The sequence below is a fragment of the Neorhizobium galegae genome, from assembly GCF_017877135.1.
Taxonomy (GTDB): Bacteria; Pseudomonadota; Alphaproteobacteria; order Rhizobiales; family Rhizobiaceae; genus Neorhizobium; species Neorhizobium galegae_A.
In genome coordinates this window covers 230687-334986 of the sequence record NZ_JAGIPH010000006.1, presented here as the reverse complement: position 1 = coordinate 334986, position 104300 = coordinate 230687, and the positions used below count along the sequence as shown (strand labels likewise).

The window sequence follows — 104300 nt, the reverse complement described above, 5'->3', positions numbered from 1 at the left end:
TGCGATGCCTTCATCCTCTTCCGTTCCTTTCCCAGCCAGGAAAATGCACCGGAAAACTCTAGCCAAAAATGGTCCAGTTTGAAGGGGTCAGATCAGGTTCAGATCAAACCGTCGAACGCTTCGCCGCGACCGGCAATGCAGGCTTGATCTGGGAAGGCCACAAGGCCGGCCGCGACGGCATCTTCCTGCACATGGAGAAACTGGCGAGACTCGAAGAACTCCCTGCCCGCGGCTTCACCGTCTCCTGCCTGCCGGTGAAAATCAAGGGCGGCTCGGCCGGCTGGTGCCGGGCGGTGGCAATGTTTCCGGGTGATTAGGGGCCGAACCAATGTGTCATAACCAGAAGGTGACAATCGCCCTCCGGAACATGATGGCAATCACCCACCCCAGCTGCGCTCGAGGACGGAGATCCAGTTCTCGTGGGCGATCTTTTTCAGCTCCTGATCACCAAACCCGTGGCGACGGAGGGCTTCCACCAGACGCGGCAGGCCGGTCACGTCCTTCATGTCCGCCGGGATGGTCGTGCCGTCGAAATCGGAGCCGAGTGCCACGTGGTCGATCCCGATGCGGTCCGCCACATAGGCGGCGTGACGCACAAGCAGGTCGAGACTGGTATTGGCGTCCTTGATGCCGTCATCGCGCAGGAAGAGAACACCGAAATTGATGCCGACCAGGCCGCCCGTGTCCCTGATGGCATCGAGCTGGCGATCCGTCAGGTTGCGGCTGTGCTGGCAGAGCGCATGGACATTTGAATGGGACGCAACGAGCGGCGCGTCGGAGATCTTGGCGATCTCCCAGAAACCCGCTTCGTTCATGTGCGACAGATCGATCATGATCTTCAGTTCATTGCAGGCGCGGATAAGGTCTCGGCCGGCCTCGGTCAGGCCGGGGCCGATATCCGGCGAGGATGGATACCGGAAGGGCACGCCATAGGCGAACACGTTCGGGCGGCTCCAGACCGGGCCGAGCGTGCGAAGGCCTGCCTGGTGGAGAACGTAGAGCGCGTCGAGATCCGCCGCGATCGCTTCGGCCCCCTCGATATGGAAGACGGCGGCAAAACTGCCGATCTCCATCGACCGGCGGATGTCGGCGGCGCTGCGGCATAGGGTAACGGCACCCTGGGAGCGGGCCTCGATATCAAACAGCAGGCGCGCCATGGCGAGTGTTTCATTGAGCGCATCGGGCTGATCCGGCGTCGGGAAGTCACCATTCGCAGCCTTGGCCGTGCCCGGCGAGGGCACGTAGATCGCGCAAAGCCCACCGGCAAGACCACCCGTCCTTGCCCGTGGCAGGTCGATGTGGCCTGCCTCCTCGCCGTCCAGAAAACGTTCCGCCGGATCCTCTCCACCGCTGCGTCTCAAGCGCAGAAGTACATCGTTGTGGCCATCGAAAACGGGAACTGGAGGGGTGAGCATAACGTCAAACAGCCTCTGCGCGCATGGTGTGTGCGGACGTTAGTAGGCAGCCGGTGCACCCGCCGCAAATGCAAACCGCGCATAACCCGTTCGAAAAATGGAATTGGTCGCTCGAAAAGACGCCTGATATGAGGCTTGCATCATTTTTCAGCAAAGTCCGGGAAAGTCCGGGATTGCGAACATCTGGTCGTTCAAGGGGAATTTCATAATGGTATCCAGACGCAATTTTCTGATCGGCAGTGCTGCCCTGCCCTTCCTGTCCTATATCCAACTGGCGGACACGGCATTCGCGGCAACGCCCAAGGATATCCTGGTCGTTGCCCAGCAGCTCGACAACATGACGAGCCTTGATCCGCATGAGGGCTTTGAGGCCGTCGGCGGCGAGATGATCAGCAACATGTACCAGAAGCTGGTGCGCGCCAGTAACGACAATCCCGATCAGGTCGTCCCCGTCGTCGCAGCCTCCTGGGAAGCGGATGCCGACAGCAAGGTTTTCACCTTCAAGCTCTCCGACCAGAAGTTCTCCTCCGGCGCGGATGTCACGGCGGAAGACGTTGCCTTCTCGCTGCAGCGCGCCATCAAGATGAACAAGAGCCCGGCGTTCATCATCAACCAGTTCGGCTTCACGGCAGAGAATGTCGAATCCCTGATCGTTGCCAAGGATGCCAAGACCGTCACGCTGACCACCGAAAATCCGACCTCCATCTCCTTCCTGCTGTTCTGCCTGTCGGCAAACATCGGCGCGATCGTCGAAAAGAAGGTGGTGCTGGCGAACGAGGTCAACGGCGACCTCGGCAATGCCTGGCTGCAGAAGAACAGCGCCGGTTCCGGTCCGTTCATGCTGCAGGCGTGGAAGGCGTCCGAAAGCATTTCTCTGCAGCTCAACCCGCATGGTCCCTACAAGGGCAACCTGAAGCGCGTCATCGTCCGCCACGTGGTTGATCCGTCCTCCCAGCTTCTGATGCTGCAGAAGGGTGACGTCGATATCGCGCGTGACCTGACGACCGAACAGTTGAAGGCGGCCCAGAACGACAAGGACATCACGCTCGTTCAAAAGCAGATTGCGTCGCTTGTCCTGATCTCCCTCAATCAGTCGCATCCGAACCTTGCCAAGCCGCAGGTCTGGAAGGCCGTCAAGTGGGCGCTCGATTACGAAGGCATGCAGAAGAATATCGTGCCGCTGAGCCACGTCGTTCACCAGAGCATGGAGCCTTTGGGCTTCCCGGGCACGGTGAAGGATATCCCCTACAAGCGGGATGTGGACAAGGCCAAGGCGCTGATGGCGGAAGCCGGCCTCGCGGACGGGTTCGACATTGCGCTCGATCATTATGCCGCCCAGCCCTATCCCGACCTTGCGCAGGCCATCCAGGCCAATCTCGGCGAAATCGGCATCCGGGTGAAGCTGCAATCGGCGGAAAACCGCCAGGTTCTCACCAAGATGCGCGGGCGCCAGCATGAGATGGCGCTGTCTGCCTGGGGGACCGATTACTTCGACCCGAATTCGAATGCGGAAGTCTTCTGCATCAACAAGGACAATTCGGAAAACGCCAAGAAGAAGCCCTTCGCATGGCGCTCCTCCTTCAAGGACGACGCTCTGACCGCCAAGGCCGAAGCCGCGCGCGACGAGAAGGATCCGGCCAAGCGCATCGCTCTTTACGAAGAGCTGCAGCGGGAATTCATGGAGAACAGCCCGTTCGCCATCATGTTCCAGACCACCAAGACCGCGGCTTGCCGTACCGGCGTGGAAGGCTTCCGTCTGGGCGTTCTGTCCGAAGGCAATAGCTATCTGGAGACCAAAAAGGCTTGAAGAACCGTCTTAAGTCCTTTTCCGCCATGCTGAGCAGCGTCGTCCTGACGCTGTTCGGCCTCACGGTTCTTACCTTCCTCATCGGCCGGGTCATGCCGGTCGATCCGGTCATTGCCGCCGTCGGCGACAATGCGCCGGAGGATGTCATCCTGCGTGTCCGCGCCGAAATGGGGCTCGACCAGCCCCTTCCGGTGCAGTTCCTGCATTACCTCAGCCAGCTTCTGCACGGCGATTTCGGCATGTCGGTGCTCACCAAGAACCCGGTCGCGACCGATATTGCCCGCTTCTTCCCGGCGACCTTCGAACTGGCCACCGCAGCCCTGCTGCTGGCCACGCTCGTCGGCATTCCGCTCGGGGTGTGGGCGGCCGTACGGCAAGGCTCGTTCACCGATCAGGCAATCCGCGTCCTGTGCCTGGCAGGTCATTCGGTGCCGGTCTTCATGCTGTCGATGATCTCGCTTCTGATCTTCTATTCGGCCCTTGGCATCGCGCCGGGACCTGGACGTCAGGACATCATCTATGACGGCATGATCCCGACGGTCACCGGCCTGATGTCCGTCGATACCCTGTTTGCGGGCGATCTCGACGCCTTTTGGGATGCCTTGGCGCATATGGCCCAGCCGGTCATCATTCTTGCCTATTTCTCCATGGCCTATATTGCCCGGATGACGCGCGCCTTCATGATCGACGCGCTGAAGGGCGAATATGTCATTACCGCCCGCGCCAAGGGGTTGTCCGGCCTCAAGGTCGTCTGGAGCCATGCGTTTCCGACCGTTGCCGTCCAGCTCATCACCGTTCTGGCGCTCACCTATGCCGGCCTGCTCGAAGGCGCCGTCGTCACGGAAACGGTCTTCTCGTGGCCGGGCATCGGGCAGTATCTGACGACATCGCTGATGAACGCCGACATGAACCCCGTCATCGGCTCGACCCTTCTCGTCGGCCTGATCTATGTCGGGCTCAACCTGTTTGCAGACATTCTCTACCGTCTGCTCGATCCGAGGGTGCAATAATGGCGTCCGCTTTCCGTACCTGGGCGCTGAGCGAAATGCCCTCCTCGCGCCGGCAGGCCACCTGGGGCAACCGCTACCGGGCCTGGCTGAACCTCAAGGGCAATCCGCTCGGCATGATCGGGCTCACCATCATTGCGATCTTCGTGCTGATGGCGATCTTTGCGCCGGTGCTTTCGACCCACAATCCCGCCACGCAGGACCTGGCAAACCGGCTTGCGACACCCGGTGCCGCGCATTGGCTGGGCACGGATGAACTCGGCCGCGATGTCTACAGCCGCATTCTCTACGGCGCCCGTGTCACGCTCGGCATGGTCATCGCCGTCGTTGTGCTCGTTGCCCCGCTCGGTCTCGCCATCGGCTGCATTGCCGGCTATTTCGGCGGCATCATCGACACGATCCTGATGCGCCTTACAGATATCTTTCTGGCCTTTCCCCGCCTCGTTCTGGCGCTCGCCTTCGTCGCGGCATTGAAGCCCGGCATCGAAAGCGCAGTCCTTGCCATCGCGCTCACCGCATGGCCGCCTTATGCCCGTATGGCGCGTGCCGAAACACTGACGGTGCGCGGCAGCGACTTTATTGCCGCCTATCGGCTGACCGGTGCATCCTCCTGGCGGATCATCTTCCGCCACATCGCGCCGCTCTGCACGCCGAGCCTGATCGTGCGCGTGACGCTGGACATGAGCTCGATCATCATCACCGCGGCATCCCTCGGCTTTCTCGGCATGGGCGCGCAGCCGCCCTCGCCGGAATGGGGCGCGATGATTGCCACCGCCAAGCGATTTATGTTCGAGCAGTGGTGGGTGCCGATGATCCCGGCCATTGCGATCCTGCTCGTGTCACTGGCCTTCAACTTCCTCGGCGACGCACTGCGCGACGTCCTCGATCCGAAGGGGAACTAAGCCGGTGCTCGTCGACATCCAGAACCTCCATATCGGCTTTGAGAGCCGCACCGGCTTCACGCCTGCCGTCAAGGGCGTCTCCTTGACGCTCGGCACGGAAAAGCTCGGCATCGTCGGCGAAAGTGGCTCGGGCAAAAGCCTGACCGCTCGCGCCCTGATGAAGCTTTTGCCGAAGCAGACGCGCATTTCTGCGGACGCCCTGACCTTCGACGGCATCGACATCATGTCCGCCAGCGAAAGAGAGATGCGCCAGATCCGCGGCAAGCGGGCGGGCTTCATCCTGCAGGATCCGAAATATTCGCTCAACCCGGTCAAGACCATCGGCAGCCAGGTGGCGGAAGCCTGGCGTACCCACAAGGGCGGCAGCAAACGACAGGCGGCGGAAGCAGCGGTCATGCTTCTGGAACAGGTGAAGATCCGCGATCCGAAAAAGGTGGCGGCCTCCTACCCGCACCAGGTATCCGGCGGCATGGGCCAGCGCGTCATGATCGCGATGATGCTTGCACCGGATCCGGAACTGCTGATCGCGGACGAGCCCACCAGCGCCCTCGACGCCACCGTTCAGGCAGAAATCCTGCGGCTGATCGAGGAACTGGTCTCGGAACGCGGGATGGGCCTGCTGCTCATCAGCCACGACCTGCCGCTGGTTTCGCATTTCTGCGACCGGGTTGCCGTGATGTATGCCGGGCGCGTGATGGAGGAGGTGAAAGCCTCCGAACTCCTGTCCGCGCAGCATCCCTATACGCGGGGGCTTTTGAACTGCATGCCGTCGCTCCTTCATCCGAAGGACCGTCTGCCGGTGCTCACCCGTGATCCGGAGTGGCTGAAATGACTATTGAGATCGAGAACCTCAGCATCAGTTTCGGCGACAGGCAAGTCGTCAAGGGCGTGACTTTTCAGGTCGCCCAGGGCACGAGCTTCGGCATCGTCGGCGAAAGCGGCTCCGGCAAGTCGACCGTGCTGCGCGCCATGGCCGGCCTCAACACCGACTGGTCGGGACGCATCGCATTTTCCGGAGAAGCGGCACCGCTTAAACGGCCGCCGGCATTTTTCCGCAAGGTGCAGATGGTGTTCCAGGATCCGTACGGCTCGCTGCATCCGCGGCAGACCATTGACCGCATTCTGTCGGAACTGCCGCTTGTCCATGGCATGAAGGACATCGATAGCCGGATTGCCAAGGTTCTGTCCGCGGTCGCCCTGCCGCAATCGGCGCGTTTCCGCTTTCCGCACCAGCTCTCCGGCGGCCAGCGCCAGCGCGTGGCCATTGCCCGCGCCCTGATTGCCGATCCGCAGGTGCTGCTGCTCGACGAACCGACCAGTGCGCTCGACGTCTCCGTGCAGGCGGAAATCCTCAATCTTCTCGCGGATCTGAGGGTTGAGCGGAACCTGACCTATGTGATGGTGAGCCACAATCTCAGCGTCATCGCGCATCTCTGCTCGCATGTCGGCGTCATGATCGATGGCCATATGGTCGAGCAGGTGACGGCTGAGGATCTGCGTCTCGGACAGGTCGAGCATCCGCACACACGCGAACTCAGAAGCCTGAGCGTCGAACTCGAAGAACCGGCCTGACCTTTCTTAAGGTTCTGGCGGACCCAGGTCCGGATTTCGGGGGATTATTGGAGAAGTGCATGTCGATCACGGCCCATTGGGAAGCGGCGCAAGCCGTCGCGCAAAAATTCGCAGCCGGCTGGGGCGCTGACCAGCCGGGCGGCGCCGTGATCGGCTTTGATGAAAGCGGCCTCCGTTTCACTGAGGCCGGCGGCGTCGAAAGTCTTTCGACCATGGCGCCGTTCAGCGCCGACAGCGTGGTGCGTTACGCCTCCGTCACCAAACATGCCTTCTGCACCATGGTGCTGTCGCATCCGGACGTGATCTCCCTGAATGATACGCTCGGCGCGCATCTTCCGGAGCTTCAGGAACCCCTGGCGAGCGTTACCGTGGGCCGCGCGCTCGACATGAGCGGCGGGCTTCCCGATACGCGCGAATGCCTGTCGCTGCTGGGGCTTTCCGTCTACACAGAGACGAAGGCCGGCCCTTTGCTGGAGTTCCTCGCCCGCCAGACGCGCCTCAATTACGAGGCAGGCACCGAGGTCTCCTACTCGAACACCGGTTACCGCCTCGTCGAAGCGGCGCTTGAACGGAAAGGGCTGTTCTTTCGCGACTTCATCCGCTCTGCAGGCGGACAGGAAATCGTCCTCGATGCGCCGGATGGGTGGAATGATGCCGTCGCAGGTCTTGTACCGGGATACTGGCATGACGGTGAGAAATGGCAGCTTTCCGCAGCCGGCCTGCATATCTCCGCCTCCGGCAGCATGACGGGCAGTGCAAAGAGCCTTGCCGACTGGCTACACCTTCTGCTCTCCGACGAAGCGCCCTTTACCGGAATGCTCGATCGCCTGGCGGCGCCGCGTCCGCTGTCGGACGGCAGAGAGAGCGGTTATGGCCTTGGGCTTCGCCGCACGCTGCTCGGCGGTCGCGAATTCACCGGCCATGGCGGTTCGCATCCCGGCTACAAGAGCTATTTCCTCATCGATCGCGACAGCAAGAGCGGCTTCGTCATCGTGTCGAACCGGGAAGACACCAACGGCAACAAGATCGCCCAGGAGGCGATGGCCGCGCTGCTCAACCTTCCCCTGCCCCTCCCCTCGGCGTCGCTCGCGGATGGTCTCTATGTCCCGGAGACGGGACCCTTCTGGCTGGAGGTCAAGGGTTCCACCCTGACCTGGCTCGATGCTGATGAGACCGTTTACGAGGATGAAGGCGGCTTCGTTTCGACCTTTTCCGCCTCCTCCCCTCTGCGGCTGGCGATGGAGGGCGAGGCCATTGTCGGCGAGATCGGTCACGCCGCCCGCCGCCTCCACCCGGCCGTCGATACGGGCGTACCCGCCTCTCTTGATGGTCAATGGCGTTCAGAGGAAGGCGCATGTTTCGATATTGATGGCGGAGATTTGGTGATGGGTGTCGGCCCCGTCCGTCATCGGATGCCACTTGCAGCACTTGGAGGCGGTCGTTTCCTGTTCACGCTGCGGGACGGTCCCTGGACGAAGCGTGTCTGCCTCCATCTCCTGTCGGATAATCGCCTCGAACTCGTCCTGTCGCGGGCACGCATGATCGAGTATCGCCGCGCTGGCTGATTGCATTTTTCCGCTATTCGGACCAAGGAAAAACGTCCGTCCGTTTTTCCGTGAGGTTTGCTGTGGAAGTCAAATGGCTTGAAGATTTCCTGGCCCTCGCCCAGACGCTGAATTTTTCCAAGGCTGCGGAAGAGCGCCACGTCACACAGTCGGCCTTCAGCCGCCGGATCCGGCAGCTGGAAGCCTGGGTCGGCACAAGCCTCATCGATCGCGCCACCTATCCGTCGCGGCTGACCGATGCCGGCGAACGTTTTGTGCCGATTGCCGAGCAGACCCTTCAGGGTCTCTATCAGGCACGGCGCAATCTCCAGCACGAGGAAGGCGACAACGCCCGCACGATCACCTTCACGGCCCTGCACACGCTGTCGTTCACCTTCTTTCCCGATTGGCTGAACGACCTCAATGCCAAGCTCGGCCCCATCGTTTCGCATATGCGGCCCGATTCCGGCAGCATGGAGGAAAACCTCAATTCTCTGATCGACGGGGATTCCGATTTCCTGCTGACCTATCAGAACCCGCATGTGCCGATGCTGCTCGGCCTGCAGTTCGAGCACCATCGGCTGGGCGCAGAAACCATCATCCCGGTGAGTGCCCCGGACGAGAACGGGCAGCCCCGGCACCGCATCGCGCCGGGTTTTGCCCATGTCAGCTATCAGAAGATCTCGTTCTTCGGCCAGTTGATCGCCGGTGCGATGGCCGATCGGCTGCCGGTGGAAAACCGCGTCCACGTCGGCAGCATGTCGGTCGGCCTGAAGGGCATGGTCATGGCCGGCTGGGGGCTTTCCTGGATCCCGGAAAGCCTGGTTGCCACCGAGCTTTCCGATGGCCGGCTGGTGAGGGCAGCAGAGCCTGACTGGGATATCGATGTCGAAATCCGGCTTTATCGTTCGCGCGAAAACCGGCGACCGATCGTCAAGCGCACCTGGAACGTGCTGACCTCCGCTTAAGGCCTCATCAAACCGCAGTGCGCCGGGCGTTCTCCATATAGAGCGTGCGCAAACGCTTGAACATCGGACCGGCCTTGCCGTCGCCGACGGGCTTGCCGTCGATCGAGGTGATCGGCACGATGAAGTTCGAGGCACTGGTGAGGCAGGCTTCCTGCGCCGACATGGCTTCGTCCACCGAGAACGGACGCTCCTCGATCGTTAGGCCCTGCTCGCGGGCAAGATCGAGGATCGCAAGCCGTGTGCAGCCGGGCAGCGTCGCGTGACCATTGCCGCGCGTGACGATCTTGTCGTCATGGGTGATGATATAGGCCGTCGAGGACGCACCCTCCGTCACATAGCCATCCTCGACCATCCACGCCTCGTCGCAACCCTCGGCCTTGGCGATGCGCTTGGCCAGAACCTGCGGCAGGAGACAGACGCTCTTGATGTCGCGGCGCTCCCAGCGCTGGTCCGCAACGATCTTGACCTTCAGGCCCTTTTCGACAGCCGCCACATGTTCGAGCGTCTTTGCCTGGGTGAAGAGAAGAAGTGTCGGCGCGAGGTCTTCCGAATAGAGGAAATTGCGATCCTCGGCGCCGCGCGTGTACTGGAGATAGACGACACCCTCGGTCAGCGCGTTTTCCGCAACGAGCCGCTTTTCGATCGCGACGATCTCGTCGGTCGAAATGGGCAATGTGCCGCCGATTTCCCGCACGCTGCGCTCCAGGCGCGCCATGTGCAGCGGACTATCGATCAGCTTGCCATCGAGAACCGCCGTGACCTCGTAGATGCCGTCGCCAAAGAGAAAACCTCGATCGAAGATCGAGATATGCGCTTCGTTTTCGGGCAGGAAGGCACCATTGAGATAAACGATGCGGGGTGTTGCGGCAGGCATGGAAACTCCGATTGAAGGCATTAGAGGCGCTTGAGAGCGTCGAGGGAAATCGCTTGAATGGTCGACGGCTTGCCGGTTGCGGCATTGTAGCCATGGGTGGTCGTTGCCATCGTCAAGGAGTTGAGGATGGCCTCCTCGCTTGCCTCTATGACGGCTTCAAAGAGGGGTGAGACGACGTCGTTGGAGAGAACCGGGTAGGCGGCCAGCGCCTTGCGGCGCTCCGGCGTGCGGCGCACCTCCTCGGCCGTGGAGAAGGCAAGCGCATAATCGCCGGAACCGCTGCTGAGGGCAGCACCCGTGCGGGCAAGACCGCCAAAACAGCGTTCGGCAAGACGTTTGAGGTTGCGCGCGCAGAGCGGCGCATCGGTTGCGACGACCATGACGATCGAGCCATCCTTGTCATGGCCTTCCGCCTCGTAGGGTCGCCCGTCCACGCGCAGCCGGCCACCATAATTCGACTGGACGAGCACGCCGACCGTATAACGGACCCCGGCGACCGACAGGATGCGCGAACTGGTGCCGATGCCGCCTTTGAGACCGAAGGCAACCGTTCCGGTTCCTGCACCGACGGCCCCCTCCTCCACCGGACCGGTTTTGGCGCAAGACAGTGCCTGAAGCATTTCCTCCACGTCCGGACGCGCCGCGCGGATGTCATTGAGCCGCGAGTCGTTGGTCTCGCCGACCACCGCATTGACGGAGACGACCCGTTCATTCCCCACCTGCCCCAGCGTGTGGCGATTGATGGCCTCGATCGCGCGCCCGACTGCCAGCGTATTGGTCAGCAGGATCGGCGTTTCGATCTCGCCAAGTTCGGCGATCTGCGTCGATCCGGCGAACTTGCCGAAACCATTGAAAACAGCCAGTGCCGCCGGCACCTTGTCCTGAAACAGATTGCCGGCATGGGGCAGGATGGCGGTGGCACCTGTCCGTGTCCGGTTTCCGTCCACGCAGGTGACATGGCCAACGGCAACGCCCTTCACATCCGTGATGGCGTTCAACGCGCCCGTTTCATGATGCCCGACGGATAATCCAAGGGAACGCACACGCGCTCGAACTTCGTAACTCATTGAACTCGCTCTGGATCAAGGTGTCGGCACGCTACTTCAAACAAGGCGCAATCGACATGCTAAAAACGGAATAGTTTGAGACCGGCTTTGCAACGGGCAGCACCGACGCCTGCTTTGCAGCCTAGCTGATGATCCAGCCCAGTGCGGTTGCAGCGCTCAAGGCTTCCGAACGGCGGTTGCAGCCCAGTTTGCGATAGAGGTTACCGAGATGGTATTTCACGGTGACTTCGGAAATGTTCAGCGTTGCGGCAATCTGCTTGTTGGAGAGGCCCGCCGCCGCCAGTTGCAGCATCTGCGCCTCCCTCTGGGACAGGCCGCCCTTCAGCGCGCGGGCATGCGGCGAATTCAGCGAAGAGCTGAAGATCGACAGCGAACGCCGGACACTGACGGATTTCTCGATAAAACTCCGGAGCAGCCTGTTTTCCAGAAGCGGCGAGAGGAACAGCCGTTCTTCCGACAAAACCCCGTGGCAGCCTAGGCGATTGGCGCTTTCCAGTGCCGATAGAAGGTGGCCGCGGGCAAGAGCCGTCTCCCGGCGCTGATGTGCCGCGTAGCTCAGCCAGATTGCGAGGGCTACGCGCTCGCGATGGGTGACTTTCGGATTGGCCATCAGGGCTTCCAGCTGCCGTGCAAGATAAGGTCGGGGCGTGGAAAGATGGACGGCTTCACGAAGCCAGGCCATCACATAGGCAATCTCGTCGCGGCGCGTAAGGCGCGACAGATCGTCCACGGCACTGTCGATCCAGTGTTTGCCCATGGGCATGCGGATGGCAGTGAGTGCGGCGGCCGCTTCTCGCCAGCGCCCGGCATTCTGATAGGCGATAGCGGTGCGGATTTCCATCATGGCATGAAACTGCAGACCGTCCGACAGATGGATCCAGAGGCCGTCCAGGAAGCCCGGGCGCACGCCCATCGGGAAATGGTCGATCAGCGCCTGGGAGGCATAATGCAGGGCGAACTGCATCAGGCTCGGCCAGATCTCGGCGGCAGCGAAATCCTCGAACTCGGCCTGCACAAACTGCAAAAGGGCTCGATGACGTCCCGCCTCGTAATCGATACATGCCTCGGCAAGGCGCAGCATGCGAAATTCCGCGCCCGCCGGATGCGGCACCTGTTCAAGACGCGCGCGGGCGTCCTGCACGGCCTTGCGGGCCAGAAGCACATCGCCCCCCATCAGCCGCAGCACGGTCTGGTGGAGGTGAATGAAGAATTCCAGAAGCGGCTGGCCGCCCATCTTCTTCAGATAGATCAGCGCCCGCGCCGCGGCGGCTTCGGCCTCGCGGAAATTGCGGCGGCGGATCTCGAACTCCAGAATTGAATTGTAATAGGACGCCCATTTCCCGTGTTCGCCGGGGGGATAATCCGCCATGAACTCGGCCAGCCGCTCGAAGATGGCATCGTTCGGGGTCAGGTCCTCCGAGATCATCAGGTTAAGGCGAAAGGTGCGCGCGCCAAACGAGAAGCGCGATCCCTTCACCAGCACCTTCATGGGGTCGAGGAAGTCGAGGCCCAGATGTTTCGACAGGAGATGGCGCACGCGATGAAGTTCGCCCTGCTTCATCAGCGCCCGGCAGATGGCAAACAGAATGGTCTCGTTCTCGGCCACCATCTCGTGCGAGAACCGCACGATGGTTTCCTGGAACGCCGCAACGCTGCTGCGATAGATCAGATCGCGCCCCTGCGCCCGTTCCAGAATGGCGGCCGCCTGCACCTCCAGACCATGGTCCAGCAGCAGGTTCATGGCGGCAAGCACCTGCCCGGACTGTTCGAGCGTGGAGGCGATATCTTTGAGGGCGGCGGGGCTCACATAGGCCGCAAGGCTCTCCCCGCTTGCCCGCCGCAGGGCCTCGATGAGCACAGGGTAGCGATCCGGTTCAGCAAGGAGACGCGGTGGCAGCAGGGTGGCAGCGATCGCCGGTACCGGCTGGTCGAGTGCCTTCAGCCACAGTGCGAGCGCCGCCATGTCGCCCGGCGTCAGATGGTCGAACAGCGCTTCCCGGCAATAGTCGACAAGGCTTTCTGCTTGATCCGCGGCACAGGCGGCCAGCCGCAGAAAGGCCGGCCAGCCGCCATAGGTTTCAATCGCGGCCCGCGCGGTATCGGGTGGCAGTGAAGCGAGATCGCTCTGATGAAAGGAGAGGTCTTCCGCAGAAAGGACAAGGCTGCCGTCATGCAGACGTGTCCGCGCCAGCCCGGTGACCTTCTGCTGCGGCCGGCAGGCGATGACGATCCGCTCGGCGTTGTCGATGACGGCGTCGGAAAGCCTGAGCGACCGGGCCTTGCGCGGCAGGTCCCAGAACAGCATGCCGCCCTCGAGATCCGCCTGCTGCGGATGGAGCGCGGTGCAGACGCGTGCCCCGGCATGCTCCGCCAGTTGCCGGAGCAGCACGCTCTTTCCCGCGCCCGCCCCCGCCTGGAGAAGGAGGACGCGGTGATTGCCGTCTGCCATCAGACGGCGAAGGCGGGGCCTGTCGAGAAGCATGTCCATGGCAAGGGGATAGGGTATCTGAAAGGCAAAACCTATACCTTTCGAGCAAAAAACTATACCAGGCCGCGCTTGTTCGTGGGAAGGCCACAGGAGAGATTGCCGGCGCATGTTTCCTTGCAAGGGGATCTTTCACGACGATGCGGCATCACCCGTTGACAGCGATTCTGGCCCGGCTCGGCACCTTCCTGCTGGTGATGGTGGTGCTGTCCCTGATGATCTTCACGCTTGCACGCGTCGTGCCCGGCGATCCGGCCCGCATGGCGCTCGGACCGGCGGCGACGCCGGAACAGGTGCAGGCGCTGCGCCTGCAGATGGGGCTCGATCAGCCGATTGTCGTGCAGTATCTCGCTTACATCACCAAGGCGCTGCACGGCGATCTCGGCACCTCGCTCGTCTCGCAGCGCCCCGTGACGACCGATCTTGCCCAGACGGTGCCGGCGACGGTGGAGCTCGTTCTCGTCTCCGTCGTCTTCATGTTTCTCGTCGCCATTCCGCTCGGCGTGATCACCGCCCATTACCGCGACCGCGCGCTGGACCATGGGGGTCGCATCCTGTCGCTGACGGGGGTGACGATCCCGAGCTTCCTCTTCGCCATCACCCTGCAATTGTTGGCGGCGCGGGTGCCGGGCGGCTGGCCAATCATCGGGCGCCTTGATCACGGGCTTGGCTGGCAGGGCGGCCCGACCGGCTTCCTGATCCTCGACGGCCTTCTTGCCGGGCGGCTCGATGTCGTCGGCAGCGCGCTGCAGCACATCGCGCTCCCCGCCTTTGCGCTGTCGATGGCCGGCATCGGCCAGATCACCCGCATCACCCGCTCCTCGATGATCGAGAACCAGCGCAAGGACCATGTGCTCACGCTGCAGAGCTTCGGCGTGCCTGAGCGCGTCATCATCTTCCGCTATCTGCTGAAGCTCTCCTCCATCGCGCCGCTCACCATCATGGGGCTCGAATTCGCCTCGCTGATCGGCAATGCCTTCGTCATCGAGATGATCTTCGCCTGGGGCGGCTTTGCCTCCTACGGCCTCAACGCCATCCTGCAGAAGGATCTCAACGCGGTCACCGCCGTGGTGCTGGTGGCGGGCCTGTTCTTCATCGTCGCGAACCTTGTCGTCGACGTCCTGATTTCCATCATCGATCCGCGCATGCGCCGCAAGGAGGCACTCTGATGGCCGACATCAAGATGTTGGACCCGGCCGACCGTGGCCTGAGCGCCGGTTACATGATGTGGTACCGCTTCAGCCGCAATCCGGCTGCGGTCATCGGCACGCTGATCCTCCTGTCGGTCGTCATTCTCGCGGTCTTTGCGCCGTGGCTCACGCCCTATCCGAAGCATGTCGGCAGCATCGTCGATTTCAAGGCGCGGCATCTGCCGCCGGATGCCGGGCACTGGTTCGGCACCGACAAGGCCGGCCGCGACATCTTCTCGCGCACCGTCTTCGGCCTTCGGGTCTCGCTGCTGCTCGTTCTCGGCGTGCTCGGCATTTCCGTGCCCGTCGGCACCGTGCTCGGCCTGATCGCCGGCTATGTCGGCGGCTGGACCGAGCGGCTGATCAGCGGGCTCACCAATGTGATGCTCGCCATGCCGCCGCTCGTGATGGCGCTTGCCGTCTCGAACCTGCTCGAACCGACGCTGATGAATGCGATGATCGCCATCACGCTGCTCTGGTGGACCTGGCATGCGCGGCTCATCTATTCGGTGTCGAAGTCGATCGCCTCGGAAGACTATATCGAGGCGGCGCGGTTGGCCGGCGCCGGCCCCTTCCACATCCTCTTCCGGGAAATCCTGCCCAATTGCGTCGCCGTCATTTCCGTCAAGACAACGCTCGATGCCGCCTTCGTCATCCTGTTCGGCGCAACGCTGAGCTTCCTCGGATTCGGCGTGAAGCCGCCGACGCCCGATCTCGGCTCGATGGTGGCGGACGGACGCCAGTTCATGCCGGATTTCTGGTGGGAGGTTCTCTGCCCGGGGGCAGCGGTGCTTTACGTCACTCTCGGCTTCAACCTGCTGGGCGACGGCCTGCGCGACATGTTCGACGTGGAGGGCTGATGATGCGCGACACTCTTCTCAGCGTCGAAAACCTCTCCGTCGACTTCACCTCCTATGGCCGCACGCGCCAGGTGCTGCGCGATGTCAGCTTCTCGGTTGCCGCCGGCGAACGCGTCGCCCTGATCGGCGAGACGGGCTCCGGCAAGTCGGTCACCGCCAAGGCGATCATCGGCACGCTGCCGCGCAATGCGACCATCCGCACAGGCCGAATCCTTGTCGAAGGCCGCAATGTGCTGGACCTGCCGCGCGCCGGGCGCGAGGCGCTCAAGGGCACGGCCTTCTCGCTGATCATGCAGGACCCGCTCTCCTCCTTCAATCCGGTGTTCCGCATCGGCACCCATCTCGACGACGTGATGCGCTTTGCCGACCGTCGCAACGGCATCGCGACGTCGCGCGCCGAACGCCGCAGCCGCATTGCCGCCGTGCTGCGCCGGGTGCAGCTTGCCGATGCCGAGCGGGTGATGAATGCCTATCCGTTCGAGCTCTCGGGCGGCATGCGCCAGCGCGTGCTGATCGGCCTTGCCTTGCTGCACCAGCCGAAACTTCTGATCGCCGATGAACCGGGAACCGCGCTCGATGTCACCACGCAGGACGAGATCCTCAACCTGATCAACAGCCTGGTCAGCGAAGAAAACATGGCGCTGCTGATGATCACCCACAATCTCGGCGTGGTCCGCAAGGTCTCCGACCGCGTGGTGGTGATGCATCACGGCGATATTGTCGAGACAGGCCCGTGCCGGACGATCCTGAGCGAACCGGCAAAGGACTATACCCGCGCGCTGCTCGATGCCGTGCCGGCCCTCTACGGACCCCGCGTCATCGACATGGCCCAGAGCGACCGCGCGCCGATCGTCCGCATCAGCAACCTTAACAAGATCTATGGCCGCCGCAACGGCTATCACGCGGTGCGCGACGTGAACCTCACCTTGCGTGAGGGCGAGATTTTCGGGCTCGCCGGCGAATCCGGCTCGGGCAAGACGACGGTCGCGCGGATGATCATGGGGCTTCTGCGGCCGACCTCCGGCGAACTGCTGATCGATGCGCCGGCGCCGGCAAAAGGCCGCCGCCTGACCCAGATCGTCTACCAGAACCCCGGCACCTCGCTCAATCCGAAGCGCACCGTGCGCCAGACGCTGACCCTGCCGCTGAAATCGATCGGCATGCAGGGGGATGCGCGGGAAGCGCGCCTGGTCGAGCTGATGAGCCTGGTACGGCTGCCGCAATCCTATCTCGGCAAGTATCCGCACGAACTCTCCGGTGGCCAGAAGCAGCGCGTGGCGATTGCCCGCGCGCTTGCGGCCGAGCCAAAAATCCTGATCCTCGACGAACCGACCGCAGCCCTTGACGTCTCGGTGCAGAAGACGGTGATCGAGCTTCTGGTGCAGCTGCGCGAGGAACTGGGGCTCACCTATCTGATGATCAGCCACGACCTGTCGCTGATGCGCAATTTCTGCTCGCGCATCGCCGTCATGCTGCGCGGCGAGATCGTCGAGGAGGGCGCGACGCCGGCGGTGTTCGTCGCCCCCTCCCATCCCTACACCCGGGCGCTGATTGCCGCCATTCCCGTCGTTTCCGACGTGGAAGAGCGCGAAAAGCCCGTCGTGACCGAAGAGGAACGCATGCGCTTCCTCGTCAAATCAACAGACTGACGCAAGAGGAGCCTCACGTGTATCGCGTAGGGATCGACGTCGGCGGCACCAATACGGATGCCGTCATATTGCAGGACAAGACGGTTCTGGCCGGGGTGAAGGCCTCGACCACGGAAGACGTGACGACGGGCGTCATCGAGGCACTGGAGAACGTGATCGCGGCTTCCGGCATCGACCGCAAGGCGATTGCCGCCGTGATGATCGGTACCACGCATTTCACCAATGCGGTGATCGAGCGCCGCCACATGGATGAAGTTGCCGCCATCCGGCTCGGCCTGCCATCCGGCGCCGGCCTGCCGCCAATGGTCGACTGGCCAGACGATATCCGCGAGATCGTCGGCAACCATGGCTATCAGGTGAAGGGCGGCTACGAGTTCGACGGCCGCATCCTCTCGCCGCTCGATGAGGATGAGATCGTCCGCATTGCCGGCGAGATCCGGGCCAAGGGCCTGAAGGCGGCGGCCGTCACCTGCGTCTTCAGCGGCATCAACGATGCCATGGAGCTGCGCACGCGCGAGCTTCTTTATCGTCACTGCCCCGGCGTGCCGGTGGTGATGTCGAAGGATATCGGCCGTCACGGGCTTCTGGCGCGCGAAAGTGCGGCCATCATGAATGCCAGCCTGCTCTCGCTTGCCGATCGCACGGTTGCCGCCTTCCAGAAGGCGTTGGTTCAGGCGGGCCTCACCTGCCCCTTCTACATCACGCAGAACGACGGCACGCTGATGGCGGCCGACGTGGTGCGTGCCTTCCCGGTGCTGACCTTCGCCTCCGGCCCGACGAATTCCATGCGGGGAGCTGCCTTCCTCACCGGTCTGAAGGACGCCGTGGTGGTGGATGTCGGCGGCACCACCACCGATGTCGGCTCGCTCTCGCACGGCTTTCCGCGGCAGGCCTCGACCACCGTCGATATCGGCGGCGTGAAGACCAATTTCCGCATGCCGGACGTTTTCTCCATCGGCCTCGGCGGCGGTTCGCTGGTCGTGAACGGCGAGAAGGGAATTTCGATCGGCCCGAAATCCGTCGGCTACCGCGTGCGCCGCGAGGCCTTGTGCTTCGGCGGCTCTACGCTGACGGCAACCGATATCGCCGTTGCGGCCGGCAAGGCGGATGTCGGTGACAAGGCGCTGGTCGACAGCCTCGCCGCTCCCCTGGTCGAGGCAGCCGTTGCCCGTATCAATGCCATGCTCGAAGCCTGCGTGGAGCGCAGCCGCATTTCGTCTACCCCGGTGCCGGTCATTGCCGTCGGCGGCGGCTCGATCCTGATGCCGGACCGGATCGGCGAGCTGGAGGTCCTGCGGCCTGACAATTTCGCGGTCGCAAATGCGGTCGGCGCCGCGATCGCCCAGATCAGCGGCGAGACGGACCGTGTCTTTTCCCTGATCGACGGCAAGACGCGAGAAGCCGCGCTTGCCGAGGCGGAGGCCGAAGCGCGCGACAAGGCGATCGCCGCCGGTGCCATCCCCGAAACGCTCGAAGTCATCGAGCGGGAGGATACGCCACTCGCCTACCTGCCGGGCAACGCCACCCGCATTCACGTCAAGGTCGTCGGAGAAATGGGAGCCTATCATGGCTGAAAGCCGCAAACGCAAATATGACGAGGCCGCCCTGCGCACCCTGACGCGCGATGACCTGGAAGCGCTGGAAATCGGCGCCGGCATTTTGGGCACCGGCGGCGGCGGCAATCCCTACCAGGGCAAGCTTCTGGCGCTCGAAGCGCTGAAGGCCGGCTACGAGATGAAGATCCTCGCGACCGATGCCATCGAGGCGGATGCGCTGTGCATGTCGATCGGCGGCATCGGCGCACCGGTCGTCGGCGTCGAGCGCATCCGCGAGGGCCGCGAGGGTCTGCGCTGCCTCACCGCCATGGAGGAACTGATCCGCACGCCGGTCGATGCCATTGTCTGCGAGGAGATCGGCGGCGCCAATTCCATGAGCCCGCTGGTGACGGCAGCACTCGGCGGCCTGCCGATCCTCGATTGCGACGGCATGGGCCGCGCCTTCCCGGAAATGCAGATGACCACCTTCTCGATCTACGGCCATAGCTCGACGCCGTCCGTGATGTGCGACCTGCACGGCAATGCGGTGATCTTCAGCCATGCGGTCTCCGAAGTCTGGCACGAGCGCATGGCGCGCGCCTGCGTCGTCGCCCAGGGCGGCGGGGCGATGCTGGCGACGGCGCCCATGCAGGCGCATTTCGTCCACCAGTTCGCCATTCCGCGCAGCTACACCAAGGCGATCGCGCTCGGCGAGGCCGTCATCCGCGCCCGTCGCCAGCAGGAAGATCCGATCGCGGCCGTCTGCGATCTCGAAGGCGGGCGCCGCATCTTCAACGGCAAGATCACGGATCTGAAGCGCCATCTGCGCGGCGGCTTTGCGGTCGGCGATCTGGAGCTTGCAGGCTTTGACGGCTGGACCGGCGAAACCGCAAGCGTCGCGATCCAGAACGAATTCCTGATCTTCCGCCGCAATGGCGTGGTCGAGGTGACGGTGCCCGATCTGATCGTGCTGCTCGATGTCGATACCGGCTATCCGATCACCACCGAAATGCTGCGCTACGGCCAGCGCGTCGCGGTGATTGCGATCCCCTGCCACGACCTGCTGCGCTCGGCAGCCGCGCTCGAGGTCGTGGGGCCTTCAGCCTTCGGCTATCCGGACATCGCCTTCTCACCGCTGCCCAAGGCGGCCTGAGCCTTTTAGCGTCCTATCCGCAAACAACAGGCGGGACAGGTCCCGCCGCATAAAAGAGGAGAACTTCCAGCATGAAATCCATGGTTTACAAGCGTCTCGCCGCACTTGCGCTCGGCACGGCGCTTACGCTCTCCGCAGGTCTTCCGGCAGCGTCTGCCGCCGACAAGATCTCGACCGTCGTCAATGTGCAGCAGATCTTCAGCTCGCTCGATCCGGCCAAGGTCACCGACTATACCGGCTATATGGCCGTGGTAAACATGTATGACGGTCTGACCACCGTCAGCCCCTCCGGCGAGATCGTGCCGCATCTGGCAAAGTCCTGGGATGTGTCGGGCGATGGCCTGACCTATACCTTCCACCTGCGCGACGACGCAAAGTTCCTGGATGGAACGCCGGTGAAGGCCGCCGACATGGTCTGGTCCATCCAGCGCCTGCTCGGCATCAACAAGGGCCCCTCCAACCTCATCACCGGCGTGCTGAAGCCGGAAAACGTCACGGCTCCGGATGAGAAGACGCTCGTTCTGAAGATCGACCGGCAGTTCTCGCCGTTCCTTGCGGCAACGCCCTTGATGATGGCGCTCAACAAGACTCTGATCACCGCCAATGCCAAGGCCGACGACAAGTGGGGCGAGGCCTATGTCGGCGAACATTCCGCCGGCTCCGGCCCCTACAAGCTCGTCAGCTATAACCGCTCCGCCGACATGGTGATCGCCCGCAATGCCGATTACTTCCTCGGCTGGACCAAGGGCACGCCGGTCGACGAGGTCCGCTTCGTGCAGACCAGCGACGATGCCACCGTCAAGGCGCTGGCGGAGAAGGGCGAACTGGGTCTTTCCTCGCATGGTCTCGGCAACGATACCTACGAAGCCATCGGCAAGATGGCGAATTACAAGCTGATCCAGACCCGTACCTCCGGCGGCTTCGTCATCAAGCTGAACACCAAGGTCTATCCGACCGACGACGTGCATGTGCGCCGCGCCATCGCCTATGCCACCGACTACAAGACGATCCAGGAGATCATCTATCCCGGCACCGACATGCAGGGCCCGCTCTCGACCGCCTTCAAGGATGCCCATAACGGCGACATCAAGCCCGGCACCTTCGATCTGGAAAAGGCGAAGGAGGAACTGGCGAAGTCGAAATATGCAGGCCAGAAGATCACGCTGGTGAACAGCTATGTCGCCTCGCTCGCCTTCGAGGCGGAAGTGGCGCTTTTGCTGCAGGCCAATCTGGAGCAGATCGGGATCACGCTCGACATCAAGCCGGAGCCGTGGAACCGCATCGTCGAGCTGTCTTCCAAGCCGGACACGACGCCCGCTTCCACGCAGGTCAACATTTCGCCGACCTATCCCTCGCCGGACTCGATGTTCTACAACCAGTACCACTCCAAGGCTTCCGGCACCTGGATGTCGATGGAATGGCTGCAGAACCCGGAGATCGACGCGCTGATCGACAAGACGCGCGGAACGACCGACGTTGCCGAGCAGAACGCCGTCTACAAGGACCTTCAGGCGAAGATCGCCGACCTGCAGCCCGATGTCTGGGCCGTGGCACCGAACCGGCGCTATGCCGCCAACAAGTGCCTGCAGGGCTACCAGTTCATTCCCATGCAGAGCTGGGACCTGAACTTTGCGAACTTTACCTGGGATTGCAAGGCGAAGTGATCCTTCCCGCATCATGATGACAACCGGCCCCGCCCGCGGGGCCGGCATACCCCCTCCTTGCCCTGCCGAAGGTCGGACATGCTTGAAGAATTCGCAGAAGAACACATCGAACCGCTGGCCATCGGCGCCTGGATTCTCGGCACCGGCGGCGGCGGCGACCCCTATATTTCCACGCTGAACCTCAGGCGGCTCTATGCCGAGGGCGCCCGCGTCGATCTGATGGATCCGATGGCGCTCGACGATGACGACATGGTCGCCGTCGTTTCCAAGATGGGGGCACCGCTGGTCGGCCAGGAACGGCTCGGCGATCCCGTGCATCTGGCCCGCGCCGTCGAGGTGATGGAGGATTATATCGGCAAGCGTTTCCGCGCCATCATGAGCGTAGAGATCGGCGGTTCGAATGCGCTCTCCTCCTTCCTTGCCGCTGCCGTTCTTGATCGCCCTGTCGTCAATGCCGATGCCATGGGCCGCGCTTATCCGGAAGCGCAGATGACCTCGTTTGCCATCGGCAACCTGCCGATGTTCCCGCTCTCGCTGGTCGACGTGCGCGACAACGAGGTGATCGTGACCCGCGCGGCCTCGTGGAAATGGATGGAGCGCATCTCGCGCAAGGTCTGCACCGAAGTCGGCTCGACGGCTGCCACCTGCAAGGCGCCCCGCACCGGCCGCGAGGTGAAGGAATGGGGCATTCACGACACGGTCACCAAGGCCGTCGAACTCGGCAAGGCGGTGCTTGATGCCCGCCGCAGGCATGCCGACCCGGTGGATGCCATCCTTGACCACGAGGGCGGCAAGCAGCTGTTCCGCGGCAAGGTGATCGATGTTGCCCGCGAAACGACCGGTGGCTTCCTTCGCGGACGCACGATCATCGAAGGGATCGATGGCGATCGAGGATCACGGCTGGAGCTTGCCTTCCAGAACGAATGGGCCGTTGCCTTTCGCGATGGCGAACCGGTGGCGATGACGCCGGATCTGCTCTGCCTCCTCGACACCATCTCGGGCAGCGCGATCGGCACGGAATCCGTCCGCTATGGCCAGCGCGTCACTGTGGTGGCGCTGCCGGCGCCGGCCCTTCTCACCACGCCTGCCGGCATTGCCGCCGTCGGCCCCCGCACCTTCGGCTATGACATTGACTTCAGATCGGTATTTCCATGAAACGCATCGGTATTGACGTTGGCGGCACGAACACGGACGCTGTTCTTGTCGATGGCGAGCGCATTTTGGCCTCCATCAAGGTTCCGACCACCCAGGACGTGCTGTCGGGCGTGAAGGCTGCCCTCTCGCATGTGATCAACGCGCCCGCCGCGGCCGGTATCGCCGTTGATGCGGTAATGATCGGCACCACGCATTTCACCAATGCCGTGGTGGAGCGCGCCCGTCTGGAGCGGGTGGCGGCAATCCGCGTGGCGCTGCCGACCGGCCGCTCGCTGCCACCCATGTGCGACTGGCCGCGCGACCTCTACGACGCTGTCGATCCGATGATCGTCATGGTGCATGGCGGGCACGAATATGACGGCAGCCCGCTGGTGCCGATGAACCCGGATGAAATCCGCGATGCCGCGATGCGCATCCGCGATGCCGGCATCACCTCGATTGCGATCTCCGCCACCTTCTCGCCGCTGACCACCGAATGCGAGGTGCGGGCTGCAGAAATCGTCCGCTCCGTCATTCCGGATGCGAAGATCACGCTTTCCCACACGCTCGGCCGCATCGGCCTTCTGGAGCGGGAAAACGTCGCAATCCTGAATGCCGCGCTGCAATCGCTGGGCAAGACGACGGTGCAGGCCTTTGCCGATGCACTGTCGGAGATCGGCGTGACCGCCCCCTTCTATCTCACGCAGAACGACGGCACGGTGGCGCTTGCGGATGTCGCGGCGGCCAATCCTGTGCACAGCTTTGCCTCTGGCCCGACCAATTCCATGCGCGGCGCCGCCTTCCTCACCGGGCTCGAAAATGCCATGGTGGTGGATGTCGGCGGCACCACCTCCGATATCGGTTGCCTCATCGGCGGCTTCCCGCGCGAGGCCAACAACATCGTCCATATCGGCGGCGTGCGCACGCTGTTCCGCATGCCGGATCTGCTGCCAATCGCCCTTGGCGGCGGCACCATCATCAACCCGGAAACCGGCGCGATCGGCCCGCGCTCCGTCGGCTACCGCATTCTCACCGAAGCAAAAGTGTTCGGCGGCTCGACGCTCACCACTTCCGATATCGCGGTCGCCGCCGGTATCGTCGAGATGGGCGACCGGGACCGGGTGAAAGGGCTCGACGCGGGTCTCGTGCGGGCGACGCTCGCAAGGATCAGCGAGATGGTGGCCGACAATTTCGATCGGATGAAGACCTCTGCCGAGGATGTGCCGCTGATCGCCGTCGGCGGCGGCGCCTTCCTGATCCCGGACAAGGTGCCGGGCGCCTCGGAAGTGGTGCGGGTGGAGAATGCCGGTGTCGCCAATGCGCTGGGCGCTGCCATGGCGCAGGTCTCGGGCGAGGTCGATCAGGTGTTTTCCGGCATGAGCCGCGACGCGGCACTGGCGGCGGCAGAGGGGGCTGCACAGGACGCAGCCATTGCCTCGGGCGCTCTGCGCGGCAGCCTCAAGACGCTGGAAGTGGAGGATATCCCGATCGCTTACCTCCCCGGCGGCGCGCGGCGCGTGCGCGTGCGCGTCATCGGCGATATCGCGTCCTAGGTCGCGGCCTTTTATCCGCTGACAGTGATCGGGCCTCTCCCCGGAGGTCCGATCGCCGCCTTGTCGTTGAGGAGACAGAGCGGGCCTTGCTGGAGCAGGTGTGATTTCAGCCTGAATTGCGAATGCTGAACGTCGCCAATCACCAACCGTTCTAGTCTATAGATACAATATGGGGCAAATCCCTGATTGGCAGCCATCAGCTGCGCAGAAACCTTGACCGATATCGCTTCCGATGAGAGTATCGTATCAATCAATTGATACGATATCCGGCGATAGCCATGCAGCTCACCATTGATCGTACATTGCCGGTGCCGTTGCGCAGCCAGCTTCACGGCCTGATCGAGTACGGGATCAGTTGCGGCGAGTTGGCGCCCGGAGAGACGCTTCCCTCCGTGCGGGAGTTGGCGGAAACGCTGGGCGTCGCGCCGATGACGGTCGCTCAGGTCTATGCCGACCTCAAAGCCGCCGGCCTCGTCGAGACACGACCGGGGGCAGGCACCTTTGTCAGCGAGCGCCAGCAGCGGCCGGCACCGCCCGTCGGCGAGCTGTCGATGCTCTACGGAAAGATCGACGCCCTGATCGAGCAGAGCCGCAAGCTCGGCATGCGCTCGGCGGACCTGATGGCTCTCATCGGCGGACGCGTTTCGCAAGGCAGCGCCCGTGACGGCAGGCGGCGCATCCTCATGGTCGGCCTGTTCCGCGATGCGACCGAAAGCTACGCCCGCTTCATCGCCGACCACCTTGGGCCGGATGCGATCGTCGAGCCGGCAACCGTGTCCGCCCTCGAAAACGACCCGGCACTGCGCGCGCGTGCCGGCACGGCGGATCTTGTGGTGACCTTCGTCAACAAGCAGCAGCAGGTCGAAGCGCTCCTGCCCGACACCCGCGTGGTGGCGATCCGCTTCACGCCCTCGCAGGACACCCGGCAAGCGCTGGCCGCGCTGGATTCGCTCGCTCGCATCGCAGCCGTCTCCCGCTTTCCCGAATTCCTGCCGATCCTCAAGAGCGGCGTGACCCGCTTTGCCCCGCATGTCGCCGACGTGATAGCCGATACCCTCGACAGTCCCGATCTGGCAGCGATGATCTCCAAGGCCACGGTGCTGGTGTTCGCAACCGGGGCGGAAGACGTCTTGGCTGAGATCGCCCCGGACATGCCGGGCATCGAATACCGTCACTCACCCGACACCGCAGATATCGAGCGGATCATCCTGCCCGCCTTGCGTCTGGCAGGCCAGGCGCCACGGCCGGGCCAGGCCGACCATTTACAGTCAGATCTATTAGAGAAGGAAGCGACTTGATGAGCCAGCCGATCGTGATCTGGGGAGCGGGCGCCATCGGCGGCACGCTGGGGGCGGCGTTCCTGCGCGCCGGTGAGGAGGTGATCTTCGTCGATACCGCAAAGGACCATGTGGATGCCATCAATGCTGGTGGTCTGCGCATCGCCGGGCCGATTTTCGAAGGCACTTTCCCGGCCAAAGCCTGCATGCCAGCCGAACTGGAAGGGCAATACGAACGGATCTACCTCTGCGTAAAGGCGCATCACACGGAAGCTGCGACGCAGGCGCTGGTGCAGCATCTGTCCTCGGATGGCTATGTGGTCTCCGCCCAGAATGGCCTGAACGAACAGGTGATCGCGCGCATCGTCGGTGAACATCGCGTCGTCGGTTGCTTCGTCAATTTCGGCGCCGATTACCTGGAGCCGGGCCTCGTCCACTATAGCGGCCACGGCGCAGTCGTCATCGGCGAACTCGATGGGCGGTTCTCCGATCGCGCCGAGGAAATCTACGACCTGCTGAAGCAGTTCGAACCGAAGGCGCTGATCACCAACAACATCTGGGGCTTCCTCTGGGGCAAGATGGTCTACGGGGCGCTGCTGTTCGGCACGGCCCTCACCAATGACAGCATCGCGGATGTTCTCGACAACCCGGTCGCACGCCCGATCCTCAGAAGGCTCGCGCTGGAGGTGGCAACCGTCGCAGCCATCAACAACATCACGCCCGAAGCCTTCGACGGCTTCAATCCCTCGGCGTTCGGCCCGCTTGCGCAGCAACAGGAGACCGATCGCTCCTTTGACGACATGGTCGCGCATAACCGCCGCTCACTGAAATCCCATTCCGGCATCTGGCGGGATCTGGCGGTGCGCAAGCGCAAGACGGAGGTGGATGCGCAGGTCCTGCCCGTCGTCGCCATCGGCCGGGATTCGCGCGTCGCGACCCCCATGGTGGCAAGACTGGTCGACATGATCCATGAGATCGAAGAGGGCCAGCGTCCGCTCGATCTTGCCAATCTGGAAGAACTCGGGAAGGCCGGCGCATGAACATTTCATTCGAGGGGAAGATCGTCGTCGTCACCGGAGCGGCCCACGGCTTCGGGCGGGCCATTGCCCAGGGATTTGCAAGCCGCGGCGCCCGCGTCCACGCATGCGACGTGAACGAAGCCGGGCTTGAAGAGACGGTCGCGCTTTGCGGCGCGCATACCACTGCCCATAGTCTCGATGTCGGCAATCGGGCCGACGTTCACGCCCTGGTCCCCTCCTTCGGCGCCGTCGATATTCTCGTCAACAATGCCGGCGGCGTGCGCGGCCAGGTCGGGCGCCCGATCGAGGAGATCAGCGAGAGCGACTGGCAGGCCATTCTCGACGTCAACCTGTCGGGCGCCTTCTTCATGGCGCAGGCGGTTGCGCCTGCCATGAAGACGAAACGGTCCGGCCGCATCATCAACATCTCCAGCGGCGCCGGGCTCGGCATTTCACTCACCGGCATCCAGTCCTATGCCAGCGCCAAGGCCGGCCAGATCGGGCTGACCCGTCAGCTCGCCCATGAGCTCGGCCCCTTCAACATCACCGTCAACAATGTCGCGCCGGGCTTCGTGCGGTCCAATCCGGCAACGGAGCGCCAATGGGAGGCCATGGGCGAAGACGGACAACAGCGGCTCGTCAACAACATCGCGCTGAAGCGACTTGGCAGCGCCGAGGATATCGCCGCCATGGTGATGTTCTTCGCCAGCGAGCATGCAAGCTGGATCTCCGGCCAGATCATCAGCGTCGATGGCGGCAAGTGACAGCGGCGGGGACGCCTTGAGAGGCGTCCCCGGTCGCTTCCTCGTCTCGCCGGCCCTTATTCCGGCTGGACGTGAAACACCTGCGCATGGGTCGCGACATAGAAGTCGCCCTCCGGCGTGACCCAGCCGCGAAACATGCCATCCGTGTTGTAGGGGGCGGTGATCGATCCATCGGCGCCGACAGCGACGAGACCGGCGCCGACGTCATGCTGCTTCAGGTCGTGCTGGATGACCTTGGCGGCCGCAGCTTCAAGACTTTCACCCAGATAGGCGATGCGGCTGGCGACTTCGTGTCCAACGGCATAGCGCATGAAATATTCGCCCTTGCCGGTTCCGGAAACGGCGCAGGCGCCGTCGCGCGCATAGGTGCCCGCCCCGATGATCGGCGTATCGCCGATGCGGCCATCCGGCTTGTTGTTATAGCCACCGGTCGAGGTGGCGGCCGCAAGATGCCCCTCACCGTCCAGCGCAACCGCACCGACCGTGCCATGCTTCTCCGCTTCGCTTGCCTTTGCCGCCGTGCCCGCCGCCGCATGCGCCTTCATCGCCGCAAGCGCTTTTGTGCGCCGTTCGGTGGTGAAGTAGTCCGGTTCCACCATCGCAAGCCCCGCCTGTTCGGCAAAGGCATCCGCTGCCGGCCCACCCAGAAGAAGCGCATCGCCATGCTCCATGATCTTGCGGGCAGCCTTTACCGGATTGCGGATGCGCCGCACGAGCGTGACTGCGCCAGCTTCCAGCGTCCTGCCATCCATGATCGACGCATCGAGTTCATGCCGACCTTCGGTATTGAGTGCAGCGCCGTAGCCGGCATTGAAGTGCGGGCTGTCCTCCATGACGACCACGGCTGCCTCGACCGCGTCGAGCGCCGAACCGCCTGAGGTCAGAACATCCCACCCGGCCTTCAGGGCGCGGCCGAGATCGACCCGCGCGGCGGCCCATTCCTCCTCGCTGAGGTCGAGCTTTGCCATCACGCCGCAGCCGCCATGAATGGCCAGAGCAAGAGTTCCCATCTGTGTCTTCCCGATTGATGTGTGTTCAAAATACAGAAAAGGCCGGGCAAGGCGCCCGGCCGGTCGTTGCAATGAAAGTTATGCCTATTTGACTGGGCGGATGTTCATCGCCAGCGTATCCTCGTCCGAGCGGGGAACAATGGTGATGGTCTTCTTCATGCCCCAGGCGGAAATGGTCGAGGCAATGGCCAGATAGGGCCGATCGGTCGCGACAAGCGCATTGGCATCCATCAGGAACTTTTCGCGCTTTGCCGTGTCCATCTCGACGGCGGCGTCCTCGATCAGCTTGTCCATCGTCGGGTTGACATAGCCGCGCAGGTTGAAGGCCCCCAGCTTCTTTGCCGGATCGTTCGAATGCGTCAGCGAGGACAGCGTGTAGTTCGACTCACCCGTCAGCGTGCCCCAGCCGGACATGGTCAGGGAGTAGTCGCCCCGGGTGTTGGCGGGGAAGAAGACGGCACCCGGCTGGGCGTTGGCTTCCACCTGGATCCCGACCGCCGTCAGCATCTGGGCAATCGTCGTGCCGACATCCTTGTCGCCCGGCAGGCGATCATTGGTGAAGGAGAAGGTCACCTTGAAACCGTTGGGATAGCCGGCCTCGGCCAGCAATGCCTTGGCCTTGGCAGGATCGGCCTTCGTCGGCTTCACGGCCGGGTTCCAGCCAAAGATGTTCGGGGTGACAAGCTGCGACTGAACCGCACCCATGCCTTCCATGGCAATCTCGGTCAGGGCTTCCCGATCGATGGCGAGATCGAAGGCTTCGCGGACCTTGGCGTCCTGGAAGGGGTTCTTGGGCAGCGGCGATCCGTCCTTGGCGCTGACCTGCGGGGGCTTGTCGCGGAAGTCGAAAGCCATGTTGAACAGGTAGACGCTGTCCTCGCGAACGATGGAAAGCTTGCTGTCCTTTTCGAGCGTCGGCACGTCTGACGACGGGATACGTGCGATCATATCGACCTGACCGGCCTTCAGCTGGGCAACGCGCGCCGCATCATTGGGGATTTCCTTGCGGATCACCTTGTCCCAGGGCTCCTTTTCGCCCCAGTAGCCGTCGAACTTCTCAAGAACGAGCTGTTCCTTCGGCGTCCAGGATACGAACTTGTAGGGGCCGGTGCCGATGGCAGCCTTGCCGGAATTGAAGCCTTCGGCAGCCTTGTCGGCGCTTGCGGAATAGTCCTTGGCCGCGGTGTGCGACACGACGAACAGACGGATGAAGTCGTTGGGCAGGTTCGGTGCGGGACCATCGGTCTTGATGCGGATCGTATAGGGATCGACGATCTCGATTCCACGCACGCGACGGACATAGATGGTCGTCGGGTTGGGACCCGTCACGGCCGGAATGCGTTCGATGGAGAACTTCACGTCTTCGGCGGTGAAATCGGAGCCATCGTGGAATTTGACGCCCTGGCGCAGCTTGAATTCCCAGGTCGTGGCATCGACGGCCGTCCAGCTGGTGGCAAGACCCGGCTCAAGTTCCAGATTGTTGCCGGATTTCACAAGCGAATCAAAGATATGCTTCATGGCTTCGGCATGGGTGCCGGCCGCCGTGAAATGCGGGTCGACCGACAGCGGACCGGCTCTCACGCCGATCGTCAGGTCTGCGGCAAGCGCTGCCGACGATACGCCGCCCAGCAGGGCAGACACCAGCGCGACGGTGCGCAACACCTTGGAAATGCTCATTCTTCGTTCTCCTCTATGTTTATCATGGGTGGCGAGACAGGTGAGTTCACGACGACCTTTGCCAGAAGCTCGGACAGCATCAGCATTTCCGCCGGCGTCAGGGCGGACACCATGGCTCTTTCGCGCTCGACCATCGGCTGGATGGCGGCGTCCACGATGCGCCTGCCCTCCTCCGTGATGTAGAGAACGAAGCTGCGCAGATCCGCCGGATCGACTTCGCGACGAATGATGCCCTTGTCGATCAGCTTCTGGATGGCCCGGCTGATGGTGTTCTTGGGGAAACCCGAGGAGACGCAGATGGCACTGGCTGTCAGCCCGTCAGCCAGCCCAAGCGAGTAAAGCACGACGAATTCCGGCCGTGGCAGACCGAACTCCTTTTCCGTCCAGCGATAGATCGGCACGTTGAACTGCAGCGCCAGGAAGTTGATGCGGAACGAGAGCCAGCAGGGGTTTTCCCACAGTTTCACCCCCACCAGCGCATCGACCGGCTCTCCCGTCGACAAGGTTTTTCCACCCTGGCGAAGAAGCGTTTCGAGCGACGCCTGCTCCAGCTGCACCGTCATGTCTCCGCCTGCCCCATTTATATTTTGTACCGTATGGAACTTGACGGTCAGTTATTTGCCTGTCAATCTCTTTTTTTAGTTCCTTATGGAACGTTATCTCTGATGAGTGCAGAGCTCGCCGGAGCTTATTTTTTGTGCGCATGCGAAATAAATGACGGTCGCTGCGCCAATGGGGACAGGAGTTGCGCATGAAGATTGCCGATATGAACTGGATGCAGGTCGAAGAGCGCGCCGCCAAGGACGACCGCTGCATTCTTCCGATCGGCAGCGTCGAGCAGCATGCCTATCTCAGCCTTGCAACCGACATGATCCTGGCTGAAAAAGTGTCCGTGGATGCCGCCGAACCTCTTGGCATCCCGGTGTTTCCGGTTCTGCCCTATGGGCTCGCATCCTCCTTTGCGACATTCCCGGGTACGCTGACGCTGTCGCTCGCGAGCTATATCGGCATCATTCGCGACCTGATGGACAGTATCCACCGGTCGGGTTTTCGCCGGATCCTGATCGTCAACGGCCATGGCGGAAATACACCGGCCACGGTGGTGATTTCCGAATGGCTGAACGCGCATCCGGACAGTTCGGTGAAATTCCATGACTGGTGGCGGGCGCCGCGGACGCTCGCAAAAGTTCAGGCCATCGATCCGGCAGCCTCACACGCCTCGTGGATGGAAAACTTCCCCTGGACGCGCACGAACGACCCGCGCCAGCCTGCCAGTGCAAGACCGCAGGTGGACTATGCCCGCCTTGCCCGCGTTGACGCGGCACGCAAACGCGACATGCTGGGAGATGGCAACTATCACGGCCTCTACCAGCGTCCCGACGAAGACATGCTGGCGATCTGGGAGGTTGCGGTCGCAGAGACCCGGGATCTTCTCGAAGGCGACTGGCACTAGCTTCATCCACACGCATCCAAGGCCAAACCAAGCCCGCGCAAGACGGGACGAGTCATGAGGACGGGGATCCATTGTTCGGTTTTATCGTGCAGCGCCTGTGGCAGGCCGCCATCGTTGTCTTTGCCATGTCGGCGCTGGTCTTCACAGGTGTCTATGCGGTGGGCAATCCCATCGACGTTTTGATTTCGCCTGACGCGACACAGGACATCCGGGCTGCCGTCATTGCCCAGTATGGCCTGGATCAGCCGTTGTGGCGGCAGTATTTTGCGTTTGTCGGGCGGGTCTTCGAGGGCGATTTCGGTCGATCGCTGGTCTACAACATGCCGGTCAGCGAGTTGATCCTGTCACGACTGCCCGCGACGCTCGAACTGACGCTGGCGGCCGTCATCTTTGCCAGCCTCGTCGGCATTCCCATCGGAATGTATGCCGGCTACAAGCCGTACAGCCCGGTCTCGCGCGCCATCATGGCGATCTCCATCCTCGGCTTCTCGGTTCCCACCTTCTGGTTCGGCCTGATGCTGATCATGGTCTTTGCCGTCCAGTTCGGCATCATGCCGGCCGGCGGACGGGGTGAAACGGTCAGCCTTTTCGGCATCGAGTTCTCGTTCCTCACCATCGATGGTTTGCAGCATCTGGTTCTTCCGGCGCTCAACCTTGCTCTGTTCAAGTTCTCGCTGATGATCCGGCTCGCGCGGGCAGGAACGCGCGAACTGATGCTGAGCGATACGGTGAAATTCGCCCGCGCCGCCGGTCTGTCGGAATTCACCGTTCTCAGCCGCCATGTGCTGCGGCTGATCTCCATCCCGCTCGTCACCGTCTTCGGACTGGAACTGGGCTCGACGCTTGCCTTTGCCGTCGTCACCGAGACGATCTTTTCCTGGCCGGGGCTCGGCAAGCTGATCATCGACAGCATCACCTCTCTCGATCGACCGGTGATGGTTGCCTACCTGATGCTGGTCGCCCTGTTGTTCATCGTCATCAACCTCGTGGTCGATCTCACCTATGCGCTGCTCGATCCGCGCCTGAGAAAGGGACGTGCCTGACATGCGCGACACTCTGTTTGGCCGTTTTCTCGAAGAATATTCCCGCAACAAGGTGGCAACCGGTGCGGCGATCATCGTCTTTCTCATCGTCCTGATCGCCCTGATCGCACCGTTCGTCACGCCGCAGGATCCCTACGACATCGGAAGCCTTGTGCTGCGCGATGCGCGCCGGGCGCCGGGTTATGTCGGCACCGGCGGCTATACCCATTGGCTCGGTACCGATTCCCAAGGGAGGGACCTGCTCTCTGCAATCATTTACGGTCTGCGGATCTCGCTGCAGATGGGCGTGATCGCCGGTGGCATTGCCTTCGTCATCGGCGCGATGGTCGGTTGTTCGGCCGCCTATATCGGCGGGCGCTACGAGAGCCTCGTCATGCGCATCGTCGACCTGCAGCTGTCCTTCCCGGCGATCCTTCTGGCCTTCGTCATTGCCGCTTTGCTGGGACAGGGCCGCTACCAGCTCATCATGGCACTGATTTTCGCCCAGTATGCCTATTTCGCGCGAACCGCCCATGGCGCAGCCTCCGCGGAGCGGCAGAAGGACTATGTCGAGGCAGCACTCTCCATCCCCCTGTCGCCCTTGCGGGTCGTGGTGAAGCACATCCTTCCCAATTCCCTGCCGCCGCTGATCGTGGTCGCGACCGTCCAGGTCGCAAGCGCGATCTCGCTTGAAGCCACCCTCTCCTTCCTCGGCGTCGGCCTGCCGCCCACCGAACCCTCACTCGGCATGCTGATCTCCAACGGCTTCCAGTATCTCCTCTCCGGCCGCTACTGGATCTCCATCTATCCCGGCCTGGCGCTGATCCTGTTCATCGTGTCCCTGAACCTTGTGGGCGACCAGATCCGCGACCAGCTCAATCCGAGGCTCCGCCGATGACCGACACGCAGCCACACGCCACAACGGCACCCTTGCTCGACGTCACCAATCTCGCCACGTGGTTTCCCACCGGGCGTGGTGAGATCAAGGCCGTCGATGGCGTCTCCTTCTCTCTGGCGCCCGGCGAGGTTCTGGGGCTCGTCGGTGAATCCGGTTCGGGCAAGTCGATCACCGGCTTCTCGATCATCGGCCTGATCGATGAACCCGGGCGCATTGTCGAAGGATCGGTGAAGCTGGAGGGGCGCGAACTGATCGGCCTTCCCGCGCACGAACTGCGTGCCATCCGCGGCAAGACCATTTCCATGGTGTTCCAGGACCCGATGATGACGCTGAACCCGGTGCTCAGCATCGGCACGCAGATCAGGCTTGCGCTTGAAGCGCATGAGAGCATCACGGCGGCGCAGGCGCGCGAACGAGCGATCAAGGCGCTGGCGCAGGTCCGTATATCGGACCCGGAGCGCAAGGTGGATTTCTTTCCGCACCAGTTCTCCGGCGGCATGCGCCAGCGCGTGGCGATTGCCATTGCCCTTCTGCACCGCCCGAAACTGATCATTTGCGATGAGCCGACCACGGCGCTGGACGTCTCGATCCAGGCCGAGATCCTTGCCGAGATGAAGGAACTGGTTGCCGAACTCGGCACGGCGCTCATCTGGATCAGCCATGACCTTGCCATCGTCTCCTCGATTGCGGATCGCGTCGCGGTGATGAAGACGGGCAGGATCGTCGAGATCGGTCCGGCACTCGGCGTCCTGACCCGGCCGCAGCACGATTATACCCGCGCGCTGCTGGACGCCCTGCCCTCGCGGGCGAAGCCCGGGCAGTTGCTCCTGCGCGCAAGTGGCATAGCCGATGCGGCACCGCCGCCGCGAAAGGCTGCGACCGCCAATCTCCCGCCGCTCGGCAGCCCTTATCTGGTGATCGACGAGGCGGTGAAGCGCTTTGAAAAGCCGGCCGGCATCATGCGGCGGCTCGCGATCAAGTCGGGCATCGCGCAGCCGGTGACCTCAGTCCAGGCGGTCGATGGCGTCAGTCTTGTCCTGAAGCGCGGCGAAGTGCTGGGCCTGGTCGGCGAGTCCGGCTCCGGCAAATCGACACTCGGCCGCATGGCGGCAGGCATCACGGTTCCAAGCGCCGGCACGGTTCGCCTGAACGGGCAGCCTGTGATGAGCGCTGGTCGTTCCCCCACAAAGATAACGACACGCGTCCAGACGATCTTCCAGGATCCCTTTGCCTCGCTCAACGGCCGCATGCGCATCGGTGACATCGTCGCAGAGGGGCCGCTTGCCCACAGGCTTGTCACGCGTTCCGAAGCGCGGGGCTATGTGGCGGACTGGCTGGCGGCCGTCGGCCTTGATCCGGCCTTTGCCAATCGTTTCCCGCATCAGTTTTCAGGCGGGCAAAGACAGCGCATCGCCATTGCCCGCGCGCTTGCCATGCAGCCGGATGTCGTCGTCTGCGATGAGCCGGTGGCGTCTCTCGACGTGTCGATCCAGGCACAGATCATCAACCTGCTCATCCGGCTGCGATCAGAACTGGACCTGTCGCTGATCTTCATCAGCCATGATCTGTCGGTCGTGCGCCACCTCTGCGACCGCGTCGCCATCATGTATCGCGGGCGGATCGTCGAGGAAGGCGAGGCCGGCGCCCTCTATGCCGATCCGCAGCACGACTACACCAAGCGCCTGCTGGCAGCGGTCCCCGTCCTGCCGATGGCAGCAGAATAACCGGAAGGAAGAGTAGCAATGGAACCCTGGCAATGGGACGAAGCGACATGGCGCGGCAAGGTCGACAAGGTGCGCGCCGGCCGCTCGCTGAAACCGAAGTCGTGGAAGGGCGGAGCCCGCTGCGCCGTCGCACTGTCCTTCGATAGCGATCACGAGACCAATGAACTGCGCGACGGTGGCGAATCCATCGGACGTTTGTCGCAAGGGCAGTACGGCAACCGGGTGGGCGTGCCGCGCATCCTCAATACCCTTCGGTCGGCCGGGGTTCCGGCCACCTTCTTCGTTCCCGCCGTTGCCGCCTTGCTCTACCCGGATGAACAACGGCAGGTGATTGCCGAGGGCCATGAGATCGGCCTGCATGGCTGGATCCACGAGGTCAATACAAAGGTGCCGCCGGAGAAGGAGCGCGAACTGCATCTGCGCGCCGCCGATACGCTCGAAAAAATCACCGGCGTGCGCGCCGTCGGCATGCGTACCCCCTCCTGGGATTTTTCACCTGTTACATTGGAGATCGAGCGTGAACTCGGCTTGCTCTATGACAGCTCGCTGATGGCCGATGACGATCCGTACGAGCTGGTGGAGGACGGCGAACCGACCGGCCTGGTGGAACTGCCGGTGGAATGGATCCGCGACGACGCGGTCTATTTCAACATGAACAGGTTCACCGCCCACCGCCCCTACACACCGCCGCCTGCCGTGCTCGACATCTTCAAGCGGGAATTCGACCGCGCCTACCAGGAGGGCGGCCTCTTTCTCCTGACCATGCACCCGCATGTGACCGGCTACCGCTCGCGCATCTTCATCCTGGAAGAGCTCATCCGCCATATCCAGGAGCACGACGATGTCTGGTTCGCCACGCATGCCGACATCGCCCGTTTTGTGAAAGACGGTGGTTAAGGCGTGCACTGAAACCTGAAAGGGCTGCGGCCCATTGCCCATGCCCTTTACGCTCAACTCAGAGCCGGACCGTTGAACGGAAAGGACCCGCTTCAGAAGGCGCCGATCGCGTCATTGAGGCGATCGCGCCAGCGGCGGGCTGCCACCAGCTCGGGAGGAAAAAGGCCGGGGATTGCAAAGAAGGCGGCAGACGGATCGGTGGCATTCATCACGGCGGCGGCCTCCAGGATTTCTGCCCGGCGCGGATCCTCGCAGTTGCCGCGTTTCTTCACCGCCGCCATCCAGACGCCGACCGCATAGGCTGTTGCCGCCGCGTCCTTGCCTTTTTCCAGGGCATCCACGGCCGGCGAGAGCAGCCTCTGCGGCAATTTCTGGCTGGTGTCGAGCGCGATCTGCAGGTTGCGGTGATCGATCGTCGGGTTGGAAAACCGCAAAAGCAGCGCCGCGATGTAATCGGACAGATCGATCCCTGGCACCGGATCGAGCGTCGACACCACCTCTTCCATATGCGCGCGCGCCTTGGCCGAAAGGTCCGGCACCGCCATCACCTCGCGGATATAGTCGAGCCCTGAAAGGATGCCGAGATGGGCCAGCAGCGTGTGGGTGCCATTGAGCAGCCTGAGCTTCATCTTTTCGTAAGGCTCGACATTGTCGACAAGGATTGCACCGCCAGCCTCCCAGCGCGGTCGACCCGAGACAAAGCGATCTTCGATCACCCATTGCAGAAAGGGCTCGGTTTCGAGCGCCAATGCGTCCTCTGTGCCGAGCAGCGCCTTGGCCCGCACACGCGTCGCGTCGGTTGCGGCGGGCACGATCCTGTCCACCATGGAGCAGGGAAACGCCCCCTCTTCGGCAATCCAGCTGGCAAGCGCCGGATCGCGGCGCTGCGCCAGTTCCAGGACGAGACGGCGCACGACCCTGCCGTTTGAGGGAAGATTGTCGCAGCAGAGCACGGTAAACGGCGCCACGCCGGCTGCCCGCCGCAGGGCAAGCCCTTCCACGAGGAAACCCAGCACACCGACGGGCGCATGCGGCATCTTCACATCGGCCACTACTGCCGGATGGTTATCATCCAGCCCGCCGGTTGCCGGATCAAGACCATAGGCCTTTTCCGAGACGGTCATCGTCACCACGCAGGTTGCGGGATCGGCAAGGGCTGCCAGCACGCGTGCCCTGTCCCTGGCTGCGCAGATCCAGCCGACGGTCGCACCGATCAACTCGCACTGGTCGCCCTTTTCGCTGCGGGTGATGACGCAATAAAGCCCATCCTGTGCCTCAAGCGCCTCCACCGGATCGGCTGAGCGCAGGTTGACCGCAACAATCCCCCAGGGCCCGAATTCAGCCTCCAGGGCGCGCTCAGTGAACACCGCCTGATGTGCGCGGTGAAAGGCGCCAAGCCCGATATGGACGATACCGGGTTTCAGCTTCCCTCTGTCATAGGCGGGCAGGCGCACGCCGGCGGGCAATCGGCTTGCGCTGGAGAGATGTGTCATGATCAGGCTCCCAGGCCATAGCGGGCATGCGACAGCGTCCGCTCGATGCCGCGCAGTTCCGCCAGCCCCTTCAGCCGGCCGATGGCGGGATATCCGGGCTGGGCACCGCGCGTGAGGTCGTCGAGAATTTCCTGTCCATGATCCGGCCGCATGGGAATGCGGTGATCCTCGCGCCCCTCTTCGCGCCGTCGCGCCTCTTCCGATAGAAGGGCTGCGATGACGGCGACCATGTCGGTGGCGCCCTCAAGGTGCTCGTCTTCGAAAAACGAGCAGGGAACCGTGTCGCTGTCGCGCGTGACATTGCGCAGATGCACGAAATGGATGCGATCGGCAAAACGTGTGGCAATGAAAGGCAGGTCATTGTCCGGCCTTGCGCCAAGCGAACCGGTGCAGAGCGTGACGCCATTGGCGCGGATGTTCACCTGATCCAGCATGTGCGCATAATCGGCTTCGGTCGACAGGATGCGCGGCAGGCCGAGCAGCGACCACGGCGGATCATCGCCATGGGCGCAGATATTGATGCCGACATCTGCTGCCACCGGCGCCACTTCGCTGAGGAAATCGACGAGATTCTGCTGCAGCCGCGCGCGGTCGATGCCCTGGTAGGAGCGCAGCTTTTCGAGCAGCTGGTCGAGCGTATAGCCATCCGCAGACCCCGGCAGGCCCGCGCCGATATTTTTGGCCAGCGCAGCGATCTTCAAATCCTTCATGCCGGAGAAGCGTCTTGCTGCCTCCTCCTGCAACCAGTCCGGATAATCCGCAGCAGCCTCCGGGCGCTTCAGGATGTGGATGTCGAAGGCGGCAAAATCCACCAGATCGAAACGCATGGCCTTGGCGCCATGGCCGGTCTCCCAGCGCAGATCCGTGCGCGTCCAGTCGAGAATCGGCATGAAATTATAACAGACGGTGCGGATGCCGGAGGCCGAGAGGCGCCGCAGCGTTTCCTGCCAATTGGCGATATGACGTTTCCAGTCGCCGGTCTGCGTCTTGATGTCTTCCGACATCGGAATGCTTTCAACAACATCCCAGACAAGGCCGCCGGCCTTGATCTCCTCATGCCGCCGGGCGATCTCGTCAACCGGCCAGACCTCGCCGGTTGCGATGTGGTGGAGCGCAGACACGATGCCTTCGGCGCCCGCCTGTGCCGCATCGCGCACGCTGACTTTGTCGATCGGCCCGAACCATCGCCATGTGTGTCTCATCGTCTGTCCTTCGTATCCGGTTGGTTCGTTTAAAACGTGATCTGCACCTTGCAGGCCGCTGAGCGGTCACCAGCCTGCTCGAAAGCCTCGACCGCCCGTTCAAGCGGGAAGGTGTGGGAGATGATCGGCCTGACGTCGATCTGCCGTGTCGAAATCAGATCGACGGCCTGAGCAAATTCGCCGTGGAAACGCTGCGAGCCGCGCCAGACGATTTCCTTGGCCACCAGCGCATTGAGCGGGATCGTCACGTCCCCGGTCACACCGACCTGGACGATCGTGCCGCGGGGCCTGATCGCGGCAAAGGCGGAGCGCAAGGCCGGTGCTGCTGCCGAGCAATCGAAAATCACGTCAAAACTGCCTTTGTTGTCCTGGAAAGGCAAAAGAGCGTCCGGATTGCTGGCGACATTGATCGTCTGCGTGGCGCCCATCGACGGCGCGCGCGACAGCGCCGCGTCCATCAGATCCGTCACCACGATGCGGGCGGCACCGGCATGGCGGGCGGCTGCCACCGTCAGCAGTCCGATCGGCCCTGCTCCGGTGACGAGAACGGCCTTGCCCGAGAGACTACCCGCCTGGGCAACCGCATGCAGGCAGACGGCGAGCGGTTCTGCGCAGGCCGCCTCTGCCGGCGTCACACCTGCACCGACCGGATGGCACTGGATCGCCGGCACGACGAGCTTTTCGCGGAACATGCCGTTTTCGTGCGGCAGGCGCATGGCAGATCCCATGAACCGCATGTGGAGGCAGTGGATCGGCTGGCCGATGCGGCAATACTGGCACTCACCGCAGGGCTGCGACGGGTTGATCGCAACAAGCTGTCCCAGCGCCAGCCCCGAAACGCCCTCCCCAAGGGCTTCGACATAGCCTGACGCCTCATGGCCCGCGATAATGGGCTCTCGAACCTGAACCGGGCCGAAACCGCCGTCCTGGTAATAATGCAGGTCCGAGCCGCAGATGCCGCCCGATGCCATGCCCAAGAGAGCCTCGCCCGGCCCCGGCCCTGCATAATCCAGCGTCTCCACCCGCAGGTCACGCCGGGCATGGAGGCGTGCAACACGCGTCTGCATTGTCCTGATCCCTTTCATCTCAAGTTTGTGAGCGACCATGCGCCAAACGGTTATCGGATCAGACCCAGCTGGGTCGGCAGCCAGAGCGTGATGGCCGGAATGAAGGTGATCAGCGCAAGTGCGATGAACAGCGGGATCATCCAGGGCAGGATGGCCAGCGTCGTTTTCTCCACCGAGAGCTTCGAGATGCGCGACAGGACGAAGAGCACCATGCCGACCGGCGGCGTCAGAAGACCGATCATCAGGTTCAAGGTGATGATGAGGCCCAGATGCACCGGATCAATGCCATAGCGGGCCGCAACCGGCATCAGGATCGGCACGAGGATGCTGATCGCCGCGATCGTATCGAGAAAGGCACCGACGACGAGCAGGAGGATGTTGACGATGATCAGGAAGGTCCACCAGTTGCTGGTGAGGCTGAACATGAAGTCGGAAAACAGCTGCGCTGCCTGGCTGACGGTCAGCAGCCACGCGAAGATGGAGGCGGCCGTGACGATGAACAGCACGGAGGCTGTGGTCTCGATCGTATCGAAAGAGGCCTTGGCCAGCGTTCTCACCGTCATCGTGCGATAGCGGACAAGACCGAGAAACAGTGACCACAGAACGGCCGCCACGGCAGCTTCGGTCGGGGTGAACCAGCCCATGGTCATGCCGCCGATCAGAAGCACGGGTGTCATCAGCGCCATCACGGCGGAAAAATCGAAATACCAGTCCAGTGCGACCAGAACCGCAAGGCCGATCAGCACGGCCACATTGACCGACAATCCCGCAAGCACCATCAGGTAGATGGCCATGGGGAAAGCAAGAACGATGGCCACTTCCATCGAAGCGCCCAGCAATTGCTTCAGCTCGAAGGGTGTGTCGGAACCCCAGCCCTTGCGCTTGGCGAAGATATAGACCGTCAGCATCATCAGCACGGTCATGACAACGCCCGGAACGATGCCGGCCATGAACAGCGCGCCGATGGAGGCATTGGCCATCATGCCATAGATGACGAAGGGCAGCGATGGCGGAAAAATCGGCCCGAGTGTTGCCGAGGCGGCGGTGACGCCGACAGCGGCTTCGATCGGATAACCGTGATCCTTCATCGCCTTGATTTCGATCGTGCCTATGCCGGCGGCATCGGCAAGGGCCGTGCCCGACATGCCGGAAAACACCACCGAACCGATAATGTTGACCTGCGCGAGACCGCCCTTCATCCAGCCGACGAGGGCAAGCGCGAATTTGTAGATACGGCCCGTCACACCGGCGATGTTCATGAGATTGCCGGCGAGGATGAAGAAGGGCACGGCAATCAACGGAAAGCTCTCGACGCCGGCGATCATGCGCTGGGCCGCGATGATGTCGGGCGCGACACCGTAGAGGATGAGATAAGCAAGCGAGGCCACCGCCATGGAGACGGCAACCGGCGTGCCGATGATCAGGAGGAGGAGAAAGGAACCGATAAGAAGCAGCATGGATCAAATTCCTCCTGCGTGGAGATCGTCCTGCGCCTGCTGGCGCACGGTCTTATTCCCCGTCAGGTCCTTGAAAAGGTTATGGGCGGAGCGGACAAACATCAGCGCAAAAGCGGCAAAGACCGAGTAGAAAACGATGCCGCGGGGAAGATCCACCGTCACCATCCGCTCCTCGCCGACGATCTCGAGGTAACGCCACATCAGCCAGGTGATATAGGCAAAGAAGATGATGCCAATGATATCGACGACGAGTTCGAGCGGCCTGACGGCCCATGTCGGCAGGAAGCGGTAGAGCAGGTCAACCTGGATATGGCGCATGGTGCGCACGCACATGACAGAACCGAGGAAGACCACGACCACCAGGCAGTTGGCGGCGATTTCCTCCGTCCAGGCGAGGCTGTCGTTCAGCACGTAGCGTGTAAAAAACTGCAGGAAAACAGACAGGCCCATACTCCAGAAGACAATGAGCGTCACCCAGTCTTCAATGGCATAAGGGGACAGATCGACCGGCGCTGCATCTTCCTCGAAGGCATGCGCCATCTCTTCCACGCTGATCGGCGCGTGCGGGTGCTCCGTCATGGATCGGCTCCAATCACAACGATTTCAGGAAAGGGCCCCGGCGCACCCCATGCGCCAGGGCGGCATCATTCACTTGATGGCGCGGATGGCTTCCCAATCGGCCTTGTCGTAGCCGAAGTCCTCGAACTTGGCCTTTGCGAGAACAGTCTTCTCGAAATCGGCCTTGTCGACCTCGGTCACCGTGATGCCCTTCTTCTTGAATTCCTCGACCAGCGCCTTTTCGCGCGCTTCAATGGTCTTGGTGGTGCGGGCGGCGGCTTCGAGCATCACATCGGTGAAGATCTTCTTGTCTTCATCCGAAAGGCTTGCCCAACGGGTCTTGGACACGACCGTGTTCAGGTGGTCAACGATATGGCCGGTGAGGACGATGTTCTTCTGAACTTCGTAGAACTTCTTTGCCTCGATCGTCGTCAGCGGATTTTCCTGCGCCTCGACCGTGCCGTTCTGCAGCGCCAGATAGACTTCCGCAAAGGCAATCGGCGTGGTGTTGGCGCCGCAGGCCCGCGGCATGGCAAGATAGGCCGGGACATCCGGCACGCGGATCTTCAACCCCGCCATGTCGGCGCATTTGGCAATCGGGCGGTTGGATGTGGTGTGACGCGTGCCATAATAGCTGACGGCCACGATATGGTTGCCGGTCTTTTCCTCATAGCCCGCGGCAAGCTTCTTGAAGACATCGCTTTTCGTGTAGGCCAGGAGATGGCTCGGATCGCGGAAGATGTACGGATAATAGGTGACGCCAATCGGCTTGTGATCACGGGCGGCAAAGCTGGAGCCGGAGATGATGATATCGACCGTGCCGAGCTTGAGGCCCTGGTTGATGTCGGCTTCCTTGCCAAGCTGCGAAGCCGGGAAGACATCGATCTTGTAGCGGCCGTTGGTGCGCTTGGCGATCTCGCCTGCCGCCCAGACCGAATCGGTGTGGAAGGGCTCTGATGTCTCGTAGACATGGGCCCATTTGAGGACTGTCTCAGCGTGCGCCGAGACGCCGGATGCGACGATGACCGCCGCAGCGGCAAGAAGCGTCTTCAGTGTCAGTTTCATGTGTTCCTCCCAATTGAAACAGAACTGCAGGGCAGACCGCCTGAATGACAGGCGGTTAGTCTTCTCTGGTCGGCTCCTCCCCGAAGCTTTCCGAGAATCTCTTTTGCGCAAGCGTCAGATGACGCCGCATGGCCTCGCGAGCGGCGGCAGGATCACGGGCTGCCAGGGCATCGCGAATGATACGATGTTCCTCAAGCGCCAGCTTCCAGGTGTGCGGCCCTTCGAAATAGCTCGCGAGCTTGGTGAAATAGGGCGACATCCGCGTGTCGTAGATCAGCCCGGTAAAATGCTTGAGCGCGGAATTGCCGATGATATCGGCGATGGCCGTATGAAAATCCCGGTCGCAGGCAAGCGCAACAGGCGCATCGTCCAGCGCTTTTTCCATGCGTGCCAGGATTGCATCGATCTGCGCAAGGTTTGCCGGCGTGACAAGTCTTGCCGCCTCTTCCGCAATGCCGCTTTCGATCAGGCAGCGCGCCTGCAGGATTTCCAGCGGACCCTCGCCCGCCTCACCGCGTAATTCCCCCTCGATCGGCCGGGGCCGGCTGCCGATATAAACGCCTGAGCCCATGCGGATCTGGATATAACCCTCGACCTCGAGCACGATCAATGCCTCGCGCACCGTTGGCCTCGACACCGAAAACCGTTCGGCAAGCTCGCGCTCGGGCGGAAGCCGCGAACCGGGCTTCAACTCTCCCTTCTCGATCAGCATACGGATCTGATCCGCCACCTGGCGATAAAGCCGGCGCGGCTCCAAAGCCACGAACATCGATATCCTCCCGGGCGCATCACTCCCCTGATGCGCATTGGCCAGATTGTCTGACCAATTGCAACTATGAGGTTTTTTGGGATGCTGTCAAGCGGGCTTGCTGATGCCGTCGTCGTGCCGAAGACCCAAAAGAAATTGTCTTGTGCATACACTAGACGTTTTATTTGGAACGTGCAATCCCTTGGCGACAGATACAGCTCGAAGAGCCCAGCCATGCCAGTTGCCACCGGTTCAATTGCCTCCAAACTCTACCGCCGCACAAGCGACGCGCTTCTCTTTGAAATCCGCCGCGGCGTGCTGCAGGACGGCATGCGCCTGACAGAAACCGCCATTGCGCAGCGCTTCGGCATCAGCCGGGCACCGGCGCGCCAGGCACTGGCCGAACTCGAACACGGCGGATTTCTGAAAAAGGCCGCCGGGCGCGGTTACGACGTGGTTGCTCCCCTCCATCCGTCCGGCCCCTGCCCGACCGACGCACTGGACACGGAGCCGGACCTCAAATCCCGGTCAGCCTGGGAAGCGATCTATCCGGATGTCGAGATCGAGGTCGTCTCGCGCACGGCGCTGGCCAGCTGGCGTATCAACGAGGTCATGCTGGCGCGGCATTACGGCGTGAGCCGAACCGTTGCCCGCGATGTGGTGGCCAGGCTTCAGGAGCGCGGCATCATCCGCAAGGATGCCAGCGCCCGATGGTATGCGCCCGCCCTCTCGGAAACGCTGATCAACGAACTCTACGAACTCCGTTGGGTTCTGGAGCCGCTTGCCCTGCAAAAAGCGGCAGCCCATCTGCCCGACGGGTTTCTTGCGACACTGCGCGCCAAGATCGAGACGGCCATGGCAACGGCCCAGGTCAGCAGCGAGCAGTTGGACGCGCTAGAGCAGGATCTTCATGTGGACCTCATCGGACGATGCGGCAATCAACCACTCTTGCGCGCCGTCAGCCTGCCGCAGGCGCTGCTCGTCGCGCACCACTTTCTTTACCGGCGCACTAGCGACCTGTTCGAGAGCGAACCCTTCCTGCCCGAGCACCTGAAGATCATCACGCTTCTGCAGGAACAGGATGTGGCCGGCGCTTGCGAGGCGCTGGTCGATCACCTGAAAGTATCGCGCGAACGCGCCATGCGGCGCATCCGCGCCGTCGCACAAACCATAGCGCCTGCGGACCTGCCGTATCTCGAACGGCTTTAGGCACCCAATTTCGACGCATGGGTTTGCGGTCCGCCCATCAGCCAAACGGATCCGCACCGGGGAGGAGGCCCTGTCATGAAGATTGCAAAGGTTGAACCGTTCATTCTGCACCTGCCGCTGACGGCAGACAGCATTTCGGATTCCACCCACAGCATCACCCATTGGGGTGTCGTGGGTGCAAAGATCACCACGACCGACGGGCTGGAGGGCTATGGCTTTACCGGAACGCATGCCCATCTGGCGTCCGACCGGCTGATCACGGCCTGCATTCGCGATTGCTATGCGCCGCTGCTCATCGGCGAAGATGCGGGCGACCATCAGCGCCTGTGGACGAAGCTCGCGCGCCATCCGGCCCTGCAATGGGTCGGACGAGCCGGCATCACCCAGCTGGCGCTTGCTGCCGTCGATGTCGCGCTATGGGATCTGGCGGCAAAGAAGGCCGGCGTGCCGCTCTGGTCCCTGCTTGGCGGCGCGCGCACCGAAAAGCTCGAAGCCTACAATACTGATATCGGCTGGCTGTCGTTTTCCAAAGAAGCGCTCGTCGCAGGCTCCGCCCGTGCCGTCGAGGAAGAAGGTTTTACGCGCATCAAGATCAAGGTGGGGCATGATGATCCCAACAGCGATATCGCCCGCCTTGAAGCCGTGCGCAACCGTGTCGGCAGCGCCGTGCGCATCGCCATCGATGCCAATGGCAAATGGGACCTGCCCACCTGCCAGCGTTTTTGCGCCCGCGCCCGCGACCTTGACATCTACTGGTTCGAAGAGCCGATGTGGTATGACGATATTGCAAGCCATGCCGCACTGGCCCGAGCGACGTCTATCCCGGTGGCACTCGGCGAACAGCTTTATACGGTCGATGCCTTCCGCAGCTTCATCAATGCCGGGGCCGTACATTACGTCCAGCCGGATGTCACCCGCCTTGCCGGCATCACCGAATATATCCAGGTGGCAGACCTTGCGCTCGCAAACCGCCTGCCCGTCGTGCCGCATGCCGGTGAAATGAGCCAGGTGCATGTTCACCTCAGCTACTGGCACCCGGCGTCAACGATCCTCGAATATATCCCCTGGATCAAGGATCATTTCCACGAACCGGCGAGCGTGGAGGGCGGCGTCTTCAAAAGGCCGCAGCAACCGGGCGCCAGCACCACACCGCTCGCACAGGCCTTCGAGCGTCACGGCCAATCGCTCGGATAGCTCGCCGCATCGTAAGCGGGAGAGTGAAGCGCGCTCAAACAGCGCGCCTCCCGCTCCTGATAGAACAGAGTGAGGAAGCCGCCCTGCATGTGACGCCGCGATCTGGCAGTCATTGCCTCCCCTGGTCGTAGCAGGTGGCCCGGACGGTGGAGTTTGTCCGGGCCCTGAACCGGAGCCTTTCGATTACCAGTTGGTCACCGATCCGTCCCGTCGCTTCAGGTGGGGTGCCTCCCAATATTCGAATTCCTGCCGGGCAAGCAGTTCCTCGTTGACTTCGATGCCGAGGCCGGGGGCGTCGGAGACGGGATAGAAGGCTCCCTCAAGCCGGGGCTGAACCGGGAAGAAGTCGGAGTTGTCGAAACCGAGATGGGTTTCCGCCGGACTGCTGCGCGTTTCGAGCCAGGAGAAATTCGCCACGGCCGCACAGAAATGCACGGTGGCTGCGGTGCAGACGGGCCCGAGCGGATTGTGCGGCATCATGTCGACGTAATGCGTCTCGCTCCAGGCCGCCACCTTCATGGATTCCGTCAGGCCGCCGACATTGCACACGTCCAGCCGGTTGAACTGGTGGATGTCGCGCTCAATATAGGGCTGGAACTGCCATTTCGAGGCGAATTCCTCGCCGATCGCAAAGGGAATGTCCGTCATCCGCCGCAGCGCTTCGTAGGCGCCGGGGCTTTCGTCCCGGATCGGCTCCTCGAGGAAATCGAGCGTGCCCTTCGGCATCTTCTGGCAGAAGCTGGCGGCCTCCGCCACGCTGAGGCGATGGTGGTAATCGATGCCGAGCACGATGTCCTCGCCGAGTATTTCCCGCGCCTTCACCAGCCATTTCGCCGTCGTGGCGATGTGTTCGCGCGGCTCGTAGATCTCCTTTTCCTCGTGACCGGCCGGCGACAGGCGCATCGCCGTCCACCCATGCTCGACAAGCATCTGCGCCTGCTCGATCATGGCCGGGCCGGGTTCCGCAAAGGTTGTCGCAAAGGTCGGGATGCGGTCGCGCTGCTTGCCGCCGAGCAGATCGTAGACGGGAACGCCGAGCGCCTTGCCCTTGATGTCATGCAGCGCGATGTCGATGGCGGAGATGGCCGCCTGCAGCACGCGTCCGCCTTCGAAATACTGGCTGCGGTACATTTCCTGCCAGAGCGCGCCGATCTTGAACGGGTCGCGGCCCTTGAGGAATTCGGCGTAATGGTCGAGTGCCCCGGCCACCGCCTTCTCGCGCCCGGACAGGCCGCTTTCGCCCCATCCGAAAATGCCCTCATCGGTTTCCACCTTGACGAGGAGCTGGTTGCGGATGCCGACCTTGACGGCATAGGTCTTGATCGCAGTGATCTTCATGGCTGTTCCTCCCTTTGCCGCTCGTCTACCAGTGCCACAGGGTGCCGTCTTCCAGGCGATTCACCGGAAGATAGGCGCGCTGATAGGGATATTTGGCCGCCAGCTCCTCATCGATATCGACGCCGTGGCCGATGGCATCGCCCGGATGCAGGTAGCCGTCGGTGAGGCTCCAGGCGCCGGGGAAGACGTCGAGGATTTCCGGCAGGTAGCCGGAATATTCCTGGATGCCGAAATTGGGGGCCCACAGGTCGAGATGCAGGTTGGCGCCGAGGCAGATCGGCGACATGTCCATGGCGCCATGGCAGGCGGTGCGGACATTGTAGACGCTGGCAAAATCCATGATCCGGCGCAGCGCCGTCACGCCGCCCGCATGCACGCAGGTCGTGCGGATATAGTCGATCAGCTGCTCTTCCATCAGAAGGCGCGCGTCCCAGATGGTGTTGAACACTTCGCCGACGGCGAGCGGCGTCGTCGTGTGCTTGCGGATCAGGCGAAAGCCTTCCTGGTGTTCGGCCGCAACCGTATCTTCCAGCCAGAACAGCCGGGCAAATTCCAGATCCTTGCCGACACGAGCGGCTTCTATCGGCGTCAGCCGGTGATGGGCATCGTGCAGCAGTTCGACGTCAAAGCCGTAGGCCTCGCGCACCGCCTGAAACAGTTTCGGGATATGGCGCATGTATTTGGACGTCGACCACACTTCCTCATGCGGCACGGCATCGTCTGCGGCATTGTTGGTGATGGACTTGGCGCCGGTGCCGTAGACATCGGGCAGGCCGGGAATGCCGACCTGCACCCGCACGGCCTTGTAACCCTCTTCGATCCGGCGGCCGACGGCATCCACCGCTTCGGCAATCGTGGTGCCTTGCGCATGGGTGTAGCACAGCACCTTTTCGCGGCTTGCACCGCCCAGCAGCTGGTAGAGCGGCATGTTGGCGGCCTTGGCCTTGATGTCCCAGAGCGCCGTGTCGATGCCGGCGATCGCCGCCATCGTCACCGGGCCGCGGCGCCAGTAGGCGCCCTTGTAGAAATACTGCCAGATATCCTCGATGCGGCTTGGATCGCGGCCGATCAGAAGCGGCGCGATATGCTCCTCCAGATAGGCGACCACGGCCTTTTCCCGCCCGTTCAGCGTCGCATCGCCGACCCCTGTCAGGCCCTCGTCCGTGAAGATCTTGACCGTGACGAAATTTCGGCCGGGAGAGCAGACAATGACTTTTACATCGGTGATTTTCATCGACTTATCCGTTTGCTGGAACTGTGGGCGCGACATACCGGAAACGGTTCTGGATGCGGCGGTCGCGGGGATCGGGATGGGGAATGGCGGACAGAAGCGCCCGCGTGTAGTCATGGGTCGGGCGGTTGACGACCTGGTCGGTGTCGCCGGCTTCCACGATGCGGCCGCGATACATCACCGCCACGCGGTCGCACATGTAGCGGATGACCGACATATCGTGGCTGATGAAGACATAGGAGAGGCCAAGCTCGTCCTGCAGCTTCATCATCAGGTCGAGCACCTGCGAGCGCAGCGATACGTCGAGCGCCGAGGTCGCCTCGTCGGCGACGATCAGCCGCGGCTTGACGGCAATCGCCCGGGCAATGCCGATGCGCTGGCGCTGGCCGCCGGAAAAGGCATGCGGATAGCGTTCGCGCCAGGCGGGTTCCAGCCCCACCTGCTGCATCAGTTCGGCAACCCGGTCGTCAAGCTCGGCGCCGCGCATGCCCGCCAGTTTCAGCGGCTCGGCAATGATCTGGCCGACCGTCTTGCGCGGGCTCAGCGATCCGACCGGATCCTGAAAGATCATCCGCACCTCGCGGCGCAGTTCCTTCAACTGCGGCTTGTCGGCAAGACGCAGGTCGATGCTGCTGCCATCGGCGCGGCGATAGTTGATCTCGCCCGCCTGCGGATCGTAGATGCGAAGAAGGCAGCGCCCCATCGTCGTCTTGCCGGAGCCGCTTTCGCCGACGATGCCGAGCGTTTCGCCCGGCCGGACGATGAGCGACACGTCGTCCACCGCCTTCAGGCCGGATGGAAAGGTCAGCGACATGTTGCGCACATCAAGCAGCGGTGGCGCATCGGCGGCGATGTCTGCCCGTTTCAGCCGGATCTCGGCCTTGTGTTCCAGCCGCACGACCGAGCCGATCAGCCGCTTGGTATAGTCGTCCTTCGGCGCGTGAAAAACCGCGTCGACGCTGCCGTGCTCCATCACCCGGCCGCGATACATCACCAGCACCTCGTCGGCGATTTCTGCAACCACGCCCATGTCGTGGGTAATGAAGAGCACGGCCATGCCGTGGCTCTGCTGCAGCCGCTTGATGAGGTCGAGGATTTCCGCCTGCGTCGTCACGTCGAGCGCCGTCGTCGGCTCGTCGGCGATCAGAACCTGCGGATTGCAGGCGAGCGCCATGGCGATCATCACCCGCTGGCGCATGCCGCCGGAAAACTCGAAGGTATAGCGGTCGATGGCGGTTTCGGGCCGCGGAATTTCCACCTGGCGCAGAAGGTCCAGCACCCGTTCGCGGCGTTCGGCCTTCGGCGTGCCGAAATGGATGCGCAGCGCCTCGCCGATCTGCTCGCCGATGCGATGCACCGGTGACAGCGAACTCATCGGCTCCTGGAAGATCATGGCGATCTCGCGGCCGCGCACCCGGCGGATTTCTTCGCCGCGCGGATCGAGCTTTGCGAGATCGACCGTGGTGCCGTCCGCCCGGTTGAGCCAGATCGCGCCGCCCGCGATCTTTCCGGGCTTGTCGACGATCTGCAGGATCGAGCGGGCGGTCACCGACTTGCCCGAGCCGCTTTCGCCGACGACGCAGAGCGTCTTGCCCCGCTGCAGGTCAAACGACACGCCGTCGACGGCCTTGAAAAGCCCGGTGCGGGTCTTGAAGAAGGTCTGCAGATTTTCGACCTTCAGAATGGAATCGCGGGTCATGCTCATCAGACGGACTCATACGGGTCGGCGGCGTCGCGCAGTCCGTCGCCGAGGAAGTTGAGGGAAAGCACGGCAATCACGATGGCGGCCGCCGGCGTGAACAGCAGCCAGGGCGCCTGCGCCACGGCGCGGATGTTCTGCGCCTCCTGCAACAGCACACCCCAGGAGATGATCGGCGGCTGCAGGCCGATGCCGAGGAAGGACAGCGCCGTCTCAGCCAAAATCATCGTCGGGATGGCGAGCGTGACCGTTGCGATGATGTGGCTCATGAAGGACGGCACGAGGTGGTGGAAGATGATGCCGATCTCGCTCATGCCATCGAGGCGTGCGGCGGTGACGAAATCCTCGCCGCGCAGCGAGAGAAATTTTCCGCGCACTTCGCGTGCGAGGTTCGTCCAGCCAAGCAGCGAAACGATGAGGGTGATGACGAAATAGGTGCGAAGCGGCGGCCAGCCGACCGGGATCGCGGCTGCAAGCCCCATCCACAACGGGATCGTCGGGATCGACCGCAACAGTTCGATCACACGCTGGATCGCCAGATCGACCCAGCCACCGAAGAAGCCGGAAATGCCGCCGATGGTCACGCCGAGCAGAAGGCTCATCAGCACGCCGACAAGGCCGATGGAGAGCGAGATGCGTGCGCCATGGACGACGCGCGAAAAGATGTCGCGGCCGAGCCGGTCGGCGCCGAGCACGTAGAGGCTGTCGCCGGGCTTTGCATTGACGAGCCCGAACAGCTTGGTCTCCATCGGGATGAAGCCGAGCATGTTGTAGGGCGCCGAGGGAACGAGAAAGCCGACGGCGAGCGGCTTTGCCGGATCCGGTTCGAATTCGCGCCGCATGCTTTCTGTATTCAGCGTCATCTTCAGCTGATTGACGTGCGGCATGAAGCTGCCCTCGTGCATCAGCGACAGCCCCTGCGGCGGCGCATAGGTGAAGCGCGCATTGGTAGCATTGGGATCGAGCGGCGCGATGAAATCGGCAAAGGCGGCGATCAGATACATGCAGCAGATCACCACGAGACTGACGAGGGCGATCTTGTGCTTCTTGAACTTCAGCCAGAACAGGCGCCACTGGCCGGCAACGGCGATATTGCTGTCGCGCAGGTCGATGTCGGTTTCGGTCGCGGGAGGGAGCTGGGCAATGTCGGTCATGTCAGTCGAATCCGCGGATCGGTCATGGCAAGCAGGATGTCGGAAATCAGCGTGCCGATGATGGTGAGAACGGAGATGAGGAGGATCAGCGAGCCGGCGAGATACATGTCCTGCGCCAGAAGCGCGCGCAGAAGAAGCGGCCCTGTCGTCGGCAGGCTCATCACCACCGACACGATGATTTCGCCGGAGATGACGGCCGGCAGGATCCAGCCGAGCGTCGAGATGAGCGGATTGAGCGCCAGCCGGACCGGATAGCGGATGAGAAGCTCGAATTCGGACATGCCCTTGGCGCGGGCGGTGGTGACATAGGGTTTCGATAGCTCGTCCAGCAGGTTGGCCCGCATGATGCGCACGAGGGCGGCAAGCGAGCCGAGGCCAATGACGATGACCGGCAGCCAGACGTGGTTGGCAAGATCCAGAAGCTTGGCGAAGCTCCAGGGAGCATCGACATAATCCGGCGAGAACAGTCCCCCGACACTCTGGCCGAACCAGACCGACATCACGTACATGGCGCCAAGCGCCATCAGGAAGTCGGGCACGGCGAGGAAGAAGAAGGCAAGGAAGGTTGCTGCGTAATCCGAGATGGAATACTGGCGCACGGCCGACAGGATGCCGATCGGGATGGCGACCGCCCAGACGAAGCAGAGCGTCAGCAGGGACAGCATCAGCGAGAAGCCGAGGCGGCTCCAGATCAGTTCGGTCACCGGCTTGCCGAGTTCGAACGAAATGCCGAAATCGCCGTGCAGGAGAATGCCGGCCATCCATTTGTAATACTGGAAGTACATCGGCTGATCGAGACCGTAGCGCTCGCGCATGGCGGCGACAGTGCCCGCCTCGACAGCGCCGCCCTGGCTTGCCCAGTCGGCCATCAGCGTCGTCAGGTAGTCGCCCGGCGGCAGCTGGATGATGATGAAGGCGATGATCGAGACGGCAAGCAGTGTCGGGATGGCAAACACCAGCCGCCTTGCGATATAGCGAAGCATGTCAATGACCGTTGATTGGAAGGAGGTCCGGCCGGAGGCATTCGCGCCCCCGGCGTCGGGAGGAGCCTTATTTCGCGGTGTCGAAATACCACTGCGAGAGCGTCGGTGCCGGGTGCCAGAGATTGCCGGTGATCGGAATGCCGTCGACGACATTCTTCAGGCGCTTCGACACCATCATGTATTTCGGCATGGGCCGCGAAATGCCGATATTGAGGAAGTTGTCCGCCGAGGCGGTCAGGAATTCCTTCATCTTGGCCTTGCGATCCTCGTCGGTGACGGCAGCGTTCACCTTGTCATAGGCTGCCATCAGCGCCTTGATGTTTTCCGGCGGTTCTTCGCCCGTCTCATGGTTGGCGTACCATTCTGCCCAGCGCACGGCAAAGAAGATGTCCGCCTTCTGGAACGGCATGTAGCAGCGCGGATCGGTATAGACCTCGGAAAGCCCGCCGACGCAGTTCCAGATATAGGCGTCCTGCTCATTGGCGCTCCACATCGTGTTGAGACGCGCCCGGTCGGTCGTGCGGATCTGGATGTCGATGCCGACGTCCTTGGCATATTGCTGCACCATCTGCATGACGTCCGGATAGGACAGGCCGAAGACATCGGCGACCATGAAGTTGATGGTGAAGCGCTTGCCGGTCTCATCGAGGCGGAAGCCTTCGGCGTCCTTTTTCGGCATCAGCTTGTCGAGTTCGGCATTGGCAGCGGCCGGATCGTATTCGATATACTGCGTTGCCTCCTTCTCGTTGAACAGCTCATGCTCCGGCTGCACCGCCACCTGTGCCGGCGCGCCCTGCCCCACATAGACGAGATCGATGATCTCCTGCCGGTTGATCGCGCGGCTGAGCGCAATGCGGAAATCCTTGTTCTGGAAGACCTTCTTCTTCACCGGGTCGGTGGAGTTGAGGTTGAGCAGGATGACGGCGTCATTGGCCGGCAGGTCCTTGACGTCGATGAAGCGGTACTTGCCGCTTTCCTGACCATCGAAGAGCACGGATTTGAAGGTGGAGTTGTTGATATGGCGGAAGGCGAAGTCGAATTCGCCCGAGGTCATCTTCAGCGCCATCAACTGCGGATCGTCGAGCTTTGCCCAGGTGACGTTGTCGATATAGGGCAGCTGGTTGCCGGCCGTGTCGACCTTCCAGTAGAACGGATTTCGCTTTGCCACGACCCGCTCGCCATCGGCATAGGGCACGGTCAGCACCCAGGGGTTCATGGTCGGCAGGTCGAGATTCTGCCAATAGGCGGGCTGGAAGGTCATCGAGACCTTCGAGTTGAACAGCGCCACCCAGTCGCCGGCGGCCGGATTGGCCTTCAAGAGCGCGGGAATGCCGTCCTTGTTATACTTCTCATGGAACTGGCTGAGGTAATGCTTCGGGTAGATCACCGGCAGGTGGCCCTGGCCATAGGCAAGCTGCTGCAGGAACAGGCCGTAGGGCGCGTCGAACTTGAACTCGACCGTCTGCTCGTCGACCTTGCGCACCTTCACCGGCTTGCCGGCGACGGTGAAGGTCGGGTTCTTCGCCGGCGACAGTGCCGGGTTCATGAACACGTCCTCGTACCAGAACATGATGTCGTCCACGGTGAACGGCTGGCCGTCGCTCCACTTCAGCCCCTTGCGCAGGGTGAACGTGTAGGTGGTGGCATCGTCGGATGCGGTGAACTTTTCAGCCAGCGACGGCTCGACCTTGCTCCACTTCGGGTCCCAGCGCACCAGAAGCTCGTTGGCGATGGTGCGGGTGAGGTTGTACTGGTCGCCATTGGCGAGAATCGTGGTCCGCAGCGTGCCGCCGTATTTGCCAACGCCATCGACCATGGTTTCAACGAAAGGCTGCTGCGGCAGGCGTTCGGTGACCGCCGGCAGCTTGCCTGCCTTGACCTGTTCATCGAGTGCCGGAGCCTGGTGATAGTCCTGCGCGAAGGACGCGCCGGCCAGTCCGAAGACAAACACCCCAATCAGCCCCGTCGACGCGACGAGGTTACGCAGCTTGTGCTGGTAGCACATATGAAATCCTCCACTTGGTAAGCGCCCGCTCCTCAGGCGCGTCCAGTCGTCCCAGCCAACCGGATGCACGGAAACTTTCAGATCGTACATTATTTGTCAACAACGGTGTGCAAAGTGATGTATTTTGCACTTGGCAGATGGCGGGGCCATCCGCTAGAAATAGCGCATGAACACGATCGTCCCCCTCCTGCAGGTTGAAGAGACCGACCACGCCGAAGCCTCGATCTACGAGCGCATTCGCGACGACATCATTCAGGGGCGCCTTGCTGCCAACGAGCGGCTGAAGGTGGCGGAACTTGCCGAGCGCATGGGCACATCCACCAACCCGGTTCGCGAGGCCCTGCAGCAGCTGCGCGGCGAAGGTTTCGTGGTGATGATGCCGAACCGCGGCGCGCGCGTGCGACCGATCGACGAGACCTTCGTGCGCGACATCTTCGAGATCGAGGTGCTGATCGAGCCGGCGCTGACCCGCTGGTTCGTGGGCCTTGCGACCAAGGCGGATCTTGAGCGCCTGGAGGAACTGCAGGGGCAGATGGAGGCGCTGAACTTTGCCGATCCTCATGCCCATTCGAAGCTCGACATGACTTTCCACCAGGTCATGTACGACCGGCACTACAATCGCCATGCCGTCGATCTGTGGTGGCGCCACCGCGAGATCCTGTCGGCGATCAGCCGCAACTTCCAGACATCGCTCAGCCGCCAGACGAGCGTGCTCAACGAACATCGCGAACTGCTGCGCTGCATTGCCGCGCAGGATGCCGACGGTGCCGCCCGGATCATCGCCCAGCATGTCGAAGGCTCCGGACGCCACATCATCGAACACCTCCGGCTGATCAAGAACCGGCGCGACAGCGGGCGCCGGTCCTGAAGGACTGACGTTCGTCAGGTGACGGCCGGCACGGAAACGCGGGATGCCAGCCCCTTGCGGATGACGGCCGATCGGTGTTCGATACGGCAGGCAAACCGCTCCGGCGGCAGTGCATTCTGTGCGTTATAATCAAAACATCTAGAAACTGTCGTCTGATTGTCATGGAGGAGACGCATACGGTGCGCCGCAAAGGAGCGCCGCATGCAGCCGCAATCGCTAGAAATTCTGGGTGTCGAAAAAAGCTTCGGGGCGGATAACGTCCTGAAATCGATCGATCTATCCATTCGCCCCGGCGAATTCCTGTCGCTGGTCGGCATGTCCGGCTGTGGAAAATCCACGCTTTTGCGGATTATCGCCGGTCTTGAGACGCCTGATCGGGGCACGGTCTCGATCAGCAACCGGGACGTGACGGACGTCGATCCGAGCGAGCGCAACCTGGCCATGGTGTTCCAGTCCTACGCGCTCTATCCGCACATGACGGTGCGCGAGAACATTGCAACGCCGCTGCGCATGCGCCGCCTGTCCTTTGCCGCCCGGTTGCCGTTGATCGGCCGGATGATTGCCCCCGCCGAGACGCTTCAGGAGATTGCGGCATCGGTCAAGGAGGCGGCGGATACCCTGCAGATCGGCCATCTCCTGGACCGCAAGCCGGCGCAACTGTCCGGCGGCCAGCGCCAGCGCGTCGCCCTTGCCCGCGCCCTGGTACGCCAGCCGGCCGCCTTCCTCATGGACGAGCCGCTGTCCAACCTCGATGCCAAGCTGCGCGCCCATATGCGCGAGGAACTGACCGGCCTTCACCGCCGGCTCGGCGCCACCTTCATCTATGTCACCCATGACCAGATCGAGGCGATGACCATGTCCGACCGCATCGCGCTGATGTCGGACGGCGGTATCGAACAGCTCGGCACGCCGGACGACCTCTACCAGCGGCCTGCCTCGCTGACGGTTGCCCGCTTCATCGGAACGCCGACGATCAATCTCCTGCCCGTGGAGATCGGTGTGGCCGGCCGTATCACCGCCTTCGGAGAGGAGCTCGGGCTGGAAGCGGCACCCAAGACTGCCGGCCCGGCGACGACTTCCGGCCCGGCGACCCTTGGGCTTCGCGCGGAAGATCTTCGCCCCGCCGCAGACGGCCTTGCCGCCCGCGTCGTGCGCAGCGAGACCTATGGGGCCGATCGCTTCGTCACCTGTGAACTCGTGCAGGATCCGGCGGTCCGGATCGTCATGCGCCAGCATGCCGGCGAAGGCCTGCCGGGCGGTGCCGACGCCACGCTGCGGCTCGGCTTTGATGCACAGCGCGCCCATCTCTTCGGCGCCGATGGCCGGCGTCTCGACGTTTCTGCCCGCGCACGGGTGCCTGCATGACGCTTGTCGATGCAACGCTTGCCAAACCTGAGGTAGCGGCCCGCGCCAAACGTTCGCCGGCAGACCGCCGGAAGGCGCGGCTGGGCCTCCTGTTTGCCGCTCCCTCTGCCATCCTGCTTGCGGCCTTCTACATCATCCCGATCGTCGTTCTCTGCGTCTTCTCGCTCACCGATTACCAGCTCGGCGCGCTGTCGATGCGCTTCGTCGGGCTCGACAATTTCTCAAAAGCCTTCAGCGATCCGGTGTTTCTGCGCTCGCTGTGGAATACCGTCCTCTATGCGGTGATCGTCATCCCGTTCGGCGTTCTTCTGGCGCTTGGCGTGGCGCTTCTGGTCTATAACCGCAAGAAAAGCCGCGCCTTCTGGGAAATCGCCTATTTCCTGCCGGTCACGGCGACGCTCGTGGCCATGGCAACGGTCTGGCAGTTCCTGCTGCATCCGTCGCTCGGGCCGGTCAATGCCGCCATCAAGGCCTTCGGCCTCGAGCCGGTGGCCTTCCTGTCCAACCCCGCCCTGTTGATCCCGACCATGGCGCTGATCGGCATCTGGCAGGTTCTGGGCTTCAACATGGTGCTGTTTCTCGCCGGTCTCACCGCCATTCCGAAGGATCTGCACGAGGCCGCCCGCCTCGACGGCGCAAAACATCCGATCGACCGTTTCCTCACCGTCACCTGGCCGATGCTCGGGCCGACCACGCTGTTCGTCGTCGTCACCACCTCGATCTCCGCCTTCAAGGTGTTCGAGACGGTGGCCGTTCTGACCAAGGGCCGGTTCGGGTCTGAAACCCTGCTGTTCGAGCTTTATCTCGAAGGCTTCGAATATTCCAACACCGGCTATGCGGCAGCGCTCACCCTGCTGTTCCTCGTGATCGTGCTCATCCTGTCGATCGGCCAGATGGTGCATATGGACCGGAAGGTGCATTACTGATGGCCGTCTTGCGCAAATATCTGCCGCATCTGGTGCTGGCACTCGGCGCCGTGCCGATGCTCCTGCCCTTCTACTGGATGTTTCTCACCTCGATCCGCTCGCCGTCGGAAATTTTTGACGTCTCGCTGTGGCCGATCCCGCAGCATCTGGATGCCGCGCAAAATTATGCGCGCGCGGCCTCGCAGGTGCCGATGCTGCGCTTCATGCTGAACGGCGTCATCGTCTGCGGCGGCATCCTCATCGTCCAGGTGCTGACGGCCGTGCCGGCCGCCTATGCGCTGGCAAAGCTCAAATTTCCCGCCCGCCGGCTGATGATGACGCTGATCATCGCGGCGCTTTGCGTGCCGATGCAGGCGCTGGCGCTGCCGCTGTTCGTCGGGCTTGCCAAGACGAACCTTCTCAACACCTATTTTGCCATGATGGCACCGTTCTTTCTCTCGGTGTTTGCGATCTTCCTGTTTCACCAGTCCTTCCGCAGCTATCCGGACGAGGTGATCGAAGCCGCCCGAATGGACGGATTTTCCGAAATGGAAATCTGCTGGCGGCTGGTGCTGCGCGGGTCCTTGCCGTCGCTTGCCGCCTTTGCCGTCTTCTCGCTGGTGGCGCACTGGAACGATCTCTACTGGCCGATGATCGTCGTCACCGACACAAATCTCGCGCCGCCGCCGCTCGGCATGCTGTTCTTCGCCGATGTCGAATCCGGCGCGAACTACGGCGCCCTGATGGCCGGTGCCGCCATCATCACCGCGCCGATGGTCATCTGCTTCCTCTTTGCCCGCAGGCATTTCATCGCCGGCATCACGATGACGGGGGTCAAGTGACCGCGCCCCGGTCAACGCCCCTCCTCCCTTCCCTTCTCCTCCCCCTCCTCCTCCTCCCCGCCACAATCCTCATGGAGACCGATCATGAACATCACCCGACGCACCGCCACCGGCGGGCTTGTGCTCTCCCTTGCGCTTGCCGGCCTTGCCAGGCCCGGCTTTGCCGCCGACGTCACGCTGGAGGTTCTCTACAACCTTCCCGGCTTCACGAAATTCCATCAGCCGCTCGCCGATGAGTTCATGAAGAAGAATCCGGATATCAAGATCAACTTCCTGGCCCCTGCCCCCGGCTATAACGAAGGCCAGCAGCAGGTACTGCGGTCGGCCGTGACGGGGAACCTGCCGGATGTGTATTTCTCCGGCTATAACCTGACGGCCGAACTCGTCCACACGCTCGCTCCCCGCAAGCAGATCACCGACCTTGGCCCGTTCATTCAGGCCGAAGGCGGCCAGGCCTTCCTCGACAAGAACTACAGCCCGAAAATGGCAGCGCTCGGCCAGGTCGACGGCAAGCAGTACGGCCTGCCGGTCAATGCCTCCTCGCCGATCATCTATGTCAATGCCGACCTCGTGAAGAAGGCCGGCGGCGATCCGGAAAACATGCCGAAAAGCTTCAAGGAACTGGTGGCGCTCGCCGCCAAGATCCATGCGCTCGATCCGAAGATCGCCGGCATGGGCTATGACATCAACGGCTGGCCGGACGACTGGCTGTGGCAGTCGCTGATCTTCCAGCAGGGCGGCACGCTGGTCGATACGGCCACCAAGAAGGTGGCCTTCGACAACGAGATAGGCCTTAACGCGCTGAAGCTTGCCCGCCAGTTCGTTACCGAAGGCGGCCAGACTCTGCTCGACTGGGACCAGTCGCGCCAGCAGTTCGGCGCAGGCCTCACCGGCTTCATCTTCTCCACGCCCGCCCATGTGCAGACGATCGAAAGCCTCGTCGGCGATCGCTTCAAGCTTGTCACCGCGACCTTCCCGCTCGACAACAAAGAAAAGGGCGGCGTACCGACCGGCGGCAACTCGGCCGTGATCCTCACGCAGGACAAGGCCAAGCAGGACGCAGCCTGGAAATACCTGAAGTGGATCACCGGGCCGGAAGCGCAGAACGTCATCGTGCGCATCACCGGCTACCTGCCCACCAACAAGCTTGCCACCGGTCCGGATTTCCTGGCGCCCTATTACGCCGAGCATCCGAACGTCAAGACGGCCTCGCTGCAGGCCGACCGCTCGCTGCCGTGGGCCGGCTATCCGGGTGGTGACTCCGTTCGCATCTGGCGCACCCAGCGCGACATCATCGGAACCGTCATGCGCGGCGAAGTCACGCCGGAAGCCGGCCTGAAGCAGATCGTCGAGCAGACGAACGCCCTGATGTCGAAGTAAGCGGGATCATCCCTCTGTCAAAGGCTGCGGGGGAAACATCCCCGCAGCCGCACTCTTGTCCTGCAGAAAGACCGTCATGAAAATCATTCAGCTGACCGACACCCACCTGATGCCCTCGGGTATTGTGGTGAACGGCGTCGACCCGGAAAAGCAGCTGCGCGCTGCCATTGCCGACATCATCGAAAGACATGCCGATGCCGACCTTCTGGTGATGACGGGCGATTTGTGCAACCACGGCGATCCGGCGGCCTATGCGCTGCTGAAGGACATTCTGGCGCCGGTGCCGTTTCCAACGCGCCTCATGCTCGGCAATCACGACGACCGCCCCAATTTCATCGACGCCTTTCCGGGCCAGCCGCGTGACGAAAACGGCTTCATCCAGTCGTTCCTCGACACCGATGCCGGCCGTCTCCTCTTCCTCGACAGCCACGAGGCCGGCGTGATCGGCGGCATCTATGGCGATGATCGCATGGTCTGGCTCGACCAGGCGCTGGAAGGCGCCGGCGATCTTCCCGTCACCGTCTTCATCCATCACCCGCCGATGGACACGAAGATTGCCCATTTCGAGAAAATCGGCATGCACGATGGCGGCGCCGTCATGAAGCGCCTCGCCCGTCATGCGCCGGGCGTGCGCCACATCATCTTCGGCCATATCCATATTCCGCTTTCCGGCACGAGTGCCGAAGGCATCGCCTACAGTTCCGGCCAGGCCTGTGCGCATCGTTTCATCACCGATGTCGATACGCCGAACCCGCTGTGGACCGGCGGCAATCCCTGCTACCGGATCATCGACCTCGATAACCAGGGTCTTCGCGCCTACAGCGCCGAGGTGGGCGAGATCGCCACCGACCGCGCCCCGATCTGCGAAGGCCCGTGAGAACACTGGCTTGAGTTGATCCGCCAAGCGGCATCCCGGCAAACATCGTCACCAATCTGAAACGGCGCCCCTGAAGGCGCCGTTTCTGCATGTCTTACCCGTGCGCCTCGGTGGCCTGCGGGATCTCGTCGTCCTTGTTGCGCGGGATGCGGAACCAGGCGACGTAGAGGGCCGGCAGGAAGAGCAGCGTCAGCACCGTTCCGACCACGATGCCGCCCATCATGGCATAGGCCATCGGCCCCCAGAAGACTTCGCGGGAGATCGGGATGAGCGCGAGCGTCGCGGCGGCTGCGGTGAGAAGAATGGGCCGCATGCGGTGTTCCGTCGCCTCGATCACCGCCCGCCAGGGCGGCACGCCCTCGCTGCGCAGATGCTCGATCTGCACCACGAGGATGACCGAGTTTCGGATGAGGATGCCGATGAGCGCAAGGATGCCGAGGATGGCCACGAAGCCCATCGGCGCGTTGCTGAGCAGAAGCGCTGCCACGACCCCGATGAGGGCAAGCGGGGCCACCGCAAACACCAGGAAGAGCCGGCTGAAGCTTTGCAACTGGATCATCAGGATGGTCGCCATGACGAACAGCATCATCGGGGCGACGGCGGCGATCGGGCCCTGCGAATCCGCGCTCGATTCAACCGAACCACCCACCTTGACGAAATAGCCGGGCGGCAGCGTGGCGGTGAATTTTTGGACCTCCGGCGCAAGCTGCGACACGATCGTCGCCGGCTGCGTCGTGCCGGTCACCGCGGCTTTCACGATGATCGTCGGAATACGGTCGCGGCGGCCGATCTTCGGCTGTTCCAGTTCGTAACGGAACTTGGCGACGGCCGAGAGCGGCACCGACTTGCCGCTGCTGCTCGGAAGCTGCAGGTTCTTCAGCGTTTCGACGGCGCCGCGCTCGCTGTCCTGTGCCCTACCGATCACGTCGATCAGATAGATGGAATCGCGCACCTTGGTGGTGGAAGAACCCTCGACGATGCCGTTGAGGCGGGTTGCGATATCCTGCGAGGAAATACCGAGCTGGCGCGCCTTGTCCTGCAACACATCCACCTTCACGACGCGCGACGGTTCGTTCCAGTCGTAGGTCATGTTGGTCAGAAGCGGATTCTGGTTGACGATGCCGCCCAGTTGCTGCGCCAGCTGACGGACCTTCTGGATATCGGGGCCGCTGATGCGATACTGCACGGGCTTGCCGACTGGCGGGCCGATGTCGAGCAGCTTCACGAAGGCATCCGTGCCCGGGAAGGTCTTGTTGACATAGGCCTGCAGCTGGGCGCGCAGACGGTTTCTGGCCTCCAGATTCTTGGTGACGATGACGATCTGGCCGAACCAGGCCGCCGGCGTCTGGACATCGTAGGACAGGATGAAGCGCGGCGCGCCCTGGCCCACATAGGTCGACCAGTGGTCGATATCCGGGCTGCCGGCGAGTTGTTCCTTCTCGATCTGCGCCATCTGCCGGTTCGTCTCGGCAATGGTGCTGTTGTTGGGCATGTTCCAGTCGATGATGAGTTCGACGCGGTCTGACGAGGGGAAGAACTGCTGCTGCACAAGCCCCATGCCGCCGACGGAGGCAGCGAAGGCAAGCACCGTGATGAGGATCGTCGCCCAGCGCCAGCGCATCGCAAGGCGCAGGATAGAGGCAAAGCCGCGCGTCACACGTCCCTTGTTCTCGTGGTGCGATTTCATCGCCTTCGGCAGGATGGTCACCCCGAGAAGCGGCGTAAACAGCACCGCCACGATCCAGGAGACCAGCAGCGAGACGGCAATGACGACGAAGAGCGTGAAGGTGAATTCGCCAGCGGCGCTGTTGTTGAGGCCGATCGGGATGAAGCCGGCAACCGTCACCAGCGTGCCTGTCAGCATCGGAAACGCGGTCGAAGTGTAGACATGGGTTGCGGCCTTGCGCAGCGTATCGCCCGCCTCCAGCCGCGACACCATCATCTCGACGGCGATCATGGCGTCATCGACCAGAAGGCCGAGCGCGATGATGAGCGCGCCGAGCGAAATGCGCTGCAGCGAGATGCCGCTATATTCCATGACCACGAAAGTGATGGCGAGCACCAGCGGAATGGAAACCGCAACCACCATGCCGGCGCGCACGCCAAGGCTGATGAAGCTGATGGCAAGAACAATGACGATGGCTTCGAAAAGCGCTCGCGTGAAGCCGGAGACCGCTTCGTCGACCACCTTCGGCTGATCGGAGACGCGCTCCACATCCACGCCGATCGGTAGGTCCGAGATGACCCGCTTCATCTGCGCATCCAGCTGTTCGCCGAACTTCAGGAGATTGGAGCCGGTCTTCATGCCAATGGCAAGGCCGATGGCAGGCTCGCCCTTGAAGCGGAACAGCGCCGAGGGCGGGTCGACATAGCCGCGCCGGATGGTGGCGATATCGGTCAGCGGAAAATAGCGGTCGTTGATGCGCAGGTTGATGGCGCGAAGGCTCTCTTCCGAGGTGAACTGGCCGCTGACGCGCAGTGCAATCCGCTCGGAGCCGGCTTCGACCACGCCCGATTGCGTGACCGCATTCTGCGCCTGCAGGGTATCGATGACCGCCTGCTGGTCGATGCCGAGCGCTGCGATCTTGCGGGTGGAGAACTCCAGATAGATCGCCTCGTCCTGGGCGCCGATGATGTCGATCTTGCCGACATTGGGAACCGTCAGCAGCTTGGCACGGGCATCCTCGACGAGATCGCGCATCTGACGCTGCGTGAGGCCATCCGACAGGAAGGCGTAGATATTGCCGTAGACGTCGCCGAAGGAGTCGTTGAAGAAGGGGCCGACGACACCGCTTGGGAAATCACCCTGGATATCGGCAATCATGTTGCGGACGCGGATCCAGTTGCCCGGCACGTCCTTGGCCTTGGTGGTGGGCAGAAGTTCGACGAAGATCGTCGTCTGGCCGGCCGTGGTTTCGCTGCGGGTATAATCGAGCGCGTCGAGTTCCTCGAGCTTCTTCTCGATGCGGTCGGTCACCTGGCGCGTCATGTCCTCGGCAGAAGCGCCGGGCCATTGCGCATTGATGATCATCGTCTTGATGGTGAAGGCCGGGTCTTCCTCACGCCCGAGATTGGCGTAGGAAAAGGCGCCGACAGCCAGGAAGACGATCATGAAATACCAGACGAGCGAGCGGTGCTCGAGGGCCCAGTCGGAGAGGTTGAAGGATTTCACTTGGTCATCTCCTGATCGAGGCGGACAGTCTGGCCTTCCTGAAGTTTGTGAACGCCGGCGGTGACGATGCGCTCACCCGGCTTAATGCCCTCGGCGACCGTGACCACACCCCCGGGCTGTGGCGGACTGGCGAGCGTGACCGCCCGCGATGTCACCTTCTTTTCGGCTTCCGACACGACCCAGACGAGGGCGCGCGTTCCGTCCATTTTGATGGCGGAGGACGGAAGGCGGATCGACGCGCCATCCTTGTCGAGAGCGGTGGCGGTGATGACCGAGCCGAGGCGCAAGGCCGTCGGCGGATCGGTGAGGCTGAGCTTGGTGCGGCGCGTGCGCGTTGCATCGTCCGCCTCCGGCGCGATCTCGCGCACGACGCCCTTGGCGTGCATGCTCGGATCGAGCTGCAGCGCAACGTCGAAGGCCGATCCCGGCCGCACCTTGTCAGCGACGGTTTCCGGCACGTCGATGACGGCATCCTTGATGTCGGGGCGGGCAACGGTTGCCACGGTCTGCCCGGCAGAGACGACCTGGCCCACTTCGGCTGCCGTGCTGGTCACCACGCCGTCGAATTCGGCCAGAAGGCGGGCATAGCTCAGCTGTTCCTTCGCCTTGTCGAGATTGGCCTGGGCCTTGTCGACGGAGGCTTCGGCCGTCTTGCGGTCAAGTTCTGCCGTCTCGAATGCGGACTTGGCGCCGGACTGTTTTTCGTAGAGCGTCTTCTGTCGCTGCTCGGTGGTCAACGCATTGGCAAGCTGGGCCTGGCTGTTGACAAGATCCGACTGCGAACTCTTGACCGCAAGTTCCAGCGCCAGCGGGTCGATGGCGGCAAGGACATCGCCTTTCTTGACGAGATCGCCCACCTGGACATTGCGCGCCACGATGCGGCCAAGGACGCGGAAACTGAAATCGGTGGTGATGCGGGCTTCCACGGTTCCGGGAAGCGCAAGCTCGGCGGCCGGCAGCTCCTCAGCCACGACCGACAGGACCGGACGCGGCGGTTCGGGCTGGCTTGATTCCTCTTTCTGGCAGCCCGTCAGGAAGGTCGCGGCCAGAAGCAGCGCCGAAAGGCTTGAGGGGGCGGTCTTCATTGTGCGGTTCCTTCGATAGCCACGACTTCTCCCTGGTTCAGGAAATTGGCGCCGGTCGCCACCACGATCTCACCCGGCTTGACGCCCGAGCGGATGGAGAAGCGGTCGCTGTGATAGGTGATGACATCGACCGGCCGGATCGACACGGCGTGGCTGGCCGGATCGACCACCCAGACCGCCGGCTTGCCGTTCAGGGATGCCATCGACGACCAGGGCAGTTCGATTGCAGTCTGCGGCTTGAACGAGGCGGTGGCGACAACCGGGCTTCCAAGCTTGGCCTGCGGCACATCCTCAAGACCAAGCTTGACGCGGATAGTGGCAGAGCTCGAATCGATCGTCGGCGACACTTCGCGCACCTCAGCCTTGATCGGGGCGCCGCCCGACAGAAGGCGCACCTCGATGTCATCGGCCAGTTCACGGCCGAGAAGAAGCGATTCATCGACATTGACCACGGCATCGCGGGGACCATCATGGGCAAGCGTGAAGATCACCTGGGCGGCCTGGGCCACCTGCCCCACTTCGGCATTGCGCGCCGTAATGACCCCGTCGGCATCGGCGGTCAGGTCGGTCTGCGCGAGCGTGTCGCGGGCGGTATCAAGCTGGGCCTGCTCGGATTCCACCGTCGCCTGCGCGCGCAGCAGCGTTTCACGCGCCGAATCCAGATCGGCCCGCGTGGTCACGCCCGTGCTGAACAGGCTCTGCTGGCGATCGAAGGCCTGCTGTGCCTGGGTTTGCTGGGCCTCCGCGGAGGCAAGCGTTGCCACGGCCACCTGCAGGTCGGCCTTCTGCTCCTGCGCATCGATGCGGGCGAGCACCTGCCCTGCCTTCACCCGGTCTCCCACCTCGACGAAGCGATCGGTGATGCGGCCGCTGACCCGGAACGACAGATCCGACTGGACGCGGGCGCTGATTTCCCCGGTCGTGGAAATCCTTTCCGCGACCTGCGCTTCAGCCACGGTGACCGTGCCGACATATCGCGGCGCCTTCGGGGGCGTTTCCTCCTGCGGCGCACAGCCTGCAAGCGTTACGAATGAAAACGCCAGAAGTGCGTTTGTAGCTAGTCGTCGCATGGTTGCCCCTTGAACAATTGCCAGACTACGGTAATTTTGAATGACTGGTTAGTCAATGAGTTTGTAGACGAGGAGAATGCGCATGGCGATTGACGGTGAAAGGAAGCTGAACAGGGCTGAACAGAAAGCTCTGCGGCCCATCCAGATTCTCGATGCGGCATTCGAGGAATTCATCGCCCACGGGTATGGCATGACCCGCGTGGAGGATATCGCCGAGCGTATCGGCGTCACCAAAGGCACGATCTATGTCTACTTCCCGACGAAGGAAAACCTCTTCTCGGCCATGATTGCACATATTGCCACCCCTCTTGAAGAGCTGCTGCGGGGCGTCGGAGACCTGTCCGGCAGTTGCGCCGAGCGTCTTGAAGCACTGCTTCTGATGTCTTACGAGAAAGTCCTTAAAAACAGGCATACGCGGGAACTCATCCGTCTCGTCGTCGCCGAGGGCTCGCGCTTTCCCGAGATCATCAAGAGGCATCAGGAGGAGTTGATCGATCCCCTGTTCAACCACGTCCAGGCCTTGCTCGACGAGGGCATTGCGGCGGGCGAATTTCGCGCAGGCCCGGCCGCCCTTGCATCGGTCATCGTCGGGCCGGTGATTGCCCTTGTCGTGGACCACCTGGTGTTCGGCGAGACACCGCAGGAGGAGTGCGACGGCTATATCCGCGCCCATCTCGATCTTATCACGCGCGGGCTCGCGATGGCGGACCAGTAAGTTTCAAAAAGCAGCCGCCGGGCACACCGGACTTCACTGAACGGCAAGCACGGCAAGCGACAACGCGAGCGCCGGGATCATCACCACGACACCGAGCTTCAGGAAGGCGAAGACACCGATCTGCAGCCCTTCGCGACGCAGCGCCGACAGCCAGAGGATCGTCGCAAGCGACCCGGTGACGGAAAGGTTCGGCCCCAGATCGACGCCGATCAGCACGGCGGCTGCGATCTTGTCCGGCACATGTGCCGCCTGGACGGCGCTGCCGGCAACAAGGCCCGCGGGCAGATTGTTGACGAGGTTGGAGACGAAGGCGACCACGGTGCCGGCAAGCGCTGCCGTCTGGGCCGGATGGCTCTCGGCGCCGGAAGACAGCCAGCGCGCCAGCGTATCGGCAAGTCCGGTGCCGTTCAGCGCCTCGACCACGACGAAGAGGCCGGCCACCAGCGGCAGCACGCTCCACGACACGCCCTTCAACGTCGCAACCGGGCTCTGCCGGGTCACCGCCATGATGATGGCGGTGGTAAGACCGCCGGCGAGAAAGGTCGGTAGTCCGAGATCGAGGTCGAGAGCGGAGGCAACAAGCAGCAGAAGGGCCGTCAGCACCAGGCCTGCCCCGGCAAGCCGGGCGCTGTGCGACAGTGGCATCTGCTCGACCTCGCGGCTGATCGTATCGGCTGCCAGCGCCTGACGCTGCGTCAAGTAGAGCGCGGCAAAGGTTGCCGCGATCGCCACGATCGAGGGCAGCGTGAAGGTCGAAAGCCAATGGCCGAGCGGCGGCATCTCGCCACCGCCGAAAATCACCAGATTGGCCGGATTGGAAATCGGCAGGACAAAGCTTGCCGCATTGGCGATGAAGGCGCAGATCAGCAGATAGGGCATGGGATCGCGCACGCGCGCCGCCCGGCACGCCGCATAGACGGCAGGGGTGAGCACCACGGCGGTCGCATCGTTGGACAGGAAGGCCGTGACGACAATGCCGACGCCGAAGATGAGGGCAAAGAGCCGGCGCGGTGACCCCTTGGCATGGGCGGTCGCCACCGAGGCCAGCCAGTCGAACAGACCCTCCCGGCGGGCGAGTTCCGACAGAAGCATCATGCCGATCAGAAACAGATAGACGTCGAGCCCCTTGGAGACGCCGAGCCAGGCATCGGACACGCCGATCAGCCCGAGCGCGACGAGAAGGACTGCACCGAGAACCGCCCAGATCGCCTCCGGCCAGCCGAAGGGTCGCGTGATCACGCCGAGCGCCGTGAGGCCCGCTATCGTCCACGTCATCGTCAATGCCTGCATGGTCATCTGCTTTTCAAGGGTTGGAAGAGGCGTCCGGCAGGCTTGCTACTGTGGAATCGGACGGGGCGCCAGTCTCTTCGTGATGCGGCGGGGCAATGGATGTACGCCCGGCAAGAAACGCTGCAACCGCCAGCAGCGCCACGCCGCCATGGACGAAATAGGCGAGCGAATAGCCGCCGAGATCGGTGAGCCAGCCGGCCACGACGTTGCTCAGCGACGCGCCGATGCCCTGCACCGTCATCACCGCGGCAAAGCCGACATTGAAGCGGCCGGTGCCGGACAAGATCCGTTCGGCTGCGATCGGCGTTGCGATGCCGATCAGGCCGGCCGCCACCCCGTCAAGGATCTGCACCGGATAGATGGCGGCAAAGCTTGTGAACGAACCGGCAATCGCGCCGCGCAGCGGTAGCGACAGAAGCGCGATCAGAAAGACGGTCGAAAGCCCGAAGCGCCGCAGCAGGAAAGGTGTGGCGAGCGCCACGACAATCATCGACAGCTGCGAGACGCCGGTGGTGATCGCTGTCGTGCGGAAGGGTGTGCCGAGCTGGATCGAAAAATTCTGGGCGATCAGCCGGCTGATCGGCGCATTGCCGAAATGGAAGATCATCAGCGTCACGGCAAGCAGAATGAGCCCCCGGTTGCCGACGAGCACCTTGTAGCCGGAAGGGCCCGGCGCGCCATCGTCATGGGAAAGCCCGCGCGCCACCTGATGGTCGATCTCGCGCGGGTTGATGGCAAGCGTTGCCACGATGGTGGCGATGGCTGTTGCGATCATCAGCCCGACAATGCCGCTCACGCCGAAATAGAGGGTCGCGACATAGATCCCGGCAAGGGAGACGACATTGCCGGCATGGTTCCAGAATTCGTTGCGCGACACCTGGCGGGAGAAAGCGCGTTCGCCGACCAGCCCGAGCGTCAGGCCCATCAGCGCCGGACCGACCACCGCGCCGACCACCGCCGTCATCGACAGGCCACCGAAGACGGCGGCATTGCCGGGGCTTGCAAGCGTCCATAGCGCACTTGCCGTCACCAGGATCACGGGCACGATGATCAGCATGCGCTTGCGCGTGGAGGCATCCACATAGGCGCCAAGCAGCGGCGTCGAGACCATCCCCAGCACGCCGCCGAGCGTTGCGACGATGCCGAGCGTCATCGGCGACCAGCCATGGGTTGCCAGAAAGCCGTCGAGAAACGGCCCCAGCCCGTCGCGCGCATCGGCGAGGAAGAAATTGAGAACGGCAAGGGCTGCAAGCGAGCGGCCGCTGAGATGCTTGGGCAAAGGCTGTGACATGCCGGTCATCCTTGTTCCGCGGCGCGTTCGTGGCGGGCGGAAACGACGTCCTGCAGCATTTGTTCCAGGCGCCGAAAAACAAATAATCCGGCCGATCCAGCGGACATTGCGCGGGTAAAAACCTGCAGCTGCGACGCCACGCCAAGGCTCAACTGCCGGCTGGCACCCGCACAATGGAGCCCGCCGGCGCCTCGCTTTGCCGCGCCACATCTCCTGCGCGAGGCATCAAGGGCACGTGCGCCCGGAAAGGTGGCGGGCTTTCTGCATCCTGCGGCACAAGGTTCTGGTCAGCGCCGTCGGAAACGTGCAGAAGGGCGTCATCATGGTGCTGCCCGGTCAGCGGTTCGGATGACGCCGACCCTGCCTTCGGAACGCGCCCCGGGAGAGCTGCGGTCGCTCTGCCCTCGCCCACCTCGATCGCGGCCACCGATCATCGCTCTGGAGCAGACATGTCAGCATCCCCTTCCCGCCGCAGCGCACCGGCCAAAGTCTTTGCCGGGCCTGCCATCATGCTCTTCGGCATGCTGTTGTTTTCGCTGAACGACGCCATGGGCAAGTGGCTGATGGGAAGCTACGGGCTTGGTCAGGTCATCCTCATCCGCTCGATTGCCGCGCTCATCATTCTGGCCCCCTTCCTGTGGATCTCCGGCCGCAAGCCGATCCTGGAGGTGGAGCGGCCGGGCCTCCAGGCGGCGCGCGTCGTCTTTTCGACGCTCGAACTCTTCTGCTTCTATTATGCGGTGATGTCGCTGCCGCTTGCCGACGTGATGACCTACTGGCTGGCAGCGCCGATCTATGTGGCGGCCGCCGCCCCCTTTCTTCTGGGGGAAAAGGTCGGCTGGCGGCGCTGGACGGCGATCGGCATCGGCTTTGTCGGCGTCATCGTGACGCTTGAGCCGTCGAGTGCCATGTTTACCCTGCCGGCGCTGATCTCGATTGTCGGCACGGCCGCTTTTGCCTTCATGCTGCTGTCGGGCCGCAGCCTGCGCGCCACGCCGGACAAGACGCTGGTTCTGTTCCAGATGCTGGGAACGGCGATTGCGGGCCTCGTTTCGGCGCCCTTCGACTGGGTGCCGCTGGCATCGGCCACGGAACTCCTGGCTCTCGGCCTCCTCGGCATCGTTGCCATGAGCGCCCATATGCTGGTCAACCGGGCGCTCAAGATTTCCGACGCGGCATCGGTTGCGCCGCTGCAATATACGCTGCTTGTCTGGGCGATCGTCTTCGGTTGGTGGTTCTTCGGCGAGGTGCCGCGCACCAGCATGGTGATCGGGGCGACCCTCATCGTCGGGTCCGGCCTGTTCATCTTCTTCCGCGAGAAGCAGTTGAAGACGCGCGACACGGTGCTGCCGGCCATTCCGGAATAGCGGCAGGCCGCGAGCGGCGAAGGCCGGCATCCGTGCGGATGCCGGCGCGCTTTTGGAGTGAGACTGCCTTAGAGAAGACCGCGGCGGGCGAGGTTTTCAAACAGCGCCCGTGTGCCAAAGGTCCATTCCGGGCAGGCATCGCAGCGGTCGACGATATTGACCAGTCGACCGAGCTTTGGGGTGGAGATCTCCACCCGGTCACCGATCTCATGGGTAAAGCCGAGGCCGACGCCACGACGATCCTTGACCGGCGCAAACATCGTGCCGAGAAACAGAACGGCGCCATCGGGATACTGGTGATTGCGGTTGCGCAATTGCGATGCGAGATTTTCCGGCGTGCGGCTGATCGCCTCCATCGGGCTTTCGCCGGTCATCTCGAAACCGTCCTCGCCGCGCACCAGAAGCGAGACGCGCACCTTGCGCAGCACGTCGAGCGTGAAATCGCCGTCGAAGAGGCGGATGAACGGGCCGATGGCGCAGGAGGCGTTGTTGTCCTTGGCCTTGCCGAGCAGAAGCGCCGAGCGGCCCTCGACATCGCGCAGGTTGACGTCGTTGCCAAGCGTTGCCCCGACGATTGTGCCATCGGAGCGCACGGCGAGCACCACTTCCGGTTCCGGGTTGTTCCACTGCGAAATCGGGTGAATGCCGACACGGTCGCCGCAGCCGACCGACGACATGGGCTGCGCCTTGGTGAAGATTTCCGCATCCGGCCCAATGCCGACTTCCAGATATTGCGACCAGAGGCCCATGTCCTGCAGCAGCGTCTTGACCTTGGCGGCCTGCTCGGACCCGGCAACCAGACCGCGCAGGCTGTCGCCGAGAACCGGTGCGAGCTTGCCGCGGATCTCCTGCGCGCGCCCCGCATCGCCCTTGGCCTGTTCCTCGATCACCCGCTCCAGCATGCTGTCGGCGAAGGTGACGCCGGCGGCTTTGACCGCCTGCAGGTCGACCGGCGCCAGAAGATGGCCTGCCTCGCCCGACAGATAGGCGTCAAGGCTGCCGAGATCGGCAAGATCGGTTGCTGCGGCGAGTTGCTCTGCAAGCCCCTCGATCTCCAGAAGGCCGGACATGGTGGGCGAAAGGCTGCTGAGGTCGAACACGCGACCGGCCTTCACAAGCACCGGGCACGGGCCTGCGGCGGCATTGGACCAGACACGCCCGACGAGCAGCGCCTTGTCGGCGTCTTCCGGCAGGATTTCCACGGATTTCAGGCTGTTCTGCAAGGCCACGACGGCTATTCCCTTCTCCTCCGGGCCGGGACGCGTTCCAGTCACCAAGCCCTATTGTCATGATGTCTGACAACCTCCGGTCCGTTACATAGGGACAGTTTTTGCAGCTGTCTACCCTGCGGCGGATACCTCAAACCGGCGATTCCAGATGTGTTCAGTCTCTCCCGTCTGGCAGCGAAACCGCCAAGAGCCCCGCGCGCCCGGCGCTCTGCCTTACGGCCACTGGGCACCGGTCGTCGTGACGTAGATGGCGTAAAGCGAGGTCGTCGCCGTGATGTAGAGCCGGTTGCGCCTCTCCCCGCCGAAGGTGAGATTGGCGACCGTCTGCGGCACGAGGATCTTGCCAAGGAGCGTGCCGTCGGGGGCAAAGCAGTGCACGCCGTCGGCCGCACTCGTCCACAGATTGCCGGCAAGATCGAGGCGGAACCCGTCCGGAAGCCCCTTGTCGATCTCGGCGAACACGCGCCCGTTGGCGAGCCTGCCCTCCTCCGTCACGTCGAAGACGCGGATATGGCTCGGCCAGGTCTCGTCATGGCTCGAGGCGGAATCGGCCACATAAAGCCGCTTTTCGTCCGGTGAAAAGGCAAGTCCGTTCGGCTGGCCGAAATCATCGACGACAACCGTCAGCTCTCCTGTTGCCGGATCGAGCCGGAAGACATTGTGCGTGTCGAGCTCAGGCTCTGCCTGGTATCCCTCGTAGTCGGAGAGGATGCCGTAGGTCGGATCGGTAAACCAGATGCTGCCATCGGATCTGACCACGACATCATTGGGGGCATTGAGGCGCTTGCCCTCGAAGCGGTCGGCAAGCACCGTGATCCGGCCGTCGGCCTCGGTGCGGGTCACCCGCCGCCCGCCATGCTCGCAGGTGATCAGCCGGCCGGCGCGGTCGCGGGTATTGCCATTGGCGAAATTGGAGGGGCTGCGGAAGGTCGAGACGCCGGCACCCGGCACATAGCGCAGCATCCGCTGGTTCGGGATATCGCTGAAGATCAGGCAATTGTGGTCGCCGAACCAGACCGGGCCTTCGGCCCAGCGGCAGCCGCTGTAAAGTTCCTCGAGGGCAGCGCTCGAGACGATCAGGTTGCGGAAGCGGGGATCGTGGATCTCGTAGATCCCGGTGCGGGCGTGCGACATGGGCTATCCGGTTGGCTGGTGTGAGTGTCTGAAGGTCAGCGCGCCGACCCGGCAGGTCGGCTTGCCGCCACGATGACGCAGATGATGATGAGGCCGGTCATGATGAGCCGCACGCCAGCCCCGAAGCCATAGGTGTTGAGCATGGAAACGACGAGGAACATGAAGAGCGATGCCCCCCAGATGCCCGGCACGTTGGAATTGCCGCCGGCCACCGCCGAGCCGCCGATGACGACGACGGCAATCGACATCAGCAGATATTCGGCGCCCATGTTGAGCGCGGCGCCGCCGGAAAAGCTTGCCAGAAGATAGCCGCAGACCGAGGCCAGCACCGCGCAGAGCACATAGGTCGCAAGCCGGCAGCCATCGACGGCGATGCCGGCCATGCGGGCGGAAAAGGCATTCTGGCCGATCGCCGAGATCCAGCGCCCGAAGATCGCCCGGTCGAGCAGCCACCAGACGGCAAGCGACAGAAGGAGGGCGACAAGGGCCGTGTTCGGCACGCCGAAGGTGGAAGAGGTGGTAAAGCTTGCCAGCTCCTCCGGCGGCTTCACGCGCAGGCCGCGATTGTACCAGATCGCCGTGGACTGGACGAGAAAGCTCATCGACAGCGTTGCGATGATCGGCGGAATGCGCAGGAACTTGATCATCGCATAGTTGACGATGCCGATGGCAAGGCCGATCGCGATGGAGACGGCAAGGCCCGCCAGGATCATGCCGTCCTGCCCGTCCATCAGCTTCAGCGCCACCGTGCCCGACAGCGTGATGGTGGCCGGCACCGACAGATCGACATTGCCAGGGCCGAGCGTGATGACCAGCATCTGGCCAAGACCGACGATCACCGAAAAGGCGGCAAAGGTCAGCGTCGCCTGCGTGAGGCTTGCGGTGCTGGCGCCGCCGGTAAACAGGATCGTCACGATCCAGGTGGCAAGCGCTGCGACGAAGGACCAGGTCCAGGGTTTGCGGGAAAGAAGGCTCAGGCGGTTCATGATGTCTTCTCCTGCGGGCTGCGACGGTTGATCACGAGCCGCAGGGCCAGCACGATGATGAGAATGCCGCCCTGCGCGCCGATCTGCCAGTCGGGCGAGATGCGCAGGAAGGACAGGAAGGAGCCGGCAAGGGTCAGCGTCAGCGCCCCGATGACCGCGCCGATGGGCGAGACCTTGCCGCCGACGAATTCACCGCCACCCAGAATGACGCCGGCAATCGACAGAAGCGTATAGCGCAGCGCGATATTGGCATCCGCAGAGGTGGTGAGCCCGACCAGCGCCATGCCGGACAGCACCGCAAATATGCCGGCCGTGGCATAGGCTGCCCCCTTCAATGCGAGGACCGACCAGCCGGCGCGCGCCACCGACCGGCTGTTGCCGCCCACACCGCGCAATAGCACACCGAAGGTGGAGCGCATGATGAGAAGATGCGCCAGAACTGCAATCACCACGCTGGCAACGATCGCCATCGGCACGAGCGGCGGCTTCGACACCATCAGCGCGCGCAGCCAGACCGGCGCCTGCCCGCCGGGGGCCGGAAGGATCAGCACCGCAAGCCCGCCCCAGACGAAACTCATGCCGAGCGTGACGACGATGGACGGCAGGTCGCGCAGCGTGATGACAATGCCGAGCAGCGCATAGATGCCGACGGCGCCGGCCAGAATGAGGATCGCAACCAGTGGCTGGTTCGGCATGTAGACGGCCGTCACGCAGGCGGCAAAGCTCACAAAGGTGCCGATCGACAGATCGAGATCGTTGACCGCCATGATGATCATCTGCGCAATGGTCGCAAGCGCGATGGGAACGGCGAGATTGAACAGCAGATTGAGCCCCGTATAGCTCATGGCGCGCGGCTGCATGTAGAAGACGGCGGCAAGAAGCACGGCAAGCGAGACGGCCGGGATGAGGATCGGCAGCAGGCCGGAGACGGTCTTTCTCATGCCGCTTCTCCCGAAAAGGAGGCAGCCAGAATATTTTCCTCGCTCACCGCATCGCCAGAGAGTTCGGCAACGATAGCGCCGTCGCGGAAGACATAGACGCGGTCGCAGAGCCGCACCTCGTCCATTTCGGTCGAATACCAGATGAAGGTGCGCCCGGCAGAGGCCTCGCGCCGCAGCGTCGCATAGACCTCCTGCTTGGTGCCGATATCGACGCCGCGCATCGGATCGTCCATCAGGACGATGGTGGCGTCGCTCGCCAGCGCGCGGGCAAACAGAACCTTCTGCTGGTTGCCGCCGGAAAGCGACAGGATGGGATTGTTCATGTCCGGTGTGCGGATCCCCATGCGGGCTTTCCAGTCTTCGCCATGCGCGGTTTCGCGGGCGGTGTGCACCGCGGCAAGCCGCGCAAGCTGCGGCAGGTTGCCGATCGAAAGGTTGCGCAGGATGCTCCACTGCGAAAACGTGCCGTTCAGCGCGCGATCGCCCGCCACGAAGGCCATCCGCTTGGCGGCAGTCGGAAACCACTTGCTGCTGCTCTCGGCAAAGAGGTCGAGCAGCATGCGCGTCTGGCCATGGCCGCCAAGGCCGGCAAGACCGATGATCTCGCCTCTTGCGGCATGAAACGGCGTCGCCGAGCCACCTTGCGGCACAAGCGCGATGACCTTTTCGGCAGACGCCGTGCCTGACGAGGCCGTGCGCGCGGTTTCCTTCACCACGCTTCCCATCGCCTCCACCAGGGTTTTCACGGAAAATTCGCCCGCCGGGCGCGAGGTGACGACGCGGCCGTCCTTCATCACCACGATGCGGCTGGAGGTGGACAGGATCTCGCCCAGAATGTGCGAGATGAGCAGAACTGAGCCACCCTCTCTCACGAAACGGCGCACATAGGTCATCAGCTGCTCGGCAAGGCTTGCATCGAGCGAAGAGGTCGGCTCGTCGAGGATGACGAGCTTGGGATCTTCGGTGACGGTCAGGAAGTTGATGGCGATCTCCACCATCTGGCGCTCGGCAATCGACAGCGATCCGACGGTTGCGAGCGGATCGATGCCATGGCCGGGAAAGACTTCGTCCATGCGGGCGCGGATGAGCGTTGCCGCCCGCTTCCGCCAGCCGAAACCCTTCAGGCCCGCATGCATGAGGCGGGTGTTTTCCACCACGGTCAGATTGGGGCAGAGCGACAGTTCCTGGAAGACGCAGCGCACGCCATGCGCCCGCGCCCTGGAAATTCCGCCGCCGGGCTCGCCTTCATAGAGGATCTCGCCCTGATGCGGCGACAGCCCGCCATTGATGACATTGACGATCGTCGACTTGCCGGCGCCGTTATGGCCGACCAGGCCGACCGCCTCGCCGGGGCGCACCTCGAAATCCACGCCATCCAGCGCCTTCACCGCACCGAATTCGACGCGCACCTGACGGATGGAGACCACCGCTTCGGTTTCTGACACTTCAGTCATTCCACACTTGCCCACGCTGCCGGCTTACCAGTTCAAACCACGATTCATGGCTGCTCCACCCGGAAAACCGGTTTCCGGATGAAGCTGCGGGAGGAACGCCTTGTCGGCGATCACGTTTGCCTTGCGTTACTTCGCCGAAGCGATGACGGCCTTGGCGTCTTCGAGCGAATACTCGACATTAGCGACGCCGCCCTTCTGCGTCGTCTCGAGGTTCTTTTCGAGATTGGCCTGGTCGATGCGCAGGAAGGGAACGGTCAAATCCTTCTTCACCTGCTTGCCGTCCAGGATCTGCTGGGCCACCCAGAAGGCGAGCGTCGAGACGCCGGGCGCGATCGAGACGGACATGGTCTCGTAGCCGCTGGCATCCTTCTGCTTCTTCCACCACTGCAGCTCATCCTCACGGTTGCCCATGACGATGACCGGGGTCGGACGCTTGGCTGCTTCGAAGGCCTGTGCGGCGCCATAGCCGTCACCGCCCTGGGTCACCACGGCTGCAATCTCGGGAAGGCTTGGCAGGAGGCCTGCCACGGCGCGCTGGGCGACATCCTGCGCCCAGTCGCCATGCACGGAGCCGACGATCTTGAACTGCGGGTATTTCTCGACACCGGCATGGATGCCGGCGGAAATTTCGTCATCGACGAAAACCCCGGCCAAGCCGCGGATTTCGAGAAGATTGCCGCCCTTCGGCAATTTCTTCGCCAGATATTCCACCTGGCTTGCGCCCATTTCCTTGAAGTTGACGGCGATGCGCCAGGCGCAGGGTTCCGTCACGATGCCGTCGAACGACACCACGGTGATGCCGGCATCGCAGGCTTCCTTGATTGCGCCATTCAGCGCCGTCGGCGAGGCCGCGTTGATGACGATCGCATCATAGCCCTGCAGGATCATATTCTGGATCTGGGCTGCCTGCTCGGTCGCCTGGTTTTCCGCCGTGGTGAACGGATCGGCGGCCGCCACGATGCCGGATTTCACCGCTTCCTTGGTCACCTTGTCCCAGCTGGTCAGCATGGCCTGGCGCCAGGAATTGCCGGCGTAGTTGTTGGACAGGGCGATTTTCTTCGAAGACGTTTCGGCATGGGCCGAAAACGCAACGGTGCTCAGCATCGCGGCAGCGGTTGCCGCAAGAACGAATTTCATGGTCATGTCTCTCTCCCTCGATGCCGGTCCTGCCGGCCACTTTCAGCGCCGCTCCTCAACGACGTGCCCCGAAAGCTTTTCCCTGGAGCAGTTCTCCAGTAGCTGTGATGATGCGGCAATTGTGAAATGCTGTACAGGCGGATTGGAGCAAACCACCTGCGGGTTACCGCAGATCAGGTGCGGGTTCCCGCAGGACACACGATCTGCCATGAGGAAAGAATGGAAAGAAGCGATGCGCCGTCCGGGAGGGGATTTCGCGCATCCGGGAGGAAGACATGCTTGAAGATGCATCCGCCTCGTCGTTCAGGCAGTATCTGACGATTGCGCGCCTGCTTGCCGGCCAGCTGGATTTCCGCTCGGCCATCCGGGCGGTGGCCAAGGAGATCGCGCTGATCATTCCGCACGATCACATGGATGTCTGCATCATCACGCCCGGCAGCACCTTCCATACGGCCTATGAGAGCGGGCTGGAAACCGACTGGAGCAAGCGGCCGCCGGCGCTCATCGAGCACAGTCCCATCCGCGCCCTCCTCGTCGGCGAGACAGATAGCTACATCACGCCGGATGCCTCGCGCGATCCGCGCTTTCACTTCGAGGGCTCGTTTTCCGATCCCATCCGCGCGCATGGGCTGAAAAGCCGGCTGCATGTGGCGCTGAAAGTGCATGGCGAAACGATCGGCGCGCTGTCCTTTTCGAGCCTGTCCACGGATTTCTACACCCCCCGGGATCTGTCGCATGCGCAGTCGATCGGCGATCTGCTGGCCCCCTATTTCTTCGCCATCCGGGCGGCCGAACAGGCCAAGCAATCGGCCATCGTGGAAGAGGCGGCGCGCGTGCGCGAGGAGGCGCTGCGCCAGGGGGCGGCCCGGCTGACCGAGCTTCTGGAGGCCGAGCGCCAACGCATCGGCATGGACCTGCACGACCAGACGCTGGGCGATCTCACCCGGTTTGCAAGGCGTCTGGAACGCTTGAGCCTGATGGACAGCGTGCCGGGCGACAAGCTGGAGCCGCTGTTTCGCAGCCTGCAGCAATCCATGCAGGACCTTCGCCAGATCATCGAGCAGGCGCGCCCTTCCGTGCTGCAGCTGTTCGGGCTGGTGGATGCGATCGAAAACCACCTGGAACGCTCGATCCGCGACAGCGGGCTTGTAATTGCCGCAGAGCTTGCCGACGACAGCAGCGGGGCAAGCGGCAGGCTGTCTCCCAATGTCGCCATCACCCTCTTTCGCATTGCCCAGGAGGCGATCAACAATGCCGTGCGGCACGCGCAGGCAAGCCGCATCACCGTTGCCTTTTCCCGCAAGGGCGACAGGCTCATGCTGGAAATTTCTGACGACGGCATCGGCATGGGCAAGGCGGAAAAATCCGGCGGCAGCGGGCTCGACAACATGCGCGTGCGCGCCCGCCTGATCGGCGGACGGTTTTCCTGCGGCAGCGAAGACGGCCGGACCTTCGTGCGGGTAAGCTTGCGCATGGATGAGACGGGAGACGGCCGATGAAGGTTCTGATCGTTGAGGACGACCCCCTGCACCGCTCCTACCTTCACGAGGCGGTGCGGGCAGCCCTTCCCGAATGCGATCTCGTGCTGGAGGCCGGCGACGGCGCCATGGGCGAGAAACTCGCGCGCGACCATCGCTTCGAATCGATCGTGATGGATCTGCAGATGAGCCCGCGCAACGGCATCGAGGCGGCCCGCACCATCTGGCGGGAACGGCCGGATACGCGCATCCTGTTCTGGTCCAACTATGCCGACGAGGCCAATGTGCGCGGCATTTCGCGCATCGTGCCGGATGGCGCCGCCTATGGCTATGTCTTGAAATCGGCCTCCGACGAGCGGCTTCGGCTGGCGCTGCGGGCCATCTTCATCGAGGCGCAATGCGTGATCGACCGCGAGGTGCGCGGCATGCAGCAAAGGAGCCTCGGACACCTGCAGGGGTTCAGCGAGACCGAATACGAAGTGCTTGTCGATATCGCGCTTGGCCTCACCGACCGGCTGATCGCAAAGCGGCGGAACCTTTCCCTGCGCAGCGTGCAGAACCGCCTGCAACAGATCTACGAGAAGCTCGGCGTTTATGATCGCACCCAAAGCGACGGCGAGGCCCGCTACAATTTCCGCTCGCGCGCCGTCACCGAAGCCTTCCTGCGCAAGCTGCTCAACCAGGCAACGCTGGAACGCGCCGAACAGGACCTGCAGGAATGGCTTCGCCGCCATGCGCGACTGACCGGCAGCGCGTGAGCCGTGCCGCGGCCTGTTGCTACACGGGTCTTGCCGTTCGGCGCAGCCCGTTTGCTCGTCCGGCTGCCACGGTCACGGAAAGACGTGCGCCGGTCCGTTGATCTCGATTGAGACGCGGTTGCCTTTTTCGAGGAGGTGCCGGCTTGCCATGGCAAGGCGGACGGTGAAATCCGGCGCGGCATCCGGGACGATGGCAAGCTCCGAGCTTGGCCCGCAGAAGTCGAGGTCGACCACGGTGCCGGTGACGGCGCTTTCCCCGGTGCCTTCCGCGGGCAGGATCGAAAACTGTTCGGGGCGCAGGAGGATCCGCGCCGAACCGGAGCGCTCATTCGCGTTGACGGGGATGTCGCCTAAAATGGTGGTGGCGCGTCCGTCTTTCAGCGTGGCGTCGAGCACGATGGCGTCGCCGAGAAAGGCTGCCGTTTCGGCATCGTTCGGACGCATATAGACCTCGCGCGGCGTGCCGACCTGCGCAAAACGCCCGGCGCGCATGACCACAACCTGATCGGCAAAGGCGAGCGCTTCGGCCTGGTCATGCGTGACAAGAACCGTCGTGATGCCGGCCGCGGACAGAACGGACCCGACCGCCTTTCTCGTCGCGACACGAAGCCCGGTATCGAGTGCCGAAAATGGCTCGTCGAGCAGGATGACGCGCGGACGCCGGGCAAGCGCACGCGCCAGCGCCACGCGCTGCTGCTGGCCGCCGGATAGCTGGTCCGGGCGGCGCGTCAGCATGGCGCGGTCAAGTTCCACCATGTCCATCAGGGTCTCGATGCGCGCCGTGCGGTCTTCCCCGTCGTCCTTCAGGCCAAAGCCGATATTCTGCTCGACGCTCAAATGCGGAAACAGCGCGCCGTCCTGCGAGACGATGCCGACGCCGCGCTTGTGCGCCGGGATCTGCGCGCGCGCATCGGCGATCAACCCGCCATCGAAGCGGATCGTGCCGCCATCGGGCGCCTCGAAACCGGCAATCAGCCGCAACAGCGTGGTCTTGCCGCAGCCGGAGGGACCGACGATGGCGGTGCGGCTGCCGCTTTCAATCGCAAGGCTGACGCCATCGACGGCATTGACCGGCCCGTAATGCTTCTTGAGCGTCGAGATCTCGAGCAGTGTCATCGTCCGGCGATCTTCTTTGACTGTTGATAGAGAAGCCAGGTGAGCGGCAGCGAAAACACCACCATCAGGACGGCATAGGGCGCCGCACCGGCATAGTCGATTTCGCTGGTCAGCGCCCAGAAGGCCATGGCGAGCGTGCGCGTGCCGTTTGGCGCCAGCATCTGGGTTGCCGTCAGCTCGTTCATGATGCCGAGCGAGGAGAGCGCAAGGCCGGCCGCGGCACCCGGTGCCGCAAGCCTGACCGTGGTGGCGAGAAGTGCCTGTGCCGGCGAACGGCCGAGGCTCTCGGCTGCCTGTTCCAGTTCTTTCGGCACCTGCGCGATACTGGCGCGCAGGCTCACCAGCGCGCGCGGCAGAAACATGATCACATAGGCAAAGGTGATCGTGGCAAGCGTCTGGTAGAGGGTGGCAACCTTGACCGTCATGGTGACGAGCGCGAGCGCCACGACGACGCCCGGCATGGCGCTGGCGAGATAATAGCAGCCCTCGACCAGCCGGTTCTGCCGGCTCGGGCGGCGCACCGACAGCCAGGCAATCGGAATGGCGGCCGCCGTGGTGGCCAGTCCGCCAATGAGGCAGATGCGCAGCGTCTGCCAGAGCGCCAGGCCAATGGCATCGAAGCGCCAGATCGCGGCCCCGCCTGCCACCAGCCAGTGACCGAGGGTGAGCGCCGGAATGCCGAGCGAGAAGGCGCAGGTGACAATAGGCAGCAGAAGGGCCGGATAGCGCAGGGCCCCGAGCCGCGTCACGGTTGCGCGCCGCGCGACGCCCGATCCCAGACGTGCATAGCGGCGCCTGCCGCGAATGGCGGCATCGAGCCCGAGGAAGACGAGGCAGCACAAGACCAGCACCACCGCCAGCATATTGGCCGCCACGCCATTATAGGTCGACTGGAACTGGTCGATGATCGCGGTGGTGAAGGTGTCGAAGCGGATCATCGCAAAGAGACCGTATTCCGACAGGAGATGCAGCGAAATCAGAAGCGCGCCGCCCAGGATCGCCAGCCGTAGCTGCGGCAGGACCACGCGGAAGAAGACGGAAAGCGGGGAAAGCCCAAGCGATGCCGCCTGATCCTCGAGCCCCGGATCGAGAAGCCTGAGTGCGGCTGCGACCGGCAGGTAGAGAAACGGGAAATAGGCGACAATCGAGATCGGCACGCCGGCCGACAGACCGTTGACGCCCGGCCAGACGCCGATCCAGGCATAGCTGTGAACGAAGGCCGGCACGGCAAGCGGCGCGACGCACAGCCAGGCAAACAGCCGTGCGCCGGGAAGGTCCGTGCGCTCCGTCAGAAAGGCAAGCGCGACGGCAAGGACGGCACAGGCCGGCACCGTCAGCAGGATGAGAAAGACGGTGTTGAGCAGAAGGCCGGCCACGCGGGGCCGAAAGATCAGCGCGACCGCCGTTTCATAGCCCGTGGCAAGCGTTGCCCAGAGCACGAAACAGAGCGGCACCAGCGCCAGGCAGGCAAAGAACACGGCAATGACGGACACCCAGGACAGGCAAAACGACCGCAGCGGTCGCGGTTGCGTGAGGGAGGCTGTCGCGCTGATCGGGGTCATTCTGTGCTCGAAATCGTCAAACGCCGCAGATACGCGCTGCGGCGCCGTGAAGCAACCGGATTGCCGGCTAAAATCAGAGGATTCCGGCCGCCGTCATCAGATCCGTGACCTTGGCATTGTTGAGATGCGCCGGATCGACCTTGGGGGCATTGAGATCGGCAAGCGGCACCAGCGCCTTGTTGGAGGCTGCGTCACGACCGACGGCATATTCGAAGGAGGTGCCGGTGCGCAGGATGTCTTGCCCGCCCTTCGCCGTCAGCCATTTCAGGAAGGCCTGGGCCTGCTGCTTGTGCTTGCTGGAGGCCAGAATTCCGCCGCCCGATACGCTGACGAAGGCGCCCGGATCCTGATTGCGGAAATAATGCAGGGCGACGTTCTTGCTGTTTTCGCCGGTGCGGGCCTGATCACCGAAATAATAGTAGTGATAGATCAGCGCGCCTTCGACCTGACCGGCATTGACGGCCTTCATGGCGGTGGAATTGCCGCGGTAGGGGGCGAAGTTTTCCTTCATGCCCTTCAGCCATGCGGCCGTTGCCGCTTCGCCCTTCAGCTCCAGGAAGGCGCCGACGATGGCCTGGAAATCGGCGCCCGATGGCGAGGCGGCCCAGCGGCCCTTCCAGGCCGGCTCGGCAAGCTCGGCCATGGTCTTCGGCAGCTTGTCTTCGGAAAGCTTGGTCTTGTCATAGGCAAAGACGGTGGAGCGGGCGGCAATGCCGACCCAATGGCCGTTGGAGGGCTTGAAGCCGTCCGGCACCTGCGCAAGCGTTGCCGCATCCACCGGTTCGAACAGCCCTGCCCCGTCCACCAGCGTCATCGCCGGGGAATTTTCGGTGAGGAAGAGGTCTGCCGGCGAATTGGCGCCTTCCTGCACGATCTGGTTGGCAAACTCCATGTCCGATCCGTTGCGCACGGTCACCGCAATGCCCGTCTCTTCGGTAAACGCCTTCACCCATGCCTGGGTCAGGCCCTCGTGCTGCGCATTGTAGATGGTGAGGCTGTCTGCCACCTGCGCATGCCCGACCGTGGCGATCGAGGACAGGGACAGCGCAAGCGCGATGCGGCTCATGGCGTTTCGATAGGAAATCAAGTGTGCCTCCATGGCGGGTCTCATCAGGATGTCGGATGAGCGTTATATAAAGCGGATAGTGACAGTCAACATTGATCGGCTTTGCCCCCGCACGATTGCGTGATCGAAAGAGCCATCAATACAAGGAGTTGCAGGCGCGTTTGCTGACACGTCGGCGGCCGGTGTCACAAAACTCTCATCACTGCGGGTTTAAGGAGTGCGCCATCCCGTGCCACCCGCATGGACCCCCAGGAGAGCTTAGCCATGAGCGGCGCATCAAATGCAATTGTCGATGAAGAAACCCTTTTTGCAGAACCACTTAAGCCTTTCCTTGCGGCGGATGTGAAAGCCCTGTCCTCACGCCGCAACCCGGCAATCCTGACGATTGCGCATCGCGGCTTCTGGCGGGAGACGGCGGAAAATTCGCTGGCTTCCGTGCGTGCCGCCATCGCAGCCGGCGTCGACATGATCGAGATCGACACGCAGGCGACGCTCGATGGCCGGCTGGTGGTGATCCACGATGCGACGCTTGACCGCACCACGAATGGCACCGGCACCGTCGCTCAATTGCCGTTCGAGACGGTGCGCCGCGCCATGCTGAAGACCGGCGCCGGCGGCGCGGATGCCGCTCTCACTCAGGAAGGCGTGCCGACACTCGAAGAGATTCTGGAAGAGGCGCGCGGAAAAATCACCGTCAACATCGACACGAAATTTGCCCGCGACCTGCCCCAGGTGATGGAGACGGTGCTGCGCCTGGGCATCGCCGATCAGGTGCTGGTGAAGACCGATATCGATCTTGATGCGGAGCATTTCGACATTCTCGACGCCGACTGGTTCGGCAGGATCCCGCATATGCCGATGTTTGCCGTTCGCCCCGGCCGGTTCGCCGAGGATCTTGCCCGCATCGCGCCGCTTTCAGCCCCGATGATCGAGGTGAAGTTCAAGGACATCGCCGATCTTGAGACGGGCCGTGCGGAACTCGAGCGCCAGAATATCCGCCTCTGGATCAACACGCTTGACGTTTCCCATTGTCTCGATTTCAACGATACGCGGGCTCTGGCCGAGCCGGATGCGGTATGGGGTGCGCTGGTCGATGCCGGCGTCGGCGCCATCCAGACGGACGAGGTCGCAGCTTTCAGGACATGGCTCAACGGGCGCTTTGGCGCAGAAGGCAAGTGATGACGATTTCCCATGAACGGCTGGAGCGTGCCTCCAAGGTGATCGCAGAGGCCATGGAACTGGCGCTCAGGTTTCACAGGGACCGCACCAGCATTGCCACCCGCGCCAAGGGGTTCCAGGATTTCGTCTCCGAGGCCGATACGGCGGTCGAGCAGCTGGTGCGTGATCGGCTGGCCGAGGCATTTCCGGGCGAAACGGTGCTCGGCGAGGAAATGGGCGGCGTTGCCGACGACGCCTACTGGATCGTCGATCCGATCGATGGCACGACGAATTTCCTGCGCGGCTCGCCGCTGTGGGGCATTTCGCTCGGCTTCGTGCGCCATGGCCGGCCGGAACTCGGCGTCGTTGCCATGCCGGCGATGGGCGAGATCTATGCGGCGGCCGATGGCACCGGCCTCTTCCTCAACGGAACGCCCTTCGTGCGCGATACCACCTTCGAGGACGTGCGCATGATGTCGCTCGGCGACAGTGCTGCCGCCGAGGCCGAAGACGTGGCGGCGCTGACGGTCGGACTTCGCCATGCCGGCTGGGTGGTACAATCGATCCGCTCCACCTCGATGGGCCTCGTGTTTTCCGCCCGCGGCACCTATGACGGTCATCTGCAGAAGTACACGACCATGTGGGACATTGCCGGCGGCGCGGTTCTGGCGCGCGAGGCAGGCCTTGACGTGCGCATCGGCACCCGCGACGGCATTCCCTATATCGCCGCGGCAACGCCGGCCCTCATGGCAGCCACCGAGCCCTTCTGGCCGGAGATCCGTGAGCCGGAACTGCTTGCCGCCGCCGGTTGAGATCGCCACGCTTCACGCCGCAGACATCAGCGAGCGGCGGAAGCGCAGGAGTGCTATAGCAAAAAAGCCGCAGCCGACCACGGCGAGCGCCAGCATCTGCGGCCAGACGATGAAAAAGTCCGCACCGCGATAAAGAATCGCCTGCGACAGGGCGACGAAATGCGTCGAGGGCGAGACCTGCATGACGGTCTGCAGGAAGACCGGCATGCTTTCCATCGGCGTCGTGCTGCCCGACAAGAGGTTCATCGCGATCAGCACCGGAATCGCGATGAGGCCGAACTGCGCCATGGAGGTGGAGGCGGTGGCAATCAGGATGCCGAGCGAGGTCACCGAGAACTGGTAGAGTACGGCGGATGCGATGAAGAGCCCGAGCGAGCCGGCAATGGGCACATGCAGCACCCGCTCCACCACCACCGTGAGCGACAGCACGGCGGCCACGACGATCACCAGCCCGTTCGCCCAGATCTTCGACAGCATGATCTCGCCGGGCGTTACCGGCATCACCAGAAGATGCTCGATCGTGCCATGTTCGCGCTCGCGGATGAGGGCGGCTCCCGTGAGGATCACCGACAGCATGGTGACATTGTTGATGACCTGCATCACCGCGTTGAACCATGTCGACATCAGGTTGGGGTTGAAGCGGGCGCTGATGACGAGGTTGATCGGGGAGGCTGTGACCTGTTTCGGCAGGGCCGCGGCGACTTCCTGGCGAATGATGCTCTGGATATAGGTGGCGCCCGTGCCGGCAAGCGACATGGCGGTGGCATCGACGGCGATCTGCACGGAAGGCCGTCTGCCGGCGATGACGTCGCGTTCGAAATTCGGCGGAATTTCCAGGACGAAGGTGTAGGTGCCGCCATCCATGGCCGGATCGACATCCGGCGCCTCGATCAGCACCGGCGTCTGGAAGAAGGGTTGCATCAGCCCGTCGCGCAGTCGCGCCGACAGCATGGAGCGGTCTTCGTCGACCACCGCAACGGAGGCGTTTTCCACCTCCGACTTCGCTCCGGTCGCCACCGTATAGATGGCGATGGTGAAGGCATAGAGGATGAGGATTATCATCACCGGATCGGCCTTCAGGCTGTACAGCTCCTTGATGCCGAGACGTATGATGCGGGCAAGCTTCTGTTTCATCTCAGGCACTCCGCTTGCGCAGCGCCACAAGCGCGATCAGGATGTAAAGGACGGCGAAACCCGCCAGCACCAGAAGGTTCGTCCACAGTTGCGCGAGCCCCAGCCCCTTGGTGATGACGCCGACGGTGATCGGCTGGTACCAGGCAGAGGGAAAGCTGAAACCCATCAGCCGCCCGCCCCCCGACAGCGACGACACCGGCACCAGAAGGCCTGAAAAATTCACCGCCGGGATCATGGCAACGATGGCGGTCGCAAAGATCGCCGCCACCTGGCTGCGCACGAAGCTCGACACCACGAGACCAAACCCCGTGGCGGCGCTGACATAGAGCAGCGACCCCACCATCAGCACCGGCAGCGACCCCTTGATCGGCACCGCAAAGACAAAGCGCGTGAGAAGGATGAGGATGAGGAAGCTGACGAAGGCGATGGCGACATAGGGCAATTGCTTGCCGAGCAGAAACTCAAGCCGCGTGGCCGGTGTCGCCTGGAAATTGGCGATCGATCCGGTTTCCTTTTCCTTGACGATGCCCAGCGCCGTCATGATGGCGGGAATGAGAATGAGAACCAGAACGAGCACGCTCGGCACGATGGCATTGGTGCTCTTGAAGGACTGGTTGTAGCGAAAGCGGGTTTCCAGATTGACCGTCTCGGTCGCATTCGTCCGGCCCGTCTGGCGGGCTTTCGCATCGGCAATCGACCCGGCCACCAGGCCGTTGACGTAGCCGCGCGCGGTCTCGGCGCGAAACGGCATGGCGCCATCGAGCCAGACGGAAACTTCCGGCGTCAGCTGTCGCTGCAGGTCGCGGCCGAAATTTGGCGGGATTTCCACGGCAACGGCAAGTTCCCCGGTGCGCAGGCGCCTCTGCAGCGCGTCCTGCGACACGATGGCGGCGCGCTCCTCGAAATAACGCGAGCCCTGAAAGCTTTCGACCAGCTGCCGGCTCTCGGCCGACTGGTCCTGGTCATAGATCGCAAAGGGCAGGTTTTCCACGTCGAACGAGATGCCGTAACCAAAGGTGACGAGCAGCAGCGCCGGTCCGACCAGCGCAAAGATCAGGCGCGCCCGATCCCTCAGCACTTCCAGTGTCTCGCGCCGCGCATAAGCGAAAAGCCGCCCGACATCGAAACGGCGGATGCGCTTCCGGGACGGGCTTTGCGCATCGACGCCTGCTGTTTCGTCCGGCCGGGAGGTTGCATCGGCTGCATCCGGCGCTTCGCTGAGCGTGCCCATGCCGGCCTCGCTCAAGACATCGATGAAGGTTTCCTCAAGCGTCGCCTTCCCGCGTTCGGCACAGAGCGCCTTCGGAGCGCCGACGGCAAGCACCCGTCCCTGGTGCATCAGCGAAATGCGGTCGCAGCGCTCCGCCTCGTTCATGAAATGCGTCGACAGGAAGATCGTCACGCCCCCTTTGCGCGACAGCGAGATCAGCGAGCGCCAGAAGGCATCGCGGGCAACCGGATCGACGCCGGACGTCGGTTCATCAAGAATGAGGATTTCCGGGCGGTGCAGCACGGCGGCGGCCAGCTGCAGGCGCTGGCGGATGCCAAGCGGCAGCGCGTCCGGCGCCTTGTCGGCCACCTCCGTCAGATCGTATTCGGACAGCATGACTTCGACGCGCGGAGCAATCTCGTCGGCCGGAAGACCGAACAGGCGGGCATGCAGCTCAAGGTTCTGGCGCACGCTGAGTTCGCCATAGAGCGAGAAGGCCTGCGACATGTAGCCGACGCGCTTGCGGGTTTCGATGTCGCGCGACAGAAGCGGCTGGCCGAACAGCCTTGCTACCCCTTCGGTTGCCGGCAGGAGACCGGTCAACATCTTCATCGTGGTGCTCTTGCCTGAGCCATTGGAGCCGAGAAAGCCGAAGATCTCGCCTTTCGGAATGCGGAAACTGACGTGATCGACGGCGGTGAAATCGCCGAAACGGCAGGTCAGTCCTTCCGCCTCGATGGCTGGTGGGCCATCCGTCACGATGCGGGGGGAGAGCGTCAGGGGCGCCAGAACCTTGCCGTCCGCCGAGGGCATCAGCGCGGCAAAGGCCTCGTCCAGCGTCGGCTTTGCCGTCTGCGCAAGAATTTCGGCGGGTCTTCCGGTCGCAATCACGCGGCCTGCATGCAGTGCTGCCAGCCATTCAAAACCTTCCGCCTCTTCCATGTAGGCGGTGGCGACGATGACGCTCATGCTCGGGCGCCGGGCGCGGATGCGCTCGATCAGCTGCCAGAACTGCCGGCGTGACAGCGGATCGATGCCGGTCGTCGGCTCGTCAAGGATCAGGAGGTCCGGATCGTGCAGCAGCGAGGCGCAGATGCCGAGCTTCTGCTTCATGCCGCCAGACAGCTTGCCGGCGGGGCGGTCGCGGTAGGGCAGAAGCCCGGTCACGGCAAGCAGCTCGTCCATGTGGCGCCGCCGCTCGTCGGCCTTCAGGCGAAACAGCCGGCCGAAGAAATCGAGGTTTTCCGCAACGCTCAGCGTCGGATAGAGATTGCGGCCGAGCCCCTGCGGCATGAAGGCAAGTCGCGTGCAGACGGCGCGCCGGTGGGCGGCCTCGTCCATATCGCCGGCGAGCACGCGGATGTGGCCGGCCTGCAGCCGGGTAACGCCCGCGACGAGGCCGAGCAGCGTCGACTTGCCAACGCCATCCGGTCCGATCAGCCCCACCATGCAACCGGCAGGAATGTCGAGCGTCACGTCATCGAGTGCGGCCACCTCGCCATAGCGATGCGTGACCGACTGAAGCTGCACGACGGCCTCGCTCATTGCGGCAGCTTCGTCTGGAGCGCGTCCGGCCAGGCAGCGCCGGCATGGCTGCGCACATAGCCAATGCCGCGAATGCCGGTCTTGACGCGGCTTTCATACTCTTTCAGCAGGTCGGGCGCGATCTTCAGCTTGACGCGGAACATCAGCTTTTCGCGCTCTTCGGCGGTCTCCACCGTCTTCGGCGTGAACTGCGCCTCGGAGGCGACGAAGGAAATGCTGGCCGGCATGACATATTGCGGGGCGGCATCGAGAATGATGCGCGCCTCGTCGCCGATGGCAAGCTCGGCTGCCACCCGGGCGGGCACGAAGATCGTCATGGTGACATCGGCCAGATCGAGCATGGTGGCAATCGGCGCGCCGGCGGCCACCACCTCGCCCTTCTGCACGAGCTTGTATTCGATGCGTCCGCGCGTTGGCGCCTTCAGCACCGCATCATCGAGCTGCGACTGGATGCGGGCAATCTCGGCTTCCTCCGCTTCGGAGGACGCGGCGGCTTCCTCGCGGGCGGCATTGGCGGCGCGAAGGGAGGCTTCGGCGACCTGCAGCTGGCTTTCGCGCATGTCGCGCTGCTGCACCGTGCCGCTGCCCTTTTCGCTCATGGTGCGGGCGCGGTCATATTCCTGGCGGGCCAGAACCAGCTCGCTCTGACGCTGGGCAATGGCGGCCTCCGCTTCCACTTCCGCCGTAGCGCTGCGGCGGGCCTTGGCGCGGGCGCCGGCCATTTCCGCCTCGAGATCCGCCGTATCCATGCGCGCCAGCACCGTGCCGGCATCGACGATGGTGCCCTCGGTCGCCAGAACCTCGGCAAGCCGCCCGGCAAGCTTTGTCGAAACGAGGATCTGCTGCGCCTCGATGCGGCCATTGGAGGTGGCAATGCCCGGCATCGTATCCTTGCCCGTCAGGCGGTTCCACAGCGCCTCGAAGCGGGTCTTCAACGCCGCCGGGCTGTTGGTGTCTGCCGCCGCAACGGGTTGCGTCAAAGCCAGCGCTAGCAGAGTGGTCTGGCCCAAAGCCGCCCATCGTCTCATCAGGAAAACCTCCGTCCAAACCGTCGTGCCTGAAGGCATCGGCCAGCGGATGGTTACGCCTCAACGGCAGGCGCTCCTTGATTTATGTCATCGTCCGGCAAAAGGGGCTGCAGCGTTGGCCGCTGAAAGAGCGGATGCCCCGGGGCCGGAAGGCTCGTGCAAAACGGCTGGGGCCGGAGATGCGTCTGCGTCCCCGGCCCCAAGCTTTCGTGTAACACGACGGCGTCAGCCATCCCTACGGATCAGCTGCGCACCACGCCCTTTTTCAGGATGATATTGCCATAGAGGCGGGATTCGCCGGTTTGCACGATGGCAAAGCAGCCCTTGGCGCGCTCATAAAAGGCAAAGCGCTCCAGCGTGCCGCACTGGCCGCGATCGCCGACGACGGCGCGCAGTTCGGCAACGGCCGGCGGCACTTCGTCGGGATTGCCGACCACTTCCATGGTAACGACCGGCACATCGACGAACTCATCGAGCGGCATGACGCTGACGACGGCCTGCGTTGCCCGCGTCACGGATACGCCATCGAGGCGGATGAGGCGCTTTGCGGTGCTGGTGCCTGGAAAATTGGCGTCGACCACGGCGATTTCATCGCCATGACCCATGGCCCGCAGCGTGTGCAGAAGGTCCGGCGACAGAAGCGGGTCGATATTGATGAGCATGTATTGTCCTCCCTGAAGGCGTGTTCGCAGCGCAAGCCGCTCTGCGTTCAAAAACCGCTGCGACGGCTTTAAAACCTTTCTCTAGCTTGTACAATTTGCCGTCGCCGCAGCGCACGCATTTTTGGTGCCCTGTTGCCATTGCATCAGCCGCGGCAAAGCGGTCCCGCTCAGTCCCGCTCAGTCCCGGCCAAGGGCGCGGATGTTCGACAGAAGCTCGTGCGCCCGCCGCAGCGACGCGCCGGTTGCAACCGCCATCAGCGGCAGAAGCATCCATTCAAGCGTCCAGGCAGCCCCCGAACGTTCCTGCTCATGCACCATGGCGTGATGCATGCCCGACAGCTGCACGGCATTGAAGCGGGCAAGCGAGACCAGAACTTCGGCCGCCACCGGGTTCTGCTTGTGGGCCATGGCAGACGAGCCGCCGCCGCCGGCAAGCGTCATCTCGCCACCCATTTCTGCAAGAAGCGCGATATCCTGCCCGAATTTTCCAAGACTTCCGGAGATCAGCGCAAAGAGATCGCAGATCTCCACCAGCCGGTCGCGCTGGCTCTGCCACTGGATCACGTCGGCAAGGCCGAGTTCCTTGGCAAGATGGGCGCGCACGGCGCCGGCCTTGTCGCCCAGCGCATCGAGCGTTCCGGCAGCGCCGCCGAACTGTACCGGCAGGCCGGCTTCAGAAAGCCCCTTCAGGCGCTCCGCATGGCGCGCAAGCGGGTCCGCCCAGCTGCGGATACGGTCCGAGACGGTGATCGGGATCGCTGCCTGCATGCGGGTATGGCCCATCAGGGCGCGTTTTCCGTGGGCCTCGTCCAGGGCGGCAAAGGCCTTGAGAAGCAGGTCGAGCCGCTTGGAAAACAGCGCAAGGACGCCGGAAAGCCTCAGCATCAGGCTGGTGTCGATGACATCTTGGCTGGTCGCCCCCTTGTGGACGAAGGGGGCGTCATCGGGGCTCACGGTCGCGCGCAGCTGGCGCACGAGATCGGCCACCACCACGCCGTCACGGCTGACGCCGGCGCGAAGGGCGGCGATATCCGGCTTGAATGTCGCAAGGGCCGCGGCGATGCGCTGGGCGGCGTCCAGGGGGATGACACCCGCCTGCCCTTCGGACAGCGCAAGCGCCCGCTCGAAGGACAGCATGGCGGCGATATCGGCCGCGGTTTGAAAAAAGGCTCCGGTCTCCTCGTCGCCGAGGAGACCGGACAGGATGGGATGATCGAATGCGGAAATGCTCAACGATCTGCCTCAGATGTCGAAGAAGATGGTTTCGTTTTCGCCCTGCAGGTGGATGTCGAAGGTGACGACATCACCCTCCCGCTTGCCGATGAGGGTGGGCACGCGCACGCGATGCTCGATGCGGGAAAGTACCGGATCCTTTGCATTGGCCTCTTCCTCGTCGGAGAAATACATGCGGGTCTGCAGGCCGATATTGATGCCACGCGCCACGATCCACAAGGTCACGTGCGGTGCCATCGGCCGGCCGTCGTTGAAGGGCACGGATCCTGGCTTGATCGTCTCGAAGGAAAACTCGCCCGTTACCATGTCGGCCGGGCAACGCCCCCAGCCGAAGAAGTTTGGATCAGCCTTGCCGCGCGTTTCCGACGGGCTGTTGTAGAAACCGTCGGCATCGGCCTGCCAGATCTCGATCATCGCATCGCGCAGCGGCGTGCCGGAGCCGTCGATGACGCGGCCCTTGATGGTAATGCGCTCGCCGCGCGTCTTGTCGTTGGCCATGGGGCCGGAGCCGAGATCGGTGTCATAGACGCCGGTAATGCCGGTGAAATTCGGCGTACAGCCGATATGCACGTAAGGCCCGGCGGTCTGCGACGGCGATTCCTTCAGGTAATTCAGCGGCTGGACCATGTCAGTTGCCCTCCTTGCGGTTTTCAAAGAAGGTGGAGCGGCGGCCGCGCAGAACAATGTCGAACTTGTAGGCGCGCATGTCCATGGGCACGGTGTTGTTCATGTCGAGCGGTGCCACAAGGCGCTTGATGGCCTCCTCGTCCGGGATCGTCTTGACGATCGGGCAGATCCAGATCAGCGGATCGCCCTCGAAATACATCTGGGTGATCAGGCGCTGGGCAAAGCCATGGCCGAAGATGGAGAAATGGATATGCGCCGGGCGCCAGTCGTTGACGCCGTTCGGCCAGGGATAGGCGCCGGGCTTGATGGTGCGGAAGGCATAATAACCATTCTCATCCGTGATGCAGCGGCCAAAGCCGCCGAAATTCGGATCGATGGCGGCGAGATAGGTTTCCTTCTTGTGGCGATAGCGCCCGCCGGCATTGGCCTGCCAGAATTCGACCAGCGCGCCGGCCACGCCCACGCCCCGCTCGTCCAGCACCCGGCCATGCACCATGATGCGCTGGCCGATCGCCATCTCGCCGGGCTTTGCGTAATTGACGATGAGATCATTGTCGAATTCGCCGATCATGTTGTGGCCAAAGACCGGGCCGGTGATCTCGCTCTTGGTCCCTTCCAGGGAGATCAGGGCGCGCTGGGGGGCGCGCAGCACCGATGTCTTGTAACCCGGCGTATAGGCTGGCGGATGGATCTCCCGGTCGCGGGCAAAAAATCCGCCTGTTTCAGGCACTGTATTCTTCATCTCGTCTCCTCCTCGGCGTGGTTCACCGCTTGCCCTTCGGCATAGACTGATTTTGCGATTTTGAAGGCATGGTTGGCTGCCGGTACGCCGGCATAGATAGCAACATGGAGGAGCGCCTCGCGGATATCCTCTTCAGTTGCCCCGGTATTCGCCGTGGCACGAATATGCATCGCCACCTCCTCGTCCTGTCCGAGGGCGGCCAGAAGCGCGATGGTGACGATCGACCGCTCGCGCTTGGTAAAATGGGGTCTCGACCAGACGGTGCCCCAGGCACCTTCGGTGATCAGTTCCTGAAACGGCTGGTCGAACGGCGTTTCCTGGGCGCTCGCCCGGTCGACATGGGCGTTGCCGAGCACGGCGCGGCGCGTGGCCATGCCCTGGCGGTAACGGTCGGTGCGGGGCGTCTGGTCGGCCATGAAGTCAGTCTCCGGGAAGATCCGCGACAAAGCCGCGAAGAAGGGCAAGGAAAAGTTCGGGCGTCTCGACGCACGGGATGTGCGCCGCGCCCGGAATGATTTCGAACCGGGCGCCGGGGACAAGATCGGCAAGCGAGCGCACCACGTCCGGTGGCGTCGAGCCATCCTCTTCGCCGACCACGCAAAGGGCCGGCACGGCGATGGTTCGGGCAACGGCGGTAAAATCGGCATCGCGGATGGCCGCACAGGTGCCGGCATAGCCTTCGGGCGGCTGGCGCACCAGCATGGTGCAATAGCCGCGGTAATCGGCATTGTCGGGCACGCGATAAGGCGCGGTGAACCAGCGCGTCATGACCGGCTCCAGAATGCTGGCGATGCCGTTTTGCCGCACCGCATCGATGCGGGCTGCCCAGAATTCGGCTGTGCCGATCTTGTGGGCGGTATCGGCAAAGACGATGGCGCGCACGAGATCCGGGCGCGTGTCGTAGAGCGACAGGGCAATCAGACCGCCGACCGACAGCCCGCAGAGGATGACATCGGAAAGCCCGTAATGATCGATGAGGCCTGCCAGATCGGCTGAAAAATCCTCGATCCGATAAGGCGGTTCCCCAAGGTCGGACAGGCCATGGCCACGCTTGTCGAAGGTGAGGATGGTGAAATCGCCGGCAAGCTCTGCAACGACCCTGTCCCAGATGCGGCGGTCGGTGCCCAGCGAATTGATGAAGACGAGTGCCGGCTTGCCGCTGCCGAGGCCATGCACGTCATGGCTCAGAACCAGATCGCCGATCCGCATAAATTTCATGATCGCATCCTCCGCAGGTTTTATTGCATCCGACAAATGGTTAGGTAAAATGACATTTATACCCCCTAACCCTAACCTGTGAGTTATGAATTGATCGGATCGCGCGTCAAGTATCGCCATCTGCATACGTTCGTGGAAGTCGCCCGGCTGAAAAGCGTGGTTAAGGCGGCAGACAGCCTCAACATCAGCCAGCCGGCGGTGACGAAAACCATCCGGGAACTCGAGGAATTGCTGGGGGTGGCGCTGTTCGAGCGCGACGGGCGCGGCATCCGCATCACGCGGCCGGGAGATGTGTTCCTGCGCCATGCGGCCGCCTCCCTGACCGCTCTTCGCCAGGGGGTGGATTCGGTTTCCCAGGAGCTTCTCGACAATGTGCCGCCGGTGCGCATAGGCGCACTGCCGACGGTTTCGACCCGCATCATGCCGCGCGCCATGACGCTGTTTCTGGAGGAGCGGACGGCAAGCCGCATCAAGATCGTCACCGGCGAAAACGCCGTCCTGCTGGAACAATTGCGCGTCGGCGAACTGGATCTCGTCGTCGGGCGGCTGGCGGCGCCGGAAAAGATGGCCGGCTTTTCCTTCGAGCACCTCTATTCCGAGCAGGTGCTGTTTACGGTGCGTGCCGGCCATCCGCTGCTCAGCGGCGGCTCGGTCTTTGCCGGGCTTGCCGCCTATCCCGTGCTGATGCCGACGCGCGGCTCGATCATCCGGCCGGTCGTCGAACAGTTCCTCATCGCAAACGGCGTGGCGGCGCTGCCGACGCAGGTGGAAACCGTGTCGGATGCCTTTGGCCGCGCCTTCGTGCGGGAAAGCGATGCGATCTGGATCATTTCCAGCGGCGTGGTGGCGGGCGATATCGCAGCCGGCATGCTGGAAGCGCTTCCCATCGATACCAGCGAGACGAAGGGTCCGGTCGGGCTGACGCTGCGCACCGACGCGCCTCCATCGCTGCCGCTGTCCATCCTCATCCAGACCATACGCCAGGCCGCCGGCGAGGTTCTGCCGGTGTGATGCAGCGCCCGATCCCGTTCCCCGCCTTCGCTTTTGCGCCTGCCGGTATCGCAAACCGATGCGCATGGGGCTTCGCCATGGTTTAGGGGTGGGAACCGTCTTCCGCCCTTCAAGGCTTGATATCTGGCCCATCTTGGCTATTGCGGCAGACAGAGATTTTGAAGGGCAGCGGACGCCACGGTTCGCGCCGCCCACACAGGACAGACGGCCCCAACAGGCCCAAACGGAGAACGATGACGATGAAGAGCTATGTGCTGACCGTTTCCTGCCCCACCTCGCGCGGCATCGTCGCGGCGCTGTCCGGTTATCTCGCCGAAAAAGGCTGCAATATCGTCGATTCCTCGCAGTTCGATGATTTCGACACGCAAAAATTCTTCATGCGCATCTCGTTCATTTCCGAAGAAGGCGAAAGCCGTGAGGCGCTTCTATCCGGCCTTGCGCCGATCATCGCGAAATTCTCGATGGAGGCCGACATTTTCGATGCCGCCGAGCGCATGAAAGTGCTGCTGATGGTGTCGCGCTTCGGCCATTGTCTGAACGACCTTCTCTATCGCTGGAAGATCGGCGCGCTGCCCATCGATATCGTCGGCGTCGTCTCCAACCATTTCGATTACCAGAAGGTCATCGTCAACCACGACATTCCCTTCCACCACATCAAGGTGACCAAGGAAAACAAGCCGGAAGCGGAAGCCCGGCTGATGGACGTGGTGGAGCAGACGGGCACGGAACTGATCGTGCTTGCCCGCTATATGCAGGTGCTGTCGGACCCGCTCTGCCAGAAGATGTCGGGACGCATCATCAACATCCACCACTCCTTCCTGCCGAGCTTCAAGGGCGCAAACCCCTACAAGCAGGCTTACGAGCGCGGCGTAAAGCTGATCGGCGCAACGGCCCATTACGTGACGGCAGACCTCGATGAAGGCCCGATCATCGAACAGGACACGGTGCGCGTGACCCATGCGCAAAGCCCGGAGGACTATGTCTCGATGGGTCGCGATGTGGAAGCGCAGGTGCTGGCGCGCGCCGTCCACGCCCATATCCATCACCGCACCTTCATCAACGGCAACCGCACCATCGTGTTTCCGCCAAGCCCGGGAAGCTATGCCTCGGAACGGATGGGGTGAGAGGGCGACGGCGGCCGGCCAGTCACTGATCCTTTGATACGATCTTGAGATTTTCCACGTTCAGCGTGCCGACGGAAAGCCTGTCGATCCGTGCGTGACGGATCCTCAGACGTCCGATGGCAAGCGCCCCGATGGCAAGCGCTCCAATAGCAAGTGCGCCCATGGCAACCGCACCAAGCGCCACGGCCGGCGAGGCCTGGGCTCGGCTGGCCTTTGACGGCTGCCCTGCTTCAATGTGCTGAATGGGCGCATTGGAATGCGTCATAGCTGGCCTCCCCTTCGTCACCGGGTCGTCAACATAGGCGACAAGGCTCGGTTCCATCAACGAAATTTGTGAAGTCGGTTCCCAGAGGTCAAACAAAGAAGCCGCGAACTCCTTGCGGAATTCGCGGCTCGATCAGGTCGCAATGCTTGGGAGGATCAACGACGCTGGTTGTAGACGTCCACGCAGACGGCGCCGAGCAGAACCAGGCCCTTGATGACCTGCTGGTAATCGATGCCGATGCCGAGAATGGACATGCCGTTGTTCATGACACCCATCAGGAAGGCGCCGATGACGGCACCCGTGACCTTGCCGACGCCGCCATAGGCCGAGGCGCCGCCGATGAAGCAGGCTGCAATCACGTCCAGCTCGAAGCCGGCGCCGGCCTTCGGCGTGGCGCTGTTGAGGCGTGCGGCAACCACGAGGCCGCCGAGCGCTGCCAGAACGCCCATGTTGACGAAGGTGAAGAAGGTCAGGCGGGCGGTCTTGATGCCCGACAGTTCGGCCGCGCGGATGTTGCCGCCGACGGCATAGATCTGGCGACCGATGATCGTGCGGTTGGTGAAGAAGCCATAGCCGGCAACCAGAAGCGCCATGATGATAAGTACGTTCGGCATGCCGCGATGCGACGAGATCAGGTAGGCGATGTAGCCGATGGCGGCGAGAACCAGGATGTTCTTGCCGACGAAGAAGCCGAAGGGCTCGCTCTCGACGCCATGCGACTGGCGACGGGCGCGGCTGCGGATGTTCTGCCAGACGAGCAGCAAGGCAAGCGCCAGGCCCAGGATCATCGAGGTGATGTAGAGGCCGCCTTCCGAGGAGAAGAATTCCGGAATGAAGCCGGAGGACAGCTTCTGGAAGGTCGGGTCGAACGGGCCGATCGAGCGGCCGCTCAGCACCGCGATCATGAAGCCGCGGAAGACAAGCATGCCGGCCAGCGTCACGATGAAGGACGGGATCTTGAAATAGGCAACGAAATAACCCTGCACCGCGCCGATCACGCCGCCGATGATGAGGCAGACGATGCTCGCCGTGACGAAGTCGAAATTATACTGCACCATCATCATCGCCGCGACCGCGCCGACGAAGCCGGCGACCGAGCCGACCGACAGGTCGATATGGCCGGCGACGATGATCATCAGCATGCCGAGCGCCATGATGACGATATAGCTGTTCTGCAGGATGATGTTCGTGAGGTTCAGCGGCTTCAGAAGAATGCCGCCGGTGGCGAACTGGAAGAACAGGACGATCACCACGAGCGACAGCAGCATGCCGTAATCGCGCAGGTTATCTTTCAGGAACGCTGCGGCGGACTGCCGAACGGCGGGGGCTGTGGTTTCGGGCGTGCTCATTCTTCTCTCCCCTTGCGGCGCATGATGGCGCGCATGATGTTCTCCTGGGTGGCGCCTTCGCCGGCCACTTCGCCGACGAATTCGCCCTCATGCATGACCATGATGCGATCGCAGATGCCGATCAGCTCGGGCATTTCGGAGGAGATCACCACGACCGCTTTTCCAGCGTCCGCGAGTTCGTTGATGATGGAATAGATTTCGTACTTGGCGCCGACATCGATGCCGCGGGTCGGCTCGTCGAGGATCAGCAGATCCGGATTGGTAAACAGCCATTTCGACAGGACAACCTTCTGCTGGTTGCCGCCCGAAAGCTTTCCCGTTTCCTGATAGACATTGTGGCTGCGGATGCGCATGCGGGCGCGAAATTCCTGCGCCACCTTCATCTCGGAAATATCGTCGATGACATTGCGGCGCGACACGCCCGGAAGGTTGGCAAGCGAGATATTCTTGCGAATGTCTTCGGCAAGGATGAGGCCGAGATGCTTGCGGTCTTCCGTCACATAGGCAAGGCCCGCGTCGATGGCGCGGTTGACGTTCGAGACATCGACGTCCTTGCCGTGCATGCGCACGGTGCCGGTGATGTTGCGGCCCCAGGAGCGGCCGAAGACACTCATGGCGAATTCGGTGCGTCCGGCGCCCATCAGGCCCGAAATGCCCACCACTTCACCGGCGCGCACCGACATGGAGACATTCTTGACGACGCGACGGCCCACATGCTGGGGATGATCGACGCACCAGTTCTCCACCTCGAAGATGACCTCGCCGATCTTCGGCTCGCGCTTGGGGTAGCGGCTTTCCAGATCGCGGTCGACCATCTTGCGGATGATCTCGTCTTCCTCGATGACGCCGGCATGGCAATCCATCGTATCGACGGTGCGGCCGTCGCGCAGCACCGTGATGCGGTCGGCGACTTCCGAAATTTCGTTCAGCTTGTGGCTGATGAGGATCGAGGTGATGCCCTGGCGGCGGAACTCCTTGAGGAGTTCGAGAAGGGCGGCACTGTCGGTTTCGTTGAGCGAGGCGGTCGGCTCGTCGAGGATCAGCAGGCGCACGTCCTTCGACAGCGCCTTGGCGATTTCCACCAGCTGCTGCTTGCCGACGCCTAGATTGGTGATCAGCTGATCGGGTGCCTCGCGCGAAAGCCCGACCTTGGCCAGAAGCGCCTTGGTGCGCTCATGCACGGCCGAACGGTCGATGACGCCGAAACGCGACGGCGCATTGGCAAGAAAGATGTTCTCGGCAATCGACATCAGCGGGATGAGCGCAAGCTCCTGGTGAATGATGATGATGCCAAGCGCTTCGGTATCGTTGATATTGCGGAAATTGCGTTCCACGCCATCATAAAGAATGGAGCCTTCGTAGGAGCCGTGCGGATAAACGCCGGACAGCACCTTCATGAGGGTCGACTTGCCGGCGCCATTTTCGCCGACCAGCGCGTGGATTTCGCCTTCGCGCACGGTAAAACTGACGTCTGACAGCGCCTTGACCGCGCCGAAGGACTTGGAGATGCCGCGCATTTCCAAAATCGGGGTGCGTTCGGCCGCAGGGACGGGATCGAGCATGCCATCTTCTCCGATGGGGAACGGAAGAGTGCGGCGGCTTTCACCGCCGCACCGGTGCAGACTTACTTGATCTGGGCTTCGGTGTAGTAACCCGAACCGATCAGGACTTCCTTCCAGTTGGTCTTGTCGACGGCAACCGGCTTCAGCAGGTAGGACGGAACGACCTTCTTGCCGTTGTCGTAGGTCTTGGTGTCGTTGACGGTCGGCTCCTTGCCGGTCATGACGGCATCAACCATGTCGACGGTGACCTTGGCCAGTTCGCGCGTATCCTTGAAGATCGTCGAATACTGTTCGCCGGCAATGATCGACTTGACGGACGGCACTTCGGCGTCCTGACCCGATACGAACGGCATGGCCTGGCCGCCGGAACCGTAGCCGACGCCCTTCAGCGACGACAGGATGCCGATGGAGATACCGTCATAGGGCGACAGAACAGCGTTCAGCTTCTTGTCGTTGTAGTAAGCCGACAGGATGGCGTCCATACGAGCCTGGGCGGTTGCACCGTCCCAACGCAGCGTGGAAACCTTGTCCATGCCAACCTGGCCGGAACCGACCTTCAGCACGCCCTTGTCGATGAGCGGCTGCAGAACGCTCATGGCGCCATTGTAGAAGAAGAAGGCGTTGTTGTCGTCCGGCGAACCGCCGAACAGTTCGATGTTGAACGGGCCCTTCTCGGTGTCGGCCTTGAGAGCCTTGACGAGCGTGGTGGCCTGCAGAACGCCGACCTGGAAGTTGTCGAACGTGGCGTAGTAGCTGACATTCGGCGTGTCGCGGATCAGGCGGTCATAGGCGATGACCTTGATCTTCTGGTCGGCAGCCTGCTGGAGAACGTCCGACAGGGTGGTGCCGTCGATGGCAGCGATAACCAGGACCTTGGCGCCCTTGGTGATCATGTTCTCGATCTGGGAGAGCTGGTTCGGAATGTCGTCTTCCGCATACTGCAGGTCGACGGTGTAGCCGCGTTCCTTCAGAACCTTGACCATGTTGTCGCCGTCGGCGATCCAGCGGGCCGAAGACTTGGTCGGCATGGCAACGCCGACAGTGCCCTTGTCGGCAGCGCCGGCCGGAGCCGCGATGGCCATGGCTGCAAACATGGCAGCCGTGGTGAGGTACTTCATCAGTTTCATAAGTTACTCCTCCTGAACGGCGGGTCTCCCTTCGAGCCCGCCAAGACCCCCGCGGGCGACGCGTGCCGCCGCCCACTCGTTTTTCGAAAATGCGTTCCACAGGTCTGCCGGACAAATCCGGGACTGCCAGGGGTAGGCCGCGTCAGACGCAATGCCCGCCTTGCTGCAACAGCGTCAGCCCGACGCAGACCGGGCCTTATGCCTTGCGGCTTGCCCGATCTTCGCGAGGAACAGCGTGTCCTCAGTGGTTGTCGCGCGGAATACCTTCCGTCTGCGCGATCCGCTGATACTTGACGGCCGGTTCGAGAACCGCGCCGGTTTCCATCTGACCGACGATACCGCGCTGGATTTCCTGCCACGGCGTCTGGTGCTTGGGATATTTGTAGCCGCCCGAAGCCTGAAGCTCGGCCTGGCGGGCCGCCAGCTCCTCGGGCGAAATGAGGATGTCGGCCTTGCCCTGGCCGACGTCGATGCGCACGCGGTCGCCGGTCTTCAGGATGGCAAGGCCACCGCCGGCTGCCGCTTCCGGCGAAGCGTTGAGGATCGACGGGCTGCCGGACGTGCCGGACTGGCGACCGTCACCGATGCAGGGAAGCGAGGTGACGCCCTTGTTGAGCAGGTAGTTCGGCGCACGCATATTGACGACTTCGGCCGCACCCGGATAGCCGATGGGGCCGGCACCGCGCATGAAGAGAACCGTGTTCTCGTCGATTTCCAGCGACGGATCGTCGATGCGGTGGTGGTAATCCTCCGGACCGTCGAACACCACGGCACGGCCCTCGAAGGCTTCCGGATCGTTCGGGTTCGAGAGGTAACGGTCGCGGAACTCCTTGGAGATCACGCTCGTCTTCATGATGGCCGAGGAGAAGAGGTTGCCGCGCAGAACGCGGAAGCCGGCATGGGCCTTCAGCGGCTGGTCGTAAGGCCGGATGACCTTTTCGTCCTCGATGATTGCGCCACGGCAGTTCTCGCCGATGGTCTTGCCGTTCACCGTCATGGCGTCCTCATGGATGAGGCCCTTGGTCATCAGCTGGTTGACGACGGCGGGAACGCCGCCGGCATGGTAATAGTCTTCGCCGAGATATTCGCCGGCCGGCTGCAGGTTGACGAGAAGCGGGATTTCCTCGCCATAGGTCTGCCAGTCATCGACGGTCAACTCGACGCCCAGATGGCGGGCAAGGCCGTTCAGGTGGATCGGCGCATTGGTGGAGCCGCCGATCGCGGAATTGACGCGGATGGCGTTGATGAAGGCTTCCTTCGTCATGATGTCGGACGGCTTCAGGTCTTCCTTGACCATGTCGACGATGCGAAGGCCGGTGAGGTAGGAAATTTCCTGGCGATCACGATAGGGGGCCGGAATGGCGGCCGAGCCCGGAAGCTGCATGCCGAGCGCTTCGGCAAGCGAATTCATCGTGGTGGCGGTGCCCATCGTGTTGCAGTAGCCGGTGGACGGCGCAGACGAGGCAACCAGCTTGACGAAGCCGGCATAGTCGATCTCGCCCTTCGCCAGCAGTTCGCGGGCCTTCCAGACGATGGTACCGGAGCCGGTGCGCTCGCCGCGGAACCAGCCGTTCAGCATCGGGCCGACCGACAGCGCGATCGCCGGGATGTTGACGGTGGCAGCGGCCATCAGACAGGCCGGCGTCGTCTTGTCACAGCCGATGGTGAGCACGACGCCATCGAGCGGATAGCCGTAGAGCACTTCCACGAGGCCGAGATAGGCGAGGTTACGGTCGAGGCCAGCCGTCGGGCGCTTGCCGGTTTCCTGGATGGGATGCACCGGAAACTCGATGGCGATACCGCCGGCTTCGCGAATGCCTTCACGCAGGCGGTTGGCGAGTTCCAGATGGTGGCGGTTGCACGGCGAAAGGTCCGAACCGGTCTGGGCAATGCCGATGATCGGGCGATCGGACTGCAGCTCGGCCTGGCTGAGGCCGAAGTTCATGTAGCGCTCCAGATACAGCGCCGTCATGTCCGCATTGTCGGGATTGTCGAACCAGGCGCGCGAGCGAAGCTTGCGGTTTTCGCCGGCCTTGGCGACGGCGGTGGCGATCGGGTTGTCCGAATTGCTCATGATCTTCTTCTTCTGCGAAAGGCGTTAAAAGGTGCGGCCGGCCTTGCGGTCAGTCTTCGAAAGCATCCACCACATGGCGGCGGCCCAGCATGAAGGCGTCGGCCACATGGACGAGAGGCGAGAAATCCGTATCCGACTGGCCCGTTTTTACCAGAGCCACGAAATGCCTGTAAAGATTGCGGTACTCGCGATCTTCCTCGACGATCTGGGCCTCTCCGTCGACGAGCAGCCGGCTGCCGCCGTGCGTCAGAACGACCGGACCCTCTTGCGTCTCCACGCGGATGTCCCAGGTCTGCGGGCCGGTCTGGCGCCAGTCGAACTCGGCCGTCAGCGCAAGGCCGCTTGCCGACTTGAAGGCGAGATTGGCCGCAATCGGGGCGGCGCGGTTTGCCGGGAAGGAGAGGTCCGAGGCTTCCAGATGGAAGGGCTCCGGCATGATTCGGGTGACGATCGACAGGGCATTGATGCCCGGATCGAAGACGCCGAGCCCGCCCGGCTCCCAGATCCAGTCCTGGCCCGGATGCCAGTGGCGCACGTCTTCCTTCCACTCCACATGCACAGAGCGCAGCGTGCGCTCGGCCAAAAGCTTGCGCGCCGGCTCGACGGCGGCTGCTTCGCGCGAATGCCAGGTGGCATACAGCGTCACGCCCTGCTTCTTGGCCAGTTCATCCAGCGCAAAGACTTCGGCAATCGTGGCGCCCGGCGGCTTTTCCAGCATCACGTGCTTGCCGGCCAGAAGCGCGGCGCGCGCCTGGGCAAAACGCCCCTGCGGCGGCGTGCAGAGCGAAACCGCATCCACGTCGATGCC

88 protein-coding genes and 1 pseudogene (1 of these 89 cut by a window edge) are annotated in these 104300 nt (G+C 63.0%); 40 read left to right on the top strand and 49 right to left on the bottom strand.

The features are described from left to right. Window positions 1-128 precede the first annotated feature (128 nt). A pseudogene (locus J2858_RS18575) lies at window positions 129-317 on the top strand (cyclase family protein); the annotation flags it as partial. A gap of 60 nt (window positions 318-377) precedes the next feature. On the opposite strand, the gene J2858_RS18570 reads toward J2858_RS18575, so the two are convergent. Then, window positions 378-1415, bottom strand: a complete 1038-nt coding sequence (locus J2858_RS18570) for a dipeptidase (RefSeq protein ID WP_210106320.1) — start codon at window positions 1413-1415, stop codon at window positions 378-380. A gap of 208 nt (window positions 1416-1623) precedes the next feature. Here J2858_RS18570 and J2858_RS18565 point away from each other — a divergent pair, with 208 nt between their 5' ends. The 7 genes from J2858_RS18565 (at window position 1624) to J2858_RS18535 (ending at window position 9215) form a co-directional block, all read left to right on the top strand. After that, window positions 1624-3222, top strand: a complete 1599-nt coding sequence (locus tag J2858_RS18565; protein WP_210106319.1) for an ABC transporter substrate-binding protein — start codon at window positions 1624-1626, stop codon at window positions 3220-3222. Then, a complete protein-coding gene (locus J2858_RS18560; RefSeq protein WP_210106318.1) occupies window positions 3219-4232 on the top strand; it encodes an ABC transporter permease in 1014 nt (337 codons plus the stop codon). The genes J2858_RS18565 and J2858_RS18560 overlap by 4 nt, the downstream gene beginning before the upstream one ends. After that, a complete protein-coding gene (locus J2858_RS18555) occupies window positions 4229-5131 on the top strand; it encodes an ABC transporter permease (protein WP_210106348.1) in 903 nt (300 codons plus the stop codon). The genes J2858_RS18560 and J2858_RS18555 overlap by 4 nt, the downstream gene beginning before the upstream one ends. A 4-nt stretch (window positions 5132-5135) precedes the next feature. Beyond that, window positions 5136-5963: an ABC transporter ATP-binding protein gene (locus J2858_RS18550; RefSeq protein ID WP_210106317.1), complete on the top strand. Its 828-nt coding sequence runs from the start codon at window positions 5136-5138 to the stop codon at window positions 5961-5963. Beyond that, window positions 5960-6703 carry an ABC transporter ATP-binding protein gene (locus J2858_RS18545; RefSeq protein ID WP_210106316.1) on the top strand — a complete coding sequence of 248 codons (744 nt, stop codon included), beginning with the start codon at window positions 5960-5962 and terminating at the stop codon, window positions 6701-6703. The genes J2858_RS18550 and J2858_RS18545 overlap by 4 nt, the downstream gene beginning before the upstream one ends. A 59-nt stretch (window positions 6704-6762) precedes the next feature. Further along, the gene (locus tag J2858_RS18540; RefSeq protein ID WP_210106315.1) at window positions 6763-8268 is read left to right on the top strand and encodes a serine hydrolase domain-containing protein; all 1506 of its coding nucleotides are present in this window, start codon (window positions 6763-6765) and stop codon (window positions 8266-8268) included. Between the two features lie 62 nt (window positions 8269-8330). Then, window positions 8331-9215 (top strand): LysR family transcriptional regulator, encoded by an 885-nt coding sequence (locus J2858_RS18535; protein WP_210106314.1) that lies wholly within the window; start codon window positions 8331-8333, stop codon window positions 9213-9215. Between the two features lie 7 nt (window positions 9216-9222). Here J2858_RS18535 and J2858_RS18530 read toward each other — a convergent pair whose 3' ends face one another. From J2858_RS18530 to J2858_RS18520, 3 genes are all read right to left on the bottom strand, one after another. Beyond that, complete coding sequence (locus tag J2858_RS18530; protein WP_432443377.1) at window positions 9223-10101, bottom strand: D-amino-acid transaminase; 879 nt, start codon at window positions 10099-10101, stop codon at window positions 9223-9225. 8 nt (window positions 10102-10109) lie between these two features. Further along, a complete protein-coding gene (locus J2858_RS18525; RefSeq protein WP_210106312.1) occupies window positions 10110-11156 on the bottom strand; it encodes a P1 family peptidase in 1047 nt (348 codons plus the stop codon). 121 nt (window positions 11157-11277) lie between these two features. Beyond that, window positions 11278-13644 (bottom strand): helix-turn-helix transcriptional regulator, encoded by a 2367-nt coding sequence (locus J2858_RS18520; RefSeq protein WP_210106311.1) that lies wholly within the window; start codon window positions 13642-13644, stop codon window positions 11278-11280. A 137-nt stretch (window positions 13645-13781) separates the two neighbouring features. Here J2858_RS18520 and J2858_RS18515 point away from each other — a divergent pair, with 137 nt between their 5' ends. The 11 genes from J2858_RS18515 to J2858_RS18465 all read left to right on the top strand — a co-directional run bounded on the left by J2858_RS18515 (window position 13782) and on the right by J2858_RS18465 (window position 27439). Further along, entirely contained in the window at window positions 13782-14810 is a 1029-nt protein-coding gene (locus J2858_RS18515) for an ABC transporter permease (RefSeq protein WP_210106310.1), read from the top strand. Then, window positions 14810-15691: an ABC transporter permease gene (locus tag J2858_RS18510; RefSeq protein WP_142880652.1), complete on the top strand. Its 882-nt coding sequence runs from the start codon at window positions 14810-14812 to the stop codon at window positions 15689-15691. The genes J2858_RS18515 and J2858_RS18510 overlap by 1 nt, the downstream gene beginning before the upstream one ends. 2 nt (window positions 15692-15693) lie before the next feature. After that, a complete protein-coding gene (locus J2858_RS18505) occupies window positions 15694-17340 on the top strand; it encodes an ATP-binding cassette domain-containing protein (RefSeq protein WP_210106347.1) in 1647 nt (548 codons plus the stop codon). A 17-nt stretch (window positions 17341-17357) separates the two neighbouring features. Then, window positions 17358-18914: a hydantoinase/oxoprolinase N-terminal domain-containing protein gene (locus J2858_RS18500; RefSeq protein WP_210106309.1), complete on the top strand. Its 1557-nt coding sequence runs from the start codon at window positions 17358-17360 to the stop codon at window positions 18912-18914. Beyond that, window positions 18907-20028, top strand: a complete 1122-nt coding sequence (locus J2858_RS18495) for a DUF917 domain-containing protein (RefSeq protein ID WP_142880649.1) — start codon at window positions 18907-18909, stop codon at window positions 20026-20028. Before J2858_RS18500 ends, J2858_RS18495 begins: the two co-directional genes overlap by 8 nt. A gap of 71 nt (window positions 20029-20099) precedes the next feature. Then, the gene (locus J2858_RS18490) at window positions 20100-21692 is read left to right on the top strand and encodes an ABC transporter substrate-binding protein (protein ID WP_210106308.1); all 1593 of its coding nucleotides are present in this window, start codon (window positions 20100-20102) and stop codon (window positions 21690-21692) included. Window positions 21693-21770: 78 nt separating this feature from the next. Beyond that, complete coding sequence (locus J2858_RS18485) at window positions 21771-22847, top strand: DUF917 domain-containing protein (protein WP_210106307.1); 1077 nt, start codon at window positions 21771-21773, stop codon at window positions 22845-22847. Then, the gene (locus J2858_RS18480; protein WP_210106306.1) at window positions 22844-24379 is read left to right on the top strand and encodes a hydantoinase/oxoprolinase N-terminal domain-containing protein; all 1536 of its coding nucleotides are present in this window, start codon (window positions 22844-22846) and stop codon (window positions 24377-24379) included. The genes J2858_RS18485 and J2858_RS18480 overlap by 4 nt, the downstream gene beginning before the upstream one ends. A 278-nt stretch (window positions 24380-24657) precedes the next feature. Next, a complete protein-coding gene (locus J2858_RS18475) occupies window positions 24658-25677 on the top strand; it encodes a GntR family transcriptional regulator (RefSeq protein WP_210106305.1) in 1020 nt (339 codons plus the stop codon). Next, on the top strand, window positions 25677-26696 hold the full coding sequence (locus J2858_RS18470; protein WP_210106304.1) for a ketopantoate reductase family protein: 1020 nt from the start codon (window positions 25677-25679) through the stop codon (window positions 26694-26696). Before J2858_RS18475 ends, J2858_RS18470 begins: the two co-directional genes overlap by 1 nt. Continuing rightward, on the top strand, window positions 26693-27439 hold the full coding sequence (locus tag J2858_RS18465; protein ID WP_210106303.1) for an SDR family NAD(P)-dependent oxidoreductase: 747 nt from the start codon (window positions 26693-26695) through the stop codon (window positions 27437-27439). Before J2858_RS18470 ends, J2858_RS18465 begins: the two co-directional genes overlap by 4 nt. 56 nt (window positions 27440-27495) lie before the next feature. Here J2858_RS18465 and J2858_RS18460 read toward each other — a convergent pair whose 3' ends face one another. The 3 genes from J2858_RS18460 to J2858_RS18450 all read right to left on the bottom strand — a co-directional run bounded on the left by J2858_RS18460 (window position 27496) and on the right by J2858_RS18450 (window position 30689). Next, window positions 27496-28449, bottom strand: a complete 954-nt coding sequence (locus tag J2858_RS18460) for an isoaspartyl peptidase/L-asparaginase family protein (RefSeq protein ID WP_210106302.1) — start codon at window positions 28447-28449, stop codon at window positions 27496-27498. A gap of 84 nt (window positions 28450-28533) precedes the next feature. After that, window positions 28534-30126, bottom strand: a complete 1593-nt coding sequence (locus J2858_RS18455) for an ABC transporter substrate-binding protein (RefSeq protein WP_210106301.1) — start codon at window positions 30124-30126, stop codon at window positions 28534-28536. Beyond that, window positions 30123-30689 carry a MarR family winged helix-turn-helix transcriptional regulator gene (locus tag J2858_RS18450; RefSeq protein ID WP_210106300.1) on the bottom strand — a complete coding sequence of 189 codons (567 nt, stop codon included), beginning with the start codon at window positions 30687-30689 and terminating at the stop codon, window positions 30123-30125. Before J2858_RS18450 ends, J2858_RS18455 begins: the two co-directional genes overlap by 4 nt. 188 nt (window positions 30690-30877) lie before the next feature. On the opposite strand from J2858_RS18450, the gene J2858_RS18445 reads away from it, so the two are divergent. From J2858_RS18445 to J2858_RS18425, 5 genes are all read left to right on the top strand, one after another. Beyond that, window positions 30878-31579: a creatininase family protein gene (locus tag J2858_RS18445; protein ID WP_210106299.1), complete on the top strand. Its 702-nt coding sequence runs from the start codon at window positions 30878-30880 to the stop codon at window positions 31577-31579. 71 nt (window positions 31580-31650) lie between these two features. Then, entirely contained in the window at window positions 31651-32622 is a 972-nt protein-coding gene (locus J2858_RS18440) for an ABC transporter permease (protein WP_210106298.1), read from the top strand. Between the two features lies 1 nt (window position 32623). Then, entirely contained in the window at window positions 32624-33499 is an 876-nt protein-coding gene (locus J2858_RS18435) for an ABC transporter permease (protein WP_210106297.1), read from the top strand. Further along, window positions 33496-35223, top strand: a complete 1728-nt coding sequence (locus tag J2858_RS18430; RefSeq protein ID WP_210106296.1) for a dipeptide ABC transporter ATP-binding protein — start codon at window positions 33496-33498, stop codon at window positions 35221-35223. The genes J2858_RS18435 and J2858_RS18430 overlap by 4 nt, the downstream gene beginning before the upstream one ends. An 18-nt stretch (window positions 35224-35241) precedes the next feature. Next, window positions 35242-36120, top strand: a complete 879-nt coding sequence (locus tag J2858_RS18425; protein ID WP_210106295.1) for a polysaccharide deacetylase family protein — start codon at window positions 35242-35244, stop codon at window positions 36118-36120. Between the two features lie 92 nt (window positions 36121-36212). Here the strand turns inward: J2858_RS18425 and J2858_RS18420 are convergent, their stop codons facing one another. The 7 genes from J2858_RS18420 to J2858_RS18390 all read right to left on the bottom strand — a co-directional run bounded on the left by J2858_RS18420 (window position 36213) and on the right by J2858_RS18390 (window position 43731). Further along, on the bottom strand, window positions 36213-37616 hold the full coding sequence (locus J2858_RS18420) for a mannitol dehydrogenase family protein (RefSeq protein WP_432443376.1): 1404 nt from the start codon (window positions 37614-37616) through the stop codon (window positions 36213-36215). After that, on the bottom strand, window positions 37616-38815 hold the full coding sequence (uxuA, locus tag J2858_RS18415) for a mannonate dehydratase (protein WP_210106293.1): 1200 nt from the start codon (window positions 38813-38815) through the stop codon (window positions 37616-37618). Before uxuA ends, J2858_RS18420 begins: the two co-directional genes overlap by 1 nt. A gap of 29 nt (window positions 38816-38844) precedes the next feature. Further along, entirely contained in the window at window positions 38845-39882 is a 1038-nt protein-coding gene (locus J2858_RS18410) for an L-idonate 5-dehydrogenase (RefSeq protein ID WP_210106292.1), read from the bottom strand. A 50-nt stretch (window positions 39883-39932) separates the two neighbouring features. Next, window positions 39933-41339, bottom strand: coding sequence for a TRAP transporter large permease (locus J2858_RS18405; protein WP_210106291.1), 1407 nt, complete (start codon window positions 41337-41339; stop codon window positions 39933-39935). Between the two features lie 3 nt (window positions 41340-41342). Continuing rightward, window positions 41343-41918, bottom strand: a complete 576-nt coding sequence (locus tag J2858_RS18400) for a TRAP transporter small permease (protein WP_210106290.1) — start codon at window positions 41916-41918, stop codon at window positions 41343-41345. A gap of 69 nt (window positions 41919-41987) precedes the next feature. Further along, window positions 41988-42962: a sialic acid TRAP transporter substrate-binding protein SiaP gene (locus J2858_RS18395; RefSeq protein WP_210106289.1), complete on the bottom strand. Its 975-nt coding sequence runs from the start codon at window positions 42960-42962 to the stop codon at window positions 41988-41990. Between the two features lie 55 nt (window positions 42963-43017). After that, window positions 43018-43731, bottom strand: a complete 714-nt coding sequence (locus J2858_RS18390; RefSeq protein WP_210106288.1) for a FadR/GntR family transcriptional regulator — start codon at window positions 43729-43731, stop codon at window positions 43018-43020. A gap of 213 nt (window positions 43732-43944) precedes the next feature. Between J2858_RS18390 and J2858_RS18385 the strand changes: the two genes are divergently transcribed. Both J2858_RS18385 and J2858_RS18380 read left to right on the top strand, forming a co-directional pair. After that, window positions 43945-44919: a GntR family transcriptional regulator gene (locus J2858_RS18385; protein ID WP_210106287.1), complete on the top strand. Its 975-nt coding sequence runs from the start codon at window positions 43945-43947 to the stop codon at window positions 44917-44919. A gap of 75 nt (window positions 44920-44994) precedes the next feature. After that, complete coding sequence (locus J2858_RS18380) at window positions 44995-46113, top strand: mandelate racemase/muconate lactonizing enzyme family protein (RefSeq protein ID WP_210106286.1); 1119 nt, start codon at window positions 44995-44997, stop codon at window positions 46111-46113. Between the two features lie 183 nt (window positions 46114-46296). Here the strand turns inward: J2858_RS18380 and J2858_RS18375 are convergent, their stop codons facing one another. The 6 genes from J2858_RS18375 to J2858_RS18350 form a co-directional block, all read right to left on the bottom strand. Next, on the bottom strand, window positions 46297-47451 hold the full coding sequence (locus tag J2858_RS18375) for a mandelate racemase/muconate lactonizing enzyme family protein (RefSeq protein ID WP_210106285.1): 1155 nt from the start codon (window positions 47449-47451) through the stop codon (window positions 46297-46299). Window positions 47452-47476: 25 nt separating this feature from the next. Then, complete coding sequence (manD, locus tag J2858_RS18370) at window positions 47477-48685, bottom strand: D-mannonate dehydratase ManD (protein ID WP_210106284.1); 1209 nt, start codon at window positions 48683-48685, stop codon at window positions 47477-47479. 4 nt (window positions 48686-48689) lie between these two features. Next, window positions 48690-50387, bottom strand: coding sequence for an ABC transporter ATP-binding protein (locus J2858_RS18365; protein WP_210106283.1), 1698 nt, complete (start codon window positions 50385-50387; stop codon window positions 48690-48692). Continuing rightward, window positions 50387-51535 (bottom strand): ABC transporter permease, encoded by a 1149-nt coding sequence (locus J2858_RS18360; protein ID WP_210106282.1) that lies wholly within the window; start codon window positions 51533-51535, stop codon window positions 50387-50389. Before J2858_RS18360 ends, J2858_RS18365 begins: the two co-directional genes overlap by 1 nt. Continuing rightward, window positions 51532-52518, bottom strand: coding sequence for an ABC transporter permease (locus J2858_RS18355; protein WP_210106281.1), 987 nt, complete (start codon window positions 52516-52518; stop codon window positions 51532-51534). The genes J2858_RS18360 and J2858_RS18355 overlap by 4 nt, the downstream gene beginning before the upstream one ends. Window positions 52519-52585: 67 nt before the next feature. Continuing rightward, window positions 52586-54523: an ABC transporter substrate-binding protein gene (locus J2858_RS18350; RefSeq protein ID WP_210106280.1), complete on the bottom strand. Its 1938-nt coding sequence runs from the start codon at window positions 54521-54523 to the stop codon at window positions 52586-52588. Between the two features lie 166 nt (window positions 54524-54689). Here J2858_RS18350 and J2858_RS18345 point away from each other — a divergent pair, with 166 nt between their 5' ends. From J2858_RS18345 to J2858_RS18320, 6 genes are all read left to right on the top strand, one after another. Beyond that, window positions 54690-55391 (top strand): GntR family transcriptional regulator, encoded by a 702-nt coding sequence (locus tag J2858_RS18345; protein WP_210106279.1) that lies wholly within the window; start codon window positions 54690-54692, stop codon window positions 55389-55391. Window positions 55392-55592: 201 nt separating this feature from the next. After that, window positions 55593-56756, top strand: a complete 1164-nt coding sequence (locus J2858_RS18340; RefSeq protein WP_210106278.1) for an ABC transporter ATP-binding protein — start codon at window positions 55593-55595, stop codon at window positions 56754-56756. After that, window positions 56753-57682, top strand: coding sequence for a carbohydrate ABC transporter permease (locus tag J2858_RS18335; protein ID WP_210106277.1), 930 nt, complete (start codon window positions 56753-56755; stop codon window positions 57680-57682). Before J2858_RS18340 ends, J2858_RS18335 begins: the two co-directional genes overlap by 4 nt. Continuing rightward, window positions 57682-58503 (top strand): carbohydrate ABC transporter permease, encoded by an 822-nt coding sequence (locus J2858_RS18330; protein ID WP_210106276.1) that lies wholly within the window; start codon window positions 57682-57684, stop codon window positions 58501-58503. The genes J2858_RS18335 and J2858_RS18330 overlap by 1 nt, the downstream gene beginning before the upstream one ends. Window positions 58504-58587: 84 nt before the next feature. Next, window positions 58588-59883: an ABC transporter substrate-binding protein gene (locus tag J2858_RS18325; RefSeq protein WP_210106275.1), complete on the top strand. Its 1296-nt coding sequence runs from the start codon at window positions 58588-58590 to the stop codon at window positions 59881-59883. Between the two features lie 76 nt (window positions 59884-59959). Continuing rightward, the gene (locus J2858_RS18320) at window positions 59960-60760 is read left to right on the top strand and encodes a phosphodiesterase (protein ID WP_210106274.1); all 801 of its coding nucleotides are present in this window, start codon (window positions 59960-59962) and stop codon (window positions 60758-60760) included. A gap of 94 nt (window positions 60761-60854) precedes the next feature. Here J2858_RS18320 and J2858_RS18315 read toward each other — a convergent pair whose 3' ends face one another. From J2858_RS18315 to J2858_RS18305, 3 genes are read right to left on the bottom strand one after another with little or no spacing between them, the layout of a single operon-like run. Continuing rightward, window positions 60855-63932, bottom strand: a complete 3078-nt coding sequence (locus J2858_RS18315; RefSeq protein WP_210106273.1) for an efflux RND transporter permease subunit — start codon at window positions 63930-63932, stop codon at window positions 60855-60857. Next, entirely contained in the window at window positions 63929-65017 is a 1089-nt protein-coding gene (locus J2858_RS18310) for an efflux RND transporter periplasmic adaptor subunit (RefSeq protein ID WP_210106272.1), read from the bottom strand. The genes J2858_RS18315 and J2858_RS18310 overlap by 4 nt, the downstream gene beginning before the upstream one ends. Further along, complete coding sequence (locus tag J2858_RS18305) at window positions 65014-66087, bottom strand: efflux RND transporter periplasmic adaptor subunit (RefSeq protein ID WP_210106271.1); 1074 nt, start codon at window positions 66085-66087, stop codon at window positions 65014-65016. Before J2858_RS18305 ends, J2858_RS18310 begins: the two co-directional genes overlap by 4 nt. Before the next feature lie 82 nt (window positions 66088-66169). Between J2858_RS18305 and J2858_RS18300 the strand changes: the two genes are divergently transcribed. After that, entirely contained in the window at window positions 66170-66802 is a 633-nt protein-coding gene (locus tag J2858_RS18300; RefSeq protein ID WP_245366577.1) for a TetR/AcrR family transcriptional regulator, read from the top strand. A 33-nt stretch (window positions 66803-66835) separates the two neighbouring features. Here J2858_RS18300 and J2858_RS18295 read toward each other — a convergent pair whose 3' ends face one another. Further along, a complete protein-coding gene (locus tag J2858_RS18295; RefSeq protein WP_210106270.1) occupies window positions 66836-68092 on the bottom strand; it encodes an arsenic transporter in 1257 nt (418 codons plus the stop codon). A 13-nt stretch (window positions 68093-68105) separates the two neighbouring features. Beyond that, window positions 68106-69383, bottom strand: a complete 1278-nt coding sequence (locus J2858_RS18290) for an MFS transporter (protein ID WP_210106269.1) — start codon at window positions 69381-69383, stop codon at window positions 68106-68108. A 449-nt stretch (window positions 69384-69832) separates the two neighbouring features. Between J2858_RS18290 and J2858_RS18285 the strand changes: the two genes are divergently transcribed. Further along, window positions 69833-70750, top strand: coding sequence for a DMT family transporter (locus J2858_RS18285; RefSeq protein WP_210106268.1), 918 nt, complete (start codon window positions 69833-69835; stop codon window positions 70748-70750). 68 nt (window positions 70751-70818) lie between these two features. On the opposite strand, the gene J2858_RS18280 is transcribed toward J2858_RS18285, so the two are convergent. The 6 genes from J2858_RS18280 to J2858_RS18255 all read right to left on the bottom strand — a co-directional run bounded on the left by J2858_RS18280 (window position 70819) and on the right by J2858_RS18255 (window position 77631). After that, a complete protein-coding gene (locus tag J2858_RS18280; protein WP_210106267.1) occupies window positions 70819-71979 on the bottom strand; it encodes a fumarylacetoacetate hydrolase family protein in 1161 nt (386 codons plus the stop codon). A gap of 213 nt (window positions 71980-72192) precedes the next feature. Then, the gene (locus J2858_RS18275) at window positions 72193-73113 is read right to left on the bottom strand and encodes an SMP-30/gluconolactonase/LRE family protein (protein WP_210106266.1); all 921 of its coding nucleotides are present in this window, start codon (window positions 73111-73113) and stop codon (window positions 72193-72195) included. Window positions 73114-73148: 35 nt separating this feature from the next. Then, on the bottom strand, window positions 73149-74099 hold the full coding sequence (locus J2858_RS18270; RefSeq protein ID WP_210106265.1) for an ABC transporter permease: 951 nt from the start codon (window positions 74097-74099) through the stop codon (window positions 73149-73151). After that, window positions 74096-75040, bottom strand: coding sequence for an ABC transporter permease (locus tag J2858_RS18265; RefSeq protein WP_210106264.1), 945 nt, complete (start codon window positions 75038-75040; stop codon window positions 74096-74098). Before J2858_RS18265 ends, J2858_RS18270 begins: the two co-directional genes overlap by 4 nt. After that, entirely contained in the window at window positions 75037-76494 is a 1458-nt protein-coding gene (locus tag J2858_RS18260; protein ID WP_210106263.1) for a sugar ABC transporter ATP-binding protein, read from the bottom strand. The genes J2858_RS18265 and J2858_RS18260 overlap by 4 nt, the downstream gene beginning before the upstream one ends. A gap of 126 nt (window positions 76495-76620) precedes the next feature. Continuing rightward, on the bottom strand, window positions 76621-77631 hold the full coding sequence (locus J2858_RS18255) for an ABC transporter substrate-binding protein (protein WP_432443375.1): 1011 nt from the start codon (window positions 77629-77631) through the stop codon (window positions 76621-76623). 275 nt (window positions 77632-77906) lie between these two features. Between J2858_RS18255 and J2858_RS18250 the strand changes: the two genes are divergently transcribed. Both J2858_RS18250 and J2858_RS18245 read left to right on the top strand, forming a co-directional pair. Continuing rightward, entirely contained in the window at window positions 77907-79130 is a 1224-nt protein-coding gene (locus J2858_RS18250) for a GAF domain-containing sensor histidine kinase (RefSeq protein WP_210106261.1), read from the top strand. Then, window positions 79127-79867 carry a response regulator transcription factor gene (locus tag J2858_RS18245; RefSeq protein ID WP_210106260.1) on the top strand — a complete coding sequence of 247 codons (741 nt, stop codon included), beginning with the start codon at window positions 79127-79129 and terminating at the stop codon, window positions 79865-79867. The genes J2858_RS18250 and J2858_RS18245 overlap by 4 nt, the downstream gene beginning before the upstream one ends. Before the next feature lie 72 nt (window positions 79868-79939). Here J2858_RS18245 and J2858_RS18240 read toward each other — a convergent pair whose 3' ends face one another. From J2858_RS18240 to J2858_RS18230, 3 genes are all read right to left on the bottom strand, one after another. Next, window positions 79940-80983 (bottom strand): ABC transporter ATP-binding protein, encoded by a 1044-nt coding sequence (locus tag J2858_RS18240; RefSeq protein ID WP_210106259.1) that lies wholly within the window; start codon window positions 80981-80983, stop codon window positions 79940-79942. After that, window positions 80980-82545, bottom strand: a complete 1566-nt coding sequence (locus tag J2858_RS18235) for an ABC transporter permease (RefSeq protein WP_210106258.1) — start codon at window positions 82543-82545, stop codon at window positions 80980-80982. Before J2858_RS18235 ends, J2858_RS18240 begins: the two co-directional genes overlap by 4 nt. Window positions 82546-82618: 73 nt before the next feature. Continuing rightward, entirely contained in the window at window positions 82619-83611 is a 993-nt protein-coding gene (locus tag J2858_RS18230; protein ID WP_432443374.1) for an iron ABC transporter substrate-binding protein, read from the bottom strand. A gap of 264 nt (window positions 83612-83875) precedes the next feature. Between J2858_RS18230 and J2858_RS18225 the strand changes: the two genes are divergently transcribed. Both J2858_RS18225 and J2858_RS18220 read left to right on the top strand, forming a co-directional pair. After that, a complete protein-coding gene (locus tag J2858_RS18225) occupies window positions 83876-84790 on the top strand; it encodes a glycerophosphodiester phosphodiesterase family protein (protein WP_210106256.1) in 915 nt (304 codons plus the stop codon). Then, on the top strand, window positions 84790-85581 hold the full coding sequence (locus tag J2858_RS18220) for an inositol monophosphatase family protein (protein ID WP_210106255.1): 792 nt from the start codon (window positions 84790-84792) through the stop codon (window positions 85579-85581). Before J2858_RS18225 ends, J2858_RS18220 begins: the two co-directional genes overlap by 1 nt. A gap of 12 nt (window positions 85582-85593) precedes the next feature. Here the strand turns inward: J2858_RS18220 and J2858_RS18215 are convergent, their stop codons facing one another. The 9 genes from J2858_RS18215 to pcaD all read right to left on the bottom strand — a co-directional run bounded on the left by J2858_RS18215 (window position 85594) and on the right by pcaD (window position 94980). Then, entirely contained in the window at window positions 85594-86715 is a 1122-nt protein-coding gene (locus J2858_RS18215; protein WP_210106254.1) for an ABC transporter permease, read from the bottom strand. 1 nt (window position 86716) lies between these two features. Beyond that, window positions 86717-89470: a ribosome-associated ATPase/putative transporter RbbA gene (gene rbbA, locus J2858_RS18210; RefSeq protein ID WP_210106253.1), complete on the bottom strand. Its 2754-nt coding sequence runs from the start codon at window positions 89468-89470 to the stop codon at window positions 86717-86719. Then, window positions 89467-90498, bottom strand: coding sequence for an HlyD family secretion protein (locus J2858_RS18205; protein ID WP_210106252.1), 1032 nt, complete (start codon window positions 90496-90498; stop codon window positions 89467-89469). Before J2858_RS18205 ends, rbbA begins: the two co-directional genes overlap by 4 nt. Before the next feature lie 242 nt (window positions 90499-90740). Next, window positions 90741-91160 carry an RbsD/FucU family protein gene (locus J2858_RS18200; protein WP_210106251.1) on the bottom strand — a complete coding sequence of 140 codons (420 nt, stop codon included), beginning with the start codon at window positions 91158-91160 and terminating at the stop codon, window positions 90741-90743. 177 nt (window positions 91161-91337) lie between these two features. Further along, window positions 91338-92393: a 3-carboxy-cis,cis-muconate cycloisomerase gene (locus J2858_RS18195; RefSeq protein WP_210106250.1), complete on the bottom strand. Its 1056-nt coding sequence runs from the start codon at window positions 92391-92393 to the stop codon at window positions 91338-91340. A 9-nt stretch (window positions 92394-92402) separates the two neighbouring features. Further along, window positions 92403-93020 (bottom strand): protocatechuate 3,4-dioxygenase subunit alpha, encoded by a 618-nt coding sequence (pcaG, locus tag J2858_RS18190; RefSeq protein WP_210106249.1) that lies wholly within the window; start codon window positions 93018-93020, stop codon window positions 92403-92405. Between the two features lies 1 nt (window position 93021). Next, on the bottom strand, window positions 93022-93762 hold the full coding sequence (gene pcaH, locus J2858_RS18185; RefSeq protein WP_210106248.1) for a protocatechuate 3,4-dioxygenase subunit beta: 741 nt from the start codon (window positions 93760-93762) through the stop codon (window positions 93022-93024). Continuing rightward, window positions 93759-94178 (bottom strand): 4-carboxymuconolactone decarboxylase, encoded by a 420-nt coding sequence (pcaC, locus tag J2858_RS18180; protein WP_210106247.1) that lies wholly within the window; start codon window positions 94176-94178, stop codon window positions 93759-93761. The genes pcaH and pcaC overlap by 4 nt, the downstream gene beginning before the upstream one ends. 4 nt (window positions 94179-94182) lie before the next feature. Continuing rightward, window positions 94183-94980 carry a 3-oxoadipate enol-lactonase gene (gene pcaD, locus J2858_RS18175; protein WP_210106246.1) on the bottom strand — a complete coding sequence of 266 codons (798 nt, stop codon included), beginning with the start codon at window positions 94978-94980 and terminating at the stop codon, window positions 94183-94185. Window positions 94981-95070: 90 nt separating this feature from the next. Here pcaD and pcaQ point away from each other — a divergent pair, with 90 nt between their 5' ends. Both pcaQ and purU read left to right on the top strand, forming a co-directional pair. Next, window positions 95071-95991 (top strand): pca operon transcription factor PcaQ, encoded by a 921-nt coding sequence (gene pcaQ, locus J2858_RS18170; protein WP_210106245.1) that lies wholly within the window; start codon window positions 95071-95073, stop codon window positions 95989-95991. Between the two features lie 239 nt (window positions 95992-96230). Then, window positions 96231-97115, top strand: coding sequence for a formyltetrahydrofolate deformylase (gene purU / locus J2858_RS18165; protein WP_210106345.1), 885 nt, complete (start codon window positions 96231-96233; stop codon window positions 97113-97115). Between the two features lie 22 nt (window positions 97116-97137). Here purU and J2858_RS18160 read toward each other — a convergent pair whose 3' ends face one another. The 6 genes from J2858_RS18160 to J2858_RS18135 form a co-directional block, all read right to left on the bottom strand. Beyond that, window positions 97138-97380: a hypothetical protein gene (locus tag J2858_RS18160; protein ID WP_210106244.1), complete on the bottom strand. Its 243-nt coding sequence runs from the start codon at window positions 97378-97380 to the stop codon at window positions 97138-97140. 155 nt (window positions 97381-97535) lie between these two features. Continuing rightward, a complete protein-coding gene (gene mmsB, locus J2858_RS18155; protein ID WP_210106243.1) occupies window positions 97536-98729 on the bottom strand; it encodes a multiple monosaccharide ABC transporter permease in 1194 nt (397 codons plus the stop codon). Then, on the bottom strand, window positions 98726-100291 hold the full coding sequence (gene mmsA / locus J2858_RS18150; protein ID WP_210106242.1) for a multiple monosaccharide ABC transporter ATP-binding protein: 1566 nt from the start codon (window positions 100289-100291) through the stop codon (window positions 98726-98728). Before mmsA ends, mmsB begins: the two co-directional genes overlap by 4 nt. A 62-nt stretch (window positions 100292-100353) precedes the next feature. Beyond that, window positions 100354-101409: a multiple monosaccharide ABC transporter substrate-binding protein gene (chvE, locus tag J2858_RS18145; RefSeq protein ID WP_377298185.1), complete on the bottom strand. Its 1056-nt coding sequence runs from the start codon at window positions 101407-101409 to the stop codon at window positions 100354-100356. A 250-nt stretch (window positions 101410-101659) separates the two neighbouring features. After that, a complete protein-coding gene (locus J2858_RS18140) occupies window positions 101660-103492 on the bottom strand; it encodes an IlvD/Edd family dehydratase (RefSeq protein ID WP_210106240.1) in 1833 nt (610 codons plus the stop codon). 49 nt (window positions 103493-103541) lie between these two features. Then, on the bottom strand, window positions 103542-104300 hold the 3' portion of the coding sequence (locus tag J2858_RS18135; protein ID WP_210106239.1) for a Gfo/Idh/MocA family protein. Its footprint extends 168 nt past the window's final position; only the last 759 of its 927 coding nucleotides appear in the window; its start codon lies beyond the right edge, outside the window; it ends in the stop codon at window positions 103542-103544.

Bases quoted from the DNA above. Each gene is read 5' to 3' on its own strand.
- J2858_RS18460 (WP_210106302.1), bottom strand. From the start codon at position 28,449: ATGGGAACTCTTGCTCTGGCCATTCATGGCGGCTGCGGCGTGATGGCA.
- J2858_RS18220 (WP_210106255.1), top strand. From the start codon at position 84,790: ATGACGATTTCCCATGAACGGCTGGAGCGTGCCTCCAAGGTGATCGCA.
- J2858_RS18520 (WP_210106311.1), bottom strand. From the start codon at position 13,644: ATGGACATGCTTCTCGACAGGCCCCGCCTTCGCCGTCTGATGGCAGAC.
- J2858_RS18265 (WP_210106264.1), bottom strand. From the start codon at position 75,040: ATGAGAAAGACCGTCTCCGGCCTGCTGCCGATCCTCATCCCGGCCGTC.
- J2858_RS18225 (WP_210106256.1), top strand. From the start codon at position 83,876: ATGAGCGGCGCATCAAATGCAATTGTCGATGAAGAAACCCTTTTTGCA.
- J2858_RS18320 (WP_210106274.1), top strand. From the start codon at position 59,960: ATGAAAATCATTCAGCTGACCGACACCCACCTGATGCCCTCGGGTATT.
- J2858_RS18510 (WP_142880652.1), top strand. From the start codon at position 14,810: ATGGCCGACATCAAGATGTTGGACCCGGCCGACCGTGGCCTGAGCGCC.
- J2858_RS18345 (WP_210106279.1), top strand. From the start codon at position 54,690: ATGAACACGATCGTCCCCCTCCTGCAGGTTGAAGAGACCGACCACGCC.
- J2858_RS18545 (WP_210106316.1), top strand. From the start codon at position 5,960: ATGACTATTGAGATCGAGAACCTCAGCATCAGTTTCGGCGACAGGCAA.
- J2858_RS18310 (WP_210106272.1), bottom strand. From the start codon at position 65,017: ATGAAGACCGCCCCCTCAAGCCTTTCGGCGCTGCTTCTGGCCGCGACC.
- J2858_RS18435 (WP_210106297.1), top strand. From the start codon at position 32,624: ATGCGCGACACTCTGTTTGGCCGTTTTCTCGAAGAATATTCCCGCAAC.
- J2858_RS18330 (WP_210106276.1), top strand. From the start codon at position 57,682: ATGGCCGTCTTGCGCAAATATCTGCCGCATCTGGTGCTGGCACTCGGC.
- J2858_RS18490 (WP_210106308.1), top strand. From the start codon at position 20,100: ATGAAATCCATGGTTTACAAGCGTCTCGCCGCACTTGCGCTCGGCACG.
- J2858_RS18455 (WP_210106301.1), bottom strand. From the start codon at position 30,126: ATGAGCATTTCCAAGGTGTTGCGCACCGTCGCGCTGGTGTCTGCCCTG.
- J2858_RS18400 (WP_210106290.1), bottom strand. From the start codon at position 41,918: ATGACGGAGCACCCGCACGCGCCGATCAGCGTGGAAGAGATGGCGCAT.
- J2858_RS18505 (WP_210106347.1), top strand. From the start codon at position 15,694: ATGCGCGACACTCTTCTCAGCGTCGAAAACCTCTCCGTCGACTTCACC.
- J2858_RS18385 (WP_210106287.1), top strand. From the start codon at position 43,945: ATGCCAGTTGCCACCGGTTCAATTGCCTCCAAACTCTACCGCCGCACA.
- uxuA (WP_210106293.1), bottom strand. From the start codon at position 38,815: ATGAGACACACATGGCGATGGTTCGGGCCGATCGACAAAGTCAGCGTG.
- J2858_RS18270 (WP_210106265.1), bottom strand. From the start codon at position 74,099: ATGAACCGCCTGAGCCTTCTTTCCCGCAAACCCTGGACCTGGTCCTTC.
- purU (WP_210106345.1), top strand. From the start codon at position 96,231: ATGAAGAGCTATGTGCTGACCGTTTCCTGCCCCACCTCGCGCGGCATC.
- J2858_RS18390 (WP_210106288.1), bottom strand. From the start codon at position 43,731: ATGTTCGTGGCTTTGGAGCCGCGCCGGCTTTATCGCCAGGTGGCGGAT.
- rbbA (WP_210106253.1), bottom strand. From the start codon at position 89,470: ATGAGCGAGGCCGTCGTGCAGCTTCAGTCGGTCACGCATCGCTATGGC.
- J2858_RS18340 (WP_210106278.1), top strand. From the start codon at position 55,593: ATGCAGCCGCAATCGCTAGAAATTCTGGGTGTCGAAAAAAGCTTCGGG.
- J2858_RS18355 (WP_210106281.1), bottom strand. From the start codon at position 52,518: ATGCTTCGCTATATCGCAAGGCGGCTGGTGTTTGCCATCCCGACACTG.
- J2858_RS18395 (WP_210106289.1), bottom strand. From the start codon at position 42,962: ATGAAACTGACACTGAAGACGCTTCTTGCCGCTGCGGCGGTCATCGTC.
- mmsB (WP_210106243.1), bottom strand. From the start codon at position 98,729: ATGAGCACGCCCGAAACCACAGCCCCCGCCGTTCGGCAGTCCGCCGCA.
- J2858_RS18160 (WP_210106244.1), bottom strand. From the start codon at position 97,380: ATGACGCATTCCAATGCGCCCATTCAGCACATTGAAGCAGGGCAGCCG.
- J2858_RS18450 (WP_210106300.1), bottom strand. From the start codon at position 30,689: ATGACGGTGCAGCTGGAGCAGGCGTCGCTCGAAACGCTTCTTCGCCAG.
- J2858_RS18480 (WP_210106306.1), top strand. From the start codon at position 22,844: ATGAAACGCATCGGTATTGACGTTGGCGGCACGAACACGGACGCTGTT.
- J2858_RS18360 (WP_210106282.1), bottom strand. From the start codon at position 51,535: ATGACCGACATTGCCCAGCTCCCTCCCGCGACCGAAACCGACATCGAC.
- J2858_RS18570 (WP_210106320.1), bottom strand. From the start codon at position 1,415: ATGCTCACCCCTCCAGTTCCCGTTTTCGATGGCCACAACGATGTACTT.
- J2858_RS18205 (WP_210106252.1), bottom strand. From the start codon at position 90,498: ATGAGACGATGGGCGGCTTTGGGCCAGACCACTCTGCTAGCGCTGGCT.
- J2858_RS18335 (WP_210106277.1), top strand. From the start codon at position 56,753: ATGACGCTTGTCGATGCAACGCTTGCCAAACCTGAGGTAGCGGCCCGC.
- J2858_RS18285 (WP_210106268.1), top strand. From the start codon at position 69,833: ATGTCAGCATCCCCTTCCCGCCGCAGCGCACCGGCCAAAGTCTTTGCC.
- J2858_RS18290 (WP_210106269.1), bottom strand. From the start codon at position 69,383: ATGTCACAGCCTTTGCCCAAGCATCTCAGCGGCCGCTCGCTTGCAGCC.
- J2858_RS18305 (WP_210106271.1), bottom strand. From the start codon at position 66,087: ATGCGACGACTAGCTACAAACGCACTTCTGGCGTTTTCATTCGTAACG.
- J2858_RS18240 (WP_210106259.1), bottom strand. From the start codon at position 80,983: ATGACACTGCTCGAGATCTCGACGCTCAAGAAGCATTACGGGCCGGTC.
- J2858_RS18475 (WP_210106305.1), top strand. From the start codon at position 24,658: ATGCAGCTCACCATTGATCGTACATTGCCGGTGCCGTTGCGCAGCCAG.
- J2858_RS18245 (WP_210106260.1), top strand. From the start codon at position 79,127: ATGAAGGTTCTGATCGTTGAGGACGACCCCCTGCACCGCTCCTACCTT.
- J2858_RS18230 (WP_432443374.1), bottom strand. From the start codon at position 83,611: ATGAGCCGCATCGCGCTTGCGCTGTCCCTGTCCTCGATCGCCACGGTC.
- J2858_RS18215 (WP_210106254.1), bottom strand. From the start codon at position 86,715: ATGAAACAGAAGCTTGCCCGCATCATACGTCTCGGCATCAAGGAGCTG.
- pcaH (WP_210106248.1), bottom strand. From the start codon at position 93,762: ATGAAGAATACAGTGCCTGAAACAGGCGGATTTTTTGCCCGCGACCGG.
- J2858_RS18255 (WP_432443375.1), bottom strand. From the start codon at position 77,631: ATGAAATTCGTTCTTGCGGCAACCGCTGCCGCGATGCTGAGCACCGTT.
- J2858_RS18445 (WP_210106299.1), top strand. From the start codon at position 30,878: ATGAAGATTGCCGATATGAACTGGATGCAGGTCGAAGAGCGCGCCGCC.
- J2858_RS18430 (WP_210106296.1), top strand. From the start codon at position 33,496: ATGACCGACACGCAGCCACACGCCACAACGGCACCCTTGCTCGACGTC.
- J2858_RS18540 (WP_210106315.1), top strand. From the start codon at position 6,763: ATGTCGATCACGGCCCATTGGGAAGCGGCGCAAGCCGTCGCGCAAAAA.
- pcaC (WP_210106247.1), bottom strand. From the start codon at position 94,178: ATGGCCGACCAGACGCCCCGCACCGACCGTTACCGCCAGGGCATGGCC.
- J2858_RS18565 (WP_210106319.1), top strand. From the start codon at position 1,624: ATGGTATCCAGACGCAATTTTCTGATCGGCAGTGCTGCCCTGCCCTTC.
- J2858_RS18525 (WP_210106312.1), bottom strand. From the start codon at position 11,156: ATGAGTTACGAAGTTCGAGCGCGTGTGCGTTCCCTTGGATTATCCGTC.
- mmsA (WP_210106242.1), bottom strand. From the start codon at position 100,291: ATGCTCGATCCCGTCCCTGCGGCCGAACGCACCCCGATTTTGGAAATG.
- J2858_RS18275 (WP_210106266.1), bottom strand. From the start codon at position 73,113: ATGTCGCACGCCCGCACCGGGATCTACGAGATCCACGATCCCCGCTTC.
- J2858_RS18470 (WP_210106304.1), top strand. From the start codon at position 25,677: ATGAGCCAGCCGATCGTGATCTGGGGAGCGGGCGCCATCGGCGGCACG.
- J2858_RS18235 (WP_210106258.1), bottom strand. From the start codon at position 82,545: ATGACCCCGATCAGCGCGACAGCCTCCCTCACGCAACCGCGACCGCTG.
- J2858_RS18425 (WP_210106295.1), top strand. From the start codon at position 35,242: ATGGAACCCTGGCAATGGGACGAAGCGACATGGCGCGGCAAGGTCGAC.
- J2858_RS18465 (WP_210106303.1), top strand. From the start codon at position 26,693: ATGAACATTTCATTCGAGGGGAAGATCGTCGTCGTCACCGGAGCGGCC.
- J2858_RS18495 (WP_142880649.1), top strand. From the start codon at position 18,907: ATGGCTGAAAGCCGCAAACGCAAATATGACGAGGCCGCCCTGCGCACC.
- J2858_RS18260 (WP_210106263.1), bottom strand. From the start codon at position 76,494: ATGACTGAAGTGTCAGAAACCGAAGCGGTGGTCTCCATCCGTCAGGTG.
- J2858_RS18380 (WP_210106286.1), top strand. From the start codon at position 44,995: ATGAAGATTGCAAAGGTTGAACCGTTCATTCTGCACCTGCCGCTGACG.
- J2858_RS18325 (WP_210106275.1), top strand. From the start codon at position 58,588: ATGAACATCACCCGACGCACCGCCACCGGCGGGCTTGTGCTCTCCCTT.
- J2858_RS18295 (WP_210106270.1), bottom strand. From the start codon at position 68,092: ATGCAGGCATTGACGATGACGTGGACGATAGCGGGCCTCACGGCGCTC.
- J2858_RS18410 (WP_210106292.1), bottom strand. From the start codon at position 39,882: ATGCAGACGCGTGTTGCACGCCTCCATGCCCGGCGTGACCTGCGGGTG.
- J2858_RS18405 (WP_210106291.1), bottom strand. From the start codon at position 41,339: ATGCTGCTTCTTATCGGTTCCTTTCTCCTCCTCCTGATCATCGGCACG.
- J2858_RS18485 (WP_210106307.1), top strand. From the start codon at position 21,771: ATGCTTGAAGAATTCGCAGAAGAACACATCGAACCGCTGGCCATCGGC.
- J2858_RS18140 (WP_210106240.1), bottom strand. From the start codon at position 103,492: ATGAGCAATTCGGACAACCCGATCGCCACCGCCGTCGCCAAGGCCGGC.
- pcaG (WP_210106249.1), bottom strand. From the start codon at position 93,020: ATGGTCCAGCCGCTGAATTACCTGAAGGAATCGCCGTCGCAGACCGCC.
- J2858_RS18300 (WP_245366577.1), top strand. From the start codon at position 66,170: ATGGCGATTGACGGTGAAAGGAAGCTGAACAGGGCTGAACAGAAAGCT.
- chvE (WP_377298185.1), bottom strand. From the start codon at position 101,409: ATGAAGTACCTCACCACGGCTGCCATGTTTGCAGCCATGGCCATCGCG.
- J2858_RS18375 (WP_210106285.1), bottom strand. From the start codon at position 47,451: ATGAAGATCACTGCGATCAAGACCTATGCCGTCAAGGTCGGCATCCGC.
- pcaD (WP_210106246.1), bottom strand. From the start codon at position 94,980: ATGAAATTTATGCGGATCGGCGATCTGGTTCTGAGCCATGACGTGCAT.
- manD (WP_210106284.1), bottom strand. From the start codon at position 48,685: ATGAAAATCACCGATGTAAAAGTCATTGTCTGCTCTCCCGGCCGAAAT.
- J2858_RS18365 (WP_210106283.1), bottom strand. From the start codon at position 50,387: ATGAGCATGACCCGCGATTCCATTCTGAAGGTCGAAAATCTGCAGACC.
- J2858_RS18515 (WP_210106310.1), top strand. From the start codon at position 13,782: ATGCGGCATCACCCGTTGACAGCGATTCTGGCCCGGCTCGGCACCTTC.
- J2858_RS18250 (WP_210106261.1), top strand. From the start codon at position 77,907: ATGCTTGAAGATGCATCCGCCTCGTCGTTCAGGCAGTATCTGACGATT.
- J2858_RS18350 (WP_210106280.1), bottom strand. From the start codon at position 54,523: ATGTGCTACCAGCACAAGCTGCGTAACCTCGTCGCGTCGACGGGGCTG.
- J2858_RS18200 (WP_210106251.1), bottom strand. From the start codon at position 91,160: ATGCTCATCAATATCGACCCGCTTCTGTCGCCGGACCTTCTGCACACG.